The organism is Pseudomonas khavaziana (genome assembly GCF_036704165.1).
Classification (GTDB): domain Bacteria; phylum Pseudomonadota; class Gammaproteobacteria; order Pseudomonadales; family Pseudomonadaceae; genus Aquipseudomonas; species Aquipseudomonas khavaziana.
This window is the reverse complement of record NZ_CP129946.1, coordinates 3,230,026-3,345,368: the sequence shown is the minus strand read 5'-3', so window position 1 is coordinate 3,345,368 and position 115,343 is coordinate 3,230,026. Positions and strand designations below refer to the sequence as shown.

The following is a 115,343-nucleotide window of genomic DNA, read 5'->3' as shown; positions in this document are numbered from 1 at the left end:
TCCGATTGACCCTTGGGCCATCGGACGTTTACGGCGAGTCAGCACACCGTTCACCAACGCTGTGGTGAAATCGATAACGTTGTCCGTCATAACGCAGTACTGGGAAACAAGAGCCCGGGCCGCCGACCTCGACATCAGGCCAACCATTACTGCCTTTGCCAGGGAGAAACTCAGCGACGCCGCTTTCATTGAGCATGAGTTTCCAGTCACCGTCAGGCTGCTGGCTGACTAGGTAAAATCCGGTACCCGCTTGCCCATAACAGTCAGTGCTGCCTTCGGTAATCAACGCGTCCGGCCGACCGTCACCGTTCAGGTCCTCAATCAACTCCATGGTTGCCGGCGTGTAGCTCCCTGTTGTCGCGATTTCGCACTCCGACGTCTCTTGGTTAAATCCAGCAGCGCGGAAAGCTTTTATCTGCTCGCTACGCGGCAGTTCATCCGCCAACACTGTGGCACTGGTCACGAAACATGCCACCCATAGACCTGACGTAAGCCTTCCCCGCATATGGACCGTCCCTTTATGATGCTCAAATGTTAAGTCTCGTGCATGTACCCACACTAGCGTAAAGGATGAGCTGGCTCAGCCCCGGCAATATAACTAATGTCTATAACTCGACTAAATAGTTATTTAGTTGAGTTATATATGTGCAGCTTTATCACTCTGACAAAAAACCTCAATAACCACTCGCCGCCGTCATTGCCCCGCCCACAATCGCAATCCCAGAGCTGCTGCCCAAGCGTGTTGCCCCGGCTTCAATCATCTTCAATGCCGTCGGATAATCGCGCACGCCGCCGGATGCCTTTACCCCAACCCCAGCCCCCACAGTTCTGCGCATCAGTGCTACGTCTTCAACCGTAGCCCCGCTTCGGCTGAATCCGGTGGACGTCTTGACGAAGGCCACACCCAGATCACGGCAGATCTCGCAGGCCTGGACCTTCTGCTTGTCATCGAGCAGGCAGGTTTCCAGGATGACCTTCAACGGCACGGCGCCGCAGGCCTGTTGGACCAGAGCGATGTCTTCGCGCACGGCGTCCAGCAGCCCGTCCTTCAACCAGCCTATATTGAGCACCATGTCGATCTCCCCTGCCCCGGCGGCAATCGCTTGTTGGGCTTCGAACGCCTTGGTATTACTCAGGCCGGCGCCCAGTGGAAAGCCGACCACGGCGCAAATCACCACCCTGTCGTCGGTCAGGCACGAAGCGGCGTAAGGCACCTGTGCGGAATTGAGGCACACCGAATAAAAGCCATGTTCGCGGGCTTCCTCGCACAAGGTGCGGATCTGTGCACGGGAGGCGTCGGGCGCCAGCAAGGTGTGATCGATGTACTTGGCCAATGCGGCGGGTGGGAGACTGTTCATTTAATGGGCCCTTGCCTGTATGTTGCCAATGATTGTGAGGCGCTTGTGATAGTGCTCACGTTAATTCGTTACAATAATAACAATTAATGTTACTTATTTAACACCAACAATCAAGCCCTGGAATACTCGTGGACAGTAGAAAAGCCGAGCGATTGAAGCTTATCCAACAAGCCCTGCAAGACCAGAACGCCATTCACCTGAAGGAAATGGCGGCACTGCTGGACGTGTCCGAGATGACCCTGCGCCGCGATCTCAACCACTTCAGCGATCACCTGCGGCTGCTGGGTGGCTATATCACCCGCATCGGCAATGACAGCGGCGATTACCGAGTGGCCGAGCAGGACACCCGCCACGTCGAGGAAAAACGCCGCATCGGTAAACTCGCCGCCGCGTTGATCCAGGCCGGTGATACGGTATTTTTCGACTGTGGCACCACCTCGCCTTTTGTGGTTGATTTCATCCCTGATGCGCTGGAATTCACTGCGGTGTGCAGCTCCTTGAACGTGCTGCTCAAACTGCAGAACAAGCCCAATTGCCACATCGTGTTGTGCGGCGGCACCTTTCACCGCAAGAACCAGGTTTTTGAAAGCAGCGTCGAGAGCAGCATCCTCGACAGCGTGCGCCTGACGTGGGCCTTTGTGACTGCCGCCGGCGTCAGCCAGGCGTTCGGCGTAACGTGCTTCAACTTCAATGAAGTCGAGGTCAAGCAAAAGGTCATGCGCCAGGCTCAGCAACGCGTGTTGCTTGCCGATTTCAGTAAGTTCGACACGGTGCGCACCGCGCACTTCGCCGCCCTGGAAGACTTTCAGTACGTGGTCAGCGACAAGAAAATCCCCCGCAGCTATAAGGACGTCATCCAGGCCAATGGCGCGCAGTTGCTGGTTTAATCCAGCAACTGTTGCCGTTCCTGCGCACTCAAATAACCGGTGCTGACACTGAACGAAACGCTGGCTCCGGCCGCCAGCACACGTACGTGGCCTTTGGCTTTCTCGGCGTTGTAGCCCTCGGGTTCGCAGGTGGACGGCAATACGAACGCCGCCACTTGCTGATCCGGCGTGTGCAGGATCCAGCGGGCGGCGTGGGCGAATTGTTCGGGACGGTAGCGGGTGTAGAACGCCGCACCGCTGGGATGATCCAGTAAAAAGTGCGCCTGGCCCGTGGCGTCTGTGCCAACGCCGTCGAAGAAAAACACGATCTCAGGGTCGTACAAGGCCGGCTGCTCGAGGCAGGCCAATTGCGCAGGCTGCTCGGCCAACTGCGCCATGTAGGCGCTCCATGCCGGCGTTGGCTTGACATGGTCCGGCACGCTGCTGCGCAAACGCTGGCGCTGCGTGCCCATTGGCTCGACAAACCGCGCGCCGTCCACATACGCATAGTTCATGTGGGCCATGTACATCAGGTCCATGGGCTTACCGGCCAGGTTCGTCACCTGCATATCGATATCGAATACGGCCGAATCGGCGCGCAGTGTCACGCTGGGGCTTGCCCGGTAGCGATCGCCGAAACCCTTGGCATATTCATACGAGCCCCCCAGGCGTACAACGCCCTCGTCCACCTCCAGCCAGGCCATGTCCATGGGCGCACAGGGCATTTCGCCGTGCAAGGCATGCGTGTCATCCGGCGCCGGACAGCCGTTGCGCAGCAGACCACTGTGAAACATGAAGCAGCCGTACGTATCGATGATCGTCGGGCTGGGCCGGGGTTGCTCAAACAGGTTGCTCATGGTCAAGTCGCAACCGTCGAATACGGCTGACCAGATCATCTGTCCCTGATAAGGCAGTATCACCAATCGGCCACGGCTATTCTCAAGGCTCACGGCCAGCACACCGGACGGGTAAGTCCAGGCACTGACCTTGAAGGCCGACGATTGCAGGAGGATTTTCTCCTGCTCGCCAAACACCCCAGGGTACAACGCGATACGTGTCTTCATGAGGCCACCGCCCCGGTCGCGCCCGCCGGTAAGGAGCCGGGTTGGCGCATGCACTTGAGTGCGTACATCACGATCACAATGAAGCACAACAACGGCACGCTGTAAGCCAGTTGCATGTTGCCGCCACTGGCGTCGGACAACAGGCCCTGGAAGATCGGGATCACTCCGCCGCCGACAATGCTCATCACCAGCAATGAACCGCCCACGCCGGTGTCTTCACCCAGGCCATCGATGGTCAGGCCGTAGATGGTCGGCCAGCAAGGACCGAGGAAAATACTCACGCCGACCGCTGCGTATACTGCCGAAATGTTCGGCACCAGAATGGTGTAGGCCAGCAGCACGATACACAGCACCCCGTAGATCGCGAGTACCTTGGCGGGGTGCAGGCGCCGCATCAACAGGTTGGCGATCAACTTGCCGACAAAGTAGGCGGCAAAGGTGGTCAGCAGAAACCATGAAGCGCTGCGTTCATTCATACCGCCCATCTGCATGGCCAGGCGAATGGTGAAGCTCCATACCCCGACCTGCGCCCCCACATAAAGAAACTGCGCCAATACGCCAAAGGTAAAGCGCGGGTTACGCCACAGTCGTCCCAGGCTTTGACGCACGCTGCCCTGCTTGCTGTCGGCAGGTTTGTTGCCCTTGCATGCAGGGAACCGGGTGATCGCGACGAGAATAAACATCAGCACCAGCACCGCAATCATCCACTTGTAGGGCAGCAGCGTGGACTGAATCATCTGCAATTGCTGCACCGCGGCGTCGGAAGCGCTCATCTGAGCCAGTTGTTCAGTGGTGGCGTCGGTGTCCTTGAACATCACGAAGCTGCCCACATACACCCCGGCCATGGCGCCGAACGGGTGAAAGGTCTGCGAGATATTCAAGCGCCGGGTCCCGGTTTCCCGGGGGCCCATCAGTGTCGAGTAGGTGTTGCAGGCGGTTTCCAGGAACGACAGGCCGGCGGCGATCACAAACAGCGCCAGCAGAAACATGCCGTACTTGGCCGTGGACGCGGCCGGGAAAAACAACAGGCAGCCCAGCATGTACAGCAGCAGCCCCACCAGGATCGTGCTCTTGTAGCTGAAACGACGAACCACCATCGCGGCCGGAATCGCTACAAAAAAGTAGCCCAGGTAAAACGCCGACTGCACAAAGGCCGTCTGGAAATCACTCAGCAAAAACGCTTTCTTGAAGTGGGCGATCAGCACATCGTTCATGCTCGCCGCTGCGGCCCAGAGTGCAAAGATGCTGCACAGCAGGATAAAGGCGAACCAGGGCGTGCGGTTCAGGTAGAAACCATCGGCGGTCTGTTGCAGCGCAGGTTTGTTCATTATTGTTCTCCGGGCTGGGTGAGGGTGTCAGCGCTGTTGCTTAAAGCGATCAAACGTTTCGCTGTCGGGATAGGAACTCTGCGTCCCCAGCCCCATGACCGAGCAAGCGGAGTACGCCACCGCTTGCTCCATGGCCTGACGAATATGGCGGTCGCGGTTCCAGTGGTGGATAAAGCAACCGATAAAGGCATCGCCGGCACCGGTGGTGTCACGGGCGTCAACCCGTACCCCCGGCACCTGGAACTCCCCCTCCTCCCCCACGTACAGCGCACCGTGCTCGCCGAGAGTGACGATTACGTGACGAATGCCGCTGGCCACCAGGCTGTGGGCGGCGGTTCGGGCCGATTCAGGCGAGTCCACGACATGGCCTGTGATCAACGCCAGTTCCGATTCGTTGGGAATCAGGAAGTCAAGGTGCGCCAGGTGCTCACGACTCAAGCCGGCCACGGCCGGTGCGGGGTTGAGGAGCACCGCGATACCCTGTCGGTGAGCGAATTCGATGGCGTGGTAGACCGTCTCCAGATTGATCTCCAGTTGCAGCACGATCAGCGTGCAGTCACGCAGGTCGGCGGCGGCCGCGTCTATGTCCACCGGCAGCAAATGCGCATTGGCGCCCTTGACGATCAAGATGCTGTTGTGGGAATCGGCCCGGACAAAAATCGGCGCGACGCCGCTGGAAACCCCAGGCACACGCTGTACATAACGGGTGTCGATTCCAAAGCGCTGGAAGTTGGCCACTGTGTTGTCGGCGAACATGTCGTCGCCGACCTTGCTCAGCATCAGGACATCAGCCCCAAGCTTGGCGGCCGCCACTGCCTGGTTGGCCCCCTTGCCGCCGCAACCCATGGCAAAGCCAGGCGCTTCCAGGGTTTCGCCCTGGGCCGGCATACGGTCGATATAGGTAATCAAATCCACCATGTTGCTGCCGATGACTGCGATCTTGCTCATTGCTATTCCACCTTGTTGCGGCACGACCAGGCAGGTCGTAGCGCTTTTGTTTTGTTATTTAAATAACATTAAGTGTGAATATTCAATCTTTTTTTTGCGAAGATGAGTCAACGTATTGTACGAATAGCCACGGGCAAGGACCGGGCATCAAGCGCGGGGCGCGACCTTGAGCCGTTGCGGGATGAAGGAATCACGCAAAAAAAAACCGGCCCACCAGGAGCCGGCCGAAAATATGCCTGTGCTAAAGGCTGAACCGATCCACGGACTGCGACAATTTGCTCGCCAAACCGGCCAGTTCATCGGTGGTCGAGGCGGTTTCACCAATAACGCGGCTGTTGTTTTGCGACATGCCGGCGATCATTTCCACCTGATGGGCGATCTCGTTGCTGGCCAGGCTCTGTTCACTGATGGTGCGCGAAATATCGTTGACCAACTCGGTGGTATTCAAAGTGGCCTGAAGAATGTCGCGAATGGCCCGCTCCACCTCAGCGGTCACGGCCATGCCCTTGTCCACCTGGGAGACGCCCTCCTCCATGCTGGTCACCGCCTCGCGGGTGTTTTGCTGGATACGCCCGACCATGCTGGCAATTTCCTGGGTCGATGCGCTGGTGCGTCCCGCCAGGCTGCGCACCTCGTCGGCCACTACGGCAAAACCGCGCCCCTGCTCACCCGCACGGGCGGCCTCGATCGCGGCGTTCAAGGCAAGCAGGTTGGTCTGGTCAGCAATGCCTTTGATCACTTGGATAATGCTGTAGATGGCCTCGGACTCCTTATCCAGCGTGCGGATGACCTGGGCCGACTGCTGCGCTGAACGGGCGATGCCGTCCATATCCTTGACCACCTGGTGAATGACACGGCCACCGTCCTTGGCCAAATTTTCAGCCTGGTTGGCCATGTCGAGGGCGCGCCCGGCGTGGCGAGTGATTTCCTCGATGCTGGCGGTCATTTCACTTGCGGCCGCCGCCATGGTGCTGGCAGCGCTACTTTGTTGCTGACTGCTGTCGGCCACTTCATGGCAACCCTGGCTCAGGCGCTCGCTCATGCCATTGACGCCATGGGCATTGCTGCGCACCACCTCGATCATGCCGCGTAGATCGCGCTGCATGGTGGCCAGACTGCTGATCAACAAACCGGCCTCATCCTGGCGACGCGGTTCCACAATCGGCTCGCTCAGATTGCCCCGGGCGATACTCGCGGCGATGCGGCTGGCGGTTTGCAGTGGTCCCATGATGCTCAGGATGACCCAGCGGCCCTGGCCCAACAGCAACACCAGACTGGCAATCAATACCGCGCCGAGGGTGAAGTTAGCGTTGCTGATGGTATGTTGCGTGCCGGCACTGGTTTTTTGCGTATGACCTTCGATCAGTTCGCTCAGGGCAGCCATCTGATCTTCCAACTGGCTGAAGGCGGTATGGAAGGCATTCAATTGCCCCCGCGCGGCTTCGGGGTTATCCAGCGCCAAAGCCACGATGCGCTCGCCGGCGCTGATGTAGGTGTCCAGGCTGGGTTTGATTTTTTCCAGGCTGTCCTTGATCGTGTCTTCCACCGGCAGCTTGAGGTTGTCTGCGAGCACCTGGCGAAAGTGCTCGGCGTGCTCCTTCAGCGAAGTGTTGACCTCATCCCTGGTGCTGGTGCTTTTCCCCAGGCCCACCAGCATGGCCGACAACACATCGGCGCGCAGGGCATCGTGCATCATGTCGGCTTCCATGTGATTGCGCAGCACGGTCATGCTGACTTCATTGTCCTCTACCGCTGCCCCCATCCGGTTATTTCCCAGGTAACCGGCCACGCTCATGACCAACGCAGTGAGCAATCCGGTCGCAATCAACAACATCAAGCGCAATTTGATCGTCATGCTCTTATCCCCGTACCTGGACTGCCGGTTGGGAACCCAACCGCTTGACCGCCCCTGCTACCGTTATCGGCCAGAGTCTCTGGTTAGTGAAGCCTAAGTTTGCGGATTTGCACCGATCCCTTAAGCTAACCGACCTTTGCTGCGCCCCGGATCTACCCATGTCTCGAAGTATTGCCCATCTCGCCCTGCTGCTGGGCTTGATCACCGCCGTTGGCCCGTTCGCCATCGACATCTACCTGCCTGCGCTGCCGACCCTGGGCGCCAGCCTCCAGGCCTCGCCGGCCGCGGTGCAAATGAGCCTGACGGTGTTCTTCATGATCATCGGCGTGTGCCAGCTGTTCTACGGCCCGATCAGCGATGTCTTCGGGCGCAAGTTGCCGATCTATGCGGGCCTGGTGATCTTTACCATCGGCAGTATCGGCTGCGCCCTGGCGCCGAATATCGAAGTGCTGATCGGCTTTCGTGCTGTGCAAGCATTCGGTGCCTGCGCGGGGATGGTGATCCCGCGGGCGATTGTGCGCGACCTGTACACCGGCCATGAAGCCGCGCGGCTGATGGCCTTGCTGATGCTGGTGATGAGTGTTTCGCCGATCCTCGCGCCCTTGGCCGGTAGCCTGGTGATTTCGATCTGGAGTTGGCGTGAAGTATTTGCGGTGCTGGCGGTGGTGGCCGTGCTGTGCCTGGTGATGACCATCGTGCAACTGCCGGAAACCCATCCAGCCGAGCGTCGCCTGGGCAAGACTCTGGGCAATGCGTTTGGCAGCTACGGAGCGCTGCTGCGCGATCCGGTATTCACAGGGTTGTCGGTGGTCTGCGGTTTCGGCCTCGCTACCTTCTTCGTCTTTATCGGCAGTGCGCCCTTCGTGTACATCGAGTATTTCGGCCTGACTCCGACGCAGTTCAGCCTGTGCTTTGCCCTTAACGCGGCGTCATTCTTCGCCATGAGCCAGCTGACCGCACGCCTGAGCGCGCGGTTCGGCCTGGCGTCACTGATCCGTTGGTCGGTGATGGGCGTAGCCGCGATCATGGCCGTGCTGGCGGCCACCACGCTATGGGGGGACAGCCTGGTCTTGATGATGGCGCTGCTGTTTACCGGGTTTGGCTGCCTCGGCCTGCTGCTGCCGGCAGCTGGGGTGCTGTCGCTGGAAGATCATGGCTCAGTGGCAGGTTCTGCATCGGCGCTGCTGGGCGCCATCCAGATGGTCACTGCCGCCGTAGCGATGACCCTGGTGGGGATATTCGCCGACCATACCCCGGCGCCGATGTTGATTGGCATCGCGCTGTGTGCGCTCGCCGCAATGCTCACCACGCTGTGGACCTTACGCCGTTTGCCGGCGCACCTGGCCTCCAGCGTCCCGCCCTCCTCCTGAGGCTTGACGCCAACCATTCGTCGGGCCCTGCGGGCATCCATTACAACTATCGCCGGCCACGTAATTACTAACTCCATAGCACCTTTGGAAACCTATGGAGACTGAAATGACTGACTATCCACGCCCGCCTTTCGCCCCTCAAGCCCAAGCCGTGCCCGGTTCCCAGAAAAAAATGGATCCGTACCCCGACTGTGGCGAACAGAGCTACAAGGGCTCCGGTCGCCTGGCCAACAAGATTGCCCTGATCACGGGTGCCGACAGCGGCATTGGCCGCGCCGTTGCCATTGCCTTTGCCCGTGAAGGTGCCGATGTGGCCATTGCTTACCTGGATGAGCACGACGACGCCAAGGAAACCGCGCGTTGGGTTGAAGAAGCCGGTCGCCAGTGCCTGCTGCTGCCTGGCGATATCGCGCAAAAAGCCACTTGCCAGGCATTGGTAGACAAGACCGTCGAACAGTTTGGGCGTATCGACATCCTGGTCAATAACGCCGCGTTCCAGATGACTCACGAAACCTTCGAAGAGATCGAGGATGAGGAATGGGTCAAGACGTTCGATATCAACATCACCGCGATGTTTCGCATCTGCAAGGCTGCCTTGCCCCATATGAAGGCGGGCAGTTCGATCATCAATACCAGCTCGGTCAATTCGGATATGCCCAAGCCCACGCTGCTGGCCTACGCCGCGACCAAGGGCGCGATTGCCAACTTTACCGGTGGCTTGGCGCAGTTGTTGGGTGACAAGGGTATTCGCGTCAACAGCGTGGCGCCGGGCCCGATCTGGACGCCGCTGATTGTCGCGACCATGACCGATGACGACGTGAAGAACTTCGGTGGCGAAACCCCGCTGGGGCGTCCGGGCCAGCCGGTGGAAGTGGCGCCGATCTATGTGTTGCTGGCTTCGGATGAGGCCAGCTATATCTCTGGGTCACGCTATGCGGTAACTGGCGGCAAGCCGATTCTCTGAGCCTTCTGAAAGACCAATTGTGGGAGGGGGCTTGCCCCCCCACATTTTGATCTTTATTAATCCTGAGGCTATAAATCAAACCGATCCACCGCCCGCCGCCGCTCGTTGTCGTCACGCACGTCATAGCTGGCGGTGGTCTGGATATTAGTGTGATGCGCCAGCTTCTGTGCAATCGACAAATCATGCTCTTCAATCACCCGCGTGATGAACGAGCGGCGGAAGTCATGGGGCATGATCTTCACCCCCACCTGGTCACCACGCTGGCGGGCGATGTAGTAAATCGCATGTTTGGTAATGCGTTCGCGAGTGATATGGCTGCCACGTCGAATCCGGTTGAACAGGAAGCTGTCGTCCTGTTCGCCGTCCTTGAGTTGCCCGCGACGAAATTCCAGCCAGGTCCGTAATTTGGCAAACGCCCAGTCCGGCGCGTACTTGACCAGTTCCTTGTTGCCCTTGCCGATCACCCGCAGGCTTCGTTCGTCGAAATTGATCTGGGCCAGGTCAAGGTTGACCGACTCTGACTTGCGCATGCCCGAGCCATACAGCAAGCCAATTACTGCGGCGTCCCGCAGGCCCTGGGGGCGTGGGTCGGCGGCGCAGACCTCGAGCATCTCGCGGATCAAGGTGCGACGCAGGTTACGACCCTGGCCCAGGCGTGTGCCCGGTGCGGCCTTGACCGAGCGCATCTTCAACAGGTGGTCCTGGCTGATCAAACTCATGCGCCATGCTTCGTTCATCACTCCGCGTACGGCATTCACATATAGCGACGAGGTATTCGGCGCATAGCCGTCCTCGCGCAACGCCGCGACCAGGGCGATCACATGCTCGGGTTGCAGCAGATGCCAGTCGATCTCTTCGAGGTTGATGTCCTCGAAGCCCAGGCGATCAGCGGCATCCTGCAGCACATAGCGCATGGTCAATTGGCTGGAAGGTGCCAGGCGGGTGAGGTAGAGGGTCAGTGGGTTGCGGATAGACTCAGTCAAGGTAGATCAGCCTTTGGATTAAATAGATCGCTCAACCTGTTGATTAATCGATGTATTTAGTGAATTGGCGAAGGCAAAGTCTAACCTATGATCGGCATGGCTATCTACACATCCAAATGTGGGAGGGTATGGCCCCCGATGAGCGCGGCTATCTACACAACTTCTGGTACGCCACTGGACCCTGTGGGAGGGGGCTTGCTCCCGATGGCGGCCTTCGGGCCGACCAGGATCTTGGATCAGACCGAGTACATATCCATTGTTGCGGTAACGGCCACTAAGGGTTCCGCTTTTACAGCCAGCCCTTTCAAGGTCTTTGGAAAAAGCCCCAAAACATGATCGTTTTTTGACCAAAAGAGATGCTGGCTGAGCCAAATTCAACTCGTTTATTTCTTAATTTCAGCCTGGAATTGGCGTAGGACGCGATTTAGGCAAAGACCTTGAAAGGGCTGGCTTTTACAGCGGGTCACTTTTGGAAAAGAGCCCCAAAAGTAACCTAAATTAGGGCTCTTGCCCCACCACTCGGCACCTCGCCCAGGCTCGGTGTGCCCGTAATCCGCCATGGATTTGGGGGGCCGCCGCCACGCGCCATCCATGGCGCGGGGCGGCTAAACCGGCATCCCTGCCGGTTTACCCCCCAAATCCCTGTCGAATTCCGGCCAGCTTGGTTTAACGGGGCGCCTCAGATCAAAAGCAAGATCAAGAGCGGCTCGCTTCGCATCGTGGTTACGGTCGGCTGCGGCTACAAAAGTTGTGTAGATACCCATGCTCCGATGAGGGCCTGTCAGTGAATGCATCTGTGGCTGACCCGCCGCCATCGGGGGCAAGCCCCTCCCACATTTTGAGCGGCGAATATCATTGATAAATACGGGCATCACGGCTCCACGCCGTCCTCTTCGCCAGAATCCTGAGGCTGGGCCAGGGACTGACTCCAGTCGGCGTCCTGCTGCTGCATCAGCGCGAACCAATGCTTGCGCATGAAGGTGAGGTAGCCGTCCGGCGCCTTGGCGAAGTCTTTCTCGTCGCCATAGCAGCCTGGCAGTGGCAGTTCGGTGCCCTGCTCCTTGTATTGGCTGACCAGCGCCTGCTGGGCCGCGACGCTGCAGTCGGTGGGCAATGGCATGCCGCGCAGGGCTCCGGCGTCCTCATCCCACCAACTGGCGCCCACACGGTCAAGGCCGCGCAGGCGGTACTTCTCGGACTTGCCGACGTGCATGATCAGCTTGAATTCGTTAGGGCTGACATCACTGGTGCAGGTACTCGAATAGCCGACCGTGGCCTGGGTATTGCCGTCGCCCAGCAGGTCAGTGACCTTGGTGGCCGCACGGTCAAAGCGCAGCCCGGCGTCGAATTCGCAGTGCTGCACGTCGTCGTACAGCATCCACACACGCTTTGGATGGTCGCCGCCGAGCAGGTACTGTGCCGCGTAAACAAAGGCTGACTGGGTGCCATCGTCATCCCGTTCGCTGACCTGTTCGGCAAGCACCAGCAGGTTTTTGCCTTGGCGATCGTCCCAGGTATAGGCCGCGACTTGTCTGCCGCGGACTTCCACGCCTTCCGGCACCTGCTCGATGCTGGTCAGCGCAACGCCGTCATCGGCCCGCACGCTGGTGACACAGGCCACCGTCATCAACAGTCCCATCAACGCGGGCCGTAACTGGCCGCGTAAAAGTTGCACGCTATTCATCCGACTACCCTGGCAAGAGATGGCTTACTTTACCGGCACTTGAGCGCCAATGCAGAGAAGATTGTTGAATAAGCCTCTTCGCCCGGGCCGCCGCGCCAAAATTGAACCAACCCCCCTGTCGGGCGCTCCCATCTTGCCCACGCCCTTGTACTTGTAATGCCTTAGTTACTTAGCTGAACCCTAGCTGTCTACCTGTCAAATAAACGAGTTTTTCATCCGCCTTTCATATTCGTTGCACATTTTTGCGCTTAACCTTGTAGGCAATACTTCAGAGCAAACCGCGGTTTGTCGACTAACCTGTTGATTACGCTTTATCTTTAGCGCCGCCTTGTAGTCTGCGGGCTGTAATTTCGCCCAATAATTGCTGTTGTTTTCACGCATCAAGTTGCTCCAGCCCGAGGTCATGAAACGTTGAAACCCTACCCTATTGATTGCGTGTCGATCGTTATCCCGGTCTACAACGAACAAGAGAGCCTGCCCGAATTGCTGCGTCGTACCACCGCAGCCTGCAAGCAACTGGCTTACGAATACGAAATCATCCTGGTGGATGACGGTAGTCGCGACGATTCGGCCCAACTGCTCGAAGACGCCGCCGCTGCAGAAGGCAGCAACGTGGTAGCGGTGATCCTTAACCGCAACTACGGCCAGCACGCTGCGATCATGGCCGGCTTCGAGCAGTGCCGTGGCGACGTGGTGATTACTCTCGACGCTGACCTGCAGAACCCGCCGGAAGAAATCCCGCGCCTGGTGGAACAAGCCGCCCTGGGCTACGACGTAGTCGCCACCGTGCGCAACAACCGCCAGGACTCCGCCTTCCGTCGCTGGCCGTCGCGGCTGATCAACCTCGCCGTGCAACGCTCTACCGGCGTGGCCATGAGCGATTACGGCTGCATGTTGCGCGCCTACCGCCGCACCATCGTCGACGCCATGCTCGCCTGCCGTGAACGCAGCACCTTTATCCCGATCCTGGCCAACGGCTTTGCCCGTCACACTACGGAAATCCTCGTGCATCATGCCGAGCGGGAACACGGCGAATCCAAATACAGCGCCATGCGCCTGATCAGCCTGATGTTCGACTTGCTGACCTGCATGACCACCACGCCATTGCGCCTGCTGTCCATTGTTGGTTTCAGCTTGGCGGCGCTGGGTGTGTTGTTTGCCTTCGCACTGATCATCATGCGCCTGGCCTTCGGCGCCGACTGGGCCGGTGACGGCCTGTTCGTGCTTTTCGCCGTGCTGTTCGTGTTCACCGGTGGCCAGTTCATCGGCATGGGCCTGTTGGGCGAATACCTGGGCCGCATGTACAGCGATGTACGCGCCCGCCCACGCTTCTTTATTGAAAAAGTGCTGCGCAACCAACCGGCAGCACCGGCTCCAGTCGTCGTAGTCGACGGCCTGGTGTCTTCCCACACTTCTACTTCTACTTCTTCTTCGGATCAGGTCCAGTCATGAGTTCAAAAGCTGTTGTCTTCGCCTACCACGATATTGGCTGCGCAGGCATTGAAGCCCTGCTCAGTGCCGGTTACGACATTGCCGCCGTGTTCACCCATGCCGATGACCCCAGGGAAAACAACTTCTACGGCTCCGTCGCCCAGCTCTGCGCACGTAATGGCATCCCGGTACACGCCCCGGAAGACGCCAATCACCCCCTGTGGATCGAGCGCATCGCCAAGCTGAATCCGGAGTACATCTTCTCTTTCTACTACCGCAACCTGCTCAGCGAAGCACTGTTGGCCACCGCTCGCAAAGGCGCGTTCAACCTGCACGGCTCGTTGCTGCCCAAATACCGTGGCCGCGCCCCGGCCAACTGGGTGCTGGTCAACGGCGAGACTGAAACTGGCGTCACCCTGCACCGCATGGTCAAGCGTGCCGATGCCGGCGCCATCCTGGCCCAGCAGAGCGTCAGCATCGACCGCACCGATACCGGCTTGAGCCTGCACGCCAAGCTGCGTGATGCGGCCACTGCCCTGTTGCGCGATGCTCTGCCGCAGTTGGCCCAGGGCAAGCTGAGCGAAACCGCCCAGGACGAGAGCAAAGCCACCTACTTCGGTCGTCGCACCGCCGCCGATGGCAAGCTGGACTGGAAAAAGCCCGCCGAGCAACTGTTCAACCTGGTGCGCGCAGTGACCCAGCCGTATCCGGGCGCTTTCTGTGCCGTGGGCGAGCACAAGCTGATCGTGTGGCAAGCCGATGTAGTCAAGGGCAACGAAGGTCTGGCGCCTGGCCGTGTAATCAGCGTCAACCCGCTGCGCATTGCCTGCGGTGAAGATTCCCTGGTGGTCAAGTTCGGCCAGCGCAACGAAAACGGCCTGTACCTGGCCGGCCCGGCCCTGGCCGATGAGCTGGGCCTTGTGGACGGTTCCGTACTGCGCGGCGCTGAGTCCGGGCGCAAGCCACGCCGTACCCGCGTGCTGATCCTGGGGGTAAACGGTTTTATCGGTAACCACCTGTCCGAGCGCCTGCTGCGTGACGACCGTTACGAGATCTATGGCCTGGACATCGGCTCCGACGCCATCGAGCGCCTGCGCAGCCATCCCAACTTCCACTACGTGGAAGGCGATATCAGCATCCACTCGGAGTGGATCGAGTACCACATCAAGAAATGCGACGTGGTCCTGCCGCTGGTCGCCATCGCCACCCCGATTGAATACACCCGTAATCCGCTGCGTGTGTTCGAGCTGGATTTCGAAGAAAACCTCAAGCTGGTGCGCTACTGCGTCAAGTACAACAAGCGTGTGATCTTCCCATCGACCTCCGAAGTCTATGGCATGTGCCAAGACCAGTATTTCGACGAAGACACCTCCAACCTGGTAGTGGGCCCGGTCAACAAGCAACGCTGGATCTACTCCGTCTCCAAACAACTGCTGGACCGCGTGATCTGGGCCTACGGCGACAAGGGCCTGAACTTCACCCTATTCCGCCCATTCAACTGGATGGGCCCGCGCCTGGACCGCCTCGACTCGGCGCGTATCGGCAGCTCCCGCGCCATCACCCAGCTGATCCTCAACCTGGTGGAAGGCACGCCGATCCGCCTGTTCGACGGTGGTGAGCAAAAACGTTGCTTCACCGATATTGCCGACGGCATCGAGGCCCTGGCCCGCATCATCGATAACGACAACGATGCCTGCAACGGCCAGATCATCAACATCGGCAACCCGGAAAACGAAGCGAGCATTCGCCAGTTGGGCGAAGAGCTGTTGCGTCAGTTCGAGGCCCACCCGCTGCGCAATAACTTCCCACCGTTTGCCGGTTTCCGCGACGTGGAGAGCAAGGCGTTCTACGGCACCGGTTACCAGGACGTGGCGCACCGCAAGCCCAGCATCGAAAACGCCAAGCGCCTGCTGAACTGGGAGCCGACCGTGCAGATGAGCGAAACCATCGGCAACACGCTCGACTTCTTCTTGCGCGAAGCCATGCTTGAAATAGCGGACAAGAAATAATGCAGGCAGGTCTTCGCATCGACGTCGACACCTATCGTGGCACCCGTGAAGGTGTGCCGCGGCTGCTCGAATCCCTGGCTGAAGCCGGGGTAAAGGCGACGTTCTTCTTCAGTGTCGGCCCGGACAACATGGGCCGCCATTTGTGGCGCCTGATCCGCCCGCAATTTCTGTGGAAGATGCTGCGTTCCAATGCCGCCGGCCTTTATGGCTGGGACATCCTGCTGGCCGGCACTGCCTGGCCAGGCAAGCCGATTGGCCGCGACCTGGGGCATTTGATGCGCCAGGCCAAGGCTGCCGGGCATGAAGTCGGCCTGCACGCCTGGGATCACCATGGCTGGCAGGCCAACGCCGGGCGCTGGAGCGAGGCGCAACTGGTCGAGCAGGTTCGCCGCGGTGTACAGACCTTGAGCGACATCCTTGGTGAGCGCGTGGATTGTTCAGCGGCCGCCGGTTGGCGTGCCGATGAGCGTGTGGTGCAAGCCAAGCAAGGGTTCAACTTTCGCTACAACAGCGATTGCCGGGGCACCAGCCTGTTTCGACCGACCTTGGCCGATGGCAGTGCGGGCACCCCACAAATTCCGGTAGACCTGCCGACCTTCGACGAGATCGTCGGACCGGTAGTGGCTGCCAAAGACTTCAACAACTACATCCTGGACCGGTTCAGCGCCTCAAAACTGAACGTCTACACGGTCCACGCAGAGGTAGAAGGGATTCTGATGGCCAATGATTTTCGCCAGTTGCTCACTCAGGCAAAGCAACGCGGCATTGATTTTACGCCCCTGGGTGACCTGTTGCCCGCGGATGTGACCACCCTGCCCCAGCAACGGTTGGTGCGCGGCGCCTTGAGCGGTCGCGAGGGTTGGCTCGGAGTACAGCAAGCATGATCCGCCGCTGGGCCCTGCCCTTGCTCCTGCTGGCGTTTGCCGTGGTCTATCTGCTGCCGCTGGCTACCCACGGCCTGTGGATCCCGGATGAAACCCGTTATGCGCAGATCAGCCAGGAAATGCTGCTGACCGGCAAATGGGCGTCACCGCACTTTATGGGCATCCGCTACTTCGAAAAACCCGCCGCAGGCTATTGGATGATAGCGCTGGGCCAGGCGCTCTTCGGGCAGAACCTGTTCGGCGTACGGTTTGCCTCGGCGTTGAGCACCGCCTTGAGCATTCTGCTGGTCTACCTGGTATCTCGCCGGCTGTGGAACGACCCGCAGAAAAGCCTGGTCAGCACCGTTCTGTACATGAGCTTCGTCAGTGTCGCGGCGCTCGGCGGCTATGCCAACCTGGACCCGCAGTTCACCTTCTGGGTCAACCTGACCGGCGTGGCGTTGTGGTTCTGCTTCGACAGCAGCACGCAGCGTGGTCGACTGTGGTCCTGGGCCCTGCTGGGTTTCGCGTGCGGCATGGGTTTCATGACCAAGGGCTTCCTGGCCTGGTTGCTGCCGGTATTGGTCGCCCTGCCCTACGCCCTCTGGCAAAAACGCTTGGGTGAATTGTTCAAGTTCGGCGTTGTGGCCGTGCTGGTGGCGATTGTGGTCAGCGTGCCGTGGGCGCTGGCCGTGCACCTGCAAGAGCCGGACTACTGGCACTTCTTCTTCTGGCACGAGCATATCCAACGCTTCGCCGGTGAAGACGCCCAGCATGCCGAACCGTTCTGGTATTACCTGCCGCTGCTGGTGGCGTTCGCGCTGCCATGGGTTGCGCTGCTGCCGTCTACAGCCAAAGAGGCGTGGCTGCAAAAGCGCGTGCCAAAGACCGCGTTCCTGCTGCTCTGGCTGCTGATGCCCCTGGCGTTTTTCAGCCTGGCCAAGGGCAAGCTGCCCTCTTATATCATGCCGTGCATGTTGCCCCTGGCCCTGCTGATGGGCTCGACCCTGAGTGACAAACTCACTCAGCGCCACGGCCGCGTCCTGCGCATCAACGGCTGGTTGAACCTGGCGATCGGTGTACTGGTGCTGCTGGCCCTCAGCTGGTTCCAGTTGAAGAAACCGGTGTACGAACCCGGCGAGGAAACCCTCAGCCTGGTCTTGGTGTTCACCTTCTTGTTCGGTTGGATCGTCGTCAATCTTCTGCAAGCGGCGCGCCCCTTGACATTGTGGGCCGCGCCCCTGATCGGCAGTGGGTTGCTGGTAGTCCTGGTGCCTGCGGCGTTGCCCCATTCGGTGGTTTATAACAAGACCCCGGACCAGTTCATCATTGATCACATCGACGAGTTGCAGCCCACCGTCGCCCTGTTGAGCAATGACCTTGGCGCCGCCTCAGCGCTGTCATGGCGTCTGAAACGCCCTGATATCACGCTGTACAACACCTCAGGAGAGGTCAAGTACGGCCTGACTTATGCAGATACGGCCCCGCGCCTGGTGGACCGCAACGCGATTCAGGCATGGATGGAGCAAACCCGGCGTACCGGCGCTGTTGGCGTGGTGATGCGGGTCAATAGCGCCGGCGAAAAGGAAGAACTCGCGCTGCTGCCTGCCGATGGCAAGCGCTATGCACAGGGCAAGATCGTGATCCTGATTTTCCCCCAGGTCGCGCCATGATCACCCTGCTGCTGTTACTCACAGCCTGCCTGTTCACCTGCATGGGCCAGGTCTCGCAAAAGTTCGCCGTAGAAAGCTGGCGTGAAGTGCCGGACGGTTGGGCGTTGAAACTGCGCTCACCATGGTTATGGTCGGCGCTGGTGTGCCTGGGCCTGGGTCTGCTGGTGTGGCTGTTGGTGCTGCAGCGCCTGGAAGTGGGCATTGCCTACCCCATGCTCAGCTTAAATTTCGTGCTGGTCACGCTGGTGGCGCGCTTTGTGTTTCACGAACCCATCGATGGCCGTCACTGGCTGGGTGTGGCGCTGGTGATTGTCGGTGTCGCCTTGCTGGGGCGCCAGGTATGAGCCGCGTACGGGGTTTCGCCCTGGCCTTGGGCAGTGTCGGCCTGGTGAGTGGCGCCCAGTTGGGCATGCGCTGGAGCATGACACGCCTGCCCTTGCCCGCCGAATGGCTGGCAGCCTTCACCAGCAACAGCATCGACCTCAGCGCGTTGGGCGTGGTGATCCTGGCGATCAGCGCCTATGCGCTATCGATGCTCTGCTGGCTCGGCGCGCTGAAGGACTTGCCCCTCGGCCGCGCCTATTCGTTGCTCAGCATCAGCTACGCGCTGGTTTACCTGCTGGCCGCCAGCCTGCCGGTGTTCAACGAAGATTTCTCGCTTTCAAAAACCCTGGGGGTGGCCTTGGTCATCCTCGGTGTACTGGTTATCAACTCTCGTCGTGCTAGCACCTCAAGTCCCAGGAATACCCCATGAAAATCAGTGTATTTGGTAGTGGTTACGTTGGTTTGGTACAGGCCACTGTACTAGCCGAAGTCGGTCACGATGTCATTTGCATGGACGTTGACAAGAGCAAGGTCGAGGCACTGCAAAAAGGCCACGTGACCATCTTCGAGCCGGGCCTGGCCGCGATGGTCAAGGACAACCTGGAAAGTGGACGCCTGCACTTTACCTACGACGAAAAACTCGCCGTCGAGCACGGTGAAGTGCTGTTCATCGCCGTGGGCACGCCGTCCGACGAGGACGGTTCGGCCGACCTCAAATACGTGCTCTCGGTGGGTGACGCTGTGTCCCGCCACCGCGTGGAGCCGGTGATCCTGGTGGAGAAGTCCACCGTGCCTGTCGGTACAGGCGACACCCTGCGTGCCCATATCGAAAAGAACCTGCATATTGCAGGCCGCCACCTGGATTTCGATATCGTCTCCAATCCGGAATTCCTCAAGGAGGGCTCGGCCGTTGCCGACTGCCGCCGTCCGGACCGCATCATCATCGGCTGCGAACGTGAGCAAGTGCGTGAAGTAATGCGCGACCTATACGCACCGTTCAACCGCAACCACGACCGCATCATCTTCATGGACCTGCGCAGCGCCGAGCTGACCAAGTACGCCGCCAACTGCATGCTGGCCACCAAGATCAGCTTCATCAACCAGATCGCCGAGCTGGCCGAACACCTGGGCGCCGATATTGAAGCGGTGCGCCTGGGCATCGGAGCCGACTCGCGGATTGGCTACCACTTCATCTACCCGGGTTGCGGCTATGGCGGCTCATGCTTTCCCAAAGACATGCGTGCCTTGATCCACAGCGCCAAGCAAGCCAACTGCTCCAGCGACCTGCTCGAAGCCGTGGAAGCCATCAACCAGCGGCAGAAGAGCAAGCTCTTCGAGCGTATCAACGCGTTCTTCAAGGGCAACCTCAAGGGCAAGACGTTCGCCTTGTGGGGCCTGGCCTTCAAACCCAATACCGATGACATGCGCGACGCCCCCAGCCGTGTACTGATGGAAGCCCTCTGGGCTGCCGGCGCCAATGTGCGCGCCTTCGACCCGGAAGCCATGCAGGAAACCCAGCGCATCTACGGCGATGACCCGCGGCTGATGCTGATGGGCACCCCGGAGTCCACCCTGGGCGGCGCCGATGCACTGATCGTGTGTACCGAATGGCAGCAATTCAAGGCACCGGACTTCGACCTGATTCACCAGCGCCTGAAAACCCCGGTGATCTTCGATGGCCGCAACCTGTATGACGGTGAGCGCCTGACACGCAAAGGCTTCAAGTATTTCCCCATCGGCCGTGGCGATTCCTGCGAGTTGCCGATCCCCCAGCAAAACTGGGTGGAACAGGTCAGGGATGTCGGCTAGGTGAACAAGGTTTTTCCGTCCCTGCAGAGTGCCACGATCCGCCGCCAGTCGCTGGGGCTTGGGCTTCTGGCGCTGGTGCTGTTCATTGCCGGCAACTGGCACCAGGCGATCATCGGCTTCGATTCGCGCTTCGTGGTCTTTGCCCAGGAAATGCTGCGCCATGGGCCAAGCTTTTTCCCCACCACCTACGGTCAGCCCTATGCCGACTACCTGGCGACGTCGACCCTGCTGACCTGGCTGTTGTCGTTGCCTTTCGGCCAGGTCACCAGCCTGACGGCGTGGCTGCCTACCGCGCTCGCATCGGCGCTGATCGTGGTGCTGGTGTATCGCCTGATCGCGCCCTACTCGCCGCGCTGGGGCCTGCTGAGCATTGCGATGTTGCTGCTCAGCAGCACCTTTGTCAGCGAAACCCGCTCGGTCTCCCTGGACCAGATGCTCGCTGCCGTGGCCCTGGCGGTGTTTTACCTGGGGTATGCCCATGATCACTTCAGTGCAGCCAAACGCCTGCATTGGGTGTTCCTGTTGCTGCTGCTGGGGTTTGCGATCCGTGGGCCGATTGGCCTGGTGATCCCCACCGGGGTGTTGTGCAGCTATTACCTGATCAACCGCCAATGGCGCCAGTTGTTCAGCTTCGGCTTGCTGTCACTGGCGCTATTGGCGGCGTGTGTCGGCCTGCTGTTGCTGCTGGCCAAGCTCAGCGGCGGCGAAGACTTCATGCATGATGTGATTCGTATGCAGTTCCTTGGGCGCATGGATGGCAGCGAAGGCTCCGGCGGCGTGCTGTATTACTTCACCAGCTCCATGGGCAACTATGCCATGGCCTATCCGCTGGCATTGCTGGCGCTGCTGGCCGTGGTGATTGGCGGTCGGCGCGGGCCGGACCCGGCGTTGAAGCTGGTGTGCTATTGCGCGGCCGCGGCTTTGCTGGTGATGCTGGGCCTGTCGGTGCCCCAGGCCAAGAAGGCACGTTATATCCTGCCGATGCTGCCGTTTGCAGCCATCATCGCCGCGTACCCTTTCCAGGTCTCCCAAGGCCGTCTCTTTACCTGGCTGCGTGGGCTGACACTGGGTCTCTGGACGCTGTTGCCAACGCTATTGGCGATTGGCCTGGTGGTGGCGCGGCGGCGTTATCCAGAGCCGCTGGCCAGCCTCGAGCTGATCTTCGTCGTGCTCGGGCTGCTCCAGGTCCTGGCTTTGCTGGCACTGCTCAAGGCGCGACTACGCCACTATGGTCCCGCCTTGGCCGCCGTGCTCGCGCTCTGGACCACCTACATCATGGTGGTTGAACCCTTGGAACGCCGGCTGTACGACACCCGCACGTTCAGCCTTGCCGTGAAGGCCAAGGTCCTGCAGCAGCCGGCCCCGCTGGTGCTGCACGCCTTGGGCAAAGATGCGAAAGCCATCAAGTTCATGGTCAATTACGATTGTGACAAGGTGCCGCTGTTTACCCAGTTGCCTGTCGATTTGAAACCGGTCCAGGCGCCGGCATGGGTCGTCATGAGTCAGGCAGACTTCGAAACGCTGGATGATCCACGCCTGCGTTCGATCACACCGACGCTCACCGGCGACTTCGACAAGACCCCCTATGTACTGCTGCATCTGGCAGTCACTTCGGCGCCTTGAGTGCTTTTCCCATGGCAACGTAAGAAAGAACGCCCACTCTTCAACCAGTGGGCGACTTTCATCATAGGCACCAAGAAAACACCTACATTCCTTTGCGTAATGGCTGGTGCACTTTCCCTTCCTGCGCCTGGAACCCAACGGTAGACTCGCTGCCACGTGCAATCAATATCTACCACCCGCTCGTCAGCGCTCACCTGCTGGCGTTCGGGCCAAGGCACTCCATAACAACAAGGACGCTGTAGGCTGCCCACGCGATGGCTTACTTCATTGAGAGGACAATGCCGTGCGAGAGGAACTGTTCACTGTACCCTTACCCAGACTGGATCGTTTGATGGAGCTGCGCGACGCACTGGTGGCACTTAAGGGCCCGTTGGCCGACGACCCCAGATTACGCGAAGACGTGCAAGAACGCCTGTTCAATGAAGAGGCAAACAGCCGCGTGCTGGGTAAGATCAACGCCGCCACGCAAAACCCGGCAGGGCCGATTACCTACGGCGATGCCATTTGACTGCATAGTTTTTGCATTTAAACCTCATTAATATGCAGTGGCGCCAATGCAATATCAGCGGCACACTGCGCAGGTTCCTCCCCCAAATGTTGGAACCTTTCAAAGGGCTGTTCCGGGAAAACCGGCAGGCCTTTTTTTTCGCCCGCTGTTTATGGACCGTCTTTCAATGCTCGCTCGTTGGTTACCCGCTGCAATCAATACCCGCCCGACCGAATGGAGCCGTGCCGCAATCGGCATGGCGCTGGGCACGATGTTCAGTGTCTGGGCCTGTGCCCAAGTGTTCGGCATGGAGGTTGCCCTGCACCTGCTCGGCCCGCTTGGCGCCTCGGCGGTGCTGCTGTTTGCCGTGTCATCGGGGGCCTTGGCCCAGCCGTGGTCGATCATGGGCAGTTATCTCTGCGCCGGCATCGTGGCGTTGCTGGTAGCACGGGTGCTGGGGCGTACCTTGGGCAGTGCTTGCCTGGCGGCCGGCATGACGGTGATCCTGATCTGCTGGCTGCGCTGCCTGCATCCACCAGCCGGTGGCCTGGCCATGACCCTGGTGTTGGCCGACCCGGCCTCGATCGCACTGGGCTGGCACGAGCTGGCACCAGTGATGCTCGGCGCCGGCGCCCTGCTGGCCTGTGCCCTGGCCTACAACAACGCCACGCGCACGCGTTACCCCAAAGGCCCTGTCGAACCTGCGCCGGTTTTCATCGACAGCCCCCCCATGACGGATCCCGCTATCACCGCTGCCGATCTCAAGCTGGCGCTGGCCGAGATGGAGCAATTCTTCGATGTCGAGCCCACGGAGCTGGAACAGCTGATTCATGCCGCCGAAGTCCATGCGCGGCGACGCAGTATCGGCGAGGTGCTGGCAACTCGTGTGGGCTGAGGCCTAATCCGCACCATGCGACAAATGGTGCAATACGCCGCTTGCGACCAGGCGGCTGACGACTAGAGTCAACATAGCACTTGAAGTTGTCTGCAGTTCAAAAGATGTCTGGGGCCTTGCTGTACCAGTAGCGAAGACAAGGAATGTCTGGCTTTGGATCAATAGCAGCAGCTGCCCCATCACTTGGTATCTGATGCCCTCCTCATAGTTTTCCTGCCAGTGCTCCTGCTCGGGTGTTTCGAAATGCTCATTCGAAACAGGAGAACTTTGCCTTGGACGACCTATTCGAACAATTACTCGGCTCGCCGCTGTTCGAACCGCGCCAACGCCATCACATGCCCCTGAAAAGCTACATGGACCTGACCATCAAGCGCATGCATGCGATCTTTGGCACCGGCCTGATCAATAACGAACTGTGGATGGGCCAACCACGGCAATCGGAGTTTTCTTCGCTGTGTGAGTTGATGGGGTACGTGGGCGCCTTCGATTACGCACTCCACTCCTCGATAGTCGATCACATGATTGCCGTCGACACATTGTTCAACCATGGCTCTGGCGCACAGGTAAATCGCTATCGAGACGAAGTGATCCACCTGCGCAAGGTCTACGCCTTCGGCTGTACGGAAGTCGCAGGGGGAACCGACGTGCGCAATGTGCGAACGACGGTGACGTACGACCGGCAAAACCATAGCCTGGTGCTCGACTCCCCTTCGCCCGAGGCCTGCAAATGCTGGATAGGTAACGCCTTGCGCGCCGCCCAGGTGCTGATGGTACTTGCCCGCCTGATCGTCGACGGAGAGGATCAAGGCCACCATTGGTTTCGCGTGGTTATTCGCAAGCGCGAAAATGGTCGACTGCTCAATGGCGTGAAAATAATGACGTGTGATCCCAAGGGTGGAATACACGCCAACCAAGTGGCAGCAATACGTTTCTGCCAGTTGAAGTTGCCTGTTGACGCGCTGCTGCAACGCCATGCGCACTTCACTGACGAGGGCACGTTCGTCAGCGACCTACCGTTACCCCTGCGTTTTATCGAGGCGCTGAGGACGTTCCTGCAAGAACGGGTGATCTTCATGGCAGGTATTCGTCACAGTGCCGGCCTGACCGCTCACCTGAGCTATCGTTTCGCCCATCACCGCCTCATCCAGGCGCCCACGGGCCAAGTGGCGTTGTTGAGCCAGCCGATGTTTCGTCAACGCCTTTATGCCATACAGCTCAAGGCGCTCGCGCTCAAATACCTGGAGCAGGCAGTGCGCAAGCGCTTCGAAGCCGACTGGGCGCAGGAGGCCAAGCGCAAGGAGCTCCACGTGCTGGCCGCCTTGTGCAAGGCAGTGGGTGCATGGCAAGGGCTCGAGGTGATCGCTCTGTCTAGAGAGCTGTGTGGATCCCAGGGATTCCATCATTACAACCAGATCGTCACTCAGCGCATGGATTGTGAGGTTGCCAATACCTTTGCCGGTGACAGCTCGGTCATGGCTTATCAAGTGATCAAGGACGCCATGGCACGACCACGGTTCGTCGACAGCCCGCCCGCCAACATAGCCCAGAGCGTCGAAGCGCAGATCCTCAAGCAATGTCGCAAGGCCACTGGGTTCACCCATGCACAGGCTGTGGGGCTGGCCTATGCCAAGGCACTGGATCTGGTGATTCAGGAGACCGAAGCGCTCGGGCTGCTGCCACCTGCGACCCTCGAGGACCTGATCGGTGAGTTCGCTGATCAACTGTATCCATGGGGAGTGCGCAAGCCTCAACGGATGGGCGTGGAGGTCAGCTCAACGCAGATCGAAGCGCTGGCCACGCAGCTCAAACCGCCCCAGGTGCTGGTCAGCGCACTGATCGATTCACCTGATTATGTCCAGCAGTTCACCCGCGAGCTCTATGAGGAGCATTGACATGGAACTCCAGTCACTACCGGATTTTGCCGCCCCTGAAACCATAGGTGAGCCCTACGCAGCATTTGCCTACTTGCGTCATCACCACCCACTGTTCTGGTCGCAACACTACAAGGCCTGGTTGCTAACCCGGTTTGACGACGTATCCGCCGCCCAGGCCGATGTCCACCGTTACTCCTCCAATCGCATGCGCGAATTGGTAAATGCCCAGGTGCCCGCGCACCAGCGAGCGGCGCTGGAACCTTTCATCGAGAAGGCTTCGCGCTGGATGTACGCCCAGGACGGCAAGGCCCATGAAGACGGGCGCAAGGTGCTGGGCAAGGCCTTTACCCCGCGTGCAATTAACGCACTGGCAGATGACATCGAGCAGATCGTCGATGACTTGCTGGCGCAATTAAGCCCCCAGCCAGAGCTGATGACTGAACTGTTCAACAAGATTCCCGCATTGATCCTGGCGCACATGTTCGGCATACCTGCGCAGGAAGCACTGAAGGTCAGGCGTTGGACGGATGCGATCATCGTGTTCATGGTGGGTAGCACCGATCCGGCATTCGGACCGCGAGAGGCCTTGCAGGCGATGGAAGAGATGTACGAGTACTTCTCGCGTCTCGTCGATGAACGTCGCCAATCACCTGGCGCTGATTTGGTCAGCCAGGTGATTGCCGCCGGCGAACAGGCCGGGATGACCCAAGACGACTTCGTGGCGCAGTTGGCCTTTATATTGGTAGCGGCCACGACGACCAGCGCCGATCAGTTGGGCATTATCCTGTTCTATTTGCTCACCCACCCGCAGGCGTTGGCCGAACTCAAAGCCAACCCGGGGTTGATCCCCAATGCCATCGAGGAAGCATTGCGCATCTGCCCCGCCGGGCAGCTGAGTCATCGCGTCGTCACCGAAGACGTCACGCTGCATGGCCAGACCCTACACAAGGGTGACCTTGTGTACCTGGTCCGCGCCGCGGCCAATCGTGACCCCCGGCACTTCAACGATCCTGATCGCTTCGACATCCATCGCCAGCAGCACGACCACCTGGCGTTCGGCCGCGGTCCGCATTTTTGCATGGGCACGTTGCTCTTCAAACTCGAAGCAAAGATCGCATTTACCCGTCTGCTGCAACGCTTTCCCGATGTGCGCCTGATAGACGAGCAACCGCCAGCATGGCGCACCAACAGTCTGCAATTTCGTGGATTAAGCCACATCCGTGTTGCGCTGCAACCGGCTGGCGGGGCGATCACGCGTTGCTTTTCCGCAGCACCGTGGGAAAAGAACGGCGGCTACTGTCGAGCGCTACGCGCAGGCAACCTGATTGTCACCAGTGGCACGGTGGCGTTCGATGAGCAGGGCAATCCCTACGCTCCCGGTGATGTATACCGACAGACCAGACGCTGCCTGGAAATCATCGAAACCGCGCTCAAGCAGTTGGGCGTCGACAGGACACTTGTGGTCGCCACACGCATGTACACCACCGATGTGGCCTGGTGGCCACAAATCGCCAAGGCTCATCAGGAGTTTTTCAGCCATTGTCCACCGACCACCATGCTGCTGGGCGTCAATCAATTGATCGCGCCTGCCTATCTCATAGAAATAGAGGCCCAGGCATGGACCGGCCAGTGATGACAGCCGAGAAAGTCCGCGCCGCAGTACGTGATGCTGTGGTGATGAGCGTGCAGGACTGCTCGGTCGAGACGGCGCCGCGCTCGGTGCGTATACGCCTGTACCGGCAGTCGACAACCACGCCTGCCCCGGTCCTGCTGTATTTTCATGGCGGTGGCTGGGTAGCTGGTGACCTGGATACCCATGACAGTTTCTGTCGGATCATGTGCGAATGGGCCAGGTGCGCGGTCGTTGCCGTAGATTACGCCAGGCCACCGGAATTCCGCTTTCCCGCCGCCGTGGAAGATTGCTACGCCATCACCGAATGGGTGGCCGTCCAAGGCGCGGCCCTGAGGCTGGACAGCCACCGGATCGCAGTCGCCGGTGGAGGTTCCGGCGGTGGGCTGGCGGCGGTTATCTGTCAGATCGCCTATGAACGCCACGGTCCCACCATTGGTTTCCAAATGCTGCTTTATCCGCTTCTCGATTGTCTGGCGCGCACTCGTTCCCGGGCCGAGTTCGCGGGTAGATCGGGCCTGACCATTGAAATGCTCAGCTGGTATCTGGGCCAATATGTGGGCGAAGGGCAATCTTTGGACCACCCCTGGTTGTCGCCTGCGCACCGGGCTTCGTTACAGGGCTTGCCCAAAGCGCTGATTCTCACCGCCGGCTGCGATGTATTGCGTGATGAGGGCCGAGTTTATGCACACCGGTTAAAAAAAGCCGGCGTGCAGGTAAGACACACAGACTACCCAGGCATGGACCACGGTTTTATCAACTACCCTGGTGAACACCTCGCTGCGCGCAAGGCCATCCTCCAGTGTGCGCACGCCCTGGCGGAGCATTTTGGCGGCGGGACGCCCCCAGGCCCCAACCCTGCATAAATGCAAAAACGACCTGCATGATTCCGGGTTGTACGGGGCAAATTTGCACTGGTACGATCACGGGATGGTTCGTCCGCGAACATTTAGATAAAGAACAATAAAAGCAGGGAGTTACACATGACTGCTCAGGTTTTATCCGAAGCAAACCGCAGCGAGGGTCTTCAGGAAGATGTCTTGGCTGAAGTGCGCAACCATATTGGCCACCTCACCCTCAATCGCCCCGCCGGCTTGAATGCTATCACCCTGCACATGGTGCGCCTGCTGACCACGCAGTTGCGGGCCTGGGCCGATGATCCGCAGGTCCATGCCGTTGTATTGCGCGGCGCCGGGGAGAAAGCCTTCTGTGCCGGCGGCGACATCCGGTCCCTGTATGACAGCTTCAAGAACGGCAACACCCTGCACGAGGATTTCTTCGTCGAGGAATATGCACTCGACCTGATCATCCACCAATACCCTAAACCCGTGCTGGCGCTGATGGACGGGTTCGTCCTCGGCGGCGGCATGGGCCTGGTACAGGGCGCAGACCTGCGAGTAGTGACCGAGCGCAGCCGCCTGGCCATGCCAGAGGTGGCCATCGGTTACTTCCCGGACGTGGGCGGCAGCTATTTCCTGTCGCGTATTCCCGGTGAACTGGGGACTTACCTGGGCGTCACCGGCGTGCAGATTCGCGCGGCGGACGCCCTGTATTGCGGGTTGGCCGACTGGTATATCGACAGCGCCACGCTCCCCGAGCTGGACCAGCAGCTCGATCGCCTGCAATGGCACGACTCGCCCCTCAAGGACCTGCAGGGCGTGCTCGCCAAACTGGCCGCGCAGCAATTGCCCGACGCACCACTGGCGACCTTGCGGCCGGTCATCGACCATTTCTTCGCCTTGCCGGATGTGCCGAGCATTATCGAGCAGTTACAGGCAGTCACTATCGCCGATACCCATGAATGGGCATTGACCACCGCCCACCTGATGCAGTCCCGCTCGCCCCTGGCCATGGCCGTGACCCTGCAAATGCTCCGCCGTGGCCGCCACCTGACGCTGGAACAGTGCTTTGACCTGGAGCTGCACCTGGACCGCCAGTGGTTCGAGCGCGGCGACCTGATCGAAGGAGTTCGTGCGCTGATCATCGACAAGGACAAGACCCCGCGCTGGAATCCGCCGAGCGTTAATGAGCTGGACGCCGCGCATGTCAAAAGCTTCTTCCGCGACTTCGTGCAGATTGAGAAATAAGCCATGCAAGATCTTGAATATACAGAAGAACAAGTCATGATCCGTGACATGGCGCGAGACTTTGCCCGTGGCGAAATCGCTCCCTATGCCCAGGCCTGGGAAAAAGCCGGCTGGATCGACGACGCCCTGGTCACCAAGATGGGCGAACTGGGTCTGCTCGGCATGGTGGTCCCGGAAGAATGGGGTGGCACCTATGTGGACTACGTGGCCTACGCCCTCGCGGTCGAAGAAATTTCCGCGGGTGACGGTGCCACCGGCGCCCTGATGAGTATCCATAATTCAGTGGGTTGCGGGCCGATCCTCAACTACGGCACACAAGAGCAGAAACAAACCTGGCTGGCCGAACTCGCCAGTGGCCAGGCCATCGGCTGCTTCTGCCTGACCGAACCCCAGGCCGGCTCCGAAGCCCACAACCTGCGTACCCGTGCTGATTTGAAAGATGGCCAGTGGGTGATCAACGGCGCCAAGCAATTTGTCAGCAACGGCAAGCGCGCCAAGCTGGCCATTGTGTTTGCGGTGACCGATCCGGAACTGGGCAAGAAGGGTATTTCAGCGTTCCTGGTGCCCACTGATACCCAGGGCTTTGTGGTTGATCGCACCGAACACAAGATGGGCATTCGCGCCTCGGACACCTGCGCCGTGACCCTCAACCAATGCAGCGTTCCCGAGGCCAACCTGCTGGGTGAGCGCGGCAAGGGCCTGGCTATCGCCCTGTCCAATCTTGAAGGCGGGCGCATCGGTATTGCCGCCCAGGCCCTGGGCATCGCCCGCGCCGCCTTTGAAGCGGCGCTGGCCTATGCCCGTGATCGGGTGCAGTTCGACAAGGCAATCATCGAACACCAGAGCGTGGCCAACCTGCTGGCCGATATGCAAACCCAGCTGAATGCAGCGCGCTTGCTGATCCTCCACGCTGCGCGCCTGCGCAGTGCCGGCAAGCCGTGCTTATCGGAAGCCTCACAGGCCAAGCTGTTTGCCTCCGAAATGGCCGAGCGCGTGTGCTCCAAGGCGATGCAGATCCATGGTGGGTATGGGTACCTGGAAGATTACCCGGTGGAGCGCTACTACCGGGATGCGCGGATCACACAGATCTATGAAGGGACCAGCGAAATCCAGCGGATGGTGATTGCCAGGGAGCTGAAAAACTACCAGCTCTGACTGGCACGCCGCATAAAAACTGTGGGAGGGGGTTTGCTCTCGATGAGGGAGAGTCAGTCAGCACATCTATGACTGACCCAACGCCATCGGGAGCAAGTCGAATCGTCGCACCGCCCCTCCCACATTTGGATCTCCAGTGTGGTAGAGACGGCGCTTGGCCATGAATGCCGCTCAGCTCTGACTGACACACCGCATAAAACTGTGGGAGGGGGTTTGCTCCCGATGAGGGAGAGTCAGTAAATGCATCTATGACTGACCCAACGCCATCGGGGGCAAGTCGAATCGTCGCACCGCCCCTCCCACATTTGCATCTCCAGTGTGGTAGAGACGGTATTACTTATCCTTGAACTGCGGCGCACGCTTGGCCACGAACGCTGCCATGCCTTCTTTCTGATCCTGGGTCGCGAACGCCGCATGGAACACCCGGCGCTCAAAACGCACGCCTTCGGACAGGCTGACTTCAAAGGCGCGGTTCACGCTTTCCTTGACCATCATGCTGATCGGCACGGATTTGCCGGCGATCAGGGTAGCGACCTTCAGCGCCTCCTCAAGCAACTCATCGGCCGGTACGATACGCGCCACAATGCCGCAGCGCTCGGCTTCTACCGCGTCGATAAAGCGACCGGTCAGGCACATTTCCATGGCCTTGGCCTTGCCCACTGCGCGGGTCAGGCGCTGGGTGCCACCCATGCCTGGCAGCACGCCAAGGTTAATTTCCGGCTGGCCGAACTTGGCGCTGTCGCCGGCCAGGATAAAGTCGCACATCAGCGCCAGTTCACAGCCGCCGCCCAAGGCAAAGCCGTTTACCGCCGCAATGATCGGCTTACGGCGGTTAGCCACGCGGTCGCTGTCGCTGAACAGGTCGTCCAGGTAGATCTGCGGGTAGGTCAGCTCGGCCATTTCCTTGATGTCGGCACCGGCAGCGAAGGCTTTCTTCGAGCCGGTCAGCACGATGCAGCCGATCTCGGGGTTGGCTTCTAGATCGTCCAGCGCCTGGTTCAGCTCACTGACCAGTTGTGCATTCAAGGCGTTCAACGCCTGGGGGCGGTTGAGGGTGATCAGCCCGACACGGCCCTGGACGTCAAGCAAGATGGTTTCGTAACTCATGTATCGGCTCCTTAAAGATTGCGTGAGATGACCATGCGTTGGATATCGCTGGTGCCTTCGTAAATCTGGCAGACCCGCACATCGCGGTAGATCCGCTCCAAGGGGAAGTCGCTCAGGTAACCGTAACCGCCCAGGGTTTGCAAGGCGGCCGAGCAGACTTTCTCGGCCATTTCCGAGGCGAACAGCTTGGCCATTGACGCCTCGACCAGGGCCGGCTTGCCACTGTCGCGCAGGGCAGCGGCGTAATGCACCATCTGCCGGGCGACGGCTATCTGCGTGGCCATGTCCGCCAGGCGAAAAGCCACCGCCTGGTGTTCGATCAGCGGCTTGCCAAAGCTTTCGCGCTCACGGGCGTAATCGCGGGCCGCTTCGAAGGCCGCCCGGGCCATGCCCACCGATTGCGACGCGATGCCGACGCGACCGCCTTCAAGGTTGGCCAGGGCGATCCTGTAACCCTCGCCCTCCTCGCCCAGGCGGTTGGCCACCGGCACCTTCACGTCCTCAAACAGGATCTGGCAAGTGTCGGAGGCATGTTGCCCGAGCTTGTCTTCAACCCGTGCCACGGTGTAGCCCGGTGAGTCGGTAGGCACGATAAACGCACTGATGCCGCGCTTGCCCGCTGCCGGGTCGGTGACCGCGAACACAATCACGACCCCGGCGTTTTGCCCGGAGGTGATGAACTGTTTGCAACCGTTGAGTACGTAGTGATCGCCTTCAAGACGGGCACGGGTTTTCAGGCTGCTGGCATCGGAACCAGCCTGGGGCTCGGTCAACGCGAAGGCGCCGAGCATGGCACCGCTGGCCAGGGGCGTGAGGAACCGGGCTTTTTGCTGGTCATTGCCGAATTTGAGGATCGGCACGCAGCCCACCGAGTTATGCACGCTCATGATGGTCGAGCAGGCGCCATCTCCCGCGGCGATTTCTTCCAGGGCCATGGCATAGGCCAGGTAGCCGGTGTCGCAACCACCCCATTGTTCGGGCACCAGCATGCCGAAAAAGCCCAGTTCGGCCATTTCAGCAATGGCTTCCTTGGGGAAGCGATGCTCGCGATCCCATTCGGCGGCGAAGGGTTTCAGACGTTCCTGGGCGAATTGCCGGGCGGCGTCGCTGATTTGCAGTTGTTCGTCATTGGGCAGCATAAGCAGTCCTTAGTACAGGCATTCGACGGCCATGGCCGTGGCTTCACCGCCGCCGATGCAGATGGCGGCGACGCCACGCTTGAGGCCCTTCTGGCGCAGGGCCGACAACAGGGTTACCAGGATGCGTGCGCCGGAGGCGCCAATCGGATGGCCCAGGGCGCAGGCTCCGCCATGGACATTGACTTTGTCGTGAGGAATCTCCAGCTTGCTCATGGTCACCAGGCTCACAACGGCAAAGGCTTCGTTGATTTCGAACAGGTCGACTTCATCGAGGTTCCAGCCGGTCTTGCTCATCAGTTTGCGGATCGCCCCTACGGGTGCCACCGGAAACAGCCCCGGCTCGTCGGCAAACGCCGCATGCCCGTGAATCACCGCCAACGGCTTGAGCCCGCGCTTGTGGGCCTCGGATTCGCGCATCAGCAGCAGCGCAGCGGCGCCATCGGAGATCGAGCTGGAGTTGGCCGCCGTCACGGTGCCGCCTTCACGGAACGCCGGTTTCAGGCTGGCAATCTTGTCCAGTTTGGCTTTCGGCGGTTGTTCATCGTGCAGGATGGTTTTCTGCTCCTTGCCCACGGTGACCTGTACCGGGACGATTTCGCTGGCGAAGCTGCCATGGGTGATGGCTTCCTGGGCACGGGTCAGGGAAGCAATGGCGAAGGCGTCCTGGGCTTCACGGGTAAAACCGTTGTGCTCGGCGCAGTCCTCGGCGAAGGTGCCCATCAGGCGGCCCTTGTCGTAGGCGTCCTCGAGGCCGTCGAGGAACATGTGGTCGAGCACCTTGCCGTGACCCATGCGATAGCCGCTGCGCGCGCGGTCCAGCAGGTACGGTGCATTGGACATGCTCTCCATGCCACCGGCAATCACCACGTCGACGCTGCCGGCACGCAGTGAGTCGTGGGCAAGAATCGCCGCCTCCATGCCGGAACCGCACATTTTATTGAGGGTGGTGCAGCGGGTGCCCTTGTCCAACCCGGCGCCCAGGGCGGCCTGGCGGGCTGGTGCCTGCCCGAGCCCGGCCGGCAACACGCAGCCGAACAGCACTTCGTCGACGGCATCGGTGGCGATACCGGCACGTTCGACAGCGGCACGAATCGCGGCCGCGCCCAGCTGCGGCGCGGTCAGGCTCTTGAGATCGCCCTGGAACCCGCCCATGGGCGTACGCACGGCGCTGACAATAACGATTGGGTCATTCATACAGGTGGCTCCTTACTTGGCGGCCATACGCAAGGCGCCGTCGAGACGGATCACCTCGCCATTGAGCATGCTGTTTTCAAGGATATGCCGCACCAGCGCGGCATATTCGGCGGGCTTGCCCAGGCGCGGCGGAAATGGCACACCAGCAGCCAGGGAGTCGCGTACTTCCGGGGTCATGCCGGCCATCATCGGGGTTTCAAAGATGCCTGGGGCGATGGTCATCACACGGATGCCAAACCGCGCCAGTTCCCGGGCGGCGGGCAAGGTCAGGCTGGCAATCGCGCCTTTGGAGGCAGCATACGCCGCCTGGCCGATCTGGCCATCGAACGCCGCCACCGAGGCGGTATTGATGATCACACCGCGCTCACCATCGGCATTCGCCTCGGTTTCAGCAATGGCCGCAGCGGCCAGGCGCAACAGGTTGAAGCTGCCGATCAGGTTGACGTTAATCACCTGGGCAAAGCTGGCCAGGCCATGGGGGCCATTCTTGCCGAGGATCTTCTCGCCGCGCACTACACCGGCGCAGTTGATCAACCCGTGCAAACCGCCAAACGCCTCGACAGCCGCGTTAACGGCCGCTTCGGCAGCGGCTTCCTGGCTGATATCGGCTACGGCACTACGGGCGTTGTCGCCCAACTGGGTGGCCTTGGCCGCCACGGCGTCGGCATTCAGGTCGACCAACATCACCTTCGCGCCGGCCGCAATGAGCATTTCAGCCGTGGCCGCACCGAGGCCCGAAGCGCCGCCGCTGACCAGGAATACCTTGTTTTCAATCTGCATCATTGTTTCCTTTGAAAGGGATCAAGCCACGGCCGCCTGGGCCTTGGCAATTTCCTGATTACGCAAAATAAAACGTTGCAGCTTGCCGCTCGGGGTCTTGGGCAAGTCGCTGACAAATTCGATTTCTCGTGGGTAAGCATGGGCAGCCAGGCGCTGGCGCACATGCAGGCGCAGCTCTTCGGCCAATTCCGGGGTGGCGCGGTATTGCTCGCTGATCACCACGAAGGCCTTGACCAGCTCGGTACGTTCCGGGCAAGGCTTGCCGACCACGGCGGCTTCAACCACCGCCGGGTGTTCGACCAGCGCGCTTTCCACATCGAATGGGCCAACGCGGTAACCGGACGTGGTGATCACATCATCGCTGCGCCCGACAAAACTGATGCTGCCGTCCGGGTTCAGCTCGACGGTGTCGCCACTGAGGTAGTACTTGCCCACAAACGCCTTGGTCTTGACGCCCTCATAGCCGGCGAACCAGCACATCGGCGATTGTTCACGGTCGATGGCGAGAATGCCGGGCTGGCCGGCGGGCAGTTCCTGATTCTGGTCATCCAGCACCACGATGCGGTGCCCGGGCGAGGCGAAGCCCGCCGAACCCACATGCACCGGGTGCGCCAGGCCATGGTGATTGCACAGCACCATGCCCAACTCAGTCTGGCCATAGTGGTCGTGGATGGTCACGCCCAGGCTATCGGCGAACCAACGGATCACCTCCGGGTTCAACGGCTCGCCGGCACTGCTGACGATGCGCAGCTTGCCCTTTATCGAACGGGCGAACTGCTCGCCCCCGGCAATCAGCAGGCGGTACGCCGTGGGCGAACCGGCGAGGTTGGTGATCCCATATTTATTGATGACCCGACAGGTGCTTTCCAGGGTGAACGGACCATCGTAGAAAGTGATCGGATGCCCCATGGCCAGCGGCCCGGTCACGCCGAAATAGATGCCGTAGGCCCAGCCCGGGTCGGCGACGTTCCAGAACGCATCTTCGGGGCGCAGGTCCACGGCGTCGCGCATGTAGCCCTGGAACGCGACAATCGCCTTGAGTGGCACCGACAGCGCCTTGGAGGGGCCGGTGGTGCCCGAGGTGAACATCAGCAGGAACGGATCGTCGGCGCCCAGCATCACCGGCTCGCAGACGTTGGCGTGGTTGGGCAGTTCGGCCCAGAAGCTGTAGTCGCCGCGCACGATGCCCTCGCCCCTGGCCCCGGCCACCGTGACGATGGTCGGGCAGCCAGCGACTTCGGCCAGCTTGGGGCGGTTGACCGCGTCGGTGACCACCAGCGCTGCCCCGGAGCTGTTCAGCCGATGCTCGATGGCCTTGGGACCGAAGGCGGTAAACAGCGGCTGGTACACCGCGCCGATGCGCCAGGTGGCGAGCACCACCACCAGCAACTCGGCCGTGCGCGGCAACAGGCCGGCGACCTTGTCACCGCGCTTGACGCCCTGGGAGAGGAGGAAGTTGGCGAAACGTGCGGCCTGCTCCTGCAACTCGGTGAAGGTCGACGTGGCGCTGCGCCCATCTTTGCCTTCCCAGAACAAAGCGATACGCCCGGGGAGCGCGTGGCGGTCACAGCATTCTACGCAGGCATTCAACGCCTGCAGATTGCCGGCCAGCGCGGCGTCGACGGTGTGCTGGTAATCAAACCCGGTGGTGGCAGCCAAATACTCACGCATCGTTTCCAATCCTTCTGTATTTTTATTTTCAGGACTTTTTGACTCGATAAATCAGCTGGAATAGTCGCTCCAGAGCGTTGCAGCGGCAATGGTCAAAGCCTTCAACCTGGCTGACTGGTTTGGCCAATCCGGTGTGGGGGGCACCTGTTGAGTCCGGGGTGGCCTGGGGGCCGACAGCCCTGCGGTAGATGCCGCCCAGGCATTTCACGGCTACAATGCGCGCCTCGACCGTGACAAGCCTGACTAAAAAAACTATGTCCTTGCCCAAGCATCACCTGGAATTGCTCAGCCCTGCCCGCGATGTCGCCATTGCGCGCGAGGCTATCCTGCATGGCGCCGACGCCATCTACATCGGCGGGCCGAGCTTCGGCGCTCGCCATAATGCCTGTAACGAGGTGAGCGATATCGCTCAGCTGGTGGAATTCGCCCGGCGTTACCATGCCCGTGTGTTCACCACCATCAACACCATCTTACATGACAACGAGCTGGAACCTGCGCGCAAGCTGATCCATCAACTCTACGATGCCGGTGTCGACGCGCTGATCGTGCAGGACCTGGGCGTGATGGAGCTGGATATCCCGCCCATCGAGCTGCACGCCAGCACCCAGACCGACATCCGCACCCTGGGCCGCGCCAAGTTTCTCGACCAGGCCGGTTTCTCGCAGTTGGTATTGGCTCGCGAACTGAACCTGCAAGAAATCCGCGCCATCGCCGACGAGACCGATGCCGCCATCGAGTTCTTTATCCACGGCGCGCTGTGCGTGGCGTTCTCCGGGCAGTGCAACATCTCCCACGCGCAAAATGGCCGCAGCGCCAACCGCGGTGACTGCTCCCAGGCGTGCCGCCTGCCGTACACCTTGAAAGATGACCAGGGCCGCGTGGTCGCGTTTGAAAAGCACCTGCTGTCGATGAAGGACAACAACCAGAGCGCCAACCTGCGTGCCCTGGTCGAAGCCGGCGTGCGCTCGTTCAAGATCGAAGGTCGCTACAAGGACATGGGCTATGTGAAGAACATCACCGCCTACTACCGCCAGCGCCTCGACGAAATCCTCGAAGACCGCCCGGACCTTGCCCGCGCTTCCAGCGGCCGTACTGCGCATTTCTTTGTGCCCGACCCGGAAAAAACCTTCCACCGTGGCAGCACCGATTACTTCGTCACCGACCGCAAGATCGACATCGGCGCGTTCGACACCCCGACCTTTACCGGCCTGCCGGTGGGTGTGGTGGAAAAAGCCGGCAAGCGTGACTTGCAGGTGGTCACCCAGGAGCCGCTGTCCAACGGTGATGGCCTGAATGTGCTGGTCAAGCGTGAAGTGGTGGGGTTCCGCGCCAATATCGCCGAGCCCAAGGGTGAGTTCGAAGAAGACGGCGAGAAGCGCTACCGCTATCGCGTCGAACCGAATGAAATGCCCGCCGGCCTGCATCAGTTGCGCCCCAACCACCCGCTGAACCGCAACCTGGACCATAACTGGCAACAGGCGCTGTTGAAGACCTCGGCCGAGCGCCGTATCGGCCTGTCATGGGTGGCACGCCTGCGTGAAGACCATCTGCAAGTCACCGCCACCAGCGAAGAAGGCATCAGCGCCAACGTCACCCTGCCCGGCCCGTTTGGCGTGGCCAACAAGCCGGAACAGGCGCTCGACACGTTGCGCGACCTGCTTGGCCAGCTTGGCACCACCGAATACCACGCCACCCGCATCGAGCTGGATGCCCCGCAGGCCTTCTTCATCCCCAACTCGCAGCTCAAGGCACTGCGCCGTGAAGTGATCGAGGCGCTGACCGCTGCCCGCATCAAGGCGCACCCACGGGGCGGGCGCAAGGCTGAAACCTCGCCACCGCCGGTCTACCCCGAGGCGCACCTGTCGTTCCTGGCCAATGTCTACAATCAGAAAGCCCGGGACTTCTACCATCGTCACGGCGTCAAGCTGATCGACGCGGCCTTTGAAGCCCACGAAGAAACCGGCGAAGTACCGGTGATGATCACCAAGCATTGCCTGCGTTTCTCGTTCAACCTGTGCCCAAAACAGGCCAAGGGCGTGACCGGGGTGAAAACCAAGGTAGCGCCGATGCAGTTGATCCACGGCGACGAAGTGCTGACCTTGAAGTTCGACTGCAAGCCCTGCGAAATGCATGTGGTGGGCAAGATCAAGGGGCATATCCTTGGGTTGCCGCAACCGGGCAGCGCCGTAGAGCATTTCAACCCGGAAAACCTCATCTATCAGGGCACGCACTAATCGCTCTTGTAGGAGCGGGCTTGCCCGCGAAAAACCTGAGGACGCCGCGTTTCAACCAGATGCGCTGCGTTTTCGTTAACGTTCTTCGCGAGCAAGCTCGCTCCTACCTAGGTTGCGGGGCCACCACCAGCCCCGCTGTAACCCTGCCGCCGCCAGCAGAATCGCCGCCACCCCCAGCCATTGCAGCCAACCCAGGCGATGCCCGAAGGCAATCCAATCGACGAAAATCGCCGCAATCGGGTAGATGAACGACAGTGCGCCGGTGATCGCGGTTGGCAGTTTCTGGATCGCGCCATACAGCAGCACATACATCAGCCCTGTATGTACCACGCCTAACGTCACCAGTGCGGCCCAGGCATTGGTGGATGTCGGCAAGCCGCTCCAGGGCACCAGAGGCGCCAGCAGTACCGCGCCAGTGACCACCTGGATCAACGCCATCAGATGCGGCGGCACCGCCTTGAGGCGCTTGATGATCAACGCGGCTATCGCATACAAGAAGGCCGCGCCGAGGGCCAATGCAATACCCACCAGGTAATTGCCGCCGCTCGTTTGCTCGCCGTGGGCGGTGACAATCGCCAACATGCCCACGAAGGCTACGCTCAACCACGCCAGTTTCTGCACGGTGATTTTTTCACCGAGAAACAGCGCTGCCAGCATCACCAACATGAATGGCTGCACGTTGTACACCGCCGTACTGATGGCTATCGATGCGCGCGAATAAGATTCGAACAGCAGCAGCCAGTTACCGACGATAGCCACGCCGCTGAGCACTGCCAGCCCGAGCGTCGCCCAGTTGAGCAGGTCCAGGCGCAGATAACCCAGCCACGCACAGACCAGCAACAGTGTCAGCGCGCCGATCACGCAGCGCCAGAACACCACTTCGATCACCGACACGCCAGACACCAGCACAAACCAGCCAATGCTGCCCGAGATCAGCATGGCGGCGACCATTTCCCACGACCCGCGGCGGATGGATGAATCCATGATTGAAACTCCTCAAGTGAGGCTCAATTATGGCAATCTGCTCGACACGGCTACAGTGACTAAAAAAGGCAAAACCTGAAAAACACCTTTTCTTATTAGGCGGATAGCATGATCGACACCATCGACCAGCAATTGATCGCGGCCTTGATGGACGACTCGCGACTGTCCCTCAAGGCGCTGGCGGGCATCACCGGTTTGTCTTCACCGAGCGTCAGCGAACGCCTGCGGCGCCTGGAAGAACGCGGTGTGCTGACTCACTACACCGTCGTTATCGACCCCAGGCATTTCGGCTACCTGCTGCAAGCCATCGTGCGCATCCGCCCCCTGCCCGGCAAATTGCAGGAGGTGGAACGCCAGATCCAGGCGATCCCCGAGTTCACCGAATGCGACAAGGTCACCGGTGAGGATTGCTTTATCGCACGCCTGCATGTGCGCACGATGGAACATCTGGACGTTCTGCTCGACCGGCTCAACGCCTATGCCGAAACCAACACCGCGATCGTCAAGAAAACCCCGGTGAAACGGCGTTTACCGCCCTTGGCTGATTAGCGACAAACTGCGTGATCCGCCGACAGGCCTCGGCCAGACGCTCCTCACCCAAGGTAAACGACAGCCGGACGAACCCCTGGGCCGGCTCGCCAAAGGCCGCCGCGTCCAGCACCGACACCCCGGCCTCGCGAAACAGGCGCCAGGCAAACTCCAGGGAGCTGAGGCCTGTGCCACGCACATCCACCAGCACAAACATGCCCGCTTGCGGCGCCTGTACGTGGATGCCTGGGCAAGCGCTCAGGCCAGCCACCACCAAGTCGCGTCGGCGCCGGTAGATCTCGCGCATGCCTTCAGTCACCTGGTCATGGGCCAACACCGCCGCCGTCGCCGCCTCCATCACAAAGCCCGGCAAGCCGTACAGCATGCTCAACATCAGGGTTTCGGCGTGCTTCACCATCTGTGGCGCGGCGATGAGCCAACCGATACGCCAACCGGTCATGGCATGGGACTTTGACAAGCTGCCGATGACGACGCAGCGCTCAGCCATGCCGGGCAATGCCGCAAGGCTGTGGTACTGGCCGTCAAATACCAGGCTTTCGTAGACCTCATCCACCACCACCCACAGGTCATGGGCGATCGCAAGTTCGGCGATGGCTTGCAGTTCCTGCAGGTTGAGCACCACCCCAGTCGGATTGTTCGGGTTGGAAAAGAACATCGCCCGCGTGCGCGGGGTGATCGCCGCAGCGAGCAGTTGTGAATCCAGGCGAAAGCCGGATTGCGCACTGCATGGCACTCGCACCAGGGTCGCGCCGCTGGCCTTGAGCGTGGCCTCGTAGGTGACGTACATCGGATCGAGCACCAACACCTCGTCGCCAGCCTGCAGCAGGCACAGCGAGCTGATAAACAACGCATTCTGCGCACCGGCCACGATGATCACGTTGTCGGCAGTCAGCGGGCGATCCAGGGTGTTGCTGTAGCGCGCCGCAACTGCCTCGCGCAGGGCCGGGCGACCGGGGATCTCGGTGTAATGGGAGTCGCCCATGTGCAGGGCGTTGACGGCGGCGTCGGTGATGAAGGATGGCGTGGCAAAATCCGGGTCGCCGACACTGAGGATAATGATGTCGTCGCCCTGGCTGGCGGCCTGGAACGCAGCGTGGTGGATGTCCCAGGCGGCGACGCCCTGCCCTGCAATTTGTTCGACGAAGGGGGAAAACCGCATGCCAGGGCCTCTGGTTCAACATGAAAAGACGTGAACCCGTTGATAGGTGAACGGGAAGGAGGATTCAACATAGTGCATACCCAGCACTCCTTCAACGGCCAACATGTGGCTGTAATCACATTGAACCTGCATCCCTCGGGCGTCCTCAAACCTGCATAGACCACGGCCCTGGAACACGCTCGATGACTTTTATTCTCTGGATGGCTGTGCTCGGCGCCGTACTGCTCACCCTCGCCCTCACCTCCTCCTACCTGCGCTGGATGCCCGTGACCACCTCGGCAGTCTGCCTGCTGCTGGGCATCGCCATCGGCCCGTTGGGCGTGGACCTGTTGCACCTGGACATCAAGGGCTCGGCGCGCTGGATGGAGCATTTGACCGAAGTCGCAGTGCTGTTTTCGCTATTCGTCAGCGGCTTGAAATTACGCCTGCCTCTGCGCCATCGCATCTGGCGCATTGCGTTTGGCATGGCCGGGCCGGTGATGTTGCTGACCATCCTCGGCACCTGCCTGGTGCTGCACTACCTGTTGCAACTGTCGTGGGGCGTTTCGCTGCTGGTGGGCGCCATGCTCGCGCCGACCGACCCGGTGCTGGCCGGCCTGGTGCAGGTCAACAATGCCCAGGACTATGACGCCCTGCGCTTCGGTTTGTCCGGCGAGGCCGGCTTGAACGACGGTACAGCCTTCCCCTTTGTGATATTCGGCCTGCTGTTCATGCAACACGGCGGGTTTGACGGCGACTGGCTAGGCGGCTGGATATTGAAGAACCTGCTATGGGCGGTGCCGGCGGGACTGCTGATTGGCTACTGGATGGGTCGCGGCATCGGCCGGGTCACATTGCGCATGCGCATCACCAATGCGGACAGCACTTTGTCGCCCAATGATTACCTGACCCTGGCACTGATCGCCCTGGCTTACGTGGCCGCTGAAGCCGTCGGCGGCTACGGCTTCCTTGCCGTGTTTGCGGCGGGCCTGGGCCTGCGTCAGGCCGAGGTCAAATCCACCGGCAATGCTGATACGCCGGCCGAACACCTGGCGCAGCCGGTGGTGGGCCACCTCGAGGTGGAACCGGAACAGGCTCTGCACGGCGACGTCAGCCAATTGCAGGACACGCAAATCGCCGCCGGGGTGATGATGAACGACATGCTGTCGTTCGGCAGCCTGGTGGAGCGCTCCATGGAAGTGTTCCTGGTGACCCTGTTGGGCATCGTGTTGGTCAGCCACTGGGACTGGCGCGCGCTGGCGGTGGCGGCATTGCTGTTTGGGGTGATTCGCCCGGTCAGCGTGTTTGCCATGCCTTGGGGCGGCCTGCTGGACCGTCGACAACGCGGGCTGATGAGTTGGTTCGGGATTCGCGGGATCGGTAGCATCTACTACCTGTTTTACGCGCTCAACCATGGGCTGATCGGTACCAGCAGCACGGTGGCGGTGAACCTTACCCTGTCGGTGATCGCCCTGAGCATCGTCGTTCACGGCCTGAGTACCCAGCCGATGCTGGGCTGGTATGAACGACGTGCCGGGGCGAAGGGTCAGTCCTGATTTTCGGTATTGCCGACGTCCGCCGCTTCATCCAGATCATTAAGCGGGACTTCGGCATCGTCCATCAATGAACCCGGGTCTTCATTGCCCGGATCGTTGAGTTCGTCGTCGAGTTCTTTTGACATGAGCCTCTCCTCTAGCCGCCTTGGGTATCGATATCCGCATCGGTTTCAGGCTTGGGCTCGCGCTCAGGCTTGAAGTCTGGACTGTAGTCGTTTTCCTTGGCCTTGGGGTCGCTATCGGCCTTGGGGTCTTTGGGGGCATCGGCAGAGGTGCCGGGAGCTGGCTCGCCACGGTCGATGGCGGGATCATTACGATTGTCGAGCTGGGGGTCTTTGCTGTTGGTCATGGCGCACCTCTTTGCAGCGCTGGGGGAAACTGTACGGCATAGGGGTAAGGCGCCACTTCAGGCCGTGAAGTTCATTCCAATTGCTCAGCGCAACGGGTTGTCGACCTGGATGTAAAACGCATAGATCCCCAATACCAGCCAGAACACCATGAACAACCACGGCGCACGCATGGAGAACAGCAGCGACTTGCGGTATCCCTTGTGCGTCGACTCCATCTCGGAGAACAACGGTGATTCATCGTAGGCCATGCCCATTACCGGCTCACTGCGCAGCAGCTCGCTTTGCTTGTAGTGCCAGTGGTCGATGATTTCATAGGCGGCACGTATGCCAGGCCAGGCGTTGAGCGAGCTTAAGATACCCAGCGCGGCGAGGATCACCGGCACCACCAGGGTGAACAGCTTGCCCCACTCCGGGTTGAGATTGCCCATGCCGGAGACAAAGGCGATGACCAGGAATGACTGCGCCGTGAGGTAGGCGTCAGTACGGTTGGCCAGGATGGAGGTTTCGTACTGGATCTCGCGGCGGTAGAAGTCGAGGCGGTCCTTGGGCGAGCCGAAGATCTTCGCGTTGTGCTCGCTGTGGTCGGTCAGGGCTGCTTCGGGCGTGTTTGGAGAGATGATTCTGGGCACGACGGGGCTCCACACGATAACTAATCTGGTTAGAAGACGTGGGCTTCGATGAAGTTCAAGTTTGTTCACGCCCAGGGTGGAACGAACACGCTTTGAATGTGTGGGGGCTTGCTCCCGATAGCGGTGTATCAGCCAGCTTATTTGTAGCTGGCTCACCGCTATCGGGGCATGGGTATCTACACAACTGTATAGCCGCCGACGGTAACCACGATGCGCAGCGAGCCGCTCTTGATCTTGATCTGCTTTTGATCTCAGGCGCCCCGTTAAACCACGCTGGCCGGAATTCGACAGGGATTTGGGGGGTAAACCGGCAGGGATGCCGGTTTAGCCGCCCCGCGCCATGGATGGCGCGTGGCGGCGGCCGCCCAAATCCCTGGCGAATTACGGGCACACCGAGCCCAGGCGAGGTGCCGAGTGGTGGGGCAAGAGCGTTTTGCTTACTTTTGCGCTTTTCAAAAGTGAGCCGCTGTAAAAGCGGAACCCTAAGTGGCCGTTGCCCAAATAACGGATATGTACTCGGTCTGATCCAACATGCTGGTCGGCTGTCAGGCCGCCATCGGGAGCAAGCCCCCTCCCACATTTGGATCGCGGTGCATCAGTTAGATAGCTATAAGTTGCCAGGCCGCAAGCCCCCTTGCCAGAGGAGCAGCGGCCTACCAAAGTTGTATAGATACCCATGGCTATCGGGGCAAACCCTTTCCCACATTTGCACCGCCGCTCCTCTGTCAGTTATCGATCGCCCACCAACGCGGCAGCAATTGCCGTACCCGCGCTTCGCCGAACCGATCATCGATCAACATCACCACGCCGCGGTCCTGCTGGCTGCGGATCACCCTGCCCGCGGCTTGTACGACCTTCTGCAGGCCGGGGTACAAGTAGGTGTAATCGTAGCCGGCGCCGAAGATCGCGCCCATGCGTGCCTTCATTTGCTCGTTGACCGGGTTCAGTTGCGGCAGGCCCAGGGTCGCAATGAAGGCGCCGATCAAGCGCGCACCGGGCAAGTCGATGCCTTCGCCAAACGCACCGCCCAGTACCGCAAAACCAATGCCTTGGCTGTGCTGGGTGAACTGGTCGAGGAAGGCCTGGCGCTCGGCCTCGGCCATGCCGCGGGATTGCAGCCACAGCGCAATCTGCGGGTGCCGCTCGGCCAACAACTGCGCCACCTGTTGCAGGTAATCGAAGCTGGAAAAGAACGCCAGGTAGTTACCCGGCTGCTCGACAAATTGCCGCGCAATCAGCTCGACAATAGGCGTAAGCGACGCCTGGCGATGCACGAACCGGGTGGAGATGGCATCGACAATACGCACCTGCAATTGCTCGGCCTTGAACGGCGACTCCACATCGACCCAGGCGGTGTCCGCTGGCATGCCGAGCAAGTCGGCGTAATAGTGGCGCGGGCTCAAGGTTGCGGAAAACAGCACACTGCTGCGGGCGGCAATCAATCGAGGCCGGATGAACTCGGCCGGCACCACATTGCGCAGGCACAGGGTTGAGCTGCTGCGCTTGCCGTTGAACTGGCGCTTGCTGATATCGAAGATGAAGTGTTCATTGAACAGCTCCGCCACTTTGGCCCATTGCAGGGCTTCAAAGTAGAAAGCTTGCAGGTCGCCGCTGAGGGCTTCGGGGTGATCGTTGAAATAGTCACCCATGGCGCTGATGCACAGGCTCAGGGCTTGCAGCAATTTTTCGGGCCGGGTGGCATAGGCCTGGTACGGCGCGACTTGCTCCTTGTGCAGGGCGTTCCACTCGCGGTTCAGACGCTGCAAGGGTTTCTTCAGCACCTCGGGTGCCGTGTCACGCAGGGTCTTGAGGCTGTACTGGTCAAGGCTGGCGCTGTACATCGAACGGGCGCGCTCTACCAGGTTATGCGCTTCGTCCACCAGCACCGCGACGCGCCACTGGTTCAACTGGGCGAGGCCGAACAACATGGCGCCAAAATCGAAAAAATAGTTGTAGTCGGCGACTACCAGGTCGCTCCAGCGCGCCATTTCCTGGCTCAGGTAGTACGGGCACACCCCATGGGCCAAGGCGACATCGCGCAGGCTGCGTTGATCGAGCAGGCGCACTTGGGACGCGGCTTGGCGCGCGTCGGGCAAGCGGTCGTAAAAGCCCTTGGCCAGTGGGCAGGAATCGCCGTGGCAGGCTTTGTCCAGGTACTCGCATGCCTTGTCCCGGGCCACCAGCTCAAGTACCCGTAGCGGCAGATCGGGGCTGCTGGCGTACAGCACCTGGGCAGCGTCCAGGGCAAGCTTGCGCCCTGGGGTCTTGGCGGTGAGGAAGAACAACTTGTCCAGTTGCTGCGGCGCCAGAGCCTTGAGCATCGGGAAAATCGTACCAACGGTCTTGCCGATGCCGGTGGGCGCCTGGGCCATCAGGCAACGGCCGGTACTCACGGCTTTGTAGACCGATTCAGCCAAGGCACGTTGCCCAGGACGAAACTCGGCATGGGGAAACGCCAGGGCTTGGGCGGCGCTGTTACGTGCGCTGCGGTGTTGCATTTCCTGCCGGGCCCAGTCCAGGAACAGCGCGCACTGCTGCTTGAAGAAGTGCTCCAGGTCTGGCGCGTTGAAATGTTGGTTCAACAGGGTCTCGCCTTCGCCGACGATATCGAAATACACCAGCGCCAGGTCGATGTCGTCGAGACCGAGTTTCTGGCACATCAGCCAGCCATACACCTTGACCTGGGCCCAGTGCAGTTGCCGATGGTTGGCGGGCTGGGCGGCGAGATCGCCACGGTAGGTCTTGACCTCTTCCAGACGGTTGGCGTCCGGGTCGTAGCCGTCCGCCCTGCCCCGCACTTTGAGCTGCAGGTATTCGCCCTCGAGGGCGACCTCGTTCTGATAGTGCGCGCTACGCCGGGAAGCCACCGTGCGGTGACCGACGATCCCTTCCTGGGCGCTGGGCGACGGCGTAAAACGCAGGTCAAGATCACCGACCTTGGCCGTGAACTCACACAAAGCCCGCACGGCCACGCTGTAACTCAAGCGGGTTGCTCCGCCCAGCGCACGTAGCAAACGGTGACCGGCATCTGGTACTCGGCGCAGAACGCCAGCCAACGCAATTGGTTGTCTTGCAGACGGTCGCCGGGGCCCTTGACCTCGATCATGCGGTAGGTCTTTTGTGCGGGCCAGAACTGAATCAGGTCGGGCATGCCGGCGCGATTGGCGCGGATGTCCACCAGCAGGCGCGCAAACCAATGGCGCAGGTGTTCGGCGGGCAGGCAGGCCAGGGCTTGTTCCAGCAGCTCTTCACTGAGCAGGTTCCAGAACACGAACGGCGACTGGATGCCCCATTTGTCCGCGTAGCGTTGGCGAATGGTGGTCTTGTAGCACTCATCCTCCAGTTGCTCGAAGCAGGCAGCAAACAAAGCTTCTCGACGTTGATGGAAGTCCTCGCTGTGCAGGTCCGCCGGCCCACGCTGGAACGGGTGGAAGAACGCCCCCGGCAGCGGCGCGAAAATCGCGTCCCAACACAACAGCCCGAACAGCGAATTGATCAGGCCGTTCTCGACGTAATACACCGGTGCGTCCGGCTCGTTCAGATGCGCCTGCACGCAAAATTCCACCGACATCATCGGCTCCGGCTCCAGTACCAGGTCCAGGCGCGCAACGGCCTGTGGCTTGGCCTTGGGCTGCGCCGGCTCGCCCAGTTTGCGCCGCAAGCGGGGCAGCACCCGTAGCAGGTGCTGGTGTTCAGCGGCACTCTCCGGAGCCTGTTGGGCGGCGATCGCCAGGGCCATGGCCTGCGCGTAATCTTCCTGGCGCTCCAATACACGGATCAACCGCGCCCGTGCGCCGGGATAGGTGCAGTGTCGGTAAACCTGTTCAGCCAGCGCCAACTCGCCACAGCGCTCGCCATACTGGCCGATCTGGAAGAGCAGTTTGGCGCGGCGTTTTTCCAGCCAGGGGTTATCGGTATACAGCGTGGCGACCTGTGCCAGCACCGCATCCAGCGCCTCACCGGCTTCAAAGGCTTGCTGACATTGGTGCAGGAACAGGAAACCCTGCACGTCGTCACGGGTGCGCAAACCACGTGACTCGGCGCAGAACGGGACTTTTTCATAGGTGTAGATGCCCAGGTCTGCCAGCACGAATTCCGACCAGTCCTGATGCAGATTGCCGAAGAACATCAGGCGCAGGCGATCACACAACTCCATCACCGTGAGGCTATAGAGCACATCGTCTACATCGGGACACCATTGGGCAAAACTGCGCTGTTCGCTGAACTGCGTGGCCAGTGGCTCGAGCCAGGCGGCCTTGTTGGCCTTGGGCTGGTCGATCCAGGGCCTGAACGCATTCAGGATTTCGCCCTTTTGCAGCAAGGTGAACAAGGTCGCAAACGGCAGCGGGCTTTGGTCGTCCACCCAGCCCAGTTCGCGCAACGGGCCCACCGCTGCATGGGGGCAACCGATTTCCAGGTAATTGAGCTTGGCGCCGCGAAAATGCACGCCCTTGCGCATCACCATGCGCACCAATAACGCCTGTGACGCCTGGGGCAAGCTGTCAAATTGCTGAATGAAATGCTCTTCGTGCGCCTCGAGCAAATCGGCATAGCGCTGCCCCAGCCAAGCCAGCACCTGGCGGAAGTTATGCAAGTAATACAAGGGGTTTTCGAGAGTGTTGACCATGGCGCAAGGCAATCAAATACTGGTTATGCATACAGAGTGCCGCTGCTAAGCGCTTGTTGCAATCGGTAATAGATAAATGGTCCCTGCAACTTTTTGTAAAAAAGCGATCAGATGAGGGAGTTGATCGCGTAATATTTATCGCCCCCCAGCCATGGGTGGCGGGACTTTTCAGGGTTAAGGTAAGGGTAATGAACATGAAGAATTTGGGGCTTCCACTGGTTGCGCTCACTTTTCTGGTATTGGCCGGTTGCTCCACGCAAACCGTCGTGACATTGCAAAATGGTACGCAGTATTTGACCAAGGACACACCCAACGCCAAGACAGCCGACGGCTTCTATGAGTTCACCGATATTGCGGGCAAGCGCATTCGCATCAAGGCGGATGACGTGGCCACGGTGCGCAAGGAAAACTAATCCTTCAGGCGAATCGGGATCAAATGTGTGAGGGGGCTTGCTCCCGATGAGGGTGGTCAGTAAGCACATCTGTGACTGTCCCACCCTCATCGGGAGCAAGCCCCCTCCCACAGTTTTCAACCGTATTGCAATTTAACTGATCACTATCCCCTCTCCTGACACACTGCTTACTCCCACCAGCGTCACCGAATCGGCGCCAAAGCTGATCACCGTGTCTGCGCCCACCACCTTGGTGTGCTCGCGATAATCCGTACTGCCCTGCACATCGGTGAATACCAGCTTGTCGGTTGCTTGATAGCCAATCACTCGGTCATTGCCAAACTGCCCGCTGAACAAAAATGTGTTATGCCCGCTGCTGTCGCGGATCGTGTCATTGCCCTTGCCGCCTTCGATAAAGTCTTCGCCCTGGCCGCCCTTGATCAGGTCGTTGCCGTCGCTGCCGATGATGAAGGTGTTGCCCTTGTGCGCCTCGGCGTTGCGATTCAAGTCCTGCACCCAGGTGGTGGCCCGTGCCGGGTCGGACAGGTTGGCGACGATCACCGTGGAGTCGCGGGTCATCTGCTCGTAGAAGCCGGAATCGAGGATGCGGGTCATGCCGTCGCCGTAACCGGTGGGCAAGTGTGAAACCCAGGTCGGCAGGTTGAGGATGGAAAATGGCAGCACGTTCCACAGCGTTGACGCGTAGTGGTCGTTGAAGCTGACGATATTGTCGGTGCTCGATTCGTGGGGCTTGTCGTGCACCCCCAGGGACGACAGGTTGAATGACGAGCCATCCAGGGCGCGGAACACCGGGTCGTTTTCATAACCAACGTTCAGCACCTTGTCGCCGGCGCTCTGGGTGGGTGAAGCGTAGGCCACGTAGTTGGCGTCCTTATAGAACCCCGACCATTTGCCGTCGCTCAAGTCGGCCATGCTGTTGACCGCCAGGCCGCCCAGGCTGTGGCCGCTGACCACCACGTCGTTGCCGCTCAGGCCTTGGGCCGTGGCGTAGGCCGCGACGTTGCCGAGCAAGTTGCCAAAGGCTTCGCCCGTGTAGTTTTTTGCGTAGTCCTTGGGGCCGAACGCGGCCAGCAGGTCGCTGATCACGTCGCCGATGGCGTCTGTGACCAGGTTTTCCCGAGGCCCCGACGTGCCACGAAAGCCGATGCCGATTTCCTGCAATTTGCCAGCCTCATCGTACTTGCCCAGCACCTCGACCTGTGCCGTAGCGTAGGCGGCCTTTTCACCGAAGAAAGTGCCCCGCGCATCAACCTTGCCGCTGTAACCCAGGGTATCGGCGCTGATGGGGGACCAACCGGCTTTTTGTACCGCATCGAGGGCGGCTTTTTCCGCGTCGGGGTTCCAGGGGATACCGGGGATCACCCCTTGGGAATCGCTGCTGCCAATCAGCGCGCCGACCAGTGTGGCCGGCAGCCCAAGGCCGAGACCATTGTTCTGGTAGCCGACGGCAAAGCCGTGATCCAGGTTGTGGTAGGCATACACCGTGATCGCCATGGCATCGGCGAACAGCGCCTTGGAGTCCTCGGTACCGAGGTTTTTATAGTCAAAGATACCCATTGGTAGTGCCTCTCTGTTGTTGGATTTGTAGAGAAAGCCAAAACACCTGTTATCCGTTATCTCATGTAGGAGCGAGCTTGCTCGCGAAGATCGTCAACGATAACGCGCCCTGCCTGAGGGAATGCGGCGCTATTGAGTTTTTCGCGAGCAAGCTCGCTCCTACAGTGTTTGCGTTAGAACGCCCAGTCCAGGCTCAAACCGACGCCGTGTACTTTCTCCTTGCTGGCCAGCAGGCCGTTGTAGTCGAAGTTCACCCGCGCCTCCTTGCTCAACGCCAGGCTGACCCGCGCCCCTACCAGCGCGGCATCGCGCACCATCGGCGCACTTTCCACGCTGAACGAAGGGCCGCCGGAGGCGAACGCCAGGTGCTGCTCGGAATCGGTGCTGCTCAGGTTGTGCTGCCAGCCCAGGGTGCCGGACACCTCCAGTTGCTGGTGGTCGTTGACATTGAAGGTCTTCAAGGCACGCACACCCAAGGTGCTCAACACCAGGTCGCGGCTGTCATCACCACTTTTCAGCGCAGCGGCATCGCCCTTCTCTTTGAAGCTGTCAGTGTCCAGGTGCACGTAGGCCAGGTTGGCGAACGGCTCCAGGGCCAGCGGTTGCAGGTTGATGCGATACGCCGCTTCGGTGAACACCTGGGTGCTGTGTGCATCGACCTTGGCCTTTTGCTTGCCGCTGACGTCGCCGTATTGCAGGTCGCGCTTCACATCGGCGCGGTGCCAGCTGTAGGTCGCGCCACCGCTCAGGCGCCAGGCGCCGATTTCATGCCCGGCATAGGCCCCGAAATGGTAGCTGTCGACCGAGGCACGGCTGTGGGTGTCGCTGCCCATGTTCAGCGACGTGTCGCTGTAGCCCGCCACCAGGCCGATGCGCGTGGCGTCGTCGAGCGCACCATCCACCCCGGCGAGCATGCCGCCGATGGAGGTGTTATAGCCTGCCGTGTCGCTACGGCTGTCGGTCTTGCCCCAGGCGCCCAGGGCCTTGACCCACACGTTGCCGCGGGTGTCGATGGCTTGGCTGGTGGCGCCCATCTCGCCATTGCGCAGGCGCTCGCCTACCGCTTCGCGAACGTAGCGGCTGTCATTGACCAATGCGGTTTGCAGCGCTGGGTAGACTTCACCACTCAGTTGCTGGAACGCGCCCTGGGCCGAGGCGGCCGTGGGTGCCAGCAGCAAGCTTTCATACACACCATTGCCCGCGCCCAACTGCTCGGCGGCGGCGGCCACGGCGCGCTGGTTCGGCGTAGCGGCCACACTGGCGAAGCTGTTGGTGCGCGTCACGTCCAGCTGCACGCCGTTGGCTGCATAGTTCAGGGTGCCGCCGACAAACAGGTAGTTGGGCAATACCGCACCAAAGCTGCCGGTGATCCCGCCTACCGCTTGCAGGATGTTGTATTGGCGGCCGATCAGGCTTTGGGCCTGGGTCGCGCTCAACAAGGTCGGGCTGTTTTCCAGGGCCAGGGTCACGGTGCCGCCGTTAAGCGTGGCGGTACCACCGGCGACGATACGGTCGCTGCTGGTGGGCGACAATTCCACGGCGTAGGTTGAGCCCGCATCGAACGTGACGTTACCCGCCACGTTCAAGGTGCCGATGGAATTACCCGGCGCCACGGTGCCACCGCTTTTTGCGGTCAGCGATCCGATGCGCCCCGAGCCACCGAGCACGCCGGCCTGGCTGACGCTGACGTCGGAAGTCAGCGAGCCGTTGATCGCCAACAAGCCCTGGTTGACCAGGGTCGGGCCGCTATAGGTGTTGGTGCCGGTCAGCACCAGGCTGCCGATGCCCTGCTTGGTCAGGCCGCCATGGCCGGAGATGTCGTTACTCCACACATCCAGCCCGCAGTGCACATCATTGCAAATCCGCTGGGTCGGCTTACCGGCATCTACCACTGCGCCGATCCCTGGCAGGTCCGCCACGAACTGGCCGCTGCCGTAAGCGCCATCGATACGGAACTCGGCGGGAATATCCTCTGCGGTGACAAACATCCCCGGCCCATTGACCGCCTTGCCCAGGTTGATCATGCCCCAGCCATACAGCGAGTCGATGCCCGGCGCGCCGAGGTCGGTGGCGGTGGTCTTGAGCAGCGTGGAGATCTGGTCGCCGCTCATGTACTGGAAGCGCTCCATCAGCACCGCTGCTGCACCAGCGACGTGGGGCGCGGCCATGGAGGTGCCGTTTTTGTTGGCCCAGTCGGTGGTCAGGTTGTTCAGGTCGGTGCCATTGATGATCGAGCTGTAGATCTTGGTGCCGGGGGCCGACACGCAAAAGCTCGCCGCATAGCCGCAGCGCGAGGAGAAGGTGCTGATCACATAGGGATTGGCGCTGGTGGTGTCCGGGTTCTGCTGCAACGCCGCCACTGACAGCCAGTTCGGCGCAATCTGCGGCACAAAATACGCCAGGCCGGAAATCGCATCCGGGTTGTTAAGGTTGTAGTCGTTACCGGCGGCAAAGATGGTCAGCACACCGCTACGCGCCGCATCGATCGCGCCTTGATAAGCCCCCCCTGCGATCGTGCCGAGAATCGGTCGGATCGTATTGAACTGCGCCTGGGCTTCATTGACGGTGAAATTGGGGAACGCCGGATCGCGGCCGCCCTTGGCATATTGATCACCAATGCCGATGCCCCAGCTGTTGTTGATGATGCGTGCGCCACTGGCGACCAGCCCATCCCAGCCGGCTTTGTACACCGCGCCGTCGTTGCCGAGGATGATCCCGTCTTCCGGGCCCGGGTCACCGTTTTCGGCGGTGAGGATTTGCGCATTGAACGCCACGCCATGCATCGGCCCGCCGTCGCGGTTACCCGCGGCAATGCCGCCGACGTGGGTGCCATGGTTACCCAGCTTGCCGTTGGAGTCCTTGGACGGTGTGCCGTCGTAGCGGAATGCATCGCCGGCCTTCACCGGGATATACGGGTCGGTGTATTGGCGGATGCCTTCGGTGACAATCGTCACCACCTTGTCAGGGCTGGCGAATTCCGGATGCTGGGCGTACACCGGCTGGTCGAAGATCCCCAGCTTGACGCCCTTGCCGGTGTAGCCGGCGGCATACGCGGTGTCGGCGTGCACGGCGCCCAGGCCCCAGTCGGCCTTGAACTCATTGCTGCGCCAACTGGCGGCGTCGCCGAGCTTGCCAGTTTCTACGTAGGGTGCGGCCTGGGCGGTTCCCAGGCTGGCCAGGCAACACAGCAGCGCGCCGTATGGCACGCAGCTCAGCGCCTTGAGCGGATAGCCCGGGCCGGTGTGGATGGCGGTGGTTAACCCTGACTTGCGTTTTTTCACGGTGACCTTCCTTAGTTTTCTTATTGCTGGTAGGTGAATCACTTTCCCTGTGGGATGACTGTAGGAGCGAGCTTGCTCGCGAAAAACGTCAACGATTACGCGTGCTTCCTGAATAAACGCGTCGCCTATGGTTTTTTCGCGAGCAAGCTCGCTCCTACAAGTATTAGGGCTGCGTCTCCCACATTTTCTTCAGAACTGCCAGTTCAGGCTCAGCCCCACGCCTTGGGTTTTCTCGCGCCCGCCCAGTTGGCCGTTGTAATCCAGGTTGACCCGTGTCGACGCGTTCAGCGCCAGGCTGGCCTGTACGCCCACCAAGGCTGCGTCACGCAGAAGCGGCGCGCTGCGCACGGCAAACGAAGGCCCGCCTGCGACAAACGCTAAGTGTTCTTCGGACGCAACCGCCGTCAGGCTGTGTTGCCAGCCCAACGAACCGGAGAGTTCCAGTTGCTGGTGGTCATTGAGGGCCAGGGTTTTCAAGGCACGCACGCCGAGGGTGCTGAGCACCGCATCGCGCCGGTCACTGCCGCGTTCCAGGGCGGCGGCATCGCCTTTTTCGTGGAATGATTCGCTGTCCAGATGCACGTAGGCCAGGTTGGCGAACGGTTCCAACGCCAGCGGTTGCAGGTGTATGCGGTACGCCGCTTCGGTGAACAGTTGCGCGGTGGTCGCATCCAGCTTGGTTTTTTGCTTGCCGCTCACATCCCCCAATTGCAGGTCGCGCTTCACATCGCCGCGATGCCAGCTGTAGGCACCGCCGACGCTCAGGCGCCAATCGCCCAGCTCGCGCCCGGCGTACGCGCCGAAGTGGTAGCTGTCGATGGACGCCGATGAGTGCGTGCCACTGCCCATGTTCAACGAACTGTCACTGTAGCCGGCGACCACACCCACACGGGTCTGCTCATCCAGCGCACCATCCACGCCCGCCAGCAGGCCACCGATGGAGGTGGTGGAGCCCGCCGTTTCACTGCGGCTGTCGCTTTTGCCCCAGGCGCCGAGGGCCTTGAACCAGAGGTTGCTTTCACCGCTCACCGGCACATGGCGCAGGCGTTCGCCCACGGCGTTGCGCAGTTGCAGGCTGTCGTTGATCAGCATCGCACCCACGGCTGGGTAGACTTCACCGGACAGTTGCTGCAGGCCCTGTTGCGCGGTGGCAACCGACTGCGACTGCAGCAGGCTTTCATACACCGGGTTGCCGGCGCCCAGTTGCTCGGCAGCCGCCGCTACGTTGCGCTGGTTGCGGGTAGCAGCAACGCTGGCAAAACTCGCGTCGTTGCGCCCGACGTTCAGCTGTACAGCATTGGTGGCGTAGTCGAGGGTGCCGCCAAGGAATACATAGTTGGGCAGCACTTGCCCGAACTGGCCCTGGATACCGCCCGCCGCCTCCAGGATCGAGTATTGACGGCCAATCAGGCTTTGCACCTGGCTCTGGCTGAGCAGCGTCGGGCTGTTTTCCATCGCCAGGGTGACGGTGCCGCCGCCCAATACCGCCTTGCCGCCCGCAACAATGCGGTCGCTGCTGGTGGGCGTCAGTTCCACTGCATAGGTCGAGCCCGCACCGAGGTTCACATCTCCCGCTACCTGCAAGGTGCCCACGGAATTGCCCGGTGCCACGCGGCCGCCGCTGTTGACCGACAGCGCGGCGATGCGCCCGGAGCCGCCGAGGGTACCGCTGTTGTTCACCGTGACCGCCGAGGTCAGCGAGCCATTAACCGCCAGCAGGCCGCCGTTGACGGTGGTCGCGCCGCGATAAGTGCTGTCGCCGCTGAGTACCAGGCTGCCGGCGCCGGACTTGATCAGGCTGCCCTCGTATACGCGGTTGGCGGCGGCCTGGTCGCGGGCGTTGCCAATGGCGTAGTCGGTCTGGTCCTGCTGGCTGGCATTGGCGCCCACGCCGTTTTGCCAACCCTTGTCGATCAAGGTCTGCTGCCAGGCGGTGTGCTCGGCGCGGTCCTCGGCCTGGCGCTGGAGCAGGACCTGGTCGGAGATGCCATTGCTCCACACATCGCCCTGCCCGGCTGCCAGGTTCACGTCCATGGCTCCAAGCAATTGCCCCGGACCGTGCATCGCCCGGCCCAGGTCCGGCACACCCCAGCCGACGATAGCGTTGGGCGCCTGGGTGATTGAGCCATCGAGCTGCGTGGCGGTGGTCAACAGCACCTGCAGCGCCTGCTCATTGGTCATATAAGGATAGCGTTCCATCACCAGCGCCAACGCCCCGGTGGCATGGGGCGCCGACATCGAGGTGCCGGACTTGACCCCATAACCGCCGTCGGGAATGGTGCTGTTGATCAGCGCGCCGGGAGTGGAAATGCACCAGTATTTGGCGATGCCGCACTTGTTGTACTTCTGGTTATTGGCTTTATCCAGTCCCGACACCGCCAGCCAGTGGCCTTCCAGTTCCGGTTGGAAATACGGCAAGGCCGAGCGCACGCTGGCATTTGCATAGCCGCTGTTGCCGGCACTGAACACATTGATCACGCCGGCCTTGGCCACATCCGCCGCGGCGTCCAGCCAGGTGCCCTGGTTGTAGTGCTGGGCATAGGCTTTGTGGAGGTCATCCAGGGTCTGGTAGCTGACGTCCTTTGGCTGGCTGCCCCAGCTGTTGTTGATGGCGCGCACGCCGGAATCCACCAGGGCGCTATACACCGTCTTGAAATACTTGGGGTCTGGGGTCGGGCCGAACAGGAAGCTGTCGTTGGCGTTGGTATTGCCCACATAGACTTGGGCGTTGTAGGCCACGCCATGCATGCCCACGCCGTCGCGGGCGGCGCCCATGGTGCCGGTTACGTGGGTGCCGTGGGAGTCGTTGTTGGGGTTGAGCGCGCCCGTGGTGCTGAAGGCGCTGCCGTCGACATAGGTGCCGGTGGCGGTCACCGCATGGAAGCGGTCCTTGGCGGCTTCGGGGTGGTTGGGGTCGAAACCCGAGTCCAGCGCGCCGATTTTCACACCTTTGCCGCTGATCCCGGCAGCGTAGGCTTCATCGGCCTTCATCCGCCCCAGGCCCCAGTCGCTCTGATACTCGGCCGAACGCCAGCTGGCCGGGTTACCCGGTTGGCCGGTCTCGGCGTATTGCGCCTGTGCCGCAACGGACAGCAGCAGCAAGGAGCCGGCGGTGAAGGGTTTGAAACGCGGTGAATCAGTGATCATTGACACACTCCTAATTATTGTTATTCCCCAGGCTCGCGAAGAACACTGGTGCCGCGTACAGCCAGGATGTCCACGTCATCGTTGACGTTTTTCGCGAGCAAGCTCGCTCCTACAGTTTTCTATCCGGGCCGAAGGCCTCGTCCACCTTGGCCAGGTCGGTGTCGCGCAAGTTGCCCGCGTAGTAGTGCAATTTGGTCCAGGCCATCAGGTAGTCATACCGCGCCTGGGCCAGGTCGCGGCGGGTGCTGTACAGCTGCTGCTCGGCATTCAGCGCATCGAGGTTGACCCGTTCGCCGCCGAGGATGCTCTGCTTGGTCGACACCACCAGGGCCTCGGCCGAAACCAAGGCTTTCTGGTAGGCGCGCAGCTTGCTCACCCCCGACAGGCAGGCACTGAACTGACGCCGCAATTCGATCAGGGTCTCGCGGGTCTTGCCTTCCAGCTCGTACTCGGCCTGCTCCATGGCGCGGCTGGCCTGGCGGGTGGAGGCCGAGATGCCGCCTCCGGCATACAGCGGCATGCTCACTTCGACGCCGATGGTGTTGGTGTCGTAGCGCTGGTTGTAGGTGTTGCCGCTGTCGGATTCCTGTTTGCGCGAAGTGGCATAGGCGGTGATTCTGGGCAAATGCCCGGCGCGGTTGCGTTCTACCTCATAGCGCGCCACTTCCAGGGATTGGCGCTGGGAGGCCAGCACCGGGTTGTTGGTGAGCGCCAGTTCATGCCAGGTGTCGTAATTGGCCGGGGCCAGGGTGAAGGCGGCAAAACTCTGGTTCAGCGGCGCCAGGTCGTCAATATTGACGCTTTGCACGCCAATCAACGCGCCCAATTCCCGCAGCGAGGCGTCCTGCTCATCCAGGGCCTGGATCTCTTCGGCGGTGGCCAGTTCATAGCGCGATTCGGCTTCCAGGATGTCAGTGCGCGTGCCCTCGCCGGCCTTGAACAAGTGCTGGTTCTGCTGGAATTGCTGCTCGAAGGCCTTTTTCTTGGCGCGGGCGATGTCGATCTGGTCCTGGGCAAACAGTGCCTGGGTGTAATAGCTCAGCACCCGCACCAGCAACGCCTGGCTCTTGTCACGAAAGCTTTCATCGGCGAACAGCGCCTGGGCCACGCCCTTGCGGTAGTTGGCATAGGCTTCGTAGTCGAACAACGGTTGTTGCAGGCTGAAGGTGGAGCCATAGCTGTTGTAGTTACGATCGTCGCGATAGCTGCCGCCACGCCCGTCGGGCAGGTGCGCCTCGGAATTGTTGCGGCCCTTGTTGTAGTTGTATGACAGCCTCGGCAGCAGCCCGGCGCGGCCGATGGTGCGGTTTTCCAGGCCGGCGTCGCGCTCCTTGATGGCGCCGAGGAACACCGGGTCGTTACGCAGCGCCTGCTCGTACACATCGAACGGGCCCATGGCGGCCTCGGCACTGCCACACACCAGCACCAGCGAAATGAACACTGACTTCATGCTCATTCCTCAGTCAACGCGGAGCCGGCGCGATCCAGCAGCGGCTTGAACAGGTAATTGAGCAATGACCGCTCGCCAGTGCGCACGAACATCTCGGCGGGCATGCCGGGCTTGATCACCAAGCCATGGAGTTTTTCCATCGCAGCTTCGCTCACACTGGTGCGCAGCACGTAATACGGCGCACCGGTTTTTTCATCGAGCATCTGGTCGGCGGAGATCAGGCTGACCTCTCCCGGTACGCGGGGCGTGCGGCTCTGGTTGAAGGCGGTGAAGAGGATGTCCACCGGCAAATGGGGACCCACCTTGTCCACCAGGTGCACCGGCAGATGCCCCTCCACTTCCAGGCGCGTGCCTTGGGGCACGATCTCCAGCAGGGTTTCACCGGCGCGCACCACGGCGCCTTCGGTGTGTACGCTGAGGTTGACCGCGATGCCGTCGGCCGGCGCGTTGATCTCGCTGTGTTGCAGGTTGAAACCTGCGGACGTCAGTTGCTGTTCAAGGGTCAGGCTGCGCAGTTGTGCATCGGCCAACTGGCTGCGCACTTCCTTTTGATATTCCTCGCTGTGCTGTTGCAGCTTGAGGCGCGACTCAAGGATGCCCTGTTCGATGCGCCCGCTTTCCCCGGCGTTCTGCGCCAGGTCCTGTTGCACCTGGGACAGCTGGCGCTGGTATTCCATCAGGCGGTTGCGCGGGATATAGCCGTTGTCGGCCAAAGGTTGCAGGTTGCCGAGCTGATCGCGCAGGGATTGGGCCTGCGCAGTCAGGTCGCTGCGGGCACGGCGCATGCCGCCCAACTGTGAGGTGGCACCTTCAATGCTTGCACGAATCCCGGCCTGTTCACGGGCAAACGCGTCGCGGCGGCTGCTGAACAGTTGGCGCTGGCCGTCCAGTACCAACGCCAGGGCCGGGTCGGGGTTGGCGCTCAGCTCAGCGGGAAAGGTGACACTGGCAAGATTGTCACGCTCGCTCTGCCAACGCGCCACGCTGGCCCAGGCCATGCGGTACTGGGCTTGCAGGGATTGTACGTCGGCCTGGTTCTGGGTCTGGTCGAGACGAAACAGCGGCTGGCCTTGCTTGACCAGTTCGCCCTCCTTCACCAGGATCCGGCTGACCACGCCGGGGCTGAAGGTTTGCACGGCCTTGCGCTTGCCGGACACCACCACGGTGCCTTGGACAGGAATGCCCTGGTCCAACGGCGCGAGGCTGGCCCACAGGAAAAACCCACCGGCACCGACAATGGTCAGCAGCCAGCCCATCTTTACGAAGAAGCCAGCATCGTGTTCTTTAAAACGAGGTTCAACGGTCATGCTGCTCATGCGCCTGGATTCCTTCCGGCCTGGTACTGACGACTGAAACTGACACCGGGTTTTTCTTTCGGCGCTTCCTGCTGCCCGGACAATGCGCGCAGCACTTCCTGGCTGGGCCCGAACGCTTGCAGATGGCCTTCGCCGAGCACCAGCAGCTTGTCGGCCTGGGCCAGCGCCGAGGAACGGTGGGTCACCAATACCACGCTGCTGCCCTGGGTTTTCATCTGCATGATGGCGCTGGCCAAGGCGGCTTCGCCGACAGTGTCGAGGTTGGAGTTGGGCTCATCCAGCACAATCAGGCGCGGCTCGCCGTACAGGGCGCGGGCCAGGGCCACTCGTTGTTTCTGACCACCGGACAGGCCGCCGCCGTTGTCCCCCAGCACGGTGTCATAGCCTTGGGGCAGGCGCAGGATCAGTTCATGTACACCGGCCTGTTGCGCGGCCTTGACCACCCGCTCCGGGTCGGCCTCGCGAAAGCGCGCGATGTTGTCGGCGATACTGCCGCTGAACAGCTCAATGTCCTGGGGCAAATAACCGATATGCGGGCCGAGGTCGTCGCGGTCCCAACGATGGATATCCGCGCCGTCCAGGCGCACGGTGCCGGCCAGGGTCGGCCAGACGCCCACCAGCACCCGGGCCAGGGTGGACTTGCCGGAGCCCGACGCGCCCAGCACACCGAGCACTTCCCCGGCCGACAGGTTGAAGCTGACCTGATGCAAGGTCGCCATGCGTCGCCCCGGAGGGCCGGCACTGACCTGCTCGAAACTGACCTGGCCCTTGGGTGCCGGCAAGGCCATCTGCTCGACTTCCGGGGGGAATTCGCGCAGCAGTTCGTCGAGGCGCTGGTAGGCCAGTTTGGCCGAGCTCCATTGCTTCCACACGGCAATCAGCTGGTCAATAGGGCTGAGTACGCGGCCCATCAGGATGGACCCTGCGATCATCATGCCGGCGGTCATTTCGCCCCTGATCACCAGGAAGGCGCCGAGGCCCAATACCAGGGATTGCAGGCACAGGCGCAGGGATTTACTCAGGGAGCTGATCACCGAACCGGTGTCGCTGGCCTTGTTCTGGAAACCGAGGAATTGCGCGTGCACACCAAACCAACGCTGGCGCAGTGCGCCGAGCATGCCCATGGCCTGGATTGTCTCGGCGTTGTGCAAGTGGCTGGTGGCCAACTGGGTGGATTGCTGGGAGAAGATACTCGCCTCGCCCAACGGCTTTTTCGTCAGGTATTCATTCAGGCACGCCAGCCCGATCAACAGCACCGCACCGACCGTGGCCAGCACGCCGAGCCACACGTTGAAGAGAAAAATCACGAACAGGTAGATCGGGAACCACGGCGCATCGAAGAATGCGAACAGCGCAGGCCCGGTGATGAATTGGCGGATAGCGGTCAGGTCGCCCAGGGACTGCCCGGCGTGCCCCTGGCCGCGCTGCAGGTTGCGTTCGAACGCAGCCTTGTAGACGCGCAGATTGAACCGCCGCTCCAACTGGCTGCCAATACGGATCACGACAAAACTGCGCACCACTTCCAGCAGGCCGATGAATGCAAAGAAGCCCACGACCATCAACGTCAACATCACCAGCGTGGTTTCATTCTGGGAGGACAACACACGGTCATACACTTGCAGCATGTAAATCGACGGCACCAGCATCAGCAAGTTAATCAGCGCCGTAAAGCAGCCGACGCTGATCAAAATGCTCTTGTATTCACCCAACGCCCTGAATAAGGGCGCAACCCCATGGGACTTCGCCATATTATTTGATCTTCCTTGGAGCGAATGACGCGCAATAGTCACCCTTGCCCGCAACAGGGCTCGGCCAACTATTAAATCGAGTTATATGCTTATAACTTGAACTAAGGTATTCGTTTCAGCTCGACAACTTCTCCAGCTTTAGTGCGAGCTTGATATTCACCCTCTTTCTGGCGATTCAAGTGCGTAATCCCCGAACCCTCAGCGTTAAACAGCCAAATACCATCCGGCGTGGGCGACCAGGTCAGGGGCTTGTCGCCCAGCCATTGCGCGGCACACGCGATATCGCCATCCAGGGAATTGGCCTGCTCCAGCAATTCCAGGGCACACACCTTATCCTGCTGCTTCAACTCCCAATGCCCGGCCAATTGCGCGGTGGTGGGTAGAACGAGACTGCTCGCCATTGCATGGGCTCCTGCCGACACGAACAACACCTGCGACACACAGGCGATCAAATGGGAAAAACGCGGCATTTCAAGCTCCATCATAGAGCGCGGTGCCGAGGCACCGCGCGCTTACATCACGCTACGATGTCGCTGACCGCTGCCTGGCCGACGGTGGTGACGAGGAAATCCGCCACGCCGTGCCCGGAGAAGTCCACGGCCAACGTACCCAGGTTGGTGCCTGAGGCGTAGGACAGAACAGCATCGCCGGCATGCCCGGTAAATGCATTGACGAAAGTCACGCCCGCACCCTTGGTGATACCGGACAGGTCGATCTTGTCCGAACCCGAGGTGAAGTCGAAGATCTTGTCCGCAGCGCCTGGACGGGAGTCGGAACTGGCACCGTACACGAAGGTATCGCTGCCGGCGCCGCCCCACAGTTGGTCTGCACCGCCACCACCGTAGATGAGGTCGTTGCCGGCCCCGCCCTTGATGAGGTTGGCGGCCTGGTTACCAATGATCAGGTCGTTGCCCGCGCCACCAAAGGCGTTTTCGACGGTGACGCCCTTGGCGATGGACACGTTGCCCACCAGCCCGCCAACGTCGGAGAACGAGGTGGCATTGAGGTTGATCTTCTGGTTTTGGGTGAAACCGGAGAAGTCCAGGGTGTCATTGCCTCCACCGTCCCACACCGAGAACACCAGCTTGTCGGCATTGGATGTAGCGCTGAGAAAATCACGCCCGGTGTTGGAGTTGAACCCGTAGGTGGTGTCACCGGCACGGGTGTTGAAGTTGGCACCGTAGAGCTTCTGGATCGCGGCGATGTCGTCGATCAGCGGGCCGGAAGCGTAAGCCTCGACGCCGCCTTTGCTGAAGTTCTGGTTGGTGTTGCTCTCGCTCCAGTAACTCATGAGGCTGTAGCCGCGCGTGTCCTGTCCATAGGTCGCGTCGTTGTAGGTCGGGTTGCCATTCCCGGCGTTGTAGTCGCCAGGGTGAGCCAGGCCCAGGGTGTGGCCGATTTCATGGGTGAGGGTTTGCCGGCCATAGTTGTTCAGATCCGGGCTTTTGTTCGGCGTGTAGCTGTTGTTGGTCAGGTACCACGAGGTGCCGTCGTAGCCTGCGCCGGTGCCGGGCAGGTAGGCGAACGCCGCCGCGCCGTCCTGGCCGCTGCTGTAGTTGCCGAAGGTCATGTGACCGTCACCGCCGGAAGCCTTTTCGGTAAAGGTCACGTTGGCGACATCCGACCAGGATTGCATGGCCAGTGCGGCCTGTGCTTTCTGCTGGGCGTTGAACTGGCTGAACCCTGAGATGCCATGTTTGTTCATGGTGCTCTGGGTAGCCGAGGTGAGGAAGGTGTAGGTCAGATCGATCTTGCCGTTGCCATCAAAGTCCCGATACGCGGCGCCATCCCGCAGCAGCTGGGTAGCTGCCTGGTCGACGGTGTAGGACGGTTTGCCGTTGACCGTGAGGTTACCGCCACGGTCATACAAATGGCTGAAGCTATCGATTTGCGAGTAAGCAGTGCTGGCTTGCGCGGCAGATACAATAGCCTTGTCTTTTACTTTTGACATAAACGTACTTCCTTGTTTGCAAGTGCATCAGTCTTTGTTCGATAGGAACCTCGCGGGCGAGGATAGTCCTATCACTCACCTCTTTTGAAGGCGTAAGAAAACTGACACAACTTGAAATCTTTCGTCCACCACTATTTCCACGGCTAAAATGTGACGCAGGTTCAACTTGAGTAAGTCGCACGTAGTGTTTACTGGGAACGCTTGCTTTTTAGCTGCCTCGTTTGACTCCGTGATATTTAAATATTAAATAGCAGTAAAGCCGCTCGAGTTGAGCGGCGCACTTGAATAATGGATCCAATATATTGTCACGGTGTCAATGGCAGCATTAAAGAGCCATCATTCGCACTATTAAAGTGCGTTGTCCCCTATTACCGGGACATACACCACCCGCACTTGTGCAATGCTTCAAAGAGCGTCTCGCCGGTCAGCCCAAGCACCCTGACGCCCTCTTGCGTGCTCATGTTTTCGCCCGCCAGTATCGCGTTGATGATCGCCTCTTCCACCGCCTCGGCCGCAGCGCTGAACAGCGGCGAGATATGATCGTTATTGACCATGTGCAGCGCCGTTTGCAATGGCAGGTCTCTACGCCCGTAGTCTGCCGGCGGCAAATCCTGGTTACCGGTGGCAAAGGCTAAAAACAGGTCGCCACTGGAATCCTCGGTGCCACCCCCGGTGCGCGCGATGCCAATGGATGCACGCTGTGCCAGGCGCTGGCATTGGTGGGGCAGCAAGGGTGCGTCGGTGGCGATAATCACCACGATAGACCCCATGCCAGGCGTACCCTGCTCGGCGAAAGGCGAGGCAATATCCATCAAGTGGCGCCCCACTGGATAACCATCGACCCGCAGCTCCTGGCGCTTGCCATGGTTGGCCTGCACCAGCACGCCGACTGTCCAGCCGCCCTGCTCCGCCGGCAAACGCCGTGACGCCGTGCCGATACCGCCCTTGAACTCATGGCAGATCATGCCGGTGCCGCCGCCCACCGAGCCCTCCTGCACCGGGCCGCTTTCAGCGTTTTCCAGGGCCTGGCGTACATGCTCAGGTTGTACGTGCTGGCCCCAGATATCGTTGAGCAAGCCGTCGTAGGTTTCCATGACCACCGGCATGCACCAGTACACCGCAGGGTCCGCCAGGCGCTCGCGCTCCAGGGCGATCAAGGTGTCACGCACAATGCCGATGCTGTGGGTGTTGGTAATCGCCATCGGCGTGGTCAACAGCCCCGCCTCGCTGATCCACTCAAGGCCGGTGGCGTCGCCGTTGCCATTGAGCACGTGGTAACCGGCGAAACAAGGTTGGTGCCGCGCCTCCCCGGCACGCGGTTGGATCAACGTGACCCCGGTTCGCACCTGCTTGCCGTCGATATCTGCCTTGAGCGTGGTGTGACCCACGCGAACCCCGGGAACATCGGTGATGGCATTCAATTCGCCGGGCGTGCCCAGCCCTAACGTGATGCCCAATTGACGTGCACGCATACCCACTCCTTACAATTTCTGGAACGCCGGGCTCAACCGGCCACTGATGCAATACAGAATCACCGACAGGGCCAGCAGGCCGATGATGATCATGATGTCGCGCACCGATGCCTCAAGGATCAAGGTCACCAACAGGTACCCCGCGCCGAGCACCGCCAGCAAGGCCGGCAACGGCCACAACGGCATGCGATAGGGATGCTCGCGATCACGCAACAGTACCCGGCTCATCAGCGCACTCAGCGCCACCACCAGGTACACCAGCATGATCAGCAAGACGCTGAACGAAGTCAGGTCGGCCAGGTTCGAGCTGAAACTCAACAGCGCCGAAGGAATCGCCAGGAACAGCGTCGCCAGCCACGGCGAATCCCAGCGCGGGTGAATACGCGTGAACAGTTTGTTGATGCTCGGCGTCCACAACGCATCGCGGCCGCTGCTGAACACCACCCGGCCAATCTGGATGACGATGGCGACAATGGCATTGAACACCGACAGGAAGATCCCGGCACTGACCAGCCGCGACAGGGTTTCATTGCCGTGGCTGGTCAACAGGTAACCGATGGGGTCGGGGCTGCTGATCATCGCGCTCAGGGACGGCGCCCCAATCAACAATGCCGTGATCGGCACCAGTTCGATCACCACCACCAGGCCCAGGGACCACAACACCGCCTTGTGTACGCCCTTGCCGCCGCATTTCATGTCTTCGGCCAGCAACACCGCCGGGCCGTAGCCATTGAACGAGAACAGGCCGATGCCAACCGCGCCGATTACCAGGGCCCAGGGCGCCAGGTGCAACACGCCGTTTTCGACGATCTGTGGCTGGAACAACACACTGGCCGGTTGTACCGGGTTGCCGAAGCCGATCACCACGATCACCAGCAGGGCCGCCACTTCCAACAGCAGGCACGTGCCAGTGATCCAGGCATTGAGCTTTATATTGAGAATACCCAGGGCGTAGCTGGATACCACGATCACCAGGGCGACGGTCTGTGAATCGAAGTTCGTGCCCAGGGCATTATTCAGGTAAGTCGCCGCCCCCGTTGCCAGCACCGGCGGGATAAACAACAACATCACCAGCACGGTCAGGAACGTCGCGTAGCCGGGCATGCCGCCAAACACCCGCTTGGCATACACATACTCGCCACCAGCGCTGTTATGGGCGCGGCCCAGTTCCGCGTAACAGAAGGCGAACATCAGTGCGAGCAACGCGGCCATCACAAAAGCGAGGAACACGCCGCTGCCCGCCTGCTGGATGGCAAACGGGGCGATCACGAATACGGAACTGGCCGGCGTTACCGCGGAAACGGTAATGGCCACTACATCAAAGACGCTCAGGGTGGGCTTGAGCACGCCATCGGGCGCGGGAGTAGCGCTCATATCGTTATCCTCTGTCGTTGTTTTTGGTGTGAGGCAGAAACGAAAAATGATGTTTTTGCGGGATATGCTTCCCGTTGGATGACTGCGACGTTATCGGCCCTGGATCTATCAGCCAATTCCCCTATTGGCGTACTCCCCTTGACGATGCCCGCTAAAAGCCGAACTCTTGGCCGATATTTCGATGATGGAGCCAGGTACATGCATCTGTTCAGGGAAATCGGCATGCACGCGGGGTTGGGCCGCACCCTGTCACAGATCGGCACCGAGCGGTTCTGGAAACAGCTGGTGCTGTTACTGCACCAATGCCTGCCCTTCGATAACGCCCTGGCGATTTTCTACCCGCTGGATGGCCCGCCCCAGGCCCTGGAGGAGTACGACGCCCAACCCAGCAGCAAACCGGCTTCGATGCTGGTGTACCTCAATGGCCTGTACCTGCTCGATCCGTTTTACCAGGCGTGCCGCGAGCACTATGCCAGCGGCGTTTACCGCCTGGAGGAAGTGGCGCCGGACCATTTCCGTCAGAGTGAGTACTTCCTCAACTACTTCCACGACAACGTGCTGGAAGACGAGGTGCAATTTATCCTGCAATTGCCCGGCGCGGGCACGCTCTCGCTGTCACTGGGTATGCAGCGGCGCTTCAGCTTCGAAGAGACCGGGCTGTTGACCACGCTGGCGGCCTGGGTGCTGCCGCTGATGCAGCAGCACTGGCAACAAAGTACTCAGCGGGCTCCGGCGATGGACAGCCAGATCCGAGACGCATTGAGCCACTTTGGCAGTGGTGTGCTCTCGGACCGCGAACTGGAAATCGCCCGCCTGGTATTGCGCGGTTTTTCTTCCAAGGCCATGGCCGAACGCCTCAAGATCTCGCCGGACACGGTGAAAGTGCATCGTAGGCATTTGTACGCCAAGCTGGACATCTCGTCCCAGCCCGAGTTGTTTTCATTATTCATCCAATCATTGGGGCACGATCTGGATAATCCGTAGGTTCAATCCGAATGAAAGAAATTAATGTGCTCCGGCAATAGATTTACACCGTCAACGCGCACAGAAAAGTTCGGGCCCTCAGGGGTGACTTTGATATTCAAGGTACTCACGCCAAACTCATGACTCAACTGCACGTCACCGACGTCCACGGGTGGACCCGGTTGAATGTTGATGGCCGATATATTGTGATCTTTTAGTACCAATGACACATCGATCTCGTCTTCCTTTGGATTGAAGTTCAAGATTGTGTCCGGATCATCGCTGAGGGAGTCGGTGCTGTGCTCATATTTGAATGTATTTTCACCCTGCCGGCCCACCAACTGGTCGGCGCCGCCGCCGCCAATTAGCACTGAGGGCTCGCCGCGCTGGGCTTCCAGGCTCTCGCGCTGGTCTGTACCGCGCAAGACGGGAGGGCTATTTTCTGGCTGGGTCCACGTGCCACCTGCTGGAAGGCTTTGTATGGAGGACATTTAAATCACCTTTTAGATAATGCGTTTATGTGAATGTGTTACATGCAGCGGACCGAAATCTCTCACACTGTAAACAACACTTTCCATGCGTAATATTTGACATCAAATGTCTTAAATATGACGTCATTATCTATTCAGTGCATTCGGCGGTTAATGCCTGCCAATTGATATGCAAAAGACTGGCTTACAGCGTAAGCCAGCCTACTTAATCAGCGCCCCGTGCGAATGGTATTCCACACTCGCGTGCGAATCCGATCAATCTTCAACGGCATGGCTTCCAAGGCGAACAACTTGCCCATCATATCCGGGCTCGGATACACCTTGGTGTCCGCCTTGATCGCCGGGTCAACCAGGCTGTCGGCCGCCGCGTTGCCGTTGGCGTAGTGCACGTAGTTGGTGATGCTGGCCATCACCTCCGGGCGCAGCAGGTAATTCATGAAGGCATAGCCGGCTTTTTCATCGGGCGCGTCGGCGGGCATGGCGACCATATCGAACCAGATGGCCGCGCCTTCCTTGGGAATGTTGTAGCCGATGTTCACACCGTTCTTGGCTTCCCTGGCGCGGCTTTCGGCCTGCAGGATGTCGCCGGAAAAACCGACGGCCACGCAGATATCGCCATTGGCCAGGTCGGCGGTGTATTTCGAGGAGTGGAAATACGCTACATAAGGCCGCACTTTCATCAGCAGGTCTTCGGCCTTTTTGTAGTCCTCGGGCTTTTTGCTGTGGTGCGGCAAGCCCAGGTAGTTCAGCGCTGCCGGCAGCAGTTCCGGGCCGTTGTCGAGGATGGCCACGCCACATTTTTGCAGCTTGGCCATGTTTTCCGGCTTGAAGATCAGGTCCCAGGAATCCACCGGCGCGTTATCGCCCAATACGGCCTTGACCTTGTCGATGTTGTAGCCAATGCCGGTGCTGCCCCACAGGTATGGGAACCCATGCTCGTTGCCCGGGTCGTTGTTTTCCACGGCCTTGAGCAGCACCGGGTTGAGGTTCTCCCAGTTCGGCAACTGGCGCTTGTCGAGTTTTTTCAGGGCGCCGCCCTGGATTTGACGGGCCATGAAATGGTTGGACGGAAACACCACGTCGTAACCGGATTTGCCGGTCATCAACTTGCCGTCTAGGGTTTCGTTGCTGTCGTACAGGTCGTAGGTGAAACCGATGCCGGTGTCTTTCTGGAAGTTCTTGGTGGTGTCCGGGGCGATGTAGTCCGACCAGTTGTAGATCTTCACGGTCTCGGCGGCCTGGCTGACGGAGGCCAGCAACATCAAGGGCAACAGGGCAATGGCTTTCATGGTTCGATTTCCTGGCGGTTTTAGGGCTGTTGTTATGGCAGGCGATCAAGGATCAAAGCGTTACAGGATCAATACGTAGGTCTTGCGCACGGTTTCCTGGATATCCCAGGTGCCGGTGCTGTTGGCCGGCAACATCAGTGCATCGCCGGCTTGTATATGAAGGGTTTCACCGTTATCGGGGGTGAAGGTGCAGCGACCCTGGATGAAATGGCAAAACTCCTGGGACTTGATCTGCCGGCGCCAGCGCCCCGGGGTACATTCCCAGATACCGGTCTCAACCCCATCATCACGTTCCACGCTCAAGGTCGAGGCCACGGCGATAGGCTCGCCCAGGGGCGCGGCGACCGGTGACGAGTCCGGCAGGCGGGTGTTCAGTGCGTCTTTGAATTGGGTGATGCTCATGGGGGTTTCCCGTGTGAGTGGAACGACTTAGTGCATGAAGCCTTCCATGAACCCGGCGACGCCGGTCGCCAACCTGCGGCGCCAGGGCGCGGTATTGGGGTTGGCCAATACCTGGTCCTCATGGACAAAGCTGCGGATAATCGCGTTATAGCCCAGCCAACGGCACGGCTCGGGCTCCCAGGCCTTGAGGGCTTGCAGGCCGCGTTCGCGGATCACCCAAGGTTGACGGGTCAGGGGCGTTTCAAGGCCCAGTATCAGATCGGCCAAGGTGCGGCCGCCAAGGTTGGTGGCGCCTACGCCCTCTCCGCCATAGCCGCCGGAAAGCGCAACGCCGGTTTTATGGTCGCAGAGCATGTGCGGATGGAAATTGCGCGACATGCCGAGGTTGCCGCCCCAGGAATGGGTAATCCTTACCTTCTTCAGCTGTGGGAAGAGTTCGCCAAACAGGTAGCGACGCAGCTGCACTTCGCTGTCGGTGAGATCAAAGTTGTGGCGCAACTTACCGGCAAATTGATAGCCGCCGCGGGCGCCGAACACCAGGCGATTGTCGGCCGTGCGCTGGCCGTAGGTGACTTGTCGGCTGCTCTCGCCAAATGCCTGGCCCCGGTTGAGGCCGATTTCATCCCACGTGCTGGCGGGCAAGGGTTCGGTGGCGACGATCAGGCTCTGTACCGGCAACTGGTAACGGCCCAGGAGCGGCAAGGTATTGGCGTAACCCTCCACTGCCGGCACTACCCAGGCGGCACGCACACTGGCCTTGGCTGTGCGCAGGCTGCCGGATTGCCAATGGGTCACCGAGCTGTTCTCGTAGATGCTCACGCCGAGGCTTTCAACGGCCCGCGCCAGGCCGCGCACCAGCTTGGCCGGGTTGATGGTCGCGACATGGGGTGCATAGATACCGCCATAGGGCTTGGCGATACGAATCTGCTCGGCCAACTGCTGCGGGCTGAGCCAGCGGTAATCATCTTCGGTAAGGCCCTGGGCATACAGCTTGTCCAGGTACCGGCGCAGGCTGCCCTCCTGCTCGGGGTAGCGTGCGGCGCAATACAGCGCGCCACCTTTGCGGTAGTCGCAGTCGATACCTTCGCGGGCCAACACCTGCGCTACCTCATCAGGAATGCCGTGCAGCAGGTCAAACGAAGCGCGCCGTTGCTCCGGAGCGAGGCCGGCCAGCAGGCGGTCCTCGCCCAGCAGATTGCCCATCAGCCAGCCACCGTTGCGCCCGGATGCGCCAAAGCCGGCGGTCTGCGCCTCAATGATGGCGATTTTCAGCTCCGGAGCCTGGCGTTTAAGGTAATAGGCGGTCCATAGGCCGGTATAGCCGGCACCGATGATCGCCACATTGACATCCAAGTCATGCTCCAGGCACGGCCGCGCCTCCAGCGGGTCGTCCAGTTGGTCCATCCATAGACTGATATTGCGCCATGCCGGCATGCCAGGTTCCCCTACCTCGTTTCGATAGGGTCGATCCTAGAGCGCGGCGTCAGGGGCTGTCTTGCGCGCGTGCACGCAGGGAAATTTGTTTGACGTAAGCCTTGGGCGATTGGCCGGTGTGCTGGCGGAAAGCACTGTAGAACGCCGAGAGTGAATTAAACCCGGCGGCAAAAGCCAGCTCATCGACTTTGAAAGGAGCAGTGGCACCGTCCAGTGCGGCCAATAAATGCTGGAGCCGCGCCTGATTGACGTAACGATAGAAGCTTTGGCCAAGGACCTGATTGAGCAGGTAGGAAATCTGATTGCGGCTGTAGCCACACTCCTTCGCGACCCGTTGCAGGTCCAGGTCCGGATCCAGATAGGGTTGCCTGGATTCAAAGTACTGCTGCAGGTCGTTAGCCATATGCCCCAATTGCTGGGGCGACAAGCCCAGGCGACTGACCGTGGGACGCATGGACTGGGCAGGCTGCTCATGCACCAGGGAGGCATATTCATTGACCCGCCAGATCAACCCGTCGCGCACGGTGATGGCTTCGCTGGTGCGAAATGACACCAGGCCCTGGCCGCCGCGCAAGGTGATGCGGTACTGGATAAACGCGGTGTCGCCATCGGCCCGGATACGGTCGGTATGCTCGATCGCCTCGTCAGCTTCACGGGGCATGCTGGCCTGCAAGTACTCGCGCAGTTCGGCATAACCCACCACACGGTTCTGGAAGAAGTCGTGGTATTGGATCTCGGGGTGGTAATAAGCCATGACCCCGTCCAGGTCGCGATGGCGCCAGCACAAGTGGTGACGCATCACCAACTCGCCGGTGGCGAGGGTGTTCTGGCGGTCATCGTCTGGGGCGATGTCGGGCATGTTCGGCTCTGCGACGGGTAAACAGCTGAGAGTGCCGAATTTTGCCGGCACCTTCAATGGCCAATTGACACTTCCAGCTAATGGCCTTTTGCCCGTTCTGCGGTAGGACATGACCCAGGTCAAAAACCCGGAAAAGAACCGCCGAACGGGTCGAAAAAACTCACCTTGTACTTGCGAACGAATGCTATTTTTAAAGCTCTTCAACGCCATGACCAGTGAAGGTCCTGGCCCCCCTGCCGCGAGCTAAAGGAAGCGCTCAATGAACAAGGTGGGCAACATGAACAAAGTGACATTTCCCAACGCCTGCCAGTTGATGCGCTGGCATTTCCATCCGCTGGGCTTCGAGGGCAGCATGGACGCCCCCGGTAGCATGGTCGCCCGCCTGTTTGACCGGGCCAGCGGCGAGACATTGATCGCCATCGCCGGCATCCCCTGTGCCACCGTGATGAACGCCGCAGATGTGGAGCGCATCATCGAGGCGGTGGAGGATGAGCTGGAGTGTTTTGTGCCGCCGTTGTCGTTGCGGGCCTGAATACTATCTGGGCAGCCGCCGATTAGCTAATGTGGGTGGGGGTTTGCCCCGATGCCGGTGTGTCAGCCGGTACATCCGGTGACTGACATTCTGCAATCGGGGGCAAGCCCCTCAAACTACAAGTAAACTTCTGATTTTAAAGAGTTAAAATTTAGTCCTAACGCCGGATATTTTGGAGACGGTCCAGGTTGCTGCGCGACGGCGCCACGTCGACGATGTGACCGGGTCGTTGGGTTGTTGGGACGAGTACATATCCGTTGCTTAGGTAACGGCCACTTATGGTTCCGCCCTTACGGCGGCTCACTTTGCAAAAGCGGCAAAGTAAGCAAAACGCTCTTGCCCCACCACTCGGCACCTCACCTAGGCTCGGTGTGCCCTCACTCCGGCTTGAACCCGTGGGCCGCCGTCATGGGCCATCCCTGGCCCATGACGGCTAACCCGGCGTCCTGCCGGGTTACCCACGGCTTCAAGCCTGCGTTCGGCCAGCGTGGTTTAACGGGGCGCCTGAGATCAAGATCAAAAGCGACTCGCTGCGCGTCGCAGATACGCTGGCGGTGCTTCTGCTTTTTCTGTAGGAGCGAGCTTGCTCGCGAAAAACCTGAGAACGCCGCGTTCTTTCTGGTTTCCCGCGTCATCGTTAACGACCTTCGCGGGCAAGCCCGCTCCCACAGGGGTACGCGCACACTTCAACGATCAGGTCGGCTATAAGGCCGCCTCGCTGTGTTTTTGATCTCAGGCGCCCCGTTAAACCACGCTGGCCGGAATTCGACAGGGATTTGGGGGGTAAACCGGCAGGGATGCCGGTTTAGCCGCCCCACCCCATGCTGGATGGGCCTGTCTAAGTGCGATGATTTGGGCTTCCAAAGCCGTCTGAGTCAGTTTAGGGCTGGTCGCTGGCCTGCGGGATTTCTCTTGCAGACCAGGCTGACCCAGCGCCTCGTAGCGTTTGAGCCACTTGTACGCTGTTTGTGGGCTGATACCGAATCGTCGACACAACTCACGTTTGTTGCTGCCGGGTTGCCGTGCTAAGGCAACGAACTCTTCTTTCGGGCTCATGGCGTCTCTCGTAGTCCAAGGCATGATGGCTTTCCGACGAAGTTGGCTCGCCGCAAAGTGTCCACTATGTCCCCGCACACCCGTCAACCATCTGTCCGGTCCGTACACGCCGTTCAAAAGTGAGCCGCTGTAAAAGCGGAACCATAAGTGGCCGTTACCTAAACAACGGATATGTACCCAGGCCGAAAACCAACATCCTGCTCGGCTGTCAGGCCGCCACGGGAGCAAGCTCCCTAGTTTGCTGCGCGACAGCGTCACATCGAAGATGTGGTGGGGGCTCCCACATTTGGCTCTGTGTCAGTTGGAGGGGCAGCGCTGGTCATTGAAGAAGGCTTTTCTGCCGTCCACCCGTTCAGAGGCCTTGGGCACATTCACGCCCTGGCCTTCCGGCTTTTCCACGTACCAATAGCAGTGGCTGACCGCTCGGGTAATGCCGACATAGGCCAGGCGCAATATTTCTTCTTTCTGCGCCGTGTCATAAGGTTCGCTATCACCGTCCTTGCCCAGGCCCGCCATGCGGTAGACCTGATTCTTGTACGGCGAGCTGGTGAGATGCTGGCAGTCCCCCAGTAGAAATACCGCATCCGCCTGCAAGCCCTTGGCGCTGTGATAGGTCAGCTGTTTCAACCTGCGCTCGTGGGGCGGCAAGTTAGAATCCACATTAACTACAGCCTGAATATGCTCTTGAATCAGTAACTTATCGCTGCTTTTTCGATAAAGCATTAATACTTTTTCGCCGCGCTGATAGTGCTCCTGCAATCGCCGGCCCAGCGCCGCGTCGTCGCGTTCGAGCACCATCACGGGCACCAATGCCTTGGGCGCGCCACTGGCCTTGGCCTTCTTGCCGGGAATCGCCGGAGCACTGCGCACGACATGTTCGGCCGCGTCGATGATGTGCTGGTGGCTGCGATAGTTCTCCGCCAGCATCACGCGGGTGGTAGTTGGCGAGGCAAATTCGTTATTGAAGTGCATGAAGAACTTGGGCGAGCTGCCACGCCAACCATAGATCGATTGCCAGTCATCCCCTACGCATAGCAATGAAGAACGCTGTGCGCCGCGCCCCACATGCATCGCCGGGCCGCGACTGCGGATCTCCCTGAGGCTTGCGCGTATCCACGAGACAATCTGTGGCGAAACATCCTGGAATTCGTCGATCATCAAGTGCGACATCGGCCGCAGCAGCGGATCGCTGAGCAACTTGAGGTTTTCCGGGGTGTTTTCACCGAACAGGGAGAACATCCGGTTGTAGGTCATGATCGGCGGCGATTGATCCAGCAGGTGATCTTCCAGGGCCTTCCAGAAAATGCTCAGGGCTTCAAAGAACAACCGATCCGGATCGTCCTTGGCAAAGCGCATCTGGCCCACGGCCATCGGTACGTCCAGCCCGAGGTTCTCGATAAACCCAGCGGCCATGACAAAACTATCCAACAGCGGCGCCGAGGCCAGCTCGCCTTTGACCTTGTAATCAAACCCAGGCCCGGCCGTTGCATCGCCGGCCAGGCTGCTGATCAAGCGCTTTGAAGCCTCATAGTTATCCAGCCAGATCATAGGCTTACGACAGAAAGCTTGAAACAGTGTGCGCTTGACCGCCCACTCGGCACGTACGGATAGTTTAGAGTTCGGTCGGCTGAGCTGGGCGTTTTCCCGCGCATCGAAACCCAGCACCACCCACGCATCCAGCGCCGGGATATAGCCGTGGCAATGAAATTGCGCACCGTTGATTTCAAAAGTCTGGCGGCTGGGCTCTATGCCCTTGATCGGCCACGCCCCGGCGCGAAACCATAGATCTTCGATCACATCGCAAAGTTCGTCATCACGCTTGGCCGCCAGTTCTGTCACTGCGATGCGTTTTTGCACGTCCGGATGATCACGCTCCAGCTCTTTGAGTTGCAGGCCCTGGCGGGCCAGCGGTGCAATCAGCTCGCGAAAACGCTGGTGGCGTCCATGCAGGCGGTGATAGCAGGCATTCATCTGTTGACGCTGGGCGTCGCCGATGCGCAGGTCGAAGGGGTTGCTGTCGGCGTCCGCAGAACCGTCGCTGAGGTTTTCAAAGGCTTGCAGACGCTCAAAGCCCGGCAGGCTGCGCACCATTGGCAGGATGCGCGAGTGGAAGGTACGCACCACAGCCTGGGCTTCCTTCATGCCAAGGGGTTGGCCCCACAAGCTGAGAATGTCCATGAGCTTGTGTATGAAGTCCTTACGCGACTCGCGAGTAAAGGTCACCACCGTCATCGAACTCAGCTCAAAGCCCAGATAATGGCTCAGCAGCAGGATGCGCAGCACCAGGGATGTGGATTTACCCGCGCCGGCTCCGGCGATCACCGAAGTCGAGGGCGTATCGCTGAAAATCATCTTCCACTGCGCCGCACTTGGCTGCGCCTGGGCCGGCAGCAGCCGCGCTACATCTGCCTTCATGCGTTTTTTCACATCCGCCGTGAGCGGCAGCCGCCAGTCATCGAACAGGCTGTCATCCACTCCCGGCGCAGGGTGTTCGTCCGCACGGAAGTCGCGGATCAACAGGACCTGCCGGCCCTCCTCAATCCCATCGGCCTTGCCCTCGCGATAACCATATTCCACACCCGCCTCATGCCCACTGCGAAAGCCGTCAGCTTGGCCATGCAACCAGGAGAACCGGTGCTGTGCACGCAAACGGGTGAGGCCGTGGCCAAACAGACGAGCGGCCAGTCGTTTCAATAGCGGCATCTCGGCCAAGGGGCGCAGTTCGGGGGGCAGATCAGGCTTGTGTTGCGGCACGCGGACTCCTGCGATGAGATTGGCTGTGATGAGGGGCGTCATGGTCGCCGGAATCGGCGCTCAGTTCCAGCCAATTGCTTTGCTGTCATGCAGTTAGGCGATGAAGTGAAAGTTGATATAGACCAAACATATCGAATTAACGGATAGGAATTAGGCACTTTTTACGCTTTTTATCGATGATCCGCTGCTGGATGATAGACCCATCAATAGGAGACGATCATGCTTGAACTTCGACCTTTCAGCACCCTGGGCGGCGCCCATCACGGCTGGCTTGACGCCCATCACCACTTTTCCTTCGCCGAATACCACGACCCCGAGCGCATGCACTGGGGCAACCTGCGGGTATGGAACGACGACATCATCGCCCCGGGCAGCGGTTTCCCCCAGCACCCGCACCGCGACATGGAAATCATCACCTACGTGCGTGAAGGCGCGATCAGTCATGCCGATAACCTGGGCAACAAAGGTCGCACCGAGGCTGGTGATGTGCAGGTGATGAGTGCGGGCACCGGGATCGCCCATAGTGAATACAACCTTGAGGCTACACCGACCAAGATCTTCCAGATCTGGATTATCCCGAATCAGGCTGGGCTACCGCCGTCCTGGGGGGCCAAACCGTTTCCACAAGGTAACCGTGAGGGTTTTGTGACGCTTGCCAGTGGTAAGGCCGGCGACAGTGAAAGCCTGAGCATCCGTGCCGATGCACGCTTGGTGGCAGCGAACCTGAAAGCCGGGGAAAGCGCTGAGTATCGACTGGACAGCGGCCGCCGGGCATACCTGGTGCCGGCCACAGGCGTGATTGACGTCAATGGTTTGCGGGCACAGGCGCGAGATGGCGTGGCGGTTGAGGATGAGCAGATATTGCGGGTGACGGCAATCGAGGACAGCGAGATCGTATTGGTCGACCTGGCCTGAGCTTGCGCCCGATGCTGGCCTTACAGCAGAACGCTATCTGACTGACGCCCTGATCCAATGTGGGAGGGGGCTTGCTCCCGATGGCGGCCTGGCAGCCGACCAGGATATTGACTGCTAAAAAGTTGTGTTGATACCCATGCCCCGACGAGGGCGTATCAGTAAATGCATCTGTGGCTGCCCCATCGCCATCGGGAGCAAGCCCCCTCCCACAGGGTCCTGCGGCGCACCCAAAGGTGTGGATACCCATGCCCCGGCGACGGGGTTTCAGTCAACGCAACTGTGACTGACTCACCGCCGTCGGGGCACGGCCCTTCCCACATTGGGTTCGGCGTTACTACTGGGCGATTGCACCGTCCACCAGTACCTGCGCCTCCTCCACCAGCCGCTTGAGGTGATCTTCGCCGATAAAGCTCTCGGCATAGATCTTGTAGATGTCCTCGGTGCCCGATGGCCGTGCGGCAAACCAACCGTTTTCGGTCATGACCTTCAAGCCGCCAATTGCCTGGTTATTGCCCGGTGCATGGCTGAGAATCTGCTGGATGCTCTCCCCGGCCAATTGCGTGGACGTCACCTGCTCCGGCGAGAGCTTGCCCAGAAGGGCTTTCTGCGCCGGGGTCGCCTTGGCGTCGACACGTATGGCAAACGGCTCGCCCAGCGCGTCGGTCAGGCCGCGGTAGATCTGGCTCGGGTCCTGGCCTTTGCGCGAAGTCATTTCCGCCGCCAGCAAAGCCGGGATCAAGCCGTCCTTGTCGGTGCTCCACACCGTACCGTCCTTGCGCAGGAACGAGGCACCGGCGCTTTCTTCACCACCGAAGCCCAACGAACCTTCGAACAAGCCGTCGGCGAACCATTTGAAGCCCACCGGCACTTCGTACAAACGGCGACCGATACGCGCAGCGACGCGATCAATCAAGCCACTGCTGACCACGGTCTTGCCCACTGCAGCATCGGCGCGCCAGTCAGGGCGGTTCTGGAACAGGTAATCAATGGACACCGCCAGGTAGTTGTTCGGCGCCAACAGGCCGCCGGACGGGGTGACGATGCCGTGGCGGTCGTGGTCCGGGTCGCAGGCGAACGCGACGTCGAAACGCTCCTTGAGGCCGATCAGGCCCTGCATGGCGTAGCTGGACGACGGGTCCATGCGAATCTGGCCGTCCCAGTCGACGCTCATGAAGCGGAAAGTCGCATCGACTTCGGTGTTCACCACCTCCAGGTTCAGACGGTAGTGCTCGGCAATCGCCGACCAGTAGCGCACCCCGGCTCCGCCCAACGGGTCCACGCCCAGGCGCAGGTCGGCGCTGCGGATCGCATCCATGTCGATCACATTGATCAGGTCGGCCACATAGCTGTTGAGGTAGTCATGGCGATGGGTTGTGTCCGCCTTGAGCGCCTGGGCGTGGGTGATGCGCTTAACCCCGGCCAGCTTGTTGGCGAGCAGTTCATTGGCCTTGGCTTCGATCCACTTGGTGACGTGGGTATCCGCCGGGCCGCCATTAGGCGGGTTGTACTTGTAACCGCCACTCTGCGGCGGGTTGTGGGACGGTGTAATCACAATACCGTCCGCCAGGCCGCTGGTACGACCACGGTTGTAGCAGATGATTGCGTGGGAAATCGCCGGGGTCGGCGTGTACTCATCGCCTTCGGCGAGCATGACGTGTACGCCATTGGCGGCCAATACTTCCAGGGCACTGGCACCGGCAGGCGTGGACAGCGCATGGGTGTCCAGGCCCACGAACAACGGCCCGTTGATGCCTTGGGCTTCGCGGTACAGGCAGATGGCCTGGCTGATCGCGAGTACATGCCATTCGTTGAAGCTCAGCTCGAATGAGCTGCCCCGGTGCCCGGAGGTGCCAAAGGCCACACGCTGGGTAGAGATTGCTGCATCAGGCTGGCCGGTGTAATAGGCCGTGACCAGTCGCGGGATATCCACCAGCAACTGGGCCGGCGCCGGTTTGCCCGCAAAAGGACTGATAGTCATGCATAAACCTCGAAAAGAAGGATTCGGAAAAGTGTCAGTTTACTGGGACTTGGACTACCGCGCGACGGTATCGATCCTACAACCTGAAGAGAAATTTCAAACTCTAAGCGGTCTGCGCCTCGAGCAACGCCTGAGCCAGCGCATCCAAGGTGACATCCAGATTGGGCTGCCCCGCGAACGTATGGCTCAAGCGCATATGCTGATGGTGCAAGCCGCTGAGGCTGAATAACTCTCCCGGCGCTATCACGACCTGTTGCGTGAGCATCCGCTGAAAGATCAGGCGCATATCCACTGGCGCCACCGACTCCAACCAGAAACTCGCCCCGGCGATGGGCACCCGGTAGCTCACGCGCCCTTGCATGCGTGCGTCCAACCGCAGGCTCATGGCCTGCGCTTGCTCCTGTAGCAGTTGGCGCAATGCCCGCAGGTGCTGATCAAAGCGCCCGCTCTGACAAAGCCGGGCAATGGCCCGCTGACGGATTGACGACAAACGAAATGAGCGCAATAAAAACTGGCGCTGCAATTCACTGCTCATTTGATGCGACAGTAAATAGCCATAGGGCGCTTCCGGACCCAACACTTTCTCGAACGACGAGAACACCAGTAGCCGCTCCGGGTTGACCAAGTGACGCAGGGCGGCCTGGGATGGCGTGTAGCTCAGCTCACCAAAGGTGTCGTTCTCCAGCAGCCAGCAACCGTATTGCTCGAGCAAATGCGCAATCTGCAACCTTTCCGGAACCGATAACGCCGTACCTGACGGCATGCTCACCACCGATGACAGCAGCACCAGGTGCACGGGTTCGTGGCGCAACAGGTGCTCGAACATCGCCAGGTCGAAGCGGCCATCGGCGAGCCAGGGCAATTCGATCACCCGTACACCAGCAGCCTGAAAGAGGCGCAAGACCCGATAATCACAGGGTGATTCGGTCACCAACACGGTGCCCTTGAGACCCAGGGCGTCAATCAGTATCTCCAGCACACCCTGTAGATCGACACCGACATACACCTCGTCGGCCTGCCAGCAGCGCGTAGGCGATGAGGTATAACGCGCCGCTAGCGCTGCGCGCAGCTCCCATACACCGCAGGGTTGCGACCAGGGTTGCAGTTGGTGCGGGTAGCGGCGCACCAATTTGCGCTCCAGCGCCAGCAAGTCACCATCCAGCGAGCCCAACAGCGCCGGCTCATCCCCACTGAGCACGACCATGGCCGGCCGCCGCGCCGCCGCGTAGAGCCTTTCGAGCAGGTCAGCGCCCCCCGTCAGCTGGGGGTTGGCGGCTACCGGCCAGGCGAAGTATCCGGACTTGGCCACCGAGTACACCCGCCCTTCCTTCTCCAGCAGCGAGTAGGCGTATTGGATCGTCGAGATCGACACGTTCAAGCGTGTTGACAGCTGCCGCAAGGATGGCAACTTGACCGGTGTTTCCAGGCTGACTTCGTTGATCAGGTTGATCATGTAGCGGTAAACCGCCTGATAGGCAAAATCTGCCTGCCGCTCTCCCCGCAGGTTCATGGCCGCTCACCGGCCCGTACAAACAAATACACGCTAACGCCCCGATAACCGTGCAGTCGGTACTTCGGACTGCGTGAATCGCGGCTTGCGTGACAGGATGCCACGCTCCACCTGCAGCGGGCGCTTGCGGTACACGTGCTGCAATAGCGGCAGCGGCAATCCGCTGGTATCCACCAGCCACTGTTGCAGCATGTCGGCTGCAGGCTTGCCTTGGAGCGCCTTGTGCAGTTCGGGGAGCGCCACCAACATGCCGGGGTGGCATTGACGCAAGAAGCCCTCCAGCCGCTCGCCGTGCTCAATGAAGGGGGCGAACAGCAGGCAGGTCAGCTGCCCCTCGTCCAAGCCGAAGAATTCCTGGGCGTAGGTGGTGGACAGGATGCGCCCATCCTCGCTTGAGGCCTCGACGATCAATGCGTTTGGGATTTTCCGATGGAGCATGCAGTCCATTGCCTGGCGAATAAAACTCTCCACGCCATGCTCATAAGAAAGCTCACGCAGGCACTGGGCCTGCAAGCCGTGCAAGTGTGCCATGAGTAATGGATTGGGGGCGGCAGGATGGCTGAAGTGAAAATCAAACGGGTCCTGCTTGTGCGCCAGGAAGTCAGTCAGCAGCGTTGAGCGGGGTACATCCACATCATCGAGCAAGTCGGCAATGCCGATATAGGCCAGATGACGGTGCCCGCCCCGGCCCGGCTCCTCTGTACCCACATAATGCTCGCCATAGAGGTCACGGTAGCAAGCGATACTCCACTCCTCCATGCGTGCAAACAGCCGGTTGAGCGACATCGGTTTGCCAGGCGCGAAATCAAGTCCGGTTGCCAGCGCCGTTTTTTTCAGCCACGCCAGGTATTGGCTTTGCTTGCGTGGCGAGTCACCGCTGACCATGGCATGCACACCGCCGTTCCAGGTGGCGACGCATTGGTAGAACTCACCGAAGGCCAGGTAGGTGTCGTTGCACAGCGTGGCGCGGATATCGCCGGACGTCAGGTGGCCCAGCAGCAGCATATTGCGCTGACTGACCTCACGCCCGGCGCTGGAAGCCGGGCGTTGCGAATTGAAGGGCTGGACGTCGCGGTTCTCGACCATCAACAGCTCCACACGCGGGTCGTCATGAAAAAACAGCGCGCTATAACCTTGGTTCAGGTTGTCGAGGGTGGCCTGGGTCATGCCTGCATAGCGCAGAGTGGCGACCCGCAGGTGAAACGTCTTGGGCGCACGGCCTGCGATGGTCAGTTGCGCGGCTCGTAGCATCGCCAGTGTGTAACTGCTGACCCCGCCGCCGCCGTGGGTGATCAGCACTTTGTAGTGCCCCACTTGCTCCATGCCGCCGGCTGCCACCACAATTCGCTGGACCAACAATTGAAGTACAGTCCGCTCGGCCCGCGTGAAATGCCCGATCATACGCTGCAGAACTTGTTGGTAAACATAGTTCATGGCTTGCTCATGAATTGCGCTCATTATTCTACTACCTGAGTTGAAGTGTCAGTTTCAAGCAACTATCAATATTAATTGCTCGACCCATTACGACTGTAGGTGTGTCGGGTGCCACACGGCGCAAAGACAGTTAAACATTAGCACCTTGCAATAAAAGCACCGGCGACCCCTGCCTTCTCACTGCGGCCCAACCCCGGAAAAATCGCGCTCCAGCTTGACATAGACGCGTTGGGTTACCGACCCTAGGAATACTCCGACAACTTCCTACACTGTTTTAACTAAAAAACTAGGGACACATCTGACGAGGATTAATCATCCATTTCAATCTGCTCCTTGCAAAACAACCGGGCGTTATCAGTACACTTTCAGGGTGCACAGAGACGCCTTCCTTAGTTCCTGAAATACGCGGCGGGAATATCAGGTAATCAATCATTGCTCAGTCCTTGAGATGACAGGGTAGGCACAATTATCGGCGCTCAAATAATGATTAACAGATACAGAAGATCGCCGAAAACCCGTTCAGATTTGCCGGATCCGAGACATTAATGGCGCCCACACGACAACGCCGCACTGGGTTTCAGGGCGGCATAAGGGGAAAAAGGTATTATTTGCGGGGTAGTGCCCCTCTGCCTAGGCTCAACCCGGGGGTGGGTTAAGCCCTGTCAAATGGCGCATTTGCCTCATCGGCTCAGACGCCAGCGTATTCATTTGCGAATACTCCTACAGCTCAAACAGCTTCAACCTGCAAGGCGACACGCTCGCGGCATGGACATTCGTCCATATAGCGGTGGGCTTCTACGAACTGATCGAACGCAAATACCGTAGTTTTCAGTGGCACAAGCACACGATCGGCCGTCAACTGGTTGATATCACGCAAGGCACGCTGCAGTGCCACCTGATCCTGGACGATGCCCAGCTCCGGCTTGCCCGTGAAGTTGCCGATACAGTGCACGAAGAACTGAATATTCTTCTGAAACGCTGCACAGGCCGGGAATGGCGTCTGGTTGCCACCTTGCAAGCCATACAACACCAGGCTGCCACGGGGCGCCAGGACGTCACCCAGCAACGACATCTGCGGGCCGCCCAGGCCATCAAACACCACGTCGACGCCACGGTTGTCAGTGAACTTGTTGATCTGCATCAGCAGGTCTTGTTCTTCGGTGACAATGACCTTTTCCGCCCCAAGGGAGAGCAGGTATTCGCGTTCGGCGCTGTTTTTCGTCGCGGCAATCACCCGCACACCCAGGGCCTTGCCCAGTTGCACAAACGAGGGGCCGGAACAGTGGCTGGCATCGGTCACCAGGGCAAACTGCCCGGGCTTGACCCGCGCCAGATCCATATAGGCGAAATACGCAATCAGCAACGGCGTGTAGTGCACGCTGGCTTCAATCGGGCTCAAGACATCCGGGTAACGGGTCAGGGCAGAACGCGGCAAGATGATCTGCTCGCCATACACCGGGTAATCGTTGGGGCTTTCGGCCGGAAAACTGGCCACCTTGTCGCCCACAGCCAGGTCATCCACGCCGTCACCCAAGGCGACAACCACACCCGCCATTTCATGCCCCAGGCCCGAAGGCAGACGAGCATGGGAAGACGCCAGGTTCTGGCGCCATAGAATGTCGTACCAGCTGATGCCAATCGCCTCGACACGCACCTGCACTTCGCCCGGTGCGGGCTGCGCGGCTGCATGCTCTTCGCATTTGAGCACCTCGGCCGGACCAAACTTGTGAAAACGGATCGTGCGGGACATCGCAAACCTCGTCAAAGTAACCTCTAATGCCATGAACTTTATCTGGGCTTTCCAGGTAAGGCCACCGGTCGCCATTAATAGTCGACATGTCTGTCATTGATTTCGCAAAGGAGGAGCAGAACTCAACTATCGTAGGAAAAATCAATTAGCCGGTGCAGAGTACCAGCCTTTCCCCGTAAGATTCATGCCGGTCATGCTGCTGAATCGTGCTATATGGCCGCTCACGTCAAGTTTACAGACTCTTCCAGGACACAAGATGAACCGTAACGACCTGCGTCGTGTCGACCTTAACCTCTTGATCGTATTCGAAACCTTGATGCATGAGCGCAGTGTGACCCGCGCCGCCGAGAAATTGTTCCTCGGCCAGCCGGCCATCAGCGCGGCCTTGTCGCGTCTGCGTGGGCTGTTCGATGACCCGCTGTTTGTACGCACCGGGCGCAGCATGGAACCCACGGCCCGCGCCGTGGAAATCTTTGAGTTGCTCTCCCCGGCCTTGGACTCGATTTCCACCGCTGTCAGCCGCGCCGCCGAATTCGACCCGGCCACCAGCACTGCGGTGTTTCGTATCGGCTTGTCCGACGACGTGGAATTCGCCCTGCTGCCGCAATTGCTCAAGCGCCTGCGCGCCGAAGCCCCGGGCATCGTGCTGGTGGTGCGCCGCGTCAACTACATCCTGATGCCCGGTTTGCTCGCCTCGGGTGAAATCTCCATCGGCGTCAGCTACACCGCCGACCTGCCAGCCAACGCCAAGCGCAAGGTACTGCGCCGCAGCCTGCCGAAACTGCTGCGCGCTGACAGCGTGCCCGGCTCATTGAGCCTGGACGACTTCTGCTCACGCCCCCATGCCTTGGTGTCCTTCGCCGGCGACCTGAGCGGGTTTATTGATGAAGAGCTGGAGAAACTCGGCCGCAAACGCCATGTGGTGTTGGCGGTACCTCAGTTCAACGGGTTAGGCACGTTGCTGGCGGGAACGGACATTCTGGCCACCGTGCCGGATTACGCCGCCGAGGCGCTGACCTCGGCAGGTGGCTTACGCGCCGAAGACCCGCCGCTGCCTGTGCGTTCGTTTGAGCTGCACATGGCCTGGCGTGGGTCGCAGGACAATGATCCGGGTGAGCGGTGGTTGAGGTCGCGGATTCAGATGTTTTTTGGCGACCCTGAGAGTCTTTAGACGTCTTCTGGCAAGCTGTTCATCTGATCATTTTTGCCTTTCCACAAGCCATGGAGCTCCATTCAATTCCAGTGGATTGCTACATTGGGGGCATATCTGAGGGCATGCTTTGGATGGTTTGAAAAGGATGCCCCCAGCCTGAGGCCAAGTGGGCTATTGATGAGGATAGCTCCGACCGGACACTCTGCGATTCGATAGACCGGCCTGAAGCTTTCAGCGGAACGGTGCGGATGGACAAAACCGCTGGCATCGTGGCTACTCAAAGCGCCCGAGACGCTAAACCAGCTAACGCGGTGAAGGGCCTGATCGACCACACGATCAAGCGACTGAAGAAGCGCCAGAGAAAATGCCGAAGTCGATAGCACTCCACGACACCGGCACTGTCGTCAGCGGCGCGCAGATCAATGGACGCGCCGTGGCGCGCGTCGGTGATCAAATCAGTTGCGTCGCTGTCATCCTGACCGGCGCGCCCGGCACCATCATCGAAGGCCAGCCCGCAGCGCGCCAGGGCAACAGCACCAGCCACGCCGGTAGCCTGGTGGAAGGTGAGCCGGGCTGGCTAGTGGAGTAAGTGACGGAAGCGAAAACTCGGCGTCTGCCAGGATAAGCAGGGATCTCCTTAGAGAAGGCCGTGGATGGTCAATCCGGCTGTGAAGTAGGGACTGGAGAACATGCCGGTTTCAGGCGCACCAGCTATTCGACTGATAGCTTCCTCCAGCTCCTTACCCGATAGCTGCGATTCCAATATTTCAATCACGGCCGTGCGCGTGCTCGCTCGCAATCGGGCAATTGCTCTAGCCAGAGCTGCAGAGGGAGGGAATCCCAGCTTGAGACCTTCGCCTACCAGATAGGTGAGAACAAAGCACGCCGTATCTGAGGATTTCCAGCTGCCAGCCAATGCAATGGCTCGCCGATTCAGCAGAAAGAGATTAGGCAAAGCCACGGAATCACTTGTACGGAAGCTCGTCTGAAAGTTGCGAGCCGATCTGGTCCCGGAGAAGCAAGTATTCACCAAGGCCAATCGCAGTTGGAGAGTCGGAGCCGCTACCTGAAGCGCGTGGACGCTCAAGAGGTGGGGATTCTCGGGGGTACCTAGTTGCGCAAAGTAGGCATCGCTGAAGAACTCAATCGAATGACCGTGGGTAGACACCACCAACGCGTCATACCCCTGAAGCAGCTCCTCAAGACTGGACTCGTCTTTCTTAACCAATGAGACCGCCGGGGGTAGACCCGCCGCCTGCGTGAACGCCTTCGCTTCAAACGAAGCAAGCAAGAGGTCTTCCTGCCGATCAACAATGGCAATCGTTGAGGAAATGGGGCCGTCATCTTGAGAACACTCAATCAATGCCGGAACCGTCCTGACTTCAAAATGACCTTCGGACATTCGAGCGGATAGCTCGGAATTGCGCAGAGCGAACTCAATCAGCGGTACGTCGTTAAGGCAGTCCTCGATGAATCGGATGGACTTACAACCAGCATCAGCAACCTCTGCAAATACAGGATCCAGCACCGGAGCAAGCGCGCTGATGAGACTACCCAACTCGCTTATGAATTGCCTCTGAGAGATGAACTGTTGCGCGTACTTTAGCTGCGCTACATGCCACTCCTTGATCAGCTCCAGCGGTATCTCCACCCGTTTGTACTCGCCCCCAATGAGGCACCACAGGAGCGCGGTTTCCCCTGCATAGGTCATCATCATCAAGCAGTGACCGCCAATCAACCGGGAACGGCAAACCTCTGATTGACTCTCGGCGCTTGCAAGATCCAGTGGTCGACCAATCGCTTCGGAGTGAAGCATTGCGGCAATGTTTGACAACTCGTCCCACAACTCACCCCTGTTGTATGCACCCCATGCGTCGTCCCACTTCTCCCGAAATCCATAGAGGTGTGGAGCGCCAACTGCACGAATCTGCAACAGGCTCCTATTCAGCCTCTCAATCAGCTTATCCGATGCAGACCGCGATTGAGCGACTTTGCTCGCCCAGCTCAATATCGTCAGCCAATCCCCCATAGCATTGCCCCGAACTGCGAGCATGGGCAGCAACACCTCCGTTGCATTACCTGTACTTGGGAGATCCCGCAACAGACCTTCAATTCGACAGATGTAGCGAGTGCGGATTCCGCGTCGATGATGCAGCCTGAGCACATTTGAAAGAACCTCATCAAGGTGCCGGGCTGCATCGCTGAGGCGTCGAGCCAATTTGGGGGCATCGCTGTTCGCTGCCGCCAGTTTCGCACCGCTCAGGCATACTTCGAGGATTGCCTCAACGCTCTGACCCTCCGGGGCAATGGCCGCTTCTGCCTGCGCAAGCACGGCTTCAGCATCTGCCAGCCGGCCACAGCGCCTCAGGCATATCGATAGGTTTCCACGGACGAACACCGACAATCCTGCTGTGCAACAACTGCTAGCCAAAGCGATTTCACAATACTCAATCGCCTTCTCTTCGCTACCAGTATTCATGTACGCCACGCCCAGGTTTCCTAGCAACTCCGGGGGCGGCTCAACAGCAAGCTCTTGATACACGCTCAACGCCTTCTCACCCGCTCCAACCCCGAATGGGTAATCATGCTCCTCGCAAGCGACGATCAATGCTGTGGCGTAGCACTTCGCGATAAGCTCTAGCGACCGTAGCGAATGAGCAAGAATCTCCGCGTCATTCACACATCGATATGCCGGCTGGGTAGCACCATGCCCTGAATAGATTTTTGCGGCATCTAGATAAAGGACGACCACCTTTTCTTCCTGCCCATAGCGCTGAAGCAATCGCGCAACTTCCGCCATTACTCTCGGTCGCTGATCGACACCAACCCCATATGAGTCTCCACTGGCTAAGATGTCATCTGTCAGCTCCAGAACCGTGCTTTCACTGGCATCGCTTTCCAGATCAGCGATGCGTTCGACAAGCACAACTGCGTCTTTGAGCTTGTGCTGAGTGAGCAGCGCGCGAGCCTGCAGCTCTAGGTACAGGATGGCTTCATTAAGGAGCCCGGAGCCGAGGTATGCCTCCACAGCACTCGCCGCGAGTTGCTCGACGTGAGCTGGATGCTCCGGCGTACGCTCTATCAGTGCGTTGTATACATCGACGATCCAGATGCCGTGATCATCGAGATACCCACCTTCAATCAATTTCTTGAAGGCCGCAGGTTCTAACGAAATGAATTGGTCCAAGTCCATAGAGCAGAGCTCCCTAGTTGACTAATCGTGGCTGTGGATGCCCCGAGCTGCTGAAGCTGCAATAAAGGTTTGAAAAGCAGAAGCCGGCCTAGCGAGGGCGAGCTCGGCATCATACGCAAACCGTGCTTGCTATGGCGAACTGCCATGCACTCAGCGATGCGCTTGCCTCTTCCTCCAGCTTCGCACGCGATTCCCGAATCGATAGTCACGTTGTACCCTGCTGGACACCATACCCACCTTGGGGTCATTGTTCGGGGATGGACTCGCTACCGAGCACGTTGGCGACTGCTTGCAAATCGATGAATCGTCATCAAGGCTGGAACAGGTGGAGAAATCGAGCCTGCACCAATCGCAGGCTTTCGGTCAGTGACCCCACAGCACTGCGGACACAGTGAAAAGGATTTTCGTATGAATGAGTATTTGCTCCATGACCAATCTTGGAATGGCCCCCTGATCGTCGCTGTACAGCGAGCGATCACCGAGACATTCACCAAATCCGATTGGAATGAGGTTGGGCACCTCACAGGCCTGCACGCCTACATCACAGGCCACAAGCGGCTTTTGCGGAGCCTCGACTGGGGAGACCCGGATTACAGTGACTGCGTGTTTGAAGTGGTCACCCGTATGCAGCATCACAACGGCCAGGCACTGGCGCTACTGATTGAGCATCCGAAGGTACTGCCTCTTTTAGAAGTATCCGTGCCGAACCATCTTCATCAATTAGGAATCAGCGTCGGTCACGTCCGAGCAGTTACGCCCTCGGTATGCGCTTCTGAGGTTGTACGGCGGGCGCTTACGGACGCTGATCAACTCATCGAGACGAATGGTGCACAGAGCGCCGTGGATCGCCTCCATACAGCAATGCACGGCTACCTGAAGGCCGAATGTGCAGCGGCCAGCATTACAATCTCCCCCGATGCGACCCTGACCCAGGCTTTCAAAGCACTTCGCACCAATCATCCTGCATTGACTAATTTGGGTGCCCATACGACAGATGTTGCCAAGGTACTTCAGTCATTCGCCTCTGTTCTGGATGCACTGAACACCGTCCGCAACCACGGAAGCGTCGCTCATCCAAACGAACACCTCATTGAGGCGCCAGAAGCATTCCTGTTCGTCAATGCGGTCAGAACGCTTTTTCATTACCTGAACAACAAGCTTGGACACTGATCCAGTGCACCGGTGGAAGCCGGAGGACCGGGCCACCCTTATTGAAAAGGACAACCATGAGCAAGAAATTGCCTGAGCTATTACCGCTCCTCGACTATTTGCGGATTCATCGTGTCATCCGCAGCGTGCTGGACTCGTGCCAGGCAGACACTGCTCACGCCTGCTGGTACTTCAGCATGGCGGGCGCCGCAATTCTCCGTCAGCACTATAGGAGGGAGGCCCACCCCCTCGCAGGCGCAATGTGCCTGATGACGGATGGCGAAGACTCGAAGGTCATGTGCTTCGCAACGATTGAAGATGGCGAAGCCTATAGCAGCCCCAGCGCCTTCCACGCGATGGTTGCGTGCGACGGCTATCTAATCGACTTTATGAGCCCGATTTTTCCTGAGACGGCTAAATCTTCCCATCATGCATTCACCCCACCAGCCAAATCCTTTCAGAGAAAATTCGACACCATGAATCCATCCCCCATGGAGCTCGAACAGGCTGGTGATTTTTTCTTCGATCCGAATCCAGTGCTGACTGACAACCTTGTGCGGAAAGTCCTGGAAAGCCAATTTCTCAGTGACGTGATACAGGGATGCTGTGACTGGTACAGGCGACCCCCGAAAACAATCCCTCCGACCATCACCGTGGGTGATGAAAAAGGTCAGATGACCACCGTGAAGCTCAAGGATGTGTCAGTAGTCGGTTCTTGGTAAGCAAAACAGGGTTGGGCCATTCACAAAGTGGTCTGCCCACGAGAGGCCCCACACGCCTCCCCCCCTGGCGACTTTCCGCATAGCGGGCTACTTGTATAGCCTAATTGATAACCCAACCATCGAGCGTCTATGTTGCTGACTGGGACAATCCTCGCTTCCGTCTGCTGGTTTTGCAGACAACGACAGTCGTTCCGACTTTCGACGTATTCAGTGCATTTTCACACAGCCTGGGTTGTCTGTTACCGCTCACAACAAAGGTCACATGACCTGGCTCAATTCCATTAACCAAGGCCCATACGCTTGGTGAAGTATGGGTTTTAGATCCGGTCGCATGAGTACGTCACGGCCCTCTATCTGGTACGAGTCCTGAATCGAAATCTGATCGCTATGCACTCGCCATGTCCGTTGAACCACCGCGAGGTTTCCAGCAGCATCCATCCACTTCATGGAGTTTGCGTATGCGCAATGGTGCAGATCAGCAAACATCTGAAGGCTTGCCGGAGGGACTAGTAATGAAGTCCTTCCCAGCCAGTCATCAATTGGGCTCAGGCTTACTAACCAAGGACCACGCTCGTCCATTATCTCATCCGGACTGCCAGCAACGATCAGCCAATCCTCGGTATGACCTTTGTTGAAAGGGAACGCATTGGGCGGGACACTATCATCAGGATGCACTGCGACAATCCCCCCCATGCGGGTGATCACTCGCTGCCGCCCCGATTCAGTCCGCGAGCTTTGAGGATGTTCAACCTCATAAAAACCAAGTCGAATCCAACCACTGTACTCAGGATCATCGTCGGCGACTGTGACGATCGGGTTGAGACCATTGCTTGCGCTGGCGTCCCATTTAGGACGCGGCGTCCTGCTGGCGACAGCCATCAAGTGCGCAGGGATATTTGGCAGGATGTAGCGAAGCATCTCCTCGACCAACTCTGACTCGAAGCCTTCAGGCAGCTCTACAGGACGCGGAAGGCTAACGAGCATAGAATCAAGAATGGATAGATAGATTTCCATTTGCCACAGCAAAACTTGGGCTGGAAGGCGGGCGCCGCCATCGCCGCCGGCCCTGAGCTGCCATCGATCGCGGCCCGGAATAGAATCGCCCCACGCGATATTGTTCAGACGCGCCTCGATGATGTATGCCAGATCAGGCCAGAACTGCGCCAGAAATTCCATCACTTCGTACTGCTCAAGGGCGGCAATCATCCGCAACGGTTGACGGGCGACCGGAGTACACGACATCGTCGGTTCAGGTCGATCTGCAACTGTCACACCTATACTGGCTAGAAGTGCTTGAGCCATGCTCGCCACTGCCCATGAGTCGGACTTGGCGCATAGCGTAAGTTCGGGGGTGACATCAACAATGAGGCTCGAGAGGTCCACCTGGGACTCAATCAACACGCGAAGCACTAGATGCAACGAGGACACTGAGGTATCGGCCAATAGCCAGTGGCTCAACGGACGAGAGAACAGATGAGTTCGATCGCGTAGCAGACGTGCTATGGCACTCAAGATCAGCACTTTGCGTGGTAAAACTGGATTGCCTAGGCGACTCAGAAGCAGGCCAATCAGGGCCTCTTCCACTGACCAGTCGCAATCGTCTGTCTCAAGTTTTTCAAATCCAAGGTAGCGTCCCGGCAGAGGCAAACGAAGCTCCATCACATTGAAGGCCTCGGCCCATGCCCGTGCTGCGATGTCTGGAGCCTCCCATTCAGCAAGCAGCTCAACTAAATGTTGTGTCACGCCATGAACATTGCCAGACCGTAGCTTACGGGCCGTCTCATCTGCCAGCACCTGCCGAGCTTGAGCAGAATCAAGCTCAAGCGCCCTGCCTACCGAAGCTGCGTGCTTACGGTCGCCGACGTTATGCCAGCCACCACCGCCTTTTGCAAAACTGTAGGCAAGCACGTAGGTAGTGGCGGCAAGTTGTACATGACCAGCGTTATCAAGCGCCTCGGCCAAGCCTTTAATAGCCTGGTAACGATCCCAGAACCAATATCCCGAATCGTGTACGTAAAAGTGGATCAGTCGCTGGGCTGCCAATTCGTCGCCTGCATCGACCATTTCGCTAATGATATAAGCCAAAGGTAGGGTCACGACCCCGTCGACTTCGGAATCCGAGATTTTCGCCTCGCCTAGTCTGCGTAGCGTAGACAGCACATCAACATAGCTACGCGCCAGAGGAAATGCAGGACGAAGCTCCTCACCTGCGGTGTCGTTCTCACGGAATCTGCTTTCACTCCGTACTACCGGCGTGGGATGACGGTAATCGCGCAGAACTGCTGGAGCTTTAAGCGCATGTTCTGATGCAAATGTCAGGAGTCGCTCAACGGCATCGATCCGATACCGCGTCGCGTCATCTAATACTTCTGCACATAGTTGTGTGAATCGCTCCTGGACGTAGGACAGGTGGCTCGGGAGAAGCCGTTCGAGAGCTCTGAGGCGCTCCATGACACGCTTACTGCCGGCACCATCGTGATCAACCTCGAAAAACATTGAGCTCCAAACCCCATCGAGCAAGAGCGGATCCGCCGTTTCGGCAAGGGTCGTTAATGTGCTGGTCAGGGCGGCCACCATGATCCAGGATTCACCCCCACGCTCACGTGCCAATGTCGATGCTAAAAGCCGAATACCGCGTACCGGGTCAACAGCCATGAGTGCACTGAACCAAGCGTTCGGCGCATGGCGTGTCTCTCTGCCGTCCGTATGGTTCATCACTGCTCGCACGAGCGGCTGCAACTTGATCAGGCCATCAAGCGCCGCGGCGGGTGTACCACGACCCAAGGCGCCCACGCTCCCGATCAGGTCAAACAGGGCGGTATCTTTGTGAAAACCATACCCGAGTAGATACCCACATGAGCGCCGCCAATAATGGGCAGCCGCATTAGGTCGTCCTGCAGCCGCTAACGCCTGTGCCACCCGCATGGAAAACTCAGCATGATTGCTGTAGTAAGTACCACCGTCGCTCTCCTCGACTACGAGCACGCGATCTAGTGCGTCGACTACCAACTGCGATACTGATTCATGTTTAGCGTACGGAATCAGTATCGAGAAAAAAGTACTAGTCGAAATGGGTCCTCCATCTTCCCTGTCCATCTGGGTAGCCGTGCCCAGACGGGTCTCTGATATGGACGAAATGGCGTACTCCCACTCCTCCAGCGTTCTGGGAAGACTCAGGGCTCGGGCCAGACTCTCGGCTATAACTGAATGGATCCGATACAGGTCACATGCCCGAGGTGATCCCACGAACGGACGGACATCCCTGAGCAACTCAGCGAAGACGGCACTGGAGTCGTATGGTCTGTTTTGGGTAGCTGCAGCTTCAGCTCCTGCGCTTGCTATCACGAAACGCAGCCAGCAACGGTACCAGCCTTCCCCATCAACACGATGCCGCTCTGCGTCCAGGGTTTGTAAGTTCCCGATTAAGGCAAGTAGGCGTATGGTTGCGACCCAGTCACGAACTGGCTGGGTACTGTGTAGGTAACCATCGTCGCCCAGAGCGATGTCGAGCGTATCTGTCTCGACCAAGAATGGCTGGGCATCTTCAATTGAAGCCCCTCGCTCCAGACACCATACAGCCTGCTCTGCGCCTCTGGCGTGACGCAGCGCGTTGTTGGCGTAATCTGCCGCCGCCACAAGGTTGCTCGCCTCCCATGCAGCGTCCGACAGCCCCAACCAAGTCGCACACGCGCGCTCATCACTTAAGCCGAATCGCTGATCAGGCTGAATGCGCACTCGCCCAGCGAGACGTTCTACGGAAGACATAGCTAGCTCGTGAGAGAGCATGCTGGAAAGCCTACGTACGAAGATGAATTTGAGTTCTTCCTCGAAATACAACTGATCACAAACCTCTCGGGCGACACCAAACGTATGCCCTAAGCGCAGTTGTCCACGCAGCGACGTCAGGTAAACCTTCTCTTCCTCATATAGATCAGCCTCAGGATCGAAGTGATCAGAGCGACTGCTGCGCTGGTCGTCAAACCACAACTCAAGGTATTCCGCCCAAGGAGCTACTGCGCCTTGCGCCTCGACCGCCTCACACGCGAGCAATCCTTGAGTTACATCCAGAGTTGGTTCCCCATCGAAAAGCATGCGTTGTGCGAGAGCGCGCGGCCCATGTAACGCCTGATAGGTGATCCAATACGGATGCCAGCGATTTGTACCTTCATCAAAGCACATGTCGAGTGAGCGGAAGATCTCAGAGCACCTGAGCAACACTGGCCAGTTTCCGCTGCTTGCCGCAATGTCCGCTGCAAGCGAAACGCCATCCTCAATAGACGTTCGAGAGTGTCCATGAACGAGACTGTCACGCGCGAAGGTGGCAGAGACCCGCTCCAGAATTTCACCGTCCCGCCCCACCCGGCGCAAAGACGGAAGCAAAAAGCGGTATGAGCGAGCGTCCTGAAAAAAGTCCTTGGATTCTAGCCAGGCGATGACCGGATTCAGGATATTGCCAACGCTTTTGCCTGCGGCTTGTAACTCGTCAAGAATGAAGCGTCTGAAGCTCTCATGAAATATCCGTACACCGCCTTGACCTGTGGCGCGGGAAAGGATGGGGGACAACATGGCCAGCGCTTCCGGAACATAGTCTTGCATCAAGCTCCCGACAATTTCTTGCAGCTCTGCCTCGGTCACAGAGAAGTCAAGAACGCCGAGGATGTTGGCCACCGGGACAGTGCTGCGGCTGGCGGTCAGGTTCAGGTGTCGGTAGTAACGGGTAATATCACCGTCCAGAGCTGGCGCTGACGATAGCCATTCATGAGGCCCTTGGATACGCCCACTCTTTAACCCATCAACGAGGCCGACCGATAAATAGCGGGTGTAGAGCGGGTTTCCCTGGGCCTTCGACGCCAGCAAGGTGAGTAACTCGTCTTGTTCACCTGGATCGTTAATGGCGACGTCTTCAAATGCTTGTGGAACGCCGTGCTTATCACACAGAGAAAATATCTCTTCGCGTTGCCACGCTTGAAGGGTGTGCTGGTGCAGTGATTCCTTGAAACGATGTCGGAGGGGATTAAGATGTTCGCCCGGTTGAGAGCCAATGACAAGCGATACACCTTCGGGTAAAGCGAGCGTCGATAAGCGCTCCACGATATCCGTTTCATTATCGTTTAAGCTTTGAGAGGTACTGCGCACTCGCGCAATGTGATCCAGACCGTCGACAATAATGACGACTTGGGAACCGCTTTCTACGACCTGCTGCAGGCTTTCTTCCAGAACATCAGCTCCTGCCGCGAAGGCTTGCCGAGCGGATGTGGCCTGTTGGTCGCTCAACCAATCCTGGATGTCGCCCATAAGATTTGCAAATAGGATGTTGGTGCTGACCCGCTTCTCAGCCAAGCCGTCTCCAGGGGCAAGAAAGCAATAATGCTGCGCTACGACAACACCACGATTTCGCAAAAAGTCGGCGAGCTGCGTCAACTCCCAAGACTTACCTGATCCTGGACCAGCAAGAATTAAATGAACGCCCCCCTGCAGCACCGCTTCAATCAGATTGTCGCGAACGTGGGGGCGCAGCTGTAACACAGAATTATCAATCGGGAACTGTTGGAGCACTCGCCCAAAATCTGTGCGCAGCTTCAAACGGCTTGCCACATCAGCAGGGGTCAGTTTCTCGCCTTGAATGCGCGCGTTGGTGGCGATGTGAATGGCTGATGCTGCAACATCCTCAGGCCGTCTTTCGGCGTTGGGGTATCGCCCTATTCCAACATCCTTTATCAATAAGTCGAGTAGCAAACCCTCCAACGGGCCTGGGCTATAGAGATCAAGCGTTGCCGAGGGCAAGGCAAGCTCGATGACAAAGCGCTCGCAGAAAGCGACAACCTGATCTCGGGTAAGCGGTGCTGGGCCGTCCTTGGAAGGGCAAAGTACCGAGAATTTGGGGGCACCGGTATCTGGCCATAATCGAGCTGAGACAATGCGATACCGTTTTGTAGTAAATCCTGCAAACGTGCCAACGTCGTCTGATTCTTCAAAAAGTGCGGAAAAAGCGTCGGCGATGACGGGGGCTTGCCAGGTTGCGCAGAGCCTGTACTCATCAGCTGCGTCGATGCCTGCATGAGTGAACGTCTGAACCAGGCGGTCAAATCGAAGAGAGGATGTGTGACCTGTGAAATCTTGAAGCCGAAGCGCAAGGTCTGGGTTCAAGCTGGATTTGAGCTGACGACGGATCCTGGTTCCATTGGCCGTCACCTCAAGATCGTCGAAACGGTCATCCTCGACAGTTTTACGATCCACCGTGACCGCTTCATGCTGATGAACAAGTGCTCGAACCAGCAAATATGCGGTTACCAAATCTTGGTAGGCATAGCCCCTATGAGCGGCGCTCAAGGAGCCCATGTGTGTCGTAATCAAAACTCCCGCTCCTTTTAAAGCCCGGCACTAGGGCCCTCCTCCACTGGCTACATATATTAAGCTACTGATGGCTTCCTGGTTCTATTTGCGAACTGCCTTTAGTGACGATATTGCTCATCCAGTATACGGAGACGCACTGAATACCAGCCACTGCCATATTGGAGTACGCCAGAATCACCATTCGCGATCGCTCGCGCACCCGATGTGGATGGGGGCAAAACTGGGGGCACAATTCGTTTATTTCAGGCTGAAACCACCGTTCTAGAGACCTGTCAAAATGTTTTTTGGCGACCCTGAGAGTCTCTAGGCGTCGTCGGGTAGGCTGTTAAGCTGATCACTTCTGGCTTTTTACAGACCATAGAAATCAATCTACTTCCCAGAGAATTGTCACGACGAGCCGAATTTTTCTCGAAAACCAACTCATCCTCAATGGATCATTGAGGAAGCTGATTCGCAGTCGGTCTGTCGTCAGGGAGCAAAACCGTCGCGATCTGCCTTATTTTTACGCGACAACTCTTTTTTCATTTCATTAAATACGTGGTCAAACAAGGGTTGAAAGTCCTCCACCCTGTTTACCATCTGGAAAAACCATTCAAAACACTGCTGCCTAAATTCATTGTCTGCAATTTCAGCAGGATGTAAAAGACAAAGTACCGCCCTGGTAATAGCGTCTTCTTTGTCTTCGATATGAAAACCTCGCCCTTTCCCCTCCAAAAAATCCCAGCAGGCTATCCTGGCGGACTTCAGCTCTTCCGCACGGCCAACCTGGTCTACCCAATATCTATAAGCTTTATCGAATGCCGCGGTTATAGGAACCGAAGCATCCACCTCGTTCTGGCCTAGCGCCAACTTGAATCCACGGCACATGAATTTCATTGTGTTTCTAGAGGCAATGTCTGACTTACCCTTCGACAGCATCTTAAAATATAAATTAATCTTGTTTTCGTTAAGCATGGTTAACTCCTAGATCCTTGAGCACGACATCACACGACCTACAAGTTTTTTTGGGTTTGCCGTGCCCCTTTCCTGATTCTCCAATATTGACCGTCCGAATAGTTCCACCGTCAGGATCAACAAAGACGTCAAAGGACTGGCTCAGGCAAGATACTTCCGCACACCAGCCGTGCCAAGGCTCCCTCGAACCAGATGGAACCCTACTTAGCGCAGCCTGAACCACCTGATGCACTGAGTGCTTGAATGAACTCACCCCAAAAAATCTTCTATTTCTTACATTTAACTCCGAAGCAGCGCCTGACACCCTTCCTTTACTTTTTTCTGCATTTGCAACACGTATGAGAGCGTCAACCGTAACGTTCATAGGGAAATACCTACTTTTCTGATAACTGTATATGGATAGTCATTCACCCCTTCCAAAGGGCTTAGGGACAAATTTGTAATAGGTGCGGCGAAATTCAATCCGGTCACCAGCGCCTTAGTGTTACGTACCGGTTGTCGAATTCGCCCTGATATTTATGTAGGCGCCGGAGAACCTGGGGCGCAAGTGTCATTACCAGTGCCCCAAGTTACAACAATCGACGTGTCCGCGCCCGTAGACGACAGGATCCATCTCTACGGTATAACCATCATCTGTCGTAGTGTGCTTCGATGAGTAAGAGCATCGCTTTCGCATGCTTGTCGATTTGCTCCTGACCCCAGTTGTCGTCTTTGCCAAGCACATGGAACATGTGCGCAAGTTTCAAGGAGTCGTACTTCGGCTTGGCGCGGAATGCCGCTTGCTTCTTGAGTACCGCCAGGTTGCTGTACAAGGAATTTTCACCCGGGCTGAGCAGTACCAGATTGCCGAATCCGTGTAGCAAGTCGTCAGGTAATGTCCTGCGGAACTCTTCGTTTTGCGGATGCACATGTTCGACCGAGTTCTTCGACGTAATCCTGTACAGGTGCAGCTTTTCAAGGTCAAGCCAGTTGAAGGTGCTGCGTTCACGCCACAGAATGTACTCCAGTTTCTGGAACCAGTAGTGCTCGAAACTCGTGCCATTGGGCTTTTTGAGATAAGCCACTGTCGTTGCGATGGGCACCGGCTCGGCGGTGTCACTGGACAACAGCCGATAGCTCGCTTCCTTCTGGGTCATTTCGGTGAGCGAGAGCTGGTTATCGATCTGTTCGAGCAACGCCAGCACTTGATGCTCCGTCATATCCGGCGAGTCGACCAGCCTGCCCAGAAACGGTGTCAGCCAATACTGAGCACTGCGCTCACCCGTGAGGTAACGCATGCTCTGCAGTTGGCTCAAGTCGGAAGTATCCTGAGTGACTGTGCGCCAATCGGGGCCATTGCCTTTGCTTCGATTGTTGATGGTGCTCAGGCGCAAGGTGCGTTCATCTTCTTCACCCAGGCGCACCCACTTGACGACCCAGCGGTCAAACTGAAATCGCACGTTCCAGAGGCATTCCATGAACTCCTTGGCTTGCGCCGCAGTGGCCGTTTCGATAAAGCCGGAGAAACACTCATTGAGATTGCTGTCGTTAAGCCGTGAGCCGATATCACGCCTGTCCTGAGTGTGCCGATAAATTCGAAAGGCATGCATCAGCAACAAGCCAAAGCTGACGACCGACTGATAGCGAGCCTCATCCTTCTCGCGCGGCACTTCAACCGCCTCGCCCTTCACTTTCATCGAACGTATTTCGCTGATCGTGCGGCCTTTTGGGTAGCCGTCTGCAGGGCGCTCAAGGGTAAAATGGTCGAAGGAATGATCCGCAAGATCGTTGAACCTCAGAGCGCCCCAATGGGTACCCGCGAAGACATCGCGCAGGTTTTTCTCGAAGTAGTTCCCCATATCTTCGCAGGCCTGCCAGATGCCTTCGTAAGTAGCACGGTTCTGCTTGATACGTTTCATCAAGCGAGCCTTGAGGATATCTGTCTGCTCAAGCTGGAGACCGCTGGTGTTCAGCGTCGCGAACAGCTTGTTCAGGTCCATGCCCGCGGGCATGACATTGTTGACCCAGGTCACGTGGTTGAACAGGTAATCACCGACGCGCTCAAGGGCTTGCTCGCCGCCCTTGGCCTGCAACCTCTTGAATCTGTCGCAGGCTACTTTTCGGGCAGCGCTCAAGTGTATGAGGTAAGGATTCGAAACCTCTTTTTCATCCGGCTCAATGTCCGCCGTCAAGCCCGCCCATGCGCTCAACCGAGACTGGACTTCTTCACGAATATTGAAGGTAAGTCTCGGAGCATTGCCTAGGACCACCAGCGACCGCAGCGGCGAAGATGGCGTCAACGAACAGAGAGCAAGCGCCAGCACCATCAGTGTCGTCATTCGTTGCTGGCCATCAATGAGTTCGTAGACGATGGCAGCATCAGAAGTCGAACCCGGAATCACTTCGCTGGTCAGCACAGTGCCGAAAAAATAGTGCGCTTGAGCGGGTTGATCGTCGGCATCACGCTCGCTCGCCAGGATGATCTGCTCCAGCAGATCATCTACGTCGCTGCTGGGCCAAACATACGGGCGTTGATAGCAGGGAATAGTCAGCGATATACCTTGCTCACATAGCGTAGCTGCCGTCTGTACATAGGACCGGACTTGAGCACTCATCATTTGCCTCCTTGGCGGGCAATGTCAGCAAGGCTGATCCGTTTGATGGCGGCACACAGCTCGGCATCGTATGCAGCGGCGACACGGATCGGGTTCGGCCACGGCAGGTTCAAGTGAAGCGTGATGGAAACCGACTCTACGAAGCGCTTCTTGATACTGTGTTTATCGAGTCCCGCCCCGGTTGGAGTGTATTTATAGCTACGCAAGTACTCCAATAGCTCATCTTCGCTATGGCTGCTGGCGATCCAGTCCATCAGCGGATTGTCTCTGATGTGTGCTTGAACGCCGTCTTCACGTACGCTGACCTCTCTGATCAGGCGCATCGAAAAGGTCACCCGGAACATCCACAGGCTGATTTCGAGCAGCCGCGCGGTACCGAACTGACTGGCATACATCAGCAAAGCGCATTCGAATGCCCTGCTCAGGAACACGCTGCCGCACGCATCCTTGGACAAGCGTTTGTAGTAGTAGGCGAACGAGCCTTTAGGTGGTGCTTCACCGACGTCGAACAACGTCTGATAAAGGCCATGGAAGTAGGCGACGTAACGCATCGTGTTAACCCCAGAGCCCAGGGGCTGTCGCATTGCGTACCCCGGCTGGACGCTATGCATCTCCTTACCCCAGGCATCGCGGTGCACCTGCAAGGGCCGATAGGCAATATCGGCGGTATTCGACAGCGTTCGCTCGGCGAGCTCAGTGACGATCTGCTTGCGCTCGAGCAGCGGGTCACGATCACTGGCAACATTTCGCCAGCGCAGGCTTTGCCAATGCCGGGACTTCATCAGTGTTGCGACCAGAGACTTGAGGTCGCCGAGGCGCTCCCAGGTCCGGGCAAAATCATTCTGCGTAGCCTCAAGCACGCTGCGCAAATGATAAGCCTTGATGATGTCTGCGCCGCCCAAACGAACCCCAGAGGTGTTCTGTGTTTCGAAAAAGCGGTAGGCATCGTCTTCTCGGCGCGTCACGACCAGGGTCACGTTGATGCGCGAGAAGTCTATCCGCGGCAATTTTTGCTGCTCTAACCACCGATAATTCTGTTGGATACGCCGATAGCTTTCTGGTGAGTTGAACTTCAACACCGGTGCGCCCTTGTCGCCCTTCTGCAGGCAATAGAGCAGCGTCAGACTGGTGATTCGCTGTTGGCCGTCGATAATATTCAGAATCCCACGCTCACGGCCGTCGCCACCTTGCTGGTGCAAGATGATGCTGCCGAGGTAGAAGTCGTGGCCCGGTGCATCCGTGCCGAAGAAATCCCGCAAATCATCGAGCAGCCGTCCCAGTTGCTCTTCGCTCCAGCGATAGGGTCGTTGATATTCAGGCAAACTCAGGTTGCCAAAAATATAGCTGCCGTCGCTGGACAGAATCTTCCTGGCGCTGAATACGTTTTCCAGGCTTGTGGAAGCAACGGTTATGCCCTCCACGGCAAGCGACAGATGGGCAAACTGCCGTTCGTTCACGGCTTGGTTCATATGACGATCCCTGTAATGTGCTCGATGGCGGCTAACTGTAGTCAGTCCTGCAAGCGCCCCCTCGCTTTATCAAATGCGTGCAGTCACCTAGCCACGCGTAGAAATAGACTCTTTTTTCTTCTCCACCTTGGCCAGAGCACGATTGAATGCCGTTGCCCTCGCACTACGATCTATGATCAAACTGAACAACGCGTTCTTACCGCGTTCCTACCGGTGCATAAAAACTGAGCGCGGCTGAAAAACATTAGTCCCTGCGGGAGCCATCGTGGGCAACGCCCGCTCCCACGACCTCAGTTCGCTGCAATGATCAGTGCAGAAGCCCGCCAGCCCTAGAGTGATTCAAGAAGCGGGGCATCGACGACGCCCCCCCTTCACCCCACCGGTTCGCAGACGATGCGCCCGATGCGCAGGAAGGTTTCATGGGCGTTGAGTTCATAGACGCTCAACACGGCATGGTCCTTCGCCGCCAGATACCGCCAGCGCCCCTCTTCGAGCATGAACTCCTTAAATGCTTCGCCGTCCTCGCTCAGGTAGATGCGCTGTGCGTCGTTGGCTCTGGTGAACAGGCTCAGGCGCTCCAGGTGGAAGACGCTGTCGACGCGCAATTCCTGCGTCTGGAGTTTCCAGTCGTAACCCTTGGCCGAAGTTAGATACTGGTCCCAGCAGACGCACATCAACTTGCCGCTCATGCGGGTAATCAGCGGATTGTCGAAGTCGTCCTTGTCGCTGTCCCAGGTGCAGGTGCGCCCACTCTTGCCAGGCAGGTAGTAATTGACGAACGACTTGGCGTCGTTCTTCTTCCTGTCCCGGACGTACGAGTAGCTATAGCTGCAGAACAGCAGGAGGCACGGCAAGCCCGGCAGCGAGCGCATGCTCTTCGCCTCCACCCCCTCGGGCAGGTTCGGCGTGCCATCCCAGCGGGTCCAGGGGCCATCGAGGCGCTCGGCACAGTAGATCAACGGCTTGTAGTAGGTGGACGTCCTAGTGGAGTCGAAGATGATGCCCTTCTCGACATACGAGTATTCGGCTCGCTCGGTGAAGCGCCAGAGCCATTGGCCGCTGAAGTGCACGACGTCCTCGGTCGCCGAATAGCCATAGCTGTCGGGCAACTCCGGCGCCTGGCTGCGCTGCCAGGTCAAGCCATCATGGGAGAAGTGGAAACTATCGCCGTAAGCCGCGATAAGGATCCACACCCCGTCGACGACGGACAACGTTTTGCCGTGTAGCTTCTCTTCCTGCGGATCGGGCCGCACGACCTGCCAGTGCAGACCGTCTTCGCTGCGATGGAACACGCCATCGTCGTCGACCAGCAGCCAGACCTTACCGTTGGTCTTGATCTGGCGGATGTTTTCCGGATCACAGGGTGGATTGTCGACGTTTTGCCATTCGATGCTGAAGCGGTGCGCGCGCCCCTCGATCTCGACCACGACGGCCGACTTCTCCAGCCGCTCCTGCTGCCGGGTCAGTTCGCGGGCGGCACGCTCCTGCGCTTCAATCTCCACAACAGATCTGTCGAATTCACCAGCCTTGAACAGGTCGATCTGGCGATCCGCAGCGGAACACGCTTCAGAGAAGGCGCTCAGGGTACTGTCGACCTGTCTTTCGTAACGGCAGAACTGTTCATGCCAGTCGTCGTTCGAGGCAGAGTTGTCCAGGTCGAAGTCGCTGTAGCTCAGTTCGCTGTCGAAGTTGATCGGCGGCAGATTCATGCGTCTAATCATGCCGTTGGCCGAATTCAGGGCTCCGCTGTGTTCTGAAATCAGCTCACTGGCCTTCTTGCGCATGGTGTTGAGGCTCGACAGCGCCAGGCCGCGGCCTACCGAGCAGGCGGACGCTGTGACCGCCGAACTGACCTTGGCCAAGAAGCCATCATCGAACGATTCCATGTAGAACGAATGGTCCGATGCCTTGCTACTGACCGCAATCAGGTCGAAGCTCAGGGTCGTCGCGGCCCAACTGGCGGTGTGCAGCTTCTTGCCGATATCCTCGTAGGTCTGCTCGAAGCTCAGGACGCGGTAACGAACGATGTTTTTCCAGCCACGGGTCTGTGCGGCCAGTTTCGCGGCGGCGTCGAGCAACGGCTTTTCCTCGGTCTCCCGGAGCAGCGTCTGCAGGTGTGGGAAGTTGTCGCGAAACTGCGCCGGCTTGAGGGTCGCGAGAATCCGCGCCACGTACGGGTTCTCGATTTTCCGGCCGCACAGGGTCAGCAGGAAAAAGGCATCCAGCAGCCAGGTGTAGGTGCGGTCATCCTCGTTGAGCAGCGCCTGCATGATTGGCAGGTAGTCCTGCAGCTTGCGCGGACTGTCGGCGATCTGGCCGATCTGCCCGACGATGTCCGGACAACCGGACTTTTCCGCCAGGTGTTCGAGGAACTCCACACCTGCTTTGTTCAGCGTTGCGGAACCCTCGATGGCCAGGGCGAACAGGCGCAGGTAGGTGCGCCGGGGTTCTTCGTCGGGTGTAGTGTCGAAGAAGCTGTGCACCTTGATCTCCGGCAACTCCGAGGTCAGCGACAGCGGCTCGCCCTCTTGGTGCTCCTGCTCCTCGTCCTCCTCGATTATGTTGAGCCCGTTGACGTCCTTGTAGATGTCGATGGCCAATGCGCTGCCGCCGATCACCTCGCCGATCAGGTCTCGGATGCCATAGGTGGTCGACAGCCCGGAGAACTCCTCGCCGAACAACTTCGAGATAATTTTCTCGCGGTCTTCGTCGCTGCGGCAGATCTCTTCGTCATCAATGAGGCTGACGATGCGCTCGTACTGATCGGACAAGAAATACAGCGCATTGAAACCGATGCCCGAGATGTTCTTCTGGATAAAGTGCGAATCCACCACATGCTCGTCGAAGCCCAGCGCTATCATTTCGCGGAAGCGATCGATGCCGGCAAGCTCGATTCCCTCGATCAGCTCCATAATGAAGTCCAGCAGGCGGACATCTTCGTCGCAGTCGATCCCCAGCTTGTCGAGGGTGACGACCAGATGGTTGACGTCCCGCGAGGTCAGCACCACATTGTGGTGGCTGCGTATGAAGTCATAGGTGAGATGCAGCACCAGCAGGTTGCGCGGGATCGACTTGAAGCGACGCTTGTTGGCTTCGATGTGCAGCGACCAGTTGGTGAAACTGGCGTGGTTCTCGACCTGCACCAGGCGACTGTTGATCTTGTCGACCGCCTGCGAGAGGAATTCCCGGGTCTCGATGATGTATTCGTTCATCGTCCCCAGGTTGTTGCGGATCACCGCGATGCTCTGGGCATTGATCAGGTTTTGCTGCTGCAATTGCTTGAGGTAGTGCCAGGCGAATTTCTGCATCTGCAGCATGTCGACCTGGTTGTGCAACTGGTCCTGGCTAGTCTTGCCGCTGACCTTGTTGCCCAGGCGCTTGAAAAACCCCGCCCCGGTCTGCCTGGCCAAGCGTTCCTGGCTGGACGCCAGGACCCGCGAGGCGTCGAGGGCCAACTGCTGGGTCAGGGCGGCATTGCCCTTGTGCTGGCTCACCAGAGCTTCGATCGCTCGAGCGTCTGCGTCTTCGAGTGGCTGTTCGAAGATCTCTTGCGGTACCTCAACAGTGGTATCGGTCATTTCATTGGCCTTAAAGGTTTTCAATCTGGTGTTTCAGTCGTTTGCTTTGCCCTGCCAGGGTCCGGGTCTGCCCGGCGAAGTGGCGCTCGGACAGGTACAGGCCCTTGTGAAAGTCGGCATAGAACTGCTGGGAAACCTGCAGAAACTCTAGCGTTTGATGCATGCCCATGGCGCTGCCCACCACCTGCTCGGTGCTGGCGAGAGTGAGCTGGAACTCTTTCTCGATGTGGTTATCCAGGGCGATGTTCATCGCGAGGGTGGTGATCAGGCCGCCAATCAGACTACCCACCAGCGCCCCGGGCGGGCCGCCGATGGCCCCCACAGTGGCACCGACCGACGCGCCGACCACGCCTGCGCCGGTATGGAACAGGTTCTTGCCGGTGCGGGTTTCCATTTCCTGCGCGCTCATCTTGCCGGCCGAGAACAGCACCAGGCACTGCACCAGGTCGACCGCACACACCGCCGCACCGGCGACGCCGCCGTTGGCCAGGCTGCGTTGGAACAGAGTGCCCGTGAACAGGCCAGGCATCGAACGCGCGGCGATACTCACGCTGGCGTTGGCTACACCGGCCTTGAGGGCACTGTCGCCAGCGGCTATAACCGTGTTCTCAAGGATGCGAAGGGTGGCTTGTTCTGCCGTGATCTGGCCGTCCTTGAACTGCTTGATGTACTGGAAGGTGTTAATGCTGCCGGCGATCACCGTGGTGATGACCGCCGCCGAGCCAGCGGCGCGCAGGCTTTGCTGCACCGTCGCCTTGTTCAGGTAGCCGGTTTGCAGGTCGTCGTGTAGCTCCTGGCCGGTCTTGCTCGCGGTGCCCAGGTGCTCGGCCTCGCGCTTGCTCAAGGAAGTGGATTGCACGCCATCGACGTTCAGTTGCCCGCTGGTGTTGTCCCGGACCTTTTCCGCAGCCCGGGACACCTCCGGCCGGGTCTGCTGGTTCCTCAGGACGTCGCGCTCAGCCGAGAGACGCACACCTTCGATCTGGTCCGAGGGGCCGAGGAATAGGTCGCTATGTTCGTAGGCGTGCACGCCGTCCTTGGTGGAACGAAACGCCTTCTGCGTCGCTTCGGCATTCTTGAAGTACTTAAGCTGCGCGCCCACCAACTGGTCGTCACCGCGCATGACCACAATGTCGTGGGTCATGTCGTTGCGGCCCAGCGGCGTGTTGGAGAAGTTGTCGGTGAAGGCGCGCACGTCCTTGTCCTTCAGGATCGCGTCGAGATTGAATGACTCGGCGTGCCAAGTCTCCGCCGCGAAGCCGCCCTTGATCGCGGCGTTTTGCGCGGTGGACGAGACCTTGGCGAGGATGCCGTTGGCCTGGCCGATTTCCGCAAGCATGCGCCCGGCCTTGTCCGCGGCTTGCACGGTCCAGATCGGGCACAGGCTGACGGACTGTTCAAGCGCGCGTTGGCGTTCTTTATCCATGGGTATTCCTCAGGCTGTTTTCCTGGATAGCGGTGTCCGCTGAAAGAGGTTGCCGGCCGTCGAGGCCAGGCATCCGGTAAAGCGTGTGCATGCTGTGCAGGCGCTGGACGATCTCGTCGACCCAGGCCTGTGGCGCGTGGACACGAATGTTGTCGTTAAGGCCAAAGATCCACCACAGGGTGTCGCGATCCTGGGGCACCCAGGCGCGCAGGCGCTTCCACGCCTGTCCGGGAATGACCTCCAGGGACTGTTGCGCACTGAGCGGGGTTTCTTCGAGCAGCACGGCGATCTGCGCGCTGACATCGGCGATCAGTTCCACTTGAGTCTCGGCCTGGCGGTGGCTGAAGATTCCGGTGGCGATGTAGTCGTCGACATCGAACTGGCCATGCAACGGCGACGGGGCGTCGACCACCGCGACCTGCTGCATGCGGTGCAAGGCGAACTGGCGCACGTCGTCGTAACCATCTACCGAGGCCAGCAGGTAACTGATGGAGTGCCGCGAAACCAAGCCCGCCGGGTGCAGGCGAAACAGCTTGAGTTCGCACTTGCTGCGGCTGCGGTAGGCCACGTCGAGCGGTCGACGCTCGAGCAGGGCCTGGGACACCTGGGTCCAGGTTCTCGGAGCGATGGCGGCCGGGATCAGAGTCTTGCCATTAGGCACCGCACGCACCCGTCGCGACCAGTCGGCCAGGCCGTTGTGGCCAAGGTTACCGAGGAAGTTGCGGGCCCGGCGGAACTGCGGGCCGAGCTGGTCCAGCACGGTCTGCGGTAGCAAGGTGTTCAGGTAGCTTTCCGACAGGTACAGGGCAAGCGCCGTCGAGGCGTCCATGTCCTGCAGCTCCAACGGCGCGTTCTTGGTGAAGCTCCAGCGGAACGGCACCTCGCTGTCGTTGCACTGCAGCGAGAACGGAATGGACAGCCGGTTAAGATCGCGCTGGATCGAGCGCAGCGTCACCGAAAAGCCCTTGTCACACAGCTTTTCCAGCAAGGTCGTGGTGGCGAGACGCTGCGGTTCGGTAGGGATAAGGCGCAACAAGGCAAACAGCCTGAGCAGTGTGTCTTTAGCCTGGGACATCAAGACTTCCTTGTACTCTTAGCGACCGCTACAGCAGTCGGGTATTGCAGTGGATCCAATTCAGCAGCATGGCATTCTGCCATAACTGCGCGATGGTTCCACCCCGAAATCATCCTCCAGCCATTACGGCAGGCACGTCAGGAGTCTGCCCGCTGGCGTTGCTCGCGCTTGAGCTCGGTGTATTCGGTGTAGAGCTCGTAGCCCTTTTTAAGCGCTACGCACAGTCCAATGAAAGCGAACAGGTTTTTCATGATGAGGGTCTCGGTGGCGTTTGACCCCATCTTCCAGTGTCGGGCGACAAACCGTGTCGCCGGGGGTGGCCAGGCAACGGCGGTAGGCGATCATGTACAACAACACCGAGAGCCTGGCAGGAGCAAATGCAAAAATTATGATGGCACAATGCCTCGTAAAACGGCAATATCCATACGTTCCCAACGGATTTGAAGGAGCGGTTCCGATGACATGGCCAGTCACGCTGAAACTCGACAGCGCAGCCTACCCGCTCAGCGTGGTGCAACGCGCCGCTTATTCCCTGGCCGACACTGTCACGATCCAGGTCGGTATTGAAGCCAATCAGATAAGTCTCACCGCCCACGCCGCTGAAGCAAGGCCAGTACTTTCCCCGGAGCAGGCTCACTCGCTGATCCTTCAGCATCTGAACGACTTCGCCCTACGCGACCATATCAACCGCGAAACAGCAGGGTTGCGCGAAGTCCTGGCCCGAGCCGCGCTCGCTGGATGTGGGGTTTCGCAGTGACACTGATTGCGACAGACGCCAAGCACTACCGCTTGCTGCCTTTTCGATTCATGCGCATGAACACGGGACATGACCGTGACATCCTACTCACCTCCGATACCGGTGAGTACATGCACGTGAACGACGCGCAATTACGAGCCCTCAGTTACTTCGACGTTCAAGCAAGTACGCCTTTTTACAAGGACCTGCTGGCCCGCCACTTCATCTACGAACCCGGCCGCCACGACCCGTTCCCAGAAATGGCCGCGCAGTATCGCAGCCGCAAGGACTTCATCTTCCAGGGCCCTGCACTGCACTTGTTCGTGGTTACATTGCGCTGCAACCACACCTGCCAGTACTGCCAGGTGTCGCGGGCCCCTCTGGGAGGATCCGGCCACGACCTGTCGGAAGCGGATGCACAGGCGGCGGTCGATCGCCTGTTCGAATCGAATGCTCCCGCCCTGACTGTGGAGTTTCAGGGTGGCGAGCCGCTTCTGGCCTTCGAGCGCGTCCGCCAGATTGTCGAATGGGTCGTTGAACGGAACGTGGTCGAACAACGGGATATCCAGTTCGTCATCACCACCACGCTGCACCACCTGACGGAGGAAATACTCGACTTCGCAGAACAAAATCGCATCCAGTTTTCGACCTCGCTCGATGGGCCCGCGCCCTTGCACAATGCCAACCGCCCTACCCCGTCACGAGACTCCTACGAACGCACTGTAAAAGGCATCCAGTGGGTCCGTGAGCGCCTTGGCCATGATGCAGTTTCCGCGCTGACCACGCTGACTTCAAGAAGCCTCGAACAACCTGAAGCGATCATCGATGAGTATGTAAGCCAGGGCTTCTCCAGCATCTCGCTTCGGCCTCTGAGCCCTTATGGGTTTGCCACCAAGAGTGCCCATCGACTTGATTATCCGATTGAGCGATACCTGGCCTTCTACAAGAAGGCACTGGACTATTTGCTGCGTATCAACCAGCAGGGCGTGTACCTGTCGGAGAGTTACACGAGCCTGCTGCTGAAGAACATCCTCACGCCCTTCTCCTCCGGCTATGTGGACCTTCGCTCCCCTGCTGGCGCAGGCACTGCGGCGTTGGTTTACAACTATGACGGTTATGTCTATCCCTCGGACGAAGCCCGAATGTTGCTGGAGATGGGTGAAGATGGCTTGAGGCTCGGCACCGTACAGCAACACTTGTCTGAACTACTGGCATCGCCCGTCATGGAGGCATTGCTTGCCAGTGGTGTTGCGGAGGCACTGCCGGGCTGCTCGGACTGCGCACTGGTCCCCTACTGCGGCGCAGACCCCATCGAACACTATGCGCGCCAAGGCGACCCAATCGGACACCGGGTGTTCAGCAGCTTCTGCAAGAAAAACATGGGACTGCTGAAGCATTTATTCGGTCTGCTTCGCGATGGCGACGACAACGCGCAGAGGGTGCTGTTGTCCTGGTTGAACAGGCGCTCCTACAGCGATGTTCGGTTCCCGGGTTACAGGGGCTGATGGCGATGCTGCGCAAAGACACCCATTTCGAAATCCATCACCTGAATGAGCCAAAGCTGCTCAAAGTCATCACCCTGGATGAGTTTATCGAACAAGGCCTGGCTGTATGTGCCGGAAACGCTGAGGTCGGTGAGCTGCTGCTTTGGCTGCCAAACCAAGAACGGCTACGGAGCCCGAACCTGCTTTCATTGCCCGTGGGTGGATTCCTGACCCCAGAGCCATTGATTGGCGACTTCGACAGCGAGCGGCTACACCTGCACACACCCAAAGATGCGGATGTCGTGCAGCCCGGCGATGTCATTGCCATCACACCAGGCAACGCTTTGGTGCGAGTGCTGTATCGACGAGGCTCGGACAGCAACCTGCTGTTCATGACCGATCGTTGCAACAGCCTCTGCCTGATGTGCTCGCAGCCGCCCAAAGATATCGATGACCGTTGGCACATCGAGGAAAACCTTCGGCTGATCGACCTGATGGACCCGGGCGAGGAAAACTTGGGCATCAGCGGCGGCGAGCCAACACTCTATCGCGACGGCCTACTCGAAACTCTGGCCAAGTGCAAAGCCGTTTTGCCGCAGAAATCCATTCATGTGCTCAGCAATGGGCGCCTGTTCAAAGATCCGAGCTGGATCCAAGCACTCTCTACTATCGACCACCCTCAGTTGAGCTGGGGTATTCCGCTGTATGCCGACAATGCCGAAGACCATGATCATGTGGTGCAGGCTCCCGGCGCGTTTAGCGAAACCCTGCAAGGTCTTTACAACCTGGCGCGTGCCAACCAGATCATCGAGATACGCGTGGTGCTCAATCGCCTGACCACGCCACGCTTGCCAGAACTTGCCCACTACGTGTTCAGGAACCTGCCCTTCGTGCGGCATGTTGCGCTGATGGGTATCGAGAGTACCGGCCTGGCCAGGAAGCACTATGAAGAACTGTGGATTGACCCGCTGGACTATCAGGAGTCGTTGAGCCAGGCCGTGTATTTCCTGTTCAACCGCGGAGTGCCGGTTTCGATCTACAACTTGCCCCTGTGCCTGATCCCGGCCCACCTCTCGCGTTTCGCCCGCCAGAGCATCTCGGACTGGAAGAACCTGTTCATCGATACCTGCCAGCAATGCGCTGCCGTCAAACATTGCTCTGGCTTCTTCAAATCCCACACCGACCGCTGGCAGAGCCGCGGCGTACAACTACTATCGACCGAGGCCTTTAGCGCCTATGCAAGGAGTGCACAGTGAAATTGCTCGATCGCTGGAAAGTCCTCATCAGTGGGATCAGCCTGCTGCCAATGGCAAGTACCACCCTGGCACAGGCGGGCCATCTGTCGCTCGCGGATGCGAACTGGCAACCCCCCGACAAGCTACAGCCCCCGGTATTTGCCAATACGCTCAATGCGCCAAACACCGTCAACATCTATGCGGCACATCGCTCGCACAGTTCTCACCGGTCCCACAGTTCGCACAGTTCTCACTACAGCGGCTCGGGTGGCTATAGCGCACCTCGCTACTACAGCCCACCCGCTACCAGCACCCGAAGCTACAGCGCGCCGAGTGCTTCGAGCAGTCCTCCAAGCAGCAACAGCCTTTATCAGTCGTCTGGCACTACCAGCGGGACAAGTTCGAGCACTTCTAAGAGCCGCGCGACCAATGAGCAGAAAAGCAACCTGGTCACCCGTGTGCAGACCGCGCTGATGGTGCGCCAGTATTACCAAGGCGCCATTGATGGGGTGATGGGCAAAGCAACACGTGGTGCGTTGATGGCCTTTCAGATGGACAGTGGGCTGACCGTGAATGGCCGGATGGATACGGCATCGCTGAATGCATTGGGTATCAAGATTCCATAAGTTGTTGGCGCTGATGCGATTTTTGACGCCGGCTACCGGAACTCATTGACCCACCCGAGTACTCAAGAAATGATTACCTTGCGGGTGATTTCGGAGGCAGCGTGTGGGTCAGTCAAAATCAGCAACCTGGGTCAAAATCGCATCAGCGCCGACAATCATGGGCTTATCTTGCACCGCAAATAGGTCGATTGGCTGGAGATGCAGCAAGTCGTCACCAGCCACCGTCGCTGCCACCGGCCGACACGGATCTGACTACTCTTAGATAAGCCGATGCTCGCGCAGAAACCTCACCTCCCCGCTGAAATTTAGGAATGTGCATGACTGCTGCCATCAGTGATTCAACAGCCCAAATCGCGTTTTCAATGTTTGAAAACAAAGGCGTCTACGCAGTGCTTCTTGGCTCGGGGGTATCACGCTCGGCGGGAATACCGACCGGCTGGGAAATCACCATGGAGCTGGTGAAACGATGGGGCATAGCGTCTGGTGCCGGCGAACAGGAAGATTGGCTCGCGTGGTACGTAGGTCAAACAGGAGAGCAGCCCAATTACTCCACGTTGCTCGAACGCCTGGCGACAACCCAGACTGAGCGGCGAGCGATCATTCAAGGCTTTCTGGAACCTAGCGAAGACGAGTTAGAGGATGGCCTTAAACTGCCTACCCCCGCACATCGAGCGATCGCTGCGATGGTCAAAGCGGGTTATGTGCGCGTGATCATCACGACGAACTTCGACCGGCTCATGGAAAATGCACTTCGCGATGTCGGCGTTGAGCCAACTGTCGTCAGCTCAGAAGACACCCTCGGAGGAGCGGAGCCACTCACTCATGCGTCCTGCTACATCCTGAAGATCCATGGTGATTACAAGGATGCCAGGATCCTCAATACCGATGGGGAGCTGGGCAAGTATCCGCCAGCGTTCAATACGCTGCTTGACCGCATCATCGATGAGTTTGGGCTGATCGTCGCGGGCTGGTCAGGTGAGTGGGATCATGCGCTGAGGGCGGCGTTTTTGAGGGCGCCCTCCCGTCGCTACCCGACCTACTGGCTTTCGCGAGGAAAATTGAGCGAGCGTGGCCAAGAGCTCATCACTCAGCGGCGCGCCAACGTCGTGACGGGCCTGGATGCCGACACCTTCTTCGATGGGCTGAACCTCAAACTGGAAACCATCCAGCAATCCCGCCTGCAGAACCCAGCCGGCATCGAGCTGACTCTCGCTATGGCCAAACGCTTTATGGCCAGACCCGAACACAGGATTCAGCTCGATGATTTAGTGACAAGCCAGGCTCATCAAGCGATCAGCCATCTGGCTCCTCTCTTCACAGAACGACCTCAGGGCAGCACGTCCAAGGACTTTATCGATCTGGTTGAGATATACGAAGCGGCCATCGAGCCACTAGCACGCCTTTGTGCAGTGTTAGGGCGATGGGGTGCAGGTGTTGAGCATTCGATCGTTTTGGATGCGATCAAGGGCCTGCACGCTGCGTCTCAAGTCGAGCAGTCAGGCTGGGTAGCTGGACTTGCATTGAAGAGTTACCCGATAGCACTTGTTACCTATGCGTATGGCATGGGACTTGTGCGGGCCAATCGCCTGAGCGAGCTAAACGAGCTGTTCAACACGACCCTTATCAACCGGCGCGAAATGCCTTTCCCTGTGGGAGTTGATCTATCACCGTTCTACGTTGAGGGAGCCAATGGCCTGCTTGAATTATGGAGGAGCTTCGAAGACCAAAGTAGAGCTCTTACCCCCTTGTGCAACCGACTCCATGACCGTCTTGCGTCTCGGTGGGCGCCTGACATCGCAGGTCTGCAGGATCACGGGCTGCTTTACGAACGGTTTGAGTTTTTCAGTTTCCTGTTCTTCTGCGAGCAACGCGGAGTCAGTGAAGAATCGCTCGCGGATGCGGTGAAAAACCACGATTTCAAGAGAATCGCATTGGGCCGGCTTTCCTGGCATTCAGAGACCATCAACCGCTTCGCTCACGAATATGCGACCGAAGAGTACAGGGCCCCGCTGCTGGCAGCAGGGTTCGCACTTGGGTCGCAAAGCTACCTGGAGCAAATGCTTGAAGGACTGAAGCGGCTGTCCAAGTACTGACGCATCACGCATTCCAATTAATGCAAATACGATTCAAATGGGGTACATGCGTTTGCTGCTGAAAACCTAGGACAAGTTTGGATTCTGGCAGCGAGCATCAAGGGAGGGTGATTTATGCGTTCTTCATCGGGTCACTGCCACTCCTGACCACCTCACCAGAAGAGGTGAGCGTTTTGGCGACCGCGCTACTGACCCCCGAGCTCATGGCTTACTACGTGTACCTGCTCATAGCATTCGCTATCGCCAGCATCTTCACGCTTAGGGTGACGTTTCGATCCTTTCATCTCATTGGGAGGTCGCGGGAAGTGCACACGTTCTTCATCAACGAAGGAGGTAGCTTGCTGACTGCCTGTAGGGCTGCGTTGGGGGCGATGATTGGAGATCTGCTTGTATGGTGCTACCTAGCAGTTGATGATGTGAGTGCAGGAGGAGTACATGCATTGATCAGCTACGCCTCCTTGACCCTGAAGTTCTGCATTGGCCTTGCGTGGACAGATGAGACCCTCAGAGACCCGCATACCGTTAGCAGCTACAAATGATGGTGGCTGCCAGCAACTCCGGCACAAATGCCTGGCGCGCGGTCATCACGGGAGTTAACCCAACGACAGACCTGAGAAGCTCTGATGACCAAAAACCTCTGTCCCTGCAAACCCGAGTTTTCGGACAATGGCTACTGTTTGGCCTGCGACGGTACCAAAATCAAGAATGCTAACAGAGAGAAAACGCTGAATAGCAATCTGCTCCGGCGCATTCCTAGCAGGGAGGAATACCTGAGCTTTGATGGCGCCCATTGCCACCTGCTATGGGCGAAGCTTGATGATCATTGGCGATGCCCGTGCTGCGAACGGACACGATACCAATTGCTACGTTGGACGATGCTTTACCCGAACAAACCGCATAGGCGAGAAGGCTGGGCTGTAGGTCTCCATACTCACCATGACCATGGAATCGACCTTTACGTACGAAAACCGCTTCTTGGAGAACCTCATCGGATCACCACATTTGCTCCCGCCATCATCTGCGAGCAATGCAACAGTGCTGACGGCGCGGTTAAGAGACGCCTAGGCCTTCCACCTTCCTTTACATTTGCGCCACTTGAGATCCGTCAGTTCGTGTGGCCAACGCCTCACGGCAAGCACATCATTCATTACGAGCGAGCCCAAATGATCTACCACCATGTTACGACTCGAGCACCGTTGTTTTTTGGCTGACAGGTTCAACTGAAGGGCATCCAATCAGCAGTCAAGCCAGCCCACGTCTGTACTTCGCAGCCAAGCTGCCCGTAAGATCGACATCGCACCTATCCGAGTAGGAGTGACCCTTTTGCCGAACGTGTTCTTTTCTTATTGCCATGCTGACGAGGCGCTGCGCGACCAGTTGGAAAAGCAGCTTTCGATGCTCAAGCGCCAAGGCGTCATTGAGACCTGGCACGACCGCAGAATCGGAGCAGGCCAAGAGATCGATGCTGCCATTGATGATCACATCAACAGCGACGAAATTATCCTGTTGCTGGTAAGCCCGGATTTCATCGCTTCCGACTATTGCTACAACATCGAGATGGCTCGCGCGATGGAGCGCCATGCCGCTAAAGAAGCGACTGTCATTCCTGTGATTCTTCGCCCATGCGATTGGCATCATGCCCCCTTCGGCAAGCTGCTTGGTACGCCCCAAGATGGTAAGCCAGTGACCCTTTGGCCTGATCGGGACGAAGCATTCTTGCAGGTTGCAAAGGAGGTTCGGAAGGCCGCCGAGCGACGCAGCCGTGGCCAACCGAACACTGCTCCGCGAGCCGAACGCAACGATTTCAATGGAGGTTCAGCGCCCTCCCTTATCGCCCCGGCTGGCCCTAGGTCGAGTAACCTTCGAATGGCTAAGAGCTTCACCCAACTAGACAAAGACCGCTTCTTGCTCGACAGCTTCGAGTACATCGCCCGTTATTTTGAGAACTCGTTGCTGGAGCTCCAAGCGCGCAACTCAGGGTATGAAGGGGTGTTCCGTCGGATAGACGCAAATCGCTTTTCTGCGAATATCTACAAGGACGGCCACGACGTTGCAAAAGCGGCAGTGTTCACCGGCGGCCAGATGGGCGCCGGTATCTACTACAGCCATGGAGACTCGTTTGGCGGCGGCTCGTACAACGAGGCGCTCACCGTAAATACGGACGACCAATCCATGTACCTGAAGACCT

85 protein-coding genes and 3 pseudogenes (1 of these 88 running past the window's edge) are annotated in these 115,343 nt (G+C 59.2%); 35 read left to right on the top strand and 53 right to left on the bottom strand.

Annotated features, from left to right (window positions below; genetic code table 11):
* Window positions 1-28: 28 nt before the first annotated feature.
* Both QYQ93_RS14615 and deoC read right to left on the bottom strand, forming a co-directional pair.
* The gene (locus tag QYQ93_RS14615; RefSeq protein WP_338474880.1) at window positions 29-463 is read right to left on the bottom strand and encodes a hypothetical protein; all 435 of its coding nucleotides are present in this window, start codon (window positions 461-463) and stop codon (window positions 29-31) included.
* Between the two features lie 211 nt (window positions 464-674).
* Window positions 675-1,358: a deoxyribose-phosphate aldolase gene (deoC, locus tag QYQ93_RS14610; RefSeq protein WP_217882666.1), complete on the bottom strand. Its 684-nt coding sequence runs from the start codon at window positions 1,356-1,358 to the stop codon at window positions 675-677.
* A 128-nt stretch (window positions 1,359-1,486) separates the two neighbouring features.
* Between deoC and deoR the strand changes: the two genes are divergently transcribed.
* Window positions 1,487-2,245, top strand: coding sequence for a DNA-binding transcriptional repressor DeoR (gene deoR / locus QYQ93_RS14605; protein ID WP_043050155.1), 759 nt, complete (start codon window positions 1,487-1,489; stop codon window positions 2,243-2,245).
* On the opposite strand, the gene QYQ93_RS14600 is transcribed toward deoR, so the two are convergent.
* From QYQ93_RS14600 to QYQ93_RS28590, 5 genes and pseudogenes are all read right to left on the bottom strand, one after another.
* A complete protein-coding gene (locus QYQ93_RS14600; protein ID WP_338474879.1) occupies window positions 2,242-3,288 on the bottom strand; it encodes an aldose 1-epimerase family protein in 1,047 nt (348 codons plus the stop codon). The genes deoR and QYQ93_RS14600 overlap by 4 nt on opposite strands.
* Window positions 3,285-4,616: an L-fucose:H+ symporter permease gene (gene fucP, locus QYQ93_RS14595; RefSeq protein WP_338474878.1), complete on the bottom strand. Its 1,332-nt coding sequence runs from the start codon at window positions 4,614-4,616 to the stop codon at window positions 3,285-3,287. The genes QYQ93_RS14600 and fucP overlap by 4 nt, the downstream gene beginning before the upstream one ends.
* A 27-nt stretch (window positions 4,617-4,643) precedes the next feature.
* Complete coding sequence (gene rbsK, locus QYQ93_RS14590; RefSeq protein WP_338474877.1) at window positions 4,644-5,564, bottom strand: ribokinase; 921 nt, start codon at window positions 5,562-5,564, stop codon at window positions 4,644-4,646.
* Between the two features lie 241 nt (window positions 5,565-5,805).
* Entirely contained in the window at window positions 5,806-6,531 is a 726-nt protein-coding gene (locus tag QYQ93_RS28595) for a methyl-accepting chemotaxis protein (protein ID WP_370881264.1), read from the bottom strand.
* A gap of 132 nt (window positions 6,532-6,663) precedes the next feature.
* Window positions 6,664-7,419, bottom strand: a pseudogene (locus tag QYQ93_RS28590) (MCP four helix bundle domain-containing protein); the annotation flags it as partial.
* Window positions 7,420-7,577: 158 nt separating this feature from the next.
* Here QYQ93_RS28590 and QYQ93_RS14580 point away from each other — a divergent pair.
* Both QYQ93_RS14580 and QYQ93_RS14575 read left to right on the top strand, forming a co-directional pair.
* A complete protein-coding gene (locus QYQ93_RS14580) occupies window positions 7,578-8,789 on the top strand; it encodes a multidrug effflux MFS transporter (protein WP_338474876.1) in 1,212 nt (403 codons plus the stop codon).
* 106 nt (window positions 8,790-8,895) lie between these two features.
* Window positions 8,896-9,753, top strand: coding sequence for an SDR family oxidoreductase (locus QYQ93_RS14575; RefSeq protein ID WP_124400639.1), 858 nt, complete (start codon window positions 8,896-8,898; stop codon window positions 9,751-9,753).
* A 68-nt stretch (window positions 9,754-9,821) separates the two neighbouring features.
* Here the strand turns inward: QYQ93_RS14575 and QYQ93_RS14570 are convergent, their stop codons facing one another.
* The 3 genes from QYQ93_RS14570 to QYQ93_RS14560 form a co-directional block, all read right to left on the bottom strand.
* On the bottom strand, window positions 9,822-10,736 hold the full coding sequence (locus tag QYQ93_RS14570) for a site-specific integrase (RefSeq protein WP_043050148.1): 915 nt from the start codon (window positions 10,734-10,736) through the stop codon (window positions 9,822-9,824).
* Between the two features lie 871 nt (window positions 10,737-11,607).
* On the bottom strand, window positions 11,608-12,420 hold the full coding sequence (locus QYQ93_RS14565) for a M949_RS01915 family surface polysaccharide biosynthesis protein (RefSeq protein ID WP_338474875.1): 813 nt from the start codon (window positions 12,418-12,420) through the stop codon (window positions 11,608-11,610).
* Between the two features lie 195 nt (window positions 12,421-12,615).
* The gene (locus QYQ93_RS14560; RefSeq protein WP_124421724.1) at window positions 12,616-12,801 is read right to left on the bottom strand and encodes a hypothetical protein; all 186 of its coding nucleotides are present in this window, start codon (window positions 12,799-12,801) and stop codon (window positions 12,616-12,618) included.
* Window positions 12,802-12,831: 30 nt separating this feature from the next.
* Between QYQ93_RS14560 and arnC the strand changes: the two genes are divergently transcribed.
* The 15 genes from arnC to QYQ93_RS14485 all read left to right on the top strand — a co-directional run bounded on the left by arnC (window position 12,832) and on the right by QYQ93_RS14485 (window position 30,280).
* Complete coding sequence (gene arnC, locus QYQ93_RS14555) at window positions 12,832-13,872, top strand: undecaprenyl-phosphate 4-deoxy-4-formamido-L-arabinose transferase (RefSeq protein ID WP_338474874.1); 1,041 nt, start codon at window positions 12,832-12,834, stop codon at window positions 13,870-13,872.
* On the top strand, window positions 13,869-15,860 hold the full coding sequence (gene arnA, locus QYQ93_RS14550; RefSeq protein WP_338474873.1) for a bifunctional UDP-4-amino-4-deoxy-L-arabinose formyltransferase/UDP-glucuronic acid oxidase ArnA: 1,992 nt from the start codon (window positions 13,869-13,871) through the stop codon (window positions 15,858-15,860). Before arnC ends, arnA begins: the two co-directional genes overlap by 4 nt.
* Window positions 15,860-16,744, top strand: coding sequence for a 4-deoxy-4-formamido-L-arabinose-phosphoundecaprenol deformylase (gene arnD / locus QYQ93_RS14545; protein WP_338474872.1), 885 nt, complete (start codon window positions 15,860-15,862; stop codon window positions 16,742-16,744). Before arnA ends, arnD begins: the two co-directional genes overlap by 1 nt.
* Window positions 16,741-18,396 carry a lipid IV(A) 4-amino-4-deoxy-L-arabinosyltransferase gene (gene arnT / locus QYQ93_RS14540; RefSeq protein WP_338474871.1) on the top strand — a complete coding sequence of 552 codons (1,656 nt, stop codon included), beginning with the start codon at window positions 16,741-16,743 and terminating at the stop codon, window positions 18,394-18,396. Before arnD ends, arnT begins: the two co-directional genes overlap by 4 nt.
* Window positions 18,393-18,740: a 4-amino-4-deoxy-L-arabinose-phosphoundecaprenol flippase subunit ArnE gene (gene arnE / locus QYQ93_RS14535; protein WP_338474870.1), complete on the top strand. Its 348-nt coding sequence runs from the start codon at window positions 18,393-18,395 to the stop codon at window positions 18,738-18,740. Before arnT ends, arnE begins: the two co-directional genes overlap by 4 nt.
* Window positions 18,737-19,150, top strand: coding sequence for a 4-amino-4-deoxy-L-arabinose-phosphoundecaprenol flippase subunit ArnF (gene arnF / locus QYQ93_RS14530; RefSeq protein ID WP_043050470.1), 414 nt, complete (start codon window positions 18,737-18,739; stop codon window positions 19,148-19,150). Before arnE ends, arnF begins: the two co-directional genes overlap by 4 nt.
* Window positions 19,147-20,529 (top strand): UDP-glucose dehydrogenase family protein, encoded by a 1,383-nt coding sequence (locus QYQ93_RS14525; protein ID WP_057010937.1) that lies wholly within the window; start codon window positions 19,147-19,149, stop codon window positions 20,527-20,529. The genes arnF and QYQ93_RS14525 overlap by 4 nt, the downstream gene beginning before the upstream one ends.
* Window positions 20,530-22,152 (top strand): ArnT family glycosyltransferase, encoded by a 1,623-nt coding sequence (locus QYQ93_RS14520; RefSeq protein WP_338474869.1) that lies wholly within the window; start codon window positions 20,530-20,532, stop codon window positions 22,150-22,152.
* Window positions 22,153-22,471: 319 nt separating this feature from the next.
* On the top strand, window positions 22,472-22,660 hold the full coding sequence (locus QYQ93_RS14515; protein WP_264083707.1) for a type VI secretion system contractile sheath small subunit: 189 nt from the start codon (window positions 22,472-22,474) through the stop codon (window positions 22,658-22,660).
* Window positions 22,661-22,826: 166 nt separating this feature from the next.
* Entirely contained in the window at window positions 22,827-23,534 is a 708-nt protein-coding gene (locus QYQ93_RS14510; RefSeq protein ID WP_043050473.1) for an HPP family protein, read from the top strand.
* Between the two features lie 272 nt (window positions 23,535-23,806).
* Window positions 23,807-25,426: an acyl-CoA dehydrogenase family protein gene (locus QYQ93_RS14505; RefSeq protein WP_338474868.1), complete on the top strand. Its 1,620-nt coding sequence runs from the start codon at window positions 23,807-23,809 to the stop codon at window positions 25,424-25,426.
* Window position 25,427: 1 nt separating this feature from the next.
* Window positions 25,428-27,041 carry a cytochrome P450 gene (locus QYQ93_RS14500; RefSeq protein ID WP_338474867.1) on the top strand — a complete coding sequence of 538 codons (1,614 nt, stop codon included), beginning with the start codon at window positions 25,428-25,430 and terminating at the stop codon, window positions 27,039-27,041.
* On the top strand, window positions 27,026-27,904 hold the full coding sequence (locus QYQ93_RS14495) for an alpha/beta hydrolase (protein ID WP_338474866.1): 879 nt from the start codon (window positions 27,026-27,028) through the stop codon (window positions 27,902-27,904). Before QYQ93_RS14500 ends, QYQ93_RS14495 begins: the two co-directional genes overlap by 16 nt.
* A 117-nt stretch (window positions 27,905-28,021) precedes the next feature.
* Window positions 28,022-29,125 (top strand): enoyl-CoA hydratase/isomerase family protein, encoded by a 1,104-nt coding sequence (locus QYQ93_RS14490; RefSeq protein WP_043050476.1) that lies wholly within the window; start codon window positions 28,022-28,024, stop codon window positions 29,123-29,125.
* 3 nt (window positions 29,126-29,128) lie between these two features.
* On the top strand, window positions 29,129-30,280 hold the full coding sequence (locus QYQ93_RS14485; protein ID WP_338474865.1) for an acyl-CoA dehydrogenase family protein: 1,152 nt from the start codon (window positions 29,129-29,131) through the stop codon (window positions 30,278-30,280).
* 333 nt (window positions 30,281-30,613) lie between these two features.
* On the opposite strand, the gene QYQ93_RS14480 is transcribed toward QYQ93_RS14485, so the two are convergent.
* Genes QYQ93_RS14480 through QYQ93_RS14460 form a run of 5 tightly spaced genes read right to left on the bottom strand, consistent with a single transcriptional unit; the run spans window position 30,614 to window position 36,171 of the window.
* Window positions 30,614-31,387, bottom strand: coding sequence for an enoyl-CoA hydratase (locus tag QYQ93_RS14480; protein WP_043050478.1), 774 nt, complete (start codon window positions 31,385-31,387; stop codon window positions 30,614-30,616).
* An 11-nt stretch (window positions 31,388-31,398) separates the two neighbouring features.
* On the bottom strand, window positions 31,399-32,526 hold the full coding sequence (locus tag QYQ93_RS14475; protein WP_043050479.1) for an acyl-CoA dehydrogenase: 1,128 nt from the start codon (window positions 32,524-32,526) through the stop codon (window positions 31,399-31,401).
* A 9-nt stretch (window positions 32,527-32,535) separates the two neighbouring features.
* The gene (locus QYQ93_RS14470; RefSeq protein WP_043050480.1) at window positions 32,536-33,720 is read right to left on the bottom strand and encodes an acetyl-CoA C-acyltransferase; all 1,185 of its coding nucleotides are present in this window, start codon (window positions 33,718-33,720) and stop codon (window positions 32,536-32,538) included.
* 12 nt (window positions 33,721-33,732) lie between these two features.
* Complete coding sequence (locus QYQ93_RS14465) at window positions 33,733-34,500, bottom strand: SDR family NAD(P)-dependent oxidoreductase (protein WP_124400624.1); 768 nt, start codon at window positions 34,498-34,500, stop codon at window positions 33,733-33,735.
* 21 nt (window positions 34,501-34,521) lie between these two features.
* The gene (locus QYQ93_RS14460; RefSeq protein ID WP_338474864.1) at window positions 34,522-36,171 is read right to left on the bottom strand and encodes an AMP-binding protein; all 1,650 of its coding nucleotides are present in this window, start codon (window positions 36,169-36,171) and stop codon (window positions 34,522-34,524) included.
* Between the two features lie 254 nt (window positions 36,172-36,425).
* Between QYQ93_RS14460 and QYQ93_RS14455 the strand changes: the two genes are divergently transcribed.
* Window positions 36,426-38,405: a peptidase U32 family protein gene (locus tag QYQ93_RS14455; protein WP_059397379.1), complete on the top strand. Its 1,980-nt coding sequence runs from the start codon at window positions 36,426-36,428 to the stop codon at window positions 38,403-38,405.
* Window positions 38,406-38,480: 75 nt separating this feature from the next.
* On the opposite strand, the gene QYQ93_RS14450 is transcribed toward QYQ93_RS14455, so the two are convergent.
* On the bottom strand, window positions 38,481-39,389 hold the full coding sequence (locus tag QYQ93_RS14450) for a DMT family transporter (RefSeq protein ID WP_338474863.1): 909 nt from the start codon (window positions 39,387-39,389) through the stop codon (window positions 38,481-38,483).
* Window positions 39,390-39,497: 108 nt separating this feature from the next.
* Between QYQ93_RS14450 and QYQ93_RS14445 the strand changes: the two genes are divergently transcribed.
* A complete protein-coding gene (locus tag QYQ93_RS14445; RefSeq protein WP_046068096.1) occupies window positions 39,498-39,938 on the top strand; it encodes an Lrp/AsnC family transcriptional regulator in 441 nt (146 codons plus the stop codon).
* Here the strand turns inward: QYQ93_RS14445 and QYQ93_RS14440 are convergent.
* A pseudogene (locus QYQ93_RS14440) lies at window positions 39,937-41,097 on the bottom strand (pyridoxal phosphate-dependent aminotransferase); the annotation flags it as partial. The gene QYQ93_RS14445 and the pseudogene QYQ93_RS14440 sit on opposite strands and share 2 nt — an antisense overlap.
* A 182-nt stretch (window positions 41,098-41,279) precedes the next feature.
* Between QYQ93_RS14440 and QYQ93_RS14435 the strand changes: the two are divergent.
* Entirely contained in the window at window positions 41,280-42,632 is a 1,353-nt protein-coding gene (locus QYQ93_RS14435; RefSeq protein WP_338474862.1) for a sodium:proton antiporter, read from the top strand.
* On the opposite strand, the gene QYQ93_RS14430 is transcribed toward QYQ93_RS14435, so the two are convergent.
* From QYQ93_RS14430 to QYQ93_RS14410, 5 genes are all read right to left on the bottom strand, one after another.
* Window positions 42,623-42,757, bottom strand: a complete 135-nt coding sequence (locus QYQ93_RS14430) for a hypothetical protein (protein ID WP_014718417.1) — start codon at window positions 42,755-42,757, stop codon at window positions 42,623-42,625. The genes QYQ93_RS14435 and QYQ93_RS14430 overlap by 10 nt on opposite strands.
* 11 nt (window positions 42,758-42,768) lie before the next feature.
* On the bottom strand, window positions 42,769-42,981 hold the full coding sequence (locus tag QYQ93_RS14425) for a hypothetical protein (protein ID WP_043050488.1): 213 nt from the start codon (window positions 42,979-42,981) through the stop codon (window positions 42,769-42,771).
* A gap of 84 nt (window positions 42,982-43,065) precedes the next feature.
* A complete protein-coding gene (locus tag QYQ93_RS14420) occupies window positions 43,066-43,611 on the bottom strand; it encodes a hypothetical protein (protein WP_043050489.1) in 546 nt (181 codons plus the stop codon).
* Between the two features lie 725 nt (window positions 43,612-44,336).
* Complete coding sequence (locus QYQ93_RS14415; RefSeq protein WP_338474861.1) at window positions 44,337-46,595, bottom strand: ATP-dependent DNA helicase; 2,259 nt, start codon at window positions 46,593-46,595, stop codon at window positions 44,337-44,339.
* The gene (locus QYQ93_RS14410; protein ID WP_338474860.1) at window positions 46,592-48,238 is read right to left on the bottom strand and encodes a VRR-NUC domain-containing protein; all 1,647 of its coding nucleotides are present in this window, start codon (window positions 48,236-48,238) and stop codon (window positions 46,592-46,594) included. Before QYQ93_RS14410 ends, QYQ93_RS14415 begins: the two co-directional genes overlap by 4 nt.
* A 188-nt stretch (window positions 48,239-48,426) precedes the next feature.
* On the opposite strand from QYQ93_RS14410, the gene QYQ93_RS14405 reads away from it, so the two are divergent.
* Window positions 48,427-48,651, top strand: coding sequence for a YgdI/YgdR family lipoprotein (locus QYQ93_RS14405; protein WP_005788446.1), 225 nt, complete (start codon window positions 48,427-48,429; stop codon window positions 48,649-48,651).
* A 132-nt stretch (window positions 48,652-48,783) separates the two neighbouring features.
* Here the strand turns inward: QYQ93_RS14405 and QYQ93_RS14400 are convergent, their stop codons facing one another.
* From QYQ93_RS14400 to QYQ93_RS14355, 10 genes are all read right to left on the bottom strand, one after another.
* A complete protein-coding gene (locus QYQ93_RS14400; protein ID WP_338474859.1) occupies window positions 48,784-50,208 on the bottom strand; it encodes a lipase in 1,425 nt (474 codons plus the stop codon).
* A gap of 173 nt (window positions 50,209-50,381) precedes the next feature.
* Window positions 50,382-53,489, bottom strand: a complete 3,108-nt coding sequence (locus QYQ93_RS14395; protein WP_338474858.1) for an autotransporter outer membrane beta-barrel domain-containing protein — start codon at window positions 53,487-53,489, stop codon at window positions 50,382-50,384.
* Window positions 53,490-53,678: 189 nt separating this feature from the next.
* Window positions 53,679-56,636, bottom strand: a complete 2,958-nt coding sequence (locus tag QYQ93_RS14390) for an autotransporter domain-containing protein (RefSeq protein ID WP_338474857.1) — start codon at window positions 56,634-56,636, stop codon at window positions 53,679-53,681.
* Window positions 56,637-56,745: 109 nt separating this feature from the next.
* The gene (locus QYQ93_RS14385; protein ID WP_338474856.1) at window positions 56,746-58,086 is read right to left on the bottom strand and encodes a TolC family outer membrane protein; all 1,341 of its coding nucleotides are present in this window, start codon (window positions 58,084-58,086) and stop codon (window positions 56,746-56,748) included.
* A 2-nt stretch (window positions 58,087-58,088) separates the two neighbouring features.
* Complete coding sequence (locus QYQ93_RS14380; RefSeq protein ID WP_338474855.1) at window positions 58,089-59,402, bottom strand: HlyD family type I secretion periplasmic adaptor subunit; 1,314 nt, start codon at window positions 59,400-59,402, stop codon at window positions 58,089-58,091.
* A complete protein-coding gene (locus QYQ93_RS14375; RefSeq protein ID WP_338474854.1) occupies window positions 59,399-61,150 on the bottom strand; it encodes a type I secretion system permease/ATPase in 1,752 nt (583 codons plus the stop codon). Before QYQ93_RS14375 ends, QYQ93_RS14380 begins: the two co-directional genes overlap by 4 nt.
* A gap of 101 nt (window positions 61,151-61,251) precedes the next feature.
* Window positions 61,252-61,620 (bottom strand): protease inhibitor Inh/omp19 family protein, encoded by a 369-nt coding sequence (locus QYQ93_RS14370; protein WP_338474853.1) that lies wholly within the window; start codon window positions 61,618-61,620, stop codon window positions 61,252-61,254.
* 47 nt (window positions 61,621-61,667) lie between these two features.
* Window positions 61,668-63,101: a serralysin family metalloprotease gene (locus QYQ93_RS14365; RefSeq protein ID WP_043049390.1), complete on the bottom strand. Its 1,434-nt coding sequence runs from the start codon at window positions 63,099-63,101 to the stop codon at window positions 61,668-61,670.
* Between the two features lie 368 nt (window positions 63,102-63,469).
* Entirely contained in the window at window positions 63,470-64,573 is a 1,104-nt protein-coding gene (locus QYQ93_RS14360; RefSeq protein WP_338474852.1) for a P1 family peptidase, read from the bottom strand.
* Window positions 64,574-64,582: 9 nt separating this feature from the next.
* The gene (locus tag QYQ93_RS14355) at window positions 64,583-65,947 is read right to left on the bottom strand and encodes an APC family permease (protein WP_338474851.1); all 1,365 of its coding nucleotides are present in this window, start codon (window positions 65,945-65,947) and stop codon (window positions 64,583-64,585) included.
* Window positions 65,948-66,145: 198 nt separating this feature from the next.
* Between QYQ93_RS14355 and QYQ93_RS14350 the strand changes: the two genes are divergently transcribed.
* Window positions 66,146-66,931: a helix-turn-helix transcriptional regulator gene (locus QYQ93_RS14350; protein ID WP_124377870.1), complete on the top strand. Its 786-nt coding sequence runs from the start codon at window positions 66,146-66,148 to the stop codon at window positions 66,929-66,931.
* A 2-nt stretch (window positions 66,932-66,933) separates the two neighbouring features.
* On the opposite strand, the gene QYQ93_RS14345 is transcribed toward QYQ93_RS14350, so the two are convergent.
* The 5 genes from QYQ93_RS14345 to QYQ93_RS14325 form a co-directional block, all read right to left on the bottom strand.
* Complete coding sequence (locus tag QYQ93_RS14345) at window positions 66,934-67,401, bottom strand: M10 family metallopeptidase C-terminal domain-containing protein (protein ID WP_043049394.1); 468 nt, start codon at window positions 67,399-67,401, stop codon at window positions 66,934-66,936.
* Between the two features lie 209 nt (window positions 67,402-67,610).
* A complete protein-coding gene (locus QYQ93_RS14340; RefSeq protein WP_338474850.1) occupies window positions 67,611-68,690 on the bottom strand; it encodes a polyamine ABC transporter substrate-binding protein in 1,080 nt (359 codons plus the stop codon).
* A gap of 60 nt (window positions 68,691-68,750) precedes the next feature.
* Window positions 68,751-69,092 carry a cupin domain-containing protein gene (locus QYQ93_RS14335; RefSeq protein WP_057010969.1) on the bottom strand — a complete coding sequence of 114 codons (342 nt, stop codon included), beginning with the start codon at window positions 69,090-69,092 and terminating at the stop codon, window positions 68,751-68,753.
* A gap of 27 nt (window positions 69,093-69,119) precedes the next feature.
* Window positions 69,120-70,526: an FAD-dependent oxidoreductase gene (locus QYQ93_RS14330; RefSeq protein WP_338474849.1), complete on the bottom strand. Its 1,407-nt coding sequence runs from the start codon at window positions 70,524-70,526 to the stop codon at window positions 69,120-69,122.
* A 49-nt stretch (window positions 70,527-70,575) separates the two neighbouring features.
* Window positions 70,576-71,385 (bottom strand): helix-turn-helix transcriptional regulator, encoded by an 810-nt coding sequence (locus QYQ93_RS14325; RefSeq protein ID WP_338474848.1) that lies wholly within the window; start codon window positions 71,383-71,385, stop codon window positions 70,576-70,578.
* Between the two features lie 259 nt (window positions 71,386-71,644).
* Here QYQ93_RS14325 and QYQ93_RS14320 point away from each other — a divergent pair, with 259 nt between their 5' ends.
* Window positions 71,645-71,917 (top strand): DUF1652 domain-containing protein, encoded by a 273-nt coding sequence (locus QYQ93_RS14320; RefSeq protein ID WP_043049399.1) that lies wholly within the window; start codon window positions 71,645-71,647, stop codon window positions 71,915-71,917.
* A gap of 813 nt (window positions 71,918-72,730) precedes the next feature.
* Here the strand turns inward: QYQ93_RS14320 and QYQ93_RS14315 are convergent.
* Together QYQ93_RS14315 and QYQ93_RS14310 are read right to left on the bottom strand one after the other, a co-directional pair.
* A pseudogene (locus QYQ93_RS14315) lies at window positions 72,731-72,997 on the bottom strand (helix-turn-helix domain-containing protein); the annotation flags it as partial.
* A gap of 273 nt (window positions 72,998-73,270) precedes the next feature.
* Window positions 73,271-75,727 carry a UvrD-helicase domain-containing protein gene (locus QYQ93_RS14310; protein WP_338474847.1) on the bottom strand — a complete coding sequence of 819 codons (2,457 nt, stop codon included), beginning with the start codon at window positions 75,725-75,727 and terminating at the stop codon, window positions 73,271-73,273.
* 219 nt (window positions 75,728-75,946) lie between these two features.
* On the opposite strand from QYQ93_RS14310, the gene QYQ93_RS14305 reads away from it, so the two are divergent.
* On the top strand, window positions 75,947-76,642 hold the full coding sequence (locus QYQ93_RS14305) for a pirin family protein (RefSeq protein WP_338474846.1): 696 nt from the start codon (window positions 75,947-75,949) through the stop codon (window positions 76,640-76,642).
* Window positions 76,643-76,976: 334 nt separating this feature from the next.
* Here QYQ93_RS14305 and pgm read toward each other — a convergent pair whose 3' ends face one another.
* The 4 genes from pgm to QYQ93_RS14285 form a co-directional block, all read right to left on the bottom strand.
* Window positions 76,977-78,620, bottom strand: coding sequence for a phosphoglucomutase (alpha-D-glucose-1,6-bisphosphate-dependent) (gene pgm, locus QYQ93_RS14300; protein ID WP_338474845.1), 1,644 nt, complete (start codon window positions 78,618-78,620; stop codon window positions 76,977-76,979).
* A 103-nt stretch (window positions 78,621-78,723) separates the two neighbouring features.
* Window positions 78,724-80,130, bottom strand: coding sequence for a PLP-dependent aminotransferase family protein (locus QYQ93_RS14295; protein ID WP_338474844.1), 1,407 nt, complete (start codon window positions 80,128-80,130; stop codon window positions 78,724-78,726).
* 33 nt (window positions 80,131-80,163) lie between these two features.
* Window positions 80,164-81,588: a hypothetical protein gene (locus QYQ93_RS14290; RefSeq protein ID WP_338474843.1), complete on the bottom strand. Its 1,425-nt coding sequence runs from the start codon at window positions 81,586-81,588 to the stop codon at window positions 80,164-80,166.
* Window positions 81,589-82,291: 703 nt separating this feature from the next.
* On the bottom strand, window positions 82,292-83,314 hold the full coding sequence (locus QYQ93_RS14285; RefSeq protein ID WP_043049405.1) for a zinc-dependent alcohol dehydrogenase family protein: 1,023 nt from the start codon (window positions 83,312-83,314) through the stop codon (window positions 82,292-82,294).
* Window positions 83,315-83,570: 256 nt separating this feature from the next.
* Here QYQ93_RS14285 and QYQ93_RS14280 point away from each other — a divergent pair, with 256 nt between their 5' ends.
* Window positions 83,571-84,485: a LysR substrate-binding domain-containing protein gene (locus QYQ93_RS14280; protein WP_043049406.1), complete on the top strand. Its 915-nt coding sequence runs from the start codon at window positions 83,571-83,573 to the stop codon at window positions 84,483-84,485.
* A gap of 346 nt (window positions 84,486-84,831) precedes the next feature.
* Window positions 84,832-85,056 carry a PAAR domain-containing protein gene (locus QYQ93_RS14275; RefSeq protein WP_338474842.1) on the top strand — a complete coding sequence of 75 codons (225 nt, stop codon included), beginning with the start codon at window positions 84,832-84,834 and terminating at the stop codon, window positions 85,054-85,056.
* A 48-nt stretch (window positions 85,057-85,104) separates the two neighbouring features.
* Here QYQ93_RS14275 and QYQ93_RS14270 read toward each other — a convergent pair whose 3' ends face one another.
* Window positions 85,105-87,660, bottom strand: coding sequence for a hypothetical protein (locus QYQ93_RS14270; protein ID WP_338474841.1), 2,556 nt, complete (start codon window positions 87,658-87,660; stop codon window positions 85,105-85,107).
* Between the two features lie 408 nt (window positions 87,661-88,068).
* Here QYQ93_RS14270 and QYQ93_RS14265 point away from each other — a divergent pair, with 408 nt between their 5' ends.
* Together QYQ93_RS14265 and QYQ93_RS14260 are read left to right on the top strand one after the other, a co-directional pair.
* Window positions 88,069-88,830, top strand: coding sequence for an abortive infection family protein (locus QYQ93_RS14265; protein WP_338474840.1), 762 nt, complete (start codon window positions 88,069-88,071; stop codon window positions 88,828-88,830).
* Window positions 88,831-88,886: 56 nt separating this feature from the next.
* Window positions 88,887-89,531 carry a DUF2026 family protein gene (locus QYQ93_RS14260; protein WP_338474839.1) on the top strand — a complete coding sequence of 215 codons (645 nt, stop codon included), beginning with the start codon at window positions 88,887-88,889 and terminating at the stop codon, window positions 89,529-89,531.
* A gap of 258 nt (window positions 89,532-89,789) precedes the next feature.
* On the opposite strand, the gene QYQ93_RS14255 is transcribed toward QYQ93_RS14260, so the two are convergent.
* The 8 genes from QYQ93_RS14255 to QYQ93_RS14225 form a co-directional block, all read right to left on the bottom strand.
* A complete protein-coding gene (locus QYQ93_RS14255; RefSeq protein WP_338474838.1) occupies window positions 89,790-95,885 on the bottom strand; it encodes a hypothetical protein in 6,096 nt (2,031 codons plus the stop codon).
* Window positions 95,886-96,353: 468 nt separating this feature from the next.
* Window positions 96,354-96,839, bottom strand: coding sequence for a hypothetical protein (locus QYQ93_RS14250; RefSeq protein ID WP_338474837.1), 486 nt, complete (start codon window positions 96,837-96,839; stop codon window positions 96,354-96,356).
* Window positions 96,832-97,203: a YwqJ-related putative deaminase gene (locus QYQ93_RS28585; RefSeq protein ID WP_422394022.1), complete on the bottom strand. Its 372-nt coding sequence runs from the start codon at window positions 97,201-97,203 to the stop codon at window positions 96,832-96,834. The genes QYQ93_RS14250 and QYQ93_RS28585 overlap by 8 nt, the downstream gene beginning before the upstream one ends.
* Window positions 97,204-97,468: 265 nt before the next feature.
* Window positions 97,469-99,433, bottom strand: coding sequence for a DUF262 domain-containing HNH endonuclease family protein (locus QYQ93_RS14245; RefSeq protein ID WP_338474836.1), 1,965 nt, complete (start codon window positions 99,431-99,433; stop codon window positions 97,469-97,471).
* Window positions 99,433-100,902: a DUF262 domain-containing protein gene (locus QYQ93_RS14240; protein ID WP_338474835.1), complete on the bottom strand. Its 1,470-nt coding sequence runs from the start codon at window positions 100,900-100,902 to the stop codon at window positions 99,433-99,435. Before QYQ93_RS14240 ends, QYQ93_RS14245 begins: the two co-directional genes overlap by 1 nt.
* Window positions 100,903-101,273: 371 nt before the next feature.
* Entirely contained in the window at window positions 101,274-104,480 is a 3,207-nt protein-coding gene (locus tag QYQ93_RS14235; protein WP_338474834.1) for a hypothetical protein, read from the bottom strand.
* A 10-nt stretch (window positions 104,481-104,490) separates the two neighbouring features.
* Entirely contained in the window at window positions 104,491-105,906 is a 1,416-nt protein-coding gene (locus tag QYQ93_RS14230; protein WP_338474833.1) for a hypothetical protein, read from the bottom strand.
* Entirely contained in the window at window positions 105,899-106,981 is a 1,083-nt protein-coding gene (locus QYQ93_RS14225; protein ID WP_338474832.1) for a WYL domain-containing protein, read from the bottom strand. The genes QYQ93_RS14230 and QYQ93_RS14225 overlap by 8 nt, the downstream gene beginning before the upstream one ends.
* A 457-nt stretch (window positions 106,982-107,438) precedes the next feature.
* Here QYQ93_RS14225 and hxsD point away from each other — a divergent pair, with 457 nt between their 5' ends.
* From hxsD to QYQ93_RS14200, 5 genes are all read left to right on the top strand, one after another.
* A complete protein-coding gene (gene hxsD, locus QYQ93_RS14220; RefSeq protein ID WP_338477260.1) occupies window positions 107,439-107,738 on the top strand; it encodes a His-Xaa-Ser system protein HxsD in 300 nt (99 codons plus the stop codon).
* Complete coding sequence (hxsB, locus tag QYQ93_RS14215) at window positions 107,735-109,222, top strand: His-Xaa-Ser system radical SAM maturase HxsB (protein ID WP_338474831.1); 1,488 nt, start codon at window positions 107,735-107,737, stop codon at window positions 109,220-109,222. The genes hxsD and hxsB overlap by 4 nt, the downstream gene beginning before the upstream one ends.
* Window positions 109,222-110,457 carry a His-Xaa-Ser system radical SAM maturase HxsC gene (hxsC, locus tag QYQ93_RS14210; RefSeq protein ID WP_228309855.1) on the top strand — a complete coding sequence of 412 codons (1,236 nt, stop codon included), beginning with the start codon at window positions 109,222-109,224 and terminating at the stop codon, window positions 110,455-110,457. The genes hxsB and hxsC overlap by 1 nt, the downstream gene beginning before the upstream one ends.
* Window positions 110,454-111,062 (top strand): His-Xaa-Ser repeat protein HxsA, encoded by a 609-nt coding sequence (hxsA, locus tag QYQ93_RS14205; RefSeq protein ID WP_338474830.1) that lies wholly within the window; start codon window positions 110,454-110,456, stop codon window positions 111,060-111,062. Before hxsC ends, hxsA begins: the two co-directional genes overlap by 4 nt.
* 317 nt (window positions 111,063-111,379) lie before the next feature.
* On the top strand, window positions 111,380-113,155 hold the full coding sequence (locus QYQ93_RS14200; protein ID WP_338474829.1) for an SIR2 family protein: 1,776 nt from the start codon (window positions 111,380-111,382) through the stop codon (window positions 113,153-113,155).
* A 593-nt stretch (window positions 113,156-113,748) separates the two neighbouring features.
* Here QYQ93_RS14200 and QYQ93_RS14195 read toward each other — a convergent pair.
* Window positions 113,749-113,946, bottom strand: coding sequence for a hypothetical protein (locus tag QYQ93_RS14195; RefSeq protein WP_338474828.1), 198 nt, complete (start codon window positions 113,944-113,946; stop codon window positions 113,749-113,751).
* A gap of 532 nt (window positions 113,947-114,478) precedes the next feature.
* Between QYQ93_RS14195 and QYQ93_RS14190 the strand changes: the two genes are divergently transcribed.
* Window positions 114,479-115,343 carry the 5' portion of a toll/interleukin-1 receptor domain-containing protein gene (locus QYQ93_RS14190; protein ID WP_156858411.1) on the top strand. 104 nt of this gene lie beyond the right edge of the window, so only the first 865 of its 969 coding nucleotides appear in the window; the start codon lies at window positions 114,479-114,481; the stop codon falls past the right edge of the window.

Coding starts and splice junctions, on each gene's coding strand:
- deoC (WP_217882666.1), bottom strand. CDS start 1,358: ATGAACAGTCTCCCACCCGCCGCATTGGCCAAGTACATCGATCACACC.
- QYQ93_RS14600 (WP_338474879.1), bottom strand. CDS start 3,288: ATGAAGACACGTATCGCGTTGTACCCTGGGGTGTTTGGCGAGCAGGAG.
- fucP (WP_338474878.1), bottom strand. CDS start 4,616: ATGAACAAACCTGCGCTGCAACAGACCGCCGATGGTTTCTACCTGAAC.
- rbsK (WP_338474877.1), bottom strand. CDS start 5,564: ATGAGCAAGATCGCAGTCATCGGCAGCAACATGGTGGATTTGATTACC.
- QYQ93_RS28595 (WP_370881264.1), bottom strand. CDS start 6,531: ATGGCGGCGGCCGCAAGTGAAATGACCGCCAGCATCGAGGAAATCACT.
- QYQ93_RS14580 (WP_338474876.1), top strand. CDS start 7,578: ATGTCTCGAAGTATTGCCCATCTCGCCCTGCTGCTGGGCTTGATCACC.
- QYQ93_RS14575 (WP_124400639.1), top strand. CDS start 8,896: ATGACTGACTATCCACGCCCGCCTTTCGCCCCTCAAGCCCAAGCCGTG.
- QYQ93_RS14565 (WP_338474875.1), bottom strand. CDS start 12,420: ATGAATAGCGTGCAACTTTTACGCGGCCAGTTACGGCCCGCGTTGATG.
- QYQ93_RS14560 (WP_124421724.1), bottom strand. CDS start 12,801: ATGCGTGAAAACAACAGCAATTATTGGGCGAAATTACAGCCCGCAGAC.
- arnA (WP_338474873.1), top strand. CDS start 13,869: ATGAGTTCAAAAGCTGTTGTCTTCGCCTACCACGATATTGGCTGCGCA.
- arnD (WP_338474872.1), top strand. CDS start 15,860: ATGCAGGCAGGTCTTCGCATCGACGTCGACACCTATCGTGGCACCCGT.
- arnT (WP_338474871.1), top strand. CDS start 16,741: ATGATCCGCCGCTGGGCCCTGCCCTTGCTCCTGCTGGCGTTTGCCGTG.
- arnE (WP_338474870.1), top strand. CDS start 18,393: ATGATCACCCTGCTGCTGTTACTCACAGCCTGCCTGTTCACCTGCATG.
- arnF (WP_043050470.1), top strand. CDS start 18,737: ATGAGCCGCGTACGGGGTTTCGCCCTGGCCTTGGGCAGTGTCGGCCTG.
- QYQ93_RS14525 (WP_057010937.1), top strand. CDS start 19,147: ATGAAAATCAGTGTATTTGGTAGTGGTTACGTTGGTTTGGTACAGGCC.
- QYQ93_RS14510 (WP_043050473.1), top strand. CDS start 22,827: ATGCTCGCTCGTTGGTTACCCGCTGCAATCAATACCCGCCCGACCGAA.
- QYQ93_RS14500 (WP_338474867.1), top strand. CDS start 25,428: ATGGAACTCCAGTCACTACCGGATTTTGCCGCCCCTGAAACCATAGGT.
- QYQ93_RS14495 (WP_338474866.1), top strand. CDS start 27,026: ATGGACCGGCCAGTGATGACAGCCGAGAAAGTCCGCGCCGCAGTACGT.
- QYQ93_RS14490 (WP_043050476.1), top strand. CDS start 28,022: ATGACTGCTCAGGTTTTATCCGAAGCAAACCGCAGCGAGGGTCTTCAG.
- QYQ93_RS14485 (WP_338474865.1), top strand. CDS start 29,129: ATGCAAGATCTTGAATATACAGAAGAACAAGTCATGATCCGTGACATG.
- QYQ93_RS14480 (WP_043050478.1), bottom strand. CDS start 31,387: ATGAGTTACGAAACCATCTTGCTTGACGTCCAGGGCCGTGTCGGGCTG.
- QYQ93_RS14475 (WP_043050479.1), bottom strand. CDS start 32,526: ATGCTGCCCAATGACGAACAACTGCAAATCAGCGACGCCGCCCGGCAA.
- QYQ93_RS14470 (WP_043050480.1), bottom strand. CDS start 33,720: ATGAATGACCCAATCGTTATTGTCAGCGCCGTGCGTACGCCCATGGGC.
- QYQ93_RS14465 (WP_124400624.1), bottom strand. CDS start 34,500: ATGCAGATTGAAAACAAGGTATTCCTGGTCAGCGGCGGCGCTTCGGGC.
- QYQ93_RS14460 (WP_338474864.1), bottom strand. CDS start 36,171: ATGCGTGAGTATTTGGCTGCCACCACCGGGTTTGATTACCAGCACACC.
- QYQ93_RS14455 (WP_059397379.1), top strand. CDS start 36,426: ATGTCCTTGCCCAAGCATCACCTGGAATTGCTCAGCCCTGCCCGCGAT.
- QYQ93_RS14450 (WP_338474863.1), bottom strand. CDS start 39,389: ATGGATTCATCCATCCGCCGCGGGTCGTGGGAAATGGTCGCCGCCATG.
- QYQ93_RS14445 (WP_046068096.1), top strand. CDS start 39,498: ATGATCGACACCATCGACCAGCAATTGATCGCGGCCTTGATGGACGAC.
- QYQ93_RS14435 (WP_338474862.1), top strand. CDS start 41,280: ATGACTTTTATTCTCTGGATGGCTGTGCTCGGCGCCGTACTGCTCACC.
- QYQ93_RS14430 (WP_014718417.1), bottom strand. CDS start 42,757: ATGTCAAAAGAACTCGACGACGAACTCAACGATCCGGGCAATGAAGAC.
- QYQ93_RS14425 (WP_043050488.1), bottom strand. CDS start 42,981: ATGACCAACAGCAAAGACCCCCAGCTCGACAATCGTAATGATCCCGCC.
- QYQ93_RS14410 (WP_338474860.1), bottom strand. CDS start 48,238: ATGGTCAACACTCTCGAAAACCCCTTGTATTACTTGCATAACTTCCGC.
- QYQ93_RS14405 (WP_005788446.1), top strand. CDS start 48,427: ATGAACATGAAGAATTTGGGGCTTCCACTGGTTGCGCTCACTTTTCTG.
- QYQ93_RS14400 (WP_338474859.1), bottom strand. CDS start 50,208: ATGGGTATCTTTGACTATAAAAACCTCGGTACCGAGGACTCCAAGGCG.
- QYQ93_RS14390 (WP_338474857.1), bottom strand. CDS start 56,636: ATGATCACTGATTCACCGCGTTTCAAACCCTTCACCGCCGGCTCCTTG.
- QYQ93_RS14385 (WP_338474856.1), bottom strand. CDS start 58,086: ATGAAGTCAGTGTTCATTTCGCTGGTGCTGGTGTGTGGCAGTGCCGAG.
- QYQ93_RS14380 (WP_338474855.1), bottom strand. CDS start 59,402: ATGAGCAGCATGACCGTTGAACCTCGTTTTAAAGAACACGATGCTGGC.
- QYQ93_RS14375 (WP_338474854.1), bottom strand. CDS start 61,150: ATGGCGAAGTCCCATGGGGTTGCGCCCTTATTCAGGGCGTTGGGTGAA.
- QYQ93_RS14370 (WP_338474853.1), bottom strand. CDS start 61,620: ATGCCGCGTTTTTCCCATTTGATCGCCTGTGTGTCGCAGGTGTTGTTC.
- QYQ93_RS14365 (WP_043049390.1), bottom strand. CDS start 63,101: ATGTCAAAAGTAAAAGACAAGGCTATTGTATCTGCCGCGCAAGCCAGC.
- QYQ93_RS14360 (WP_338474852.1), bottom strand. CDS start 64,573: ATGCGTGCACGTCAATTGGGCATCACGTTAGGGCTGGGCACGCCCGGC.
- QYQ93_RS14355 (WP_338474851.1), bottom strand. CDS start 65,947: ATGAGCGCTACTCCCGCGCCCGATGGCGTGCTCAAGCCCACCCTGAGC.
- QYQ93_RS14350 (WP_124377870.1), top strand. CDS start 66,146: ATGCATCTGTTCAGGGAAATCGGCATGCACGCGGGGTTGGGCCGCACC.
- QYQ93_RS14345 (WP_043049394.1), bottom strand. CDS start 67,401: ATGTCCTCCATACAAAGCCTTCCAGCAGGTGGCACGTGGACCCAGCCA.
- QYQ93_RS14340 (WP_338474850.1), bottom strand. CDS start 68,690: ATGAAAGCCATTGCCCTGTTGCCCTTGATGTTGCTGGCCTCCGTCAGC.
- QYQ93_RS14335 (WP_057010969.1), bottom strand. CDS start 69,092: ATGAGCATCACCCAATTCAAAGACGCACTGAACACCCGCCTGCCGGAC.
- QYQ93_RS14330 (WP_338474849.1), bottom strand. CDS start 70,526: ATGCCGGCATGGCGCAATATCAGTCTATGGATGGACCAACTGGACGAC.
- QYQ93_RS14325 (WP_338474848.1), bottom strand. CDS start 71,385: ATGCCCGACATCGCCCCAGACGATGACCGCCAGAACACCCTCGCCACC.
- QYQ93_RS14320 (WP_043049399.1), top strand. CDS start 71,645: ATGAACAAGGTGGGCAACATGAACAAAGTGACATTTCCCAACGCCTGC.
- QYQ93_RS14305 (WP_338474846.1), top strand. CDS start 75,947: ATGCTTGAACTTCGACCTTTCAGCACCCTGGGCGGCGCCCATCACGGC.
- pgm (WP_338474845.1), bottom strand. CDS start 78,620: ATGACTATCAGTCCTTTTGCGGGCAAACCGGCGCCGGCCCAGTTGCTG.
- QYQ93_RS14295 (WP_338474844.1), bottom strand. CDS start 80,130: ATGAACCTGCGGGGAGAGCGGCAGGCAGATTTTGCCTATCAGGCGGTT.
- QYQ93_RS14290 (WP_338474843.1), bottom strand. CDS start 81,588: ATGAGCGCAATTCATGAGCAAGCCATGAACTATGTTTACCAACAAGTT.
- QYQ93_RS14285 (WP_043049405.1), bottom strand. CDS start 83,314: ATGTCCCGCACGATCCGTTTTCACAAGTTTGGTCCGGCCGAGGTGCTC.
- QYQ93_RS14280 (WP_043049406.1), top strand. CDS start 83,571: ATGAACCGTAACGACCTGCGTCGTGTCGACCTTAACCTCTTGATCGTA.
- QYQ93_RS14275 (WP_338474842.1), top strand. CDS start 84,832: ATGCCGAAGTCGATAGCACTCCACGACACCGGCACTGTCGTCAGCGGC.
- QYQ93_RS14270 (WP_338474841.1), bottom strand. CDS start 87,660: ATGGACTTGGACCAATTCATTTCGTTAGAACCTGCGGCCTTCAAGAAA.
- QYQ93_RS14265 (WP_338474840.1), top strand. CDS start 88,069: ATGAATGAGTATTTGCTCCATGACCAATCTTGGAATGGCCCCCTGATC.
- QYQ93_RS14260 (WP_338474839.1), top strand. CDS start 88,887: ATGAGCAAGAAATTGCCTGAGCTATTACCGCTCCTCGACTATTTGCGG.
- QYQ93_RS14250 (WP_338474837.1), bottom strand. CDS start 96,839: ATGCTTAACGAAAACAAGATTAATTTATATTTTAAGATGCTGTCGAAG.
- QYQ93_RS28585 (WP_422394022.1), bottom strand. CDS start 97,203: ATGAACGTTACGGTTGACGCTCTCATACGTGTTGCAAATGCAGAAAAA.
- QYQ93_RS14245 (WP_338474836.1), bottom strand. CDS start 99,433: ATGAGTGCTCAAGTCCGGTCCTATGTACAGACGGCAGCTACGCTATGT.
- QYQ93_RS14240 (WP_338474835.1), bottom strand. CDS start 100,902: ATGAACCAAGCCGTGAACGAACGGCAGTTTGCCCATCTGTCGCTTGCC.
- QYQ93_RS14235 (WP_338474834.1), bottom strand. CDS start 104,480: ATGACCGATACCACTGTTGAGGTACCGCAAGAGATCTTCGAACAGCCA.
- QYQ93_RS14230 (WP_338474833.1), bottom strand. CDS start 105,906: ATGGATAAAGAACGCCAACGCGCGCTTGAACAGTCCGTCAGCCTGTGC.
- QYQ93_RS14225 (WP_338474832.1), bottom strand. CDS start 106,981: ATGTCCCAGGCTAAAGACACACTGCTCAGGCTGTTTGCCTTGTTGCGC.
- hxsD (WP_338477260.1), top strand. CDS start 107,439: ATGACATGGCCAGTCACGCTGAAACTCGACAGCGCAGCCTACCCGCTC.
- hxsC (WP_228309855.1), top strand. CDS start 109,222: ATGGCGATGCTGCGCAAAGACACCCATTTCGAAATCCATCACCTGAAT.
- QYQ93_RS14200 (WP_338474829.1), top strand. CDS start 111,380: ATGACTGCTGCCATCAGTGATTCAACAGCCCAAATCGCGTTTTCAATG.
- QYQ93_RS14195 (WP_338474828.1), bottom strand. CDS start 113,946: ATGGGCGCCATCAAAGCTCAGGTATTCCTCCCTGCTAGGAATGCGCCG.